Here is a 105,487-nt window from a genome sequence, read left to right as displayed (position 1 = left end):
TACCTGTATCGATTCACATTGAATTACTGGTTGGAAGACTTTGCTAAAGCAGAACACGATGCCGCTCAAACGCGACAGTATTTGGCTGGAGGGATGGGAAGTATTGTTGAACCGATCTTCTACTTCTATGATTCTCTAAACGTGCTGGCCACTGGGTCGGAATCGATGTCGCAGTCGGAGCCGCGATGGCAGCGAATGGAAGAAAATCAAGCCAAGCTCAAAGACTGGGCAGATTATGGCCCCATGAATTACTTGCACAAATATCATTTAGTTGAAGCTGAAAAAAATCGCGTTCTTGCTCGCAAAACAGAAGCTATAGAATTTTACGATATAGCAATTAAAGGAGCCAAGGAAAACGGTTATATCCAAGAGGAAGCATTAGCCAACGAACTCGCCGCAAAATTCTACCTTGATTGGAGCAAAGAAAAAGTCGCCGCCAGCTATATGCAGGAGGCATATTACTGTTATGCCCGTTGGGGTGCACTAGCCAAGGTTGAAGACTTAGAAAAAAGGTATCCCCAATTACTTCAGCCTATCCTGAATCCGCCCACACTTCGCTTTAATCCTCTAGAGACGCTGGCAACGATTAGCCACTCTTCGCACACTTCCACCACCAGTAGCACGAGTATTTCCGATGCCCTAGATTTCGCATCTATTATGCAAGCTGCTCAAGCTTTATCCAGTAAAATTCAGCTTGATGAATTACTCGATACCCTCAACCAAATTATTTTGAAAACTTCTGGGGCAGAAACTTGTGCTTTGCTACTCCCCCATCAGAAGGAATGGCAAATCCGGGCAATAACTCACATCAATCCAGATAACCAACCACCCACAACCCTGCTGCAAACCCAACCTCTAGATGGCTCGGCGGTGATTCCGCTCAAGCTGGTTTATTATGTCAAACACACCCTGGAAACTGTGGTAATTGAAGGTGGCAAGACCGATATTCCGGGTTTAATGAATGACTGTACGCTCCAGTATCACTCTCAGAGTATGCTATGTACTCCGATTCTCGATCGCGGGAACTTAGTTGCGATACTTTATCTGGAACATAGCTCGACAAAAGGAGTGTTTACTCGCGATCGTCTCCTCATCCTCAACTTCCTCTGCACCCAGGCTGCCATTTCCCTAGAAAATGCGCGATTGTATCAGCAAGCCCAGGACTACGCTCACCAGGTGGAACAATCTCAACTGCAATTAGTGCAGAGCGAAAAAATGTCGGCTTTGGGGAATTTAGTAGCCGGGGTTGCCCATGAAATTAATAATCCAGTCGGATTTATTTCTGGTAATATTCATGAAGCGATCGCCGCCGTCAAGGATATTAAAGAATACTTGCAACTCTATAAAGAAAAATTTCCCAGTCCGGGTGAGGAGATTGAAGAAAAAGCTGAAGAGAGCGATATCGAATATCTCTTAGAAGATTTACCCAAAATGTTGAATTCGATGCAAATCGGGTGCGATCGCATCCAAGGTATCAGCACCAGTCTTCGTACCTTCTCCCGCTCCGACAAAGATTACAAAGTTCCTTTCAATATTCATGACGGAATTAACAGTACGATTTTGATTCTAAAACATAGATTGAAAGCGAACGAACAGCGTCCAGCGATTGAAGTTGTGAAAGAGTACGGGAACTTGCCATCAGTTGATTGCTTCCCCGGACAATTAAATCAGGTGTTTATGAATATATTAGCCAATGCCATTGATGCACTGGAAGAATCAAAGCGGGAACCGAGTTTAGAGAAGACTAAAGCCCCAGCCCATTGCATCAGGATTCGGACAGAAATGAAGTCTAAGGATTGGGTGAATATTCGCATTTCTGACAACGGGCCAGGGATATCAGATGAGATAAAAGGTCATATTTTTGACCACTTATTTACAACTAAAGGTGTGGGTAAAGGCACGGGATTGGGTTTGGCGATCGCGCGGCAGATTGTAGTTGAGAAACACGGCGGTATGCTAGAAGTCTACTCAACTTTAGGTCGAGGTACAGAATTTACCATTTCACTGCCATGTTGATTATTACCTAGGTAATTTCTAGCCAATTTTTGGATTTTTCTGGAAAATTAAAAGTTTTTTACACCCCACTTTACAATTTATAGCGATCGATAACTTCGGCCAAATTCTTGATACTTCCGCCGGACTAATTCATAAAGGAATCTCGATCGCAAATTCCGTACCTTCTCCTACGGTGGAACAGCAGCTCAAGGCTCCGGCGTGTTTTTCCGCGACAATTCGGTAACTGATGGCTAACCCCAAACCCGTGCCTTTTCCCATCGGTTTAGTCGTGAAAAACGGATCGAACAATCGGCTCCGCACGTCTTCTGTCATGCCGATCGCATTATCGGCAATGCGGATGCAAATACTATTTTCGTTCAGGGCTTCTGTGCGAATCCTAATAGTTGGTTTCCAATCGTCGCCGCCGGCCGCCGATCGCCTTTTTTGGTTGCAAGCATCTTCCAAAGCGTCAATACTGTTGCTAAGCAGATTCATAAATACCTGATTGAGCTGACCTGCATAACATTCTATTAAAGGGAGTTGACCGTAATCTTTGATTATTTTTATTTCTGGATAGTCGCCTCTGGCTCGGAGTTTGTTGTGCAATATTAAGAGGGTATTATCTATGCCTTCGTGAAGGTTAGTAAGTTTTTTTACCGAGTCGTCTAAACGCGAGAAGTTTCGCAAACTCAGAACTATTTCGCGAATGCGATCTGCTCCCATTTTCATCGAAGATAATATTTTTAGTAAATCTTCTGTCATAAATTCTAAATCGATATTGTCAATACATTGTCGAATTTCTACCACGGGCTGAGGATAGTGTTTTTGGTAAAGTTCTACAAGCTGCAACAAGTCTCGGATATATTGGGTGGCGTAGGAAATATTGCCGTAGATAAAACTGACAGGGTTATTAATTTCGTGAGCTACTCCAGCTACCATTTGACCGAGACTTGACATTTTTTCGGTATGAATTAGGTGAGCTTGAGTTTCTCGAAGTTCTTTGAGAGCGATTTCTAGCTGCTGGGCTCTGTTGTTGGCGATCGCCTCGGAGAGCCGCAAAGCATCCTCGGCTGCTTTGCGCTCTGTCATGTCAAAAATGGCGCCGTTGAGCGATAAAACTTCACCGTCTGCGTTGAAAAGGGCTTGACCTTTCTCTGCAACCCACCGCACATTTCCGTCGCAGTGAATTAGGCGATATTCGATGATGTAAGGTTGTTTTGTCTTAATAGCCCGCTCGATAATTGTCTCGATGTGGTCAGCATCATCGGGATGAACTATACTCGGAAAAGCCTGCACCGGTTTTTGCATAAAGTTAGCTGCGGGATAGCCAGAAATAGCTTCGATGCCACTGCTGATAAAAGTTAGGCTCGATCGCCCCGCAGCACTGCATCGGTAAACCGCACCGGGAATGCTAGAAACTAATGACCTAAATTCTTCTTCCCTTTCTCGCAAAGCGGCCTCAATCCGCTTGCGCTCGCTAATGTCGCGAGCAAACGCGCACTGATATTCTTTGCCGTTAAATTCCAAATGGTTGATCGTAATTTCTACCGGAAAAATGCGACCGTACTTAGTGAGGTGGTGAACTTCAATATTAACCGAACCGCAGCGTTTTAAGACTTTCCAGTGCAAACTCCAAGCAGTTTGGGGAAAATCTGGATTGATGTCGTGCACGGTCATCGAGAGCAATTCAGTGGCAGAATATCCCAATGAAGTGCAAGCAGCGTCGTTGACGTACAAAAATTTACCGTCGGGCCCGATCCAGAATATCGCATCTGCCGATCGGTCGATCGCAAATTGAGTCAGTTGCAACTTTTCCTCAACCCGTTGGCGATCGGCAATTTCTTTTTCTAACTGTTCGTTAAGCGAATTGAGAGCTAAAGTGCGATCGACAATAGTATCTGAAGCGTAAAGATCGATCGATTGTTTTGGCAATTCTCCTTTCTCGATATCATGCTGGTGCTGATTTTCTTCTACCTGTTTTAACGACTGTTGTTGAAATTTTTCTCTTTGATTGAAACCAGACTCGGCAAGTGCTTTCGGCATCAGGGCGAGGGCGACTGCGGCTAAAAGCCAAGAAATCGAAGCACTTGTAGCTTTGAGAGTTACCGACAGCCAATATATGGAATGCCAAAGCGTCCAAACTTCTGTCAATTTAGCCGCGCCCCAGACAAAAAAAACAACGGCAAACACCCGGAAAATCCTGCGGTGAGAACCTTGGCGGGTAAAATAAACTAAAGATAGGGCGATCGAGCAATAAGCCAGTGCCGTCAGCGAGTCAAAAACAGCGTACAGTCGCAACTCCGGCACCGCATTGCACCCGAGTGCCGAAGATACAGCAAGTGGTGAAAAAAAAATTGTTAATTGTTCTTGCATGAAGTTCAAGAAAAAAATTATCTGTACCAATGCAAATCCGATCAAATCTAATTATTTGATTTTGGCTAGTGAAATATTTACATAATTATATACTTTTTTCATTTTTTCTGAAACCGCTATTTTTTCAGCGAATGTCAAAACTGTCGAGGTTTGGCCCCGGGAACGAAGCTTTATCCCAAGTATGAGCAATGCCGATCGTCACTGCTCGCAACGCTTACGTTCCTCGCAGTGAGGGAATAGATAGGTTCGCCTCCTTATGGCTTCTGAAACATTTAAATTTTTAATGATCGTTATTAAGTTTGCTTTTAGATGACTTAAGCTGTGAGCCTGGGGTCTTAAACCCCAGGCTCTCTCATGGACTAGCAGACTTTTAAGGCAGAGAAAATCTCAATTTATGCGCTCGAAATCCACACTTAAGCGCCGCCCAGCGCCCAATGCACCAAAGTCCGAACTCCAAAACCGGTAGCCCCAGGGCCATTGTAGCCATTTTCTTTGTCACTCCAAACCGGGCCGGCAATATCTAAATGCGCCCATGCAGTATCCTTTACAAACTGCTTCAAAAATAGCGCCGCCGTAATCGAACCGCCGGGACGCGGGCCTGTGTTTTTCATGTCGGCGTGCAATGCTTTCAAGCCCTCAAAATATTTTTCTTCCATCGGCATTCGCCAAAATTTTTCGCCTGCCAATTCTGAGGCTGCGACTATTTCGGCGGCGACGCTATCTTGAGGACTCCACAAACCCGCGATATCGTCGCCTAAAGCAATTACGCAGGCCCCGGTTAGAGTTGCTAAATCGACAATCGCGTCAACTCCCAATTTATCAGCAAATACCAAAGCATCAGCCAGGGTTAAACGGCCTTCAGCGTCGGTATTGTTGACTTCAATTGTTTTGCCGTTGGAAGCTGTAAGGATGTCTCCAGGGCGCATGGCGCGGCCGCTGATCATGTTTTCAGTGACGGCGCTGATAAAGTGAACTTCCACATCGGGTTTGATGTGTCCGATCGCCTTTGCCGCTCCCAAAGTAGCGGCAGCGCCGCCCATATCTATTTTCATCATTTCAATGCCGCTGCCGGCACCTTTGATGTTCAAACCCCCAGAATCAAAGGTCAATCCTTTGCCCACAATAGCTATTTTGCGGCGCGGTGTGCCTTCGGGTTTGTAAGTTAAATGGATGAATTTTGGTGGTAAATCCGATGCTAGGGCTACGCCGAGAAAAGCTCCCATGCCTAGTTTTTCACAGTCTTCCCGCTCCAATATTTCTAATTCTAAACCGCATTCGGCAGCCAGACTTTGAGCAGTTTCTGCCATGGTAATCGGGGTGACAAAATTTGCCGGGGCTGCGACTAATTCCCGTGCTAAAATGACTCCGGCAGTGATTTGGCGGGCGCGGGCGATCGCACTTTCGGTACCGGCAAAACCGAGCAAATGAATTTGTTCGAGTTGCGGGCTTTTGTCTTCATGTTCCGATTTGAAACGGTTGTCTTGAGTCAAGGAGAGTTCTACACCTTCGGCGATCGCGCTTGCTGTAACATCCGGCGCGTTTTTCCACACCGGAAAGCTAATTCCGAGGGTTTTGCATTTCTCTTTTTTGGCTAACTTGGCGCAAACACCTGCTGCTTGCCGCACGGTGTCTAATTTTAAGTCCTCTGTTTTGCCCAAACCGACGATCGCAATTTTGCGAATGGGATTATTGCCGCCGACACGGGTGATGGCGCTCGTGCCCACTTTGCCCTTAAAATCTACTTCCAGTAGCAGCTCTTTCAAAGTGCCTGCCAGCTTTTCATCTAATTGTGCCAGATCGCCCGTGAGTTCCAGGGCGTCCTCAAATAGACCAATTGCCAAGGCGTCTCCGGTCCAAACAGAGCGGGGCGTATCGGTGACTAGAAATTCCATGTTTTGATTTAGAGTTGAGATTTTAGACTTTAGATTGTACTTTTTGACACCCCCCCGGCCCAAGCGCGAGGGATTCTAGCGGTTGTCTAAGACGAGGCTGAAGCCGTCGTCAAAGACGCATCACCAGTTAAGGGACTGTCATTGACCCCATCCTCTGAATCAACGATTTCCATTACAGACACCGCTTTCTGAAGATTCAAAGGACACGCAAATCCTACCCACTGCCCAATATTTTGCGAAGCGTTCCAGTCCGCGTTACAGCGATACCCATCAAATCCTTTGAATTGGTGCTTGACTCGTTTGCCCATAACACCATTTCGATGATCCGATTTACTGGTATAGGGTGCCGGCACCGACTCAACGGGAACACCTGCACGAATCGCTTTATAGCGGGTGAAGATTTCAAGCTGATAGAACGCCCAAGCATCTCGGTTCTGAGCTGCATCCGATTTGGTTTTCTTGCGTTGCTTTGAGGTACTTCTGATTTCAGAAAGATCCTCAAACCGCAATCCCATTCCGAAGTATGAAGCAAACTGAACCAACTGCCTAGAAATCTCGTGATTGATCTGCGTCATGATGCGACGCTCACGCGATTCTAGCTGCTTAACCTTTTTCAGCTTTTTCGCTTCTTGGAGAACCTTACGGGTTTTCTGAAACCGTCGTCGGGTGGCTTTAACTTTGCGACCATTCCAGAACTTGCCGAAGGAGTTGGGCAGTGCTGCGACTGCAATATTGTTTTGTCCTCGATCGACTCCAATCCAACCTTTAACATCACCTGCATCGGGAACTTCCATCGATACAGAAATGAGTGCATACCAAACACCTTTTTTGGACTTGCATAGCTTCAGACTGCCTAATTTGGCAGAACCTTCGATCGCTTTATCCAAAACTTCGGTATGCGAGGCGGCATGAACATCAAGAGGAATTCTTCCTTTCCGCCCTCGATAGAGACTGAAAGAGACAGTGAATAAATTGCCAGACTTGAGAACCTCATAACCTTGGTTGTTCACTTCAAGCCACATTTGCTTAAAGTGCTTCACCTTAGTTTTTGCATGGGTGTTCCGAATGGTTTGATTGATCCACATCGATCCAATCTCAATATGTCTAAACGCGGCACTCGTCAGCTTTTTACGCTCCTTGTTGTCAACTGCCAGCAAAGCATTTGCAACAGCCGTATTGACGGCGGTTAGCCGCTCAAATTCAAGTGCTTTGCAGGCATTCAACCTGTGAAACGGAAGCTTTAACGTTAGTGTTAGCTGAGCCATATTAAGAACGACCTTAACTTGACCTGTTAATTGTATCCTGCAAATAGTCGTAGGATATGAAGAATGGTTAAATATCCGACCCATACTGCGGGAAGACAGCCTGTTGTTAGCTTTCCTCTCCCGGCCCCAGCACGGAGGCTCTAAGCATAAGTTTTGGTAGTTAGTGGTTTGTCGTTTTTCCTTGGTGCGGGCAAATAGATCGATCGCACAAATTTTCCGCTCCACATCAAAATAAATTCTGCTACTATATCAGCCAAGTCCGCCTGCGATCGGATCTCGCGCCAATCTCAATAATCTGTTTTGGGGTCTGCCAAAAGGACCCGCCCCACTCTTAACATTTATTTCTCGTTAAACAGGTATCCTGCCTGTGATGGCGTGGAACACCCATCCTGCCTCTGATGGCTTTTGACAAACGATCGGTTATCTATTGTTATTCTCTTAAATTTTCCCATGCTAAAACGACGCCGGGCCCGATTTTCTGTTTTAATCAGCGTTTCAGTTTGCGTTATGGCGATCGGCTCTTTGGTTGCTGCGATGAAATGGATGGGTTTGGGCTCATTCCAGAAGGCCGAGCAGTCCCTGGAGGCAGCGAATTCCGAATCGCAAGTCAAGATGCTGGTGTCGCTGTCACCGAGCGAGCGATCGGCGAAATTAGTTGAACTCGCAGCCAGTCAGTCTGCAAGTACGAACCCGCAGCAGCAAATCTCCCCTCAAAGCCGCGCTCGCTACCTGCTTGCCAGCGATTTAATCCAACAAGGAAATGCGGCCAAAGCATTAAAGTTATTGGACAAATTAGAGCAAGAATATCCGGTTTTAGCTGCTCACATTGCCTTAAAAAGAGCGCAAGCTTACCAATTGAGCGGCGACAAAGGCAAAGCCCAAAAAGCTTGGCAGGAACTGCTCAAAAACTATCCGAGCGACCCCGTAGCAGCAGAAGCTTTATATGTTTTAGGCAAGTCAAAACCGGAATATTGGCAACAGGCAATTACAGAATTTCCGGGTCATCCCCGCAGCGTAGAAATTGCCCTCGGCAAGTTAAAAGAAAATCCCAATCAGCCGCAGTTGATGCTGCTCGTAGCAAAATACGGTCATTATGTCAAAGACTACGGGACAATTTTGGAACAACTGGTGCAGCGAAACAGCGCCACTTTAAAACCGGAAGATTGGGAAGAAATTGCCTTTGGCTATTGGGAAAAACAAGATTACGGCAAAGGAGCTATTGCTTACGGGAAAGCCCCCCGCAACGCCAAAAATCTTTACCGAAAAGCTCGCGGTTTGTGGCTCGACGGAAAAATCCCGGAATCGAGAATTGCCTATCAAGAATTAGTGCGCGAGTTTCCCGATGCCGAAGATACTGGTTTGGGTTTAATTCGGCTGTCGCGACTGAGCGATCCAAAGGATGCGATGGTTTATCTCGATCGAGTTATTAGCAAATTCCCCAATTATGCCCCCGAAGCTTTGTTAGATAAATCCCAACTTCTCGACAAAGCACGCAGCGGTCAATCCGCCTCAGATACCCGCAAGTTGCTATTGACAAAATACAACAATTCTGATAAAGCAGGCGAATTGCGGTGGACGATCGCCCAGCAGTTTGCCAAAGGCGGAGATTTAAAATCAGCTTGGCAGTGGGCAAGAGAATTAACCACCCACAATCCCGACAGCGAACAAGCTCCAGAAGCAGCATTTTGGGTCGGAAAATGGGCACAGCAACTCGGCCGCCAACAAGACGCCAAGACTGCATTTGAGTACACTATCTTACGTTATCCCGAATCATATTTTGCGTGGCGATCGGCTGTACTTCTTGGCTGGCCCGTCGGCGACTTTACCACAGTCCGAGATTTGTCTCCCAATGTAGTCCGACCGCCTCAGCGCCCCGAACCAACTGCGGGTTCTCCTGCGTTGAAAGAACTCTATCAATTAGGTCAAGATAGAGATGCTTGGACGCTGTGGCAAATAGAATTTATCGACCGCGTAGAACCAAGTATTGCGGAACAGTTTACCGATGGTTTAATGCGAGTAGGAGTCGGAGACAATTTAGACGGTTTGTGGATGGTTGGTAGTTTGCGGCAGCGAGACAAACCAGATGATAGAGCCCAATACCTGGAACTCAGACAGCAACCAATTTATTGGCAAGCACTTTATCCTTTTCCTTACTTAGAAACCATCGTCAAATGGTCGCAAGAACGCAAAATCAATCCTGTATTAGTAACAGCATTAATCCGGCAAGAATCGCGGTTTATGCCCGCCATCAAATCCTCAGTTGGCGCCACTGGTTTAATGCAAGTAATGCCGGAAACAGCAGCTTGGGTTGCCTCTCAAATCAGTCTCAAAAAGTATTCATTGGAGAATGTGGACGACAACGTTAAACTCGGTACGTGGTATTTGGATCACACTCACGACGAGTACAAGAATAACTCGATGTTAGCTGTGGCGAGTTATAATGCCGGGCCAACTGCAGTATCAGATTGGTTGAAGAGGTTTAATTTTAGTGACCCGGATGCTTTTGCGGAAAAGATTCCGTTTCCTGAAACGAAAGGATACGTAAAATCGGTGTTTGAGAATTACTGGAATTATCTGCGGATTTACAATCCAGAAGTTAATCAGTTAATGAGTGAGCATTATGCGGCTGCTCAGAAAAAAGCAAAGCCTTAGTAAATTTGGTGTAGGCTAAGCTTTCAGGAACGGACTCTCCGGCCCGTTCCACAAACAAATTTATTTTGTGTATTGATTTTGTAGGTGGGCTTCTAGCCCGCCCCTACCAATATTCCAGAAATTGAAATTATGGAATGATAAAATAAATCAGCGGCATCCCAAGGAATCACGAGTAGAAATCCCTGTTTGAGAATTAATACCGCTGGCTTTTGTGCACAATTCTTTAATTTGTGAGCCGTCCATAATTGCGTCGGTAAAGTCAGCGCCGGTAATATCAACCCCCTCAAAAGTAGAACGCAGCAAAATTGTTTCCGCTAAAATGGCATCACTTAAATCGGCATTAGTAAATTTAACTTGATCTATCATGGCATTAGTTAAATTTGCTCCGTGCAAATTCGCCTGAGTCATCACCGAAGCGCTCATAATTGCTCCCTGCAAATCGGCATTAGAAAAATTAGTCAAGTCCATATTAGCGTTAGAAAACTCGGCAGCCCGCAGCATTTGACCGGAAAAATCGCGTCTTGTCAGTTCGGCGTTGCTAAAGGACAACGGCGGAGCGTAATATTTAGATTGAGCCTGGGCTGGCTGCGGCAGGATGAAGATAGTTAGCGCCAAAAGGAATGCTGCTAGTTGCCGGAGTTTCATAAGTCTGATATTCTCGCAAGGTGGGTATTTCGTAGTGTATGCCGAACTTTGGTCGATCGACTAAACAGTTACAATCTTAATTAATAGTGATGGAGATGGAAAAAAAGATATGCTAAGTTTTTTCTTAACTTGGATAGTAGCAGCGGTTTCTCTGATCATTACCGCTAACATTGTACCAGGTATTTCGGTGGTTAGCTTTCCGGCGGCGATGGTGGCTGCTGTTGTTATCGGATTGGTGAACGCGGTTGTCAGACCGATTCTTACATTGCTGACGCTGCCTTTGACCATTATTAGTTTAGGTTTGTTTTTGTTTGTTGTGAATGCAATTTCGCTTTCCCTGGCTTCGTTGTTGGCGGGTGCGTTCAATATCGGCTTTGCGGTTAACGGTTTTTGGCCGGCTTTGTTTGGTTCGATTGTTTTGTCATTCGTTTCTGGGGTGATTGGTCGATTTGTGAATGCCAATACTTTGTCTCAGTAATACATTATCCCAGATACTCGATCGGGCAAACTGCAACCGCTACTGTTACCGCAGAACCCGCCCTAACCCCTCCTTGTGAAAGGGGGGGATTTTTGCTGCGAAATATTTGTTTAGGGACTAAAAGCTTTTCACGGGCGGGCAGGATGCCTACCCCACAAGCCGATTCACTCTTCGCTTCACAGGCATCTTGCCTGTTGTTGAGAATGGTACAAGATATCAGTTCGATCGCACAAAGTGCCGCAGCTTCTGCTACACTAGGCGTCCCGACTGCTTTTGCTGCAATATTTGAAGGATTGGGGACTTCTACGGAACTTAAAATGTCAGCCGCAAAGGTTTTTAACGGCCAGTTTCGCTCTTGACAAAGTTCTAACAAGCCGACTTCACCTGCTTTAGTGTCTATTGTAGCAATACCTGCGATCGCACTTTCGGCTAAATGATAAGCACGGCATACTTGTTTAATCGCAGTTTCGATTAATTCTCTATCTGTTCCGCGTTCGCAACCTATCCCTATCCACAACACTCTTGGATGCCACTGAACCTTTGGCAAAGCAGATTCCGGGGAAAATCTTCTCTGGGTGAAACTAATCCAAATTCTGGCTTTGATAGTTGAGAGATTTTCCCCATCCCAATACAAAGAATGTTTTTCTGGCAGACTGTTTTGCCACAAAGTAGAACCCACTTCTTGAATTACTTCTACAGTTTCCCCTCTAGCAAGAGCCGCCGCCACTCCTGTCCAGTCACCTTCCCCGCGCTGCCAGCCGCTGGGAATGTTTAGCATATCTAACGTACATTCATCGCTCATTATTCAGTTATCTATTCTGTAGTTTCACTGCGACCGCACTCTTAGAAAAAACTTAACACTCTGTTTAGTGAAAAATTTGGTATAATTGTAGCACCCACTACAAAAAACCAAACATTTAAGATGGTAGAACTAAATCAGTTAGTGTTAGAGCTTGAAAGCAACCTCAAATCGGAAGGAGTGAAAAAAGAATGGAAAGAGCGCCGGCCAAGTTGGGTGAGCGATGTGGCAGCATCAGTTAACCTGACATATCTATCAGAATTGCTAGTTGAATGGCAATCTAACTTGCAGGGTAAATCGGTGGATATTCAGTGGGAAGAGCGTCGGAACCGTTGGGTAGAAGAATGTCTGGCAGCATCGATTGTTCAAGAAGTATCAAGTTTATTGCTGGAACTAGAAACCAATATAAATTCGGAAGCTATGGCTGATGAATGGCAGCAGAATCGCGAGAATTGGGTACAGCAAATGCACAGGTTTAAGGAGTAGTTTCGACGAGTCTGAGCCTGTAGATATGCGTTCCCAGGCTCTAAAATTTCCTAATGACTAATCACTAATTCTTCATCTTTCAGCAAAACCCCATTCAGAAAAATATCTGCGACTCCTTCAGCCATTTCCTGCATTTGCTGCCGAGAAGCATTCGGCTCCATAATCGTATTTTGACTGAAACCTGCGACTGCCAACATTCCCAAAAATACCTGAGCGATAATCTTCGGATTCATCTTTGAATAAACTTGTTTTTTCATCGCCGTTTCAAAAAAGCCTCAGCCACATCGCTCATTATAAAAAACCAACAGTCTAAATCAATAAAATTTGTACAAATATAGCACAAACTGCAAACAAGACAAAATTAAATATGGTAGAACTAAACAAATTACTGTTAGAGTTTCAAGCCCACCTAAACGGGGATGCAGTGACGGAAGAATGGAAAGAACGTCGCAACTGTTGGATGAGCGAGGTGTCAGCCACCTTTGACGAAAAACACCTAGCCAAATTGCTAGTTGAATTAGAATCAAATTATCAGCGAGAAGCGGTACAAAGTCTCTGGAAAATGATCCGTGACAGTTGGATAAAAGAAGGTCATATAGCATCGACGCTTGAAGAAGTATCAAGTCTACTGCTGGAACTTGAAAGCAATACAACTTGGGAAGTAATGACGGATGAATGGCAGGAAAATCGAGAGAATTGGGTACAGCAAATGTACGAATTTATAGAGTAATAATTCACTTAATCAAAATCAACTTTCATGGTGAATGATGTCCCTCCTGTGCGGTTGATTGTCTCGCTTCCCTCAATGACTTTAAAGCCCGATCGCTCGTACAAATTAAGGGCCCGATTTGAGCTTCTGACACTCAGGGATACCGATCGATAAGAGATTTTGGCTGCTGACAACAAACGAGCCAGCAACTGCGTTCCTACACCCTGATTTGTATATTCTGGAAGAACCGCGATCGCCAATTCCGGGGTAGTATCGTCAACCCAGCCAAACCCCTTGTCATCCCCTGTCAACAAACGCAGCCAGGCGGCTCCTACTGGCTGGCTCCCGTTCAATTCGATCGCTGCGAAGCCCAGATCGTTTGCACGTCCCCAATTCTGGACATATTTTGCAATTAAAGGATGATTCACAACCGCTTGCACCGTTGATTCGCCTTCTTCTGCCATGTGCGCCGCTTCATAGAGCATTTGCCACAGGAAAGGCTCGTCTTCCTGCGTTAGCGGCCGAATAGAATAGTGCAAAATTTTGCCCATAACAACTTTTCCCTGTTGCCCTAATTATTCATCTTTCTGCAAAACCCCATTCAGAAAAATATCCGCTAATCCTTCGGCCATTTCCTGCATTTGCTGCGGAGAAGCATTCGGCTCCATAATCGTATTTTGACTGAAACCCGCGACTGCAAACATTCCCAAAAATACCTGAGCGACAATCTTCGGATTCATCTTCCGATAAACTCCTTTTTCCATCGCTGTTTCAAAAAAAGCCTCAGCAACATCGCTCATTTTTCCGATGACTTCCAACTGAATTCTGTCGCGCAAATCCGGGTGAAATTGCGCCTCCAAAAAACACACCCGCATCATGTCGCTATTCTCGCGGATATTCAGCATCCGGCGCCGCATCACCTGAGCCACTGCTTTGTAACTGCCCATCTCGCTCAATTCTGTCAGCAAATCCGTCAGCAACTCCACCCATCCTTCCGTCGCCACCTCAATCAAAATCGCTTTTTTATTATCAAAATGCCGAAAGAGCGTACCCTCGGCCACCCCCGCCGCCGCTGCTAAATCGCGAGTTGTCGTGCCGTCGTATCCGCTGCGGGCAAACAAACGCTGAGCTGCTTGTAAAATCCGCTTCTTAGTTTCTGTTTCAGAAGGAGGAGACTGATTAAAAATTCGCATGGCTTTGCAATCGGTAATTGGCGACTTGGAACTACGGGATCGGGACTGAAGGGCTAAATAATGTTAAGTTTTAAGTTGTGCGCGGCTTTAATCCCAAACTTAAAACTCCTCGCCGGGTCCCAGACCCTTTTTGAGATTTGCTGTATCAGCCTAACATCTGGGACGCAACAGATCGCTTATGCCTCCAAAAATCTTTATCCTTAAAAAAGAATCTCTTGTATTCGGCACAAACATCAGGTTTGACAATCCCAAATCTACAATCGCAAATCGAATGACCCCGCAGTTCCAAAAACCCCGTGAAGCGAAGCTATCCCGTAGGGAATCGCCCGATCGCCAAACTCGATTCATCGCCTCTGTGCTGGCCGCTGTACTGCTGTGGTGGGGCATTTCTCCCGAAATCGCCCTCGCCCGCCCCAACCCCGCTAGCGGCTCCCAAGCAGTCTCTGTTCAACCCTCGCTCGATCGAGTAATCAGCCAAGTCAGCGAATTTAAGCTCGACAACGGCATGAAATTCATCGTACTCGAAAGGCCCAGAGCGCCCGTAGCATCGTTTCTGATTCACGCCGATGTCGGCGGCGCAAACGAACCCGACGGCCAAACAGGTGTCGCTCACTATCTCGAACATTTAGCCTTCAAAGGCACGCCAAAAATCGGCACTACCGACTACAAAGCCGAAAAGCCGCTGCTAGAAAAACAAGACCAACTCTTCGAGCAAATCCAAGCAGCTCTTGCCAGCGGCAAAACTGAAGAAGTCGCCAAATTAAAAGCAGAATTTGACAAAGTTGAAGCCGAAGCTTCGCAATTTGTCAAGCGCAACGAACTGGGTAAAATAGTCGAACAAGCAGGCGGAGTGGGACTAAATGCCGCTACTTCCACCGACGCCACAATGTATTTTTACAGCCTCCCAGCTAATAAGTTAGAAATGTGGATGTCGCTGGAATCCGAGCGATTTTTAGAACCAGTATTTCGGGAATTTTACAAAGAAAAACAGGTAATTTTAGAAGAGCGCAGGCTGCGAACCGAGAATTCTCCGATCGGACAAATGGTTGAAGTTTTTGCTAACAAAGCTTTCTCTGCTCATCCCTACCGCCGCCCCGTAATTGGGTACACTGAAGACATTAAAAACCTCAGCCGCAGCGACGTGCAGAAGTTTTTCGAGACTCACTACGTCCCCAGCAAGCTGACTGTGGCGGTGGTAGGAGACGTGAAAGCTTCGGAGGTGAAGCGACTCGCTCAAATTTATTTCGGCCGTTACAAGGCGAAACCAGCGCCTCCAGAATTGCAGATTGTCGAACCTCCCCAAACGCAAACTCAGGAAGTCACGCTGAAATTAAAAACTCAACCTTGGTATTTGGAAGGATACCACCGGCCGGCGATGAATCATCCCGACAATGCGATTTATGAAATGATTGGTTCTTTGCTCAGCGATGGCCGCACTTCTCGGCTTTACAAATCTTTGGTAGAACAGCAGCAATTGGCGCTGGCTGCTCAAGGTTTCAGCGGTTATCCGGGGGAAAAGTATCCGAATTTGATGTTATTTTACGCTCAAACTGCTCCGGGCCGTACGGTTGATGAAGTAGCTGCAGCTTTGAGCAAGGAAATCGAGCGCCTGAAAACTGAGCCGGTTTCTGCTTTGGAATTGGAGCGAGTGAAAACTCAGGCAAGAGCAGATTTGTTGCGATCGCTCGATTCTAATATGGGCATGGCATTTTCGCTGGTGGACTATCAAGTAAACACCGGTTCGTGGCGAAATTTGTTCAAGGAGTTGGATGCGATCGCGGCTGTTACTGCCGCTGACATTCAGCGTGTCTCTCAGGCAACTTTCCGCCCGGAAAATCGCACGATTGGCAAGCTTTTGCCACTGTAAGAAGAAGGAAGAAGGAAGAAGGAAGAAGGAAGAAGGAAGAGGGAAAACTCGTTTCCCGACTCTGCCCATTCCTGACAACTTAAGACTAAAACCCATAATAAATGTCGCTTTTATTCGACTCTAGATCCCCCTAAATCCCCCTTAAGAAGGGGGACTTAGAGAAGAGTATTGTCCCCCCCTTAATAAGGGGGGTTAGGGGGGATCTCGCAGTTCGTGACAAACAAGAGAGACGGTTGGTTTAACGTTAAGTTGTCACGCCTTGGGTAGAGCCTGGGAACGCAGATCCAGAGGCTATGCCTCGCTGTAGAATTGTCACAATATAAAACTTAGGAGAAAGAATGAAAAGGACTAAATTGAGACTGAAAAAAGTAAAGTTATTTCTGCTATCGCTTTGCTTTTTTACTGTTTCACTTGGCACGTTTAATTTGTTACCTTCCTTTGCGGCGGCACCCAAACACTACGACGAATTAACATTTCCCCCGCTGGCAGAAATTAAACTGCCTAAATACACTCGCTTCGAGCTAAAAAATGGCATCCGCGTGTATCTGATGGAAGACCGGGAACTCCCGTTAGTCGGGGGAACGGCGCTATTTCGCACGGGCCAGCGCTTTGAATCTGCCGATAAAATCGGACTGGGAGGTTTGACGGGAGAAGTGATGCGAACTGGGGGCACGAGCCGGCATACGGCTGATGAACTAAATCAGTTGCTAGAACAGCGAGCAGCTTCGGTAGAAACGGGCATTGATGTTGCTTCTGGCACCGCTAATTTTAGCGCTTTAGCTGAAGATTTGGAACCCGTATTTGACCTATTTGCGGAAGTGATTCGGGAGCCAATCTTTGCTAAAGAAAAGTTGGATTTAGCGAAGAATCAAGAGCAAGGTGCGATCGCCCGCCGCAATGACGATCCTAACGATATTACTGCCCGCGAGTTTGAAAAGTTAATTTACGGATCTCGCAGTCCTTACGCGCGCACGGTAGAATACAAAACCCTCGCCAATATTTCCCGCGACGATTTGGTGAGTTTCTACCAGAAATATTTCCATCCCAAGAATATGATTTTGGGTATTTCGGGCGATTTTGATACCGCTAAAATGCGATCGCTCATCGAGCAAAAATTCGGTAACTGGCAACCGACTCAAAGTGCAGAAGTGCCTGCACTACCAACGGTATCGCCAGCAAATGGCGGCGGCGTATTTTTGGTAAATCAGCCACAATTAAGTCAAAGTTACGTGCAAATGGGACATTTGGGCGGAATGCTCAGCAGTCCAGATTACGGTACTTTGGACGTGATGAACGGGGTTCTCAACGGTTTCGGTGGTCGTTTGTTTAATAACGTGCGATCGCGCCAAGGCTTAGCTTATTCAGTATACGCGGCTTGGAGTCCGAGATATGACTATCCGGGGGTGTTTGTCGCTGGAGGCCAAACGCGATCGGACGCCACAGTACCGTTTATCCAGGCAATTCGCGCTGAGATCGAGCGTATCCGCACCGAACCAATTACCCCGGAAGAATTAGCTTTTGCTAAAGATTCCGCCCTGAATTCTTTCATTTTCAAATTTGAAAATCCCAGTCAAACTTTGTCCCGATTAATGCGCTACGAATACTACGGTTATCCCGAAGATTTCATTTTTCGCTACCGCCGCAGCATCGAAGCAGCAACAATTGCCGACGTGCAGCGCGTAGCCAAGACTTACTTGAAACCGGAGAATTTGGTAACATTAGTAGTGGGAAATACGGCAGCAATTCAACCGCCGTTATCGAGTTTGGGAACTTCGGTCAAAGTGCAATCTGTTGATATCACAATTCCCTCGGCGACTTAATCGGTAACAAAGGCTTGCATTCCTCTGTTTTCAGGTAGGGGCGCGGGCCTTCGCCCATTGGTGTCAACTTCAGCCTAAAACCCTTGATAAATATCGCTTTTAGCTGAGTCTAGATCCCCCTAAATCCCCCTTAAGAAGGGGGACTTTGAGAATATTCTTGTCCCCCCCTTATTAAGGGGGGCTAGGGGGGATCGAGGCTTAATCGTCCGACAGTAGACTGATACTACGTTTGACGTTAAGTTGACACCAACGGGCTCTTGGAGTGTCCCTACGTTTTGCTAAAAATCAATACTCAAAGGCGCTCTCGGAAAGGGAATCACATCCCGAATATTCCCCATTCCCGTCATAAACTGCACCAGCCGTTCAAATCCCAAACCAAACCCAGCATGAGGCACAGTACCGTAGCGGCGCAAATCCAAATACCACCACAATTCCTCCTTATTCATACCCTGGGCTTCCATGCGCCGCTCCAATACATCCAGCCTTTCTTCCCGCTGCGAACCGCCGATTATTTCCCCAATATTAGGAGCCAAAACATCCATTGCTCGCACCGTTTTTTCGTCATCGTTTAAACGCATATAAAATGCTTTAATCCCGACGGGATAATCGCTGACAATCGTCGGCTTTTTAAACAAGTCCTCAGCCAAATAACGCTCGTGTTCCGACTGCAAATCCAAGCCCCAACTTACCGGAAAATCAAACTTTTTGTCGGCTTTTTCCAAAAGTGCGATCGCCTCCGTATAAGTAATCCGCTCGAACTGATTGTTAATGATATTTTCAGCAGTAGCCAAAACCGTTTTGTCAATGCGCTCGTTGAAAAACTCCATATCTTCCGGGCAATGCTCCAAAACGTATTTAAAAATGTACTTTAAAAACGCCTCAGCCAGATCCATATTTCCCTGCAGATCGCAGAAAGCCATCTCCGGTTCAATCATCCAAAACTCAGCCAAATGTCGCGAAGTATTAGAATTTTCCGCTCGGAAAGTCGGCCCGAAAGTGTAAACATTTCCGAAAGCCAGGGCCATAACTTCCGCTTCCAACTGGCCGCTAACTGTTAAATAGGCGCGCTTTCCAAAAAAGTCTTTAGCATAATCAACCTCTTGCGAATCAGTGCGCGGCACATTCTTTAAATCAAAGTTGGTAACGGCGAACATTTCCCCCGCACCTTCGCAGTCGCTAGCAGCAATAATCGGAGTGTGAACCCACAAAAAACCGCGTTCTTGAAAAAATTGGTGTACCGCCGCCGAACAAGCATTGCGGACTCGAAAGACAGCACCGTGGGTGTTTGTGCGCGGCCGCAAATGCGCGATTGTCCGCAAAAATTCAAAGGAATGGCGCTTTTTTTGCAGCGGATAAGTTTGCGGGTCTGCATCGCCGTAAACTTGTACTTGTGAGGCTTTCAACTCAATTCGCTGTCCCTTCGCCGGAGATGCTACCAGCACTCCCGACACTTCTAAAGATGCACCTGTATTCAGTTGTTTCAGTACATTTTCAAAGTCTGGCAAATCGGAATTTATGACTACTTGCAAGTTAGCCATCGCCGAACCATCGTTGACTTCCACAAAGGCAAATTCTTTCAATTCGCGTTTGGTACGAACCCAACCTTGAACAGTTACAGTTTCGTCTGGTTCACCTGCGCGCAAAATTGCTGCAATTCGTTGATTTGTCATCTCCACTCCTGTTTATTTAATATTTATTTTGCACCATCTTTATCTCTTTTCTCTTCCTCTGCGCCCTCTGCGCCCTCTGCGGTAAATAAAAACATCCTAAATCTCAACATAGTTCAACCTGCATAGGATTTCAAAATCCAACCGATCAAAATACCGAGTCCCCCAAAGCGAACTGCTTGCCAAAAAGGTTGTTTTATGCTTCCCCAAGAAAACAGGCTGCTTTCTAAATTCAACTCGATAGTTTCCAATTCTTGCTCAATTTCCCGCAATTCTTTTTTTAGTTGCGGCAATGGATTTGGGCGTCCCGACTGGCGGATTTCTTCGCGCCGATGGCCGAGTTCGACTTGGCGCTGTCGATCGACCTGAATTTGAGTGTACCGTTCTTTGACTGCCGCGAGCGATCGCTCTACTGCTGCGAGCGCTTGAACAAACTCGCTTTCTTGCTCTTCCGGATTTAACTCTGACGGCTGTTGAGGCATTTCGATCTGCAAACCTGACAATAATAATAAAAAAAACCGATTTCCAATTAAGTTGTTATTATATGCAGTATATTTTCTAAATTAACGAACTCTAGCCAAATAGACATAACTATAGCAACTTTATCGGCATTTAAAACGTTTTTAATTGCTGAAACCATTGATTTTATCGCATTTTCCTTCTTCCTTCTTCCTTCTTCCTTCTTCCTTCTTCCTTACCACCTATGCTTGAAACTACACAAACAACCCAAACTGTCAACCTCAACGAGCTGAGCACGGTAGAACTAGCCCAAGCTCTAGCCGCGCGCCTCGCCATCCACGAAAAAGATTGGCACCGCCTCAAAGCCAACCGTTCCGCGCGGGCCTGCGAGCAAGCTGCGGCCGCTTTGGTCTTTTTGCTCAAAAAACAGCCCGAAGAAGCTCTCCCGCGCTTAAACCAAGCAGCAGGATGGCTGGATCGATCGATATCGGCTCCTCCCTGTCCCACCCACGGAAAATAATTACATTGCTTCGTTCTTCCTAACGCTTGGCGCTTTTGAGTTTTGGCTTGAGTAGTCGCTCAAAACTTAGACAATCGCGCCGCTCGATCGAGCAGCGCGATTGTGAGTTCAAAAAATTTATACTTTTTTAACTCAAAACTCACATTTTGCATTATGATCAGCTATCAATAGCCAGAACGTTCAAATTCTCACTGCAAACTTCAGCCCGAGAACGAAAAATTTTCCCGGTTTAGCTGAGGTGAAAACTGCTACCAAATAGCAGTTCTAGCGCAAACGAGGCAGCCGGTAGCGACTGGAAAGTTCTTTGCACAGCCGTAACTCTGTACCTTGAGCATTCCACTCTACCCGATCGAATATTTGGTAAAGAATAAACAACCCCCTACCACATTCCTGTTCCACATGAGGTAGTCCAGAGTCATCTGCAACGTCCTCTGCGAGGAGATTGTCGCAATCATCGGTATAAAGGTTACAACTGCAAGGGGCATTAAAGCCAGAACCTTCATCCGATATCACCCACCAATATTGGTTTTGGACGATCGAAAAACGGACTCCAACAGTTTTACCGGGGTCTAATTTGTTTCCATGCTTAGCAGCATTTACCAAAGCTTCTTGAAGCCCCAACCGCAATTCTGCTTGCCAGTAATCTGGCACTTCTGCTAGGAGCAGATCCAAAATAGGACAAAGGTATAGAGTAGAAGCGAAGCTAATCGTAATCCAATTGCGTCCGACGGGACGGGGTGAAATAGCAATCACTCAGAAAACTCCCTAACTTTCAGGTGGATAAAGTTCACACCCTGCATAGTTGGCTCCCTAGTATTCAAAATGCTAATTAATTGAGCGGCGCAGCTCTACTTCTATATTAGAGTATCAAAGCAATTAAGAACAGCAAACAACGTCACAAAATATTCAGCGATTCTGAGAAACTTCTGCAGAGAACCATCAGTAATTTTACTTATAACTTCTCCCAGCCGCGAAATTTTTGATTTCAGATTTTGCCCACTCGTAACGCTTAGGTTCGCTGCATCCCCCAAGCCGTCAACGCCTTTTGAACAAACGATCCCCACCTGGAAAAGCTCGGAAATAACTATAAAAAAGTCGATCCCTTAACGCTCGCCAATCAGGTTCGACCCTCGCCGCCAAGCTTTGCACCCATCGCCCCAGAGCTATCTCTTACCGCCACACAGCACAATCATCATACCTAGGTATGTTGCAGCCAAAACCCGATTTATTTTCCCAAATGCGATCGGGCAAAACATCTCCCATTGCTGCGACCCTCACAAAATCAATATTCGTTACAAAACTTATTAATCCTGAGTGCGTAAGATCGCCAGATCCAAACTCGCTCACATTGACGAATCCTTTGCTAGCGGAGCCCCGGCGCGGATGCCAAACTTTATAAATCTGAGCGTCGCGATACAATAGTTAAAGTAAATAATTATTTCTTTACATCATGCAAACAACCCCAGCCATCACCACAGCCCCCATAGCCGGCACTTACTGGCAGTGGCGGGGGCATTCAGTATACTACGTTCGATCGAGCGATCGGCATCCAGAACGCCCTCCCCTGCTGTTAATTCACGGTTTTGGAGCCTCCACAGACCACTGGCGCAAAAATATCAGCGGGCTGAGCAAAGACTTTGAGGTGTGGGCGATCGACTTGATTGGATTCGGGCGATCGGCAAAACCCGAATTACAGTACAGCGGCGACCTCTGGCGCGACCAACTCCACGACTTTATCACCAACATCATCGGCCGGCCCGCCGTACTAGCCGGCAACTCCCTCGGAGGCTACGCCGCCTTGTGTGTAGCAGCCCAGCGCCCCGAATCAGCAGCCGGACTCATATTGATCAACAGCGCCGGCCCCTTCAGCGAACCGCAGCCCGCACCCGAAGCCCCGCCCTTGCAAAAAGCCATATCTGGGGTAGCTAAAACTTTATTTCAGCAAGATTGGGCAAGTTTTCTGCTGTTCCAGTACGTGCGCCAGCGATCGACAATTCGGAAAACCCTAGAAAAAGTATATCTCGACCAAAGCGCCGTTACAGACCAATTAGTAGAAGAAATATACCTTCCCTCCTGCGATCCCGGTGCCCCCAAAGTATTCGCTTCCGTATTCCGAACACCGCAAGGCGAAAAAATTGACGTATTACTTAGTCAATTAACCTGCCCGTTGCTAATGCTGTGGGGAGAAGGCGATCCGTGGATGAATTCCACAGAAAGAAGCGCTAAATTTCGCAAACACTATCCGCAGTTAACAGAACACTTTATCAAAGCTGGTCACTGTCCGCACGACGAAGTACCAGAACAGATAAACGAACTGATTCGGGCATGGATAATTGACCAATAGTCGATCGGCACATAGATAATTTTCCCCCGGCCATCTCCTCCCTCGGAGAGGGGGAAAATTATCGGATTTGCAGTAAAAATTTATCTATTGTGCCAACACAAACGCGGTTAATTTCTCTCACATATTCTGAGGAGACGGAAACAATGGCCCGCAAAAAGACTCGCCGCAATTTTATATTGAGCAGTATAGCTGTTGCCAGCGGCATTGCAGGTGCTAAGGCGATCGAACAGCAGGATCGGGAAATCGCAGCCGCACCCAATAACAAGGCTGCCGCCACAGTAAAAATGCCAGAACGAGTGTTAGGCAACACCGGGGTGAAAGTGCCGATTTTCGGTCTGGGGGGGGCCGGACAAACACCGCTGTCGCAGCCGGGAAGAGAAGCAGAAGCGGCGGCGCAAATTGAACGCGCGATCGAACTAGGCATTCGTTATTTTGACACGGCGGCCGAGTACGGGCCCAGCGAAGAAAACTTAGGCAAAGTTTTGCCACCATATCGATCGCGCCTATTCCTAGCCACAAAAACCTCTGCCAGAGACAGAGATGGCGCGTGGAGAGACTTAGAGCGATCGCTCAAAAGATTGAAAACCGATCGGATCGACTTGTGGCAACTCCACCACGTCTCATTCCAAGCCGAATTAGACCAAATTTTCAGTGCCAAAGGAGCAATAAAGGCGATCGAAGAAGCCAAACAGCAAAAAATAATTCGTTTTTCCGGCATCACCGGACACCACGAACCAGCCATCATTGCCGCAGGCTTGCAGCGCTATCCTTTTGACACAACATTAATCTCCCTCAACGCCGCCGAAAAACATCACCCGCGCTCTTTTGTTACCACCGCTTTACCAGTTGCCAAAGCCAAAAACATCGGCGTCATAGCCATGAAAGTACCAGCTTACGGCAAATTATTTCAGAACGGTGTTTTAGATGGAATGCACCAAGCAATGGGCTACACGCTTTCACTTCCCGGCGTGCACTGCTGTGTCATCGCCGCCGACTCAGTGAAGCAATTAGAAGAAAATTTCAAAGTCGCCCAAGCATTCAAACCCCTGAACCAAACAGAAATGGCAGCACTTGAAAAACGCACCGCCGCCGCTTGGCAAGAAAATACATTTTTCAGACAGTGGACTTAGATCTGATGTTGGGAAATGCGGCGCTCGTCGCCGCTCTACTTGCTGTTAATATTGAACAGGAATCACCCATCCAGGTATAATGGGTTGAGGAATGAAAAATCTATAAAACTAACGGTTTCCGGTTCCTCTCTATCTGATAGTTTATTAACAGGACATTTTTTAATGAAATTAGAAATTAGAAACTTAGGTGTTGTTGAAAAAGCAGAAATTGATTTAAAGCCTTTAACTGTTTTTATTGGTCGTAATGGTGAAGGCAAAACATGGGCTGCATACACTTTATCAGCGATCCTCGGACTGCAGGGAGGAGGAAATTACTTGAAAGCTTATTTGGACGGTAAAACCCAACAGACATATCCAATCATAGATAGCGCCCTTCAGCAACTTTTTGATGAAGGTAATGCACAAATTGATATGATTGAATTTGCTAATGACTGTGCGGAAATTTATATTAATGATGTTGCTCGTTTGGCTCCAAACTGGATGCGCTCTTTTATGGCTACAGAACGAGCAGATTTTGAAAATTTGCAAGTAGATTTTAAGTTGGAAGAAACAAAATTAAAGCTTGTGGAAAGGATAAAATCAGTTTCTGTCCAGAGAGAAATTTCTTTGGGCTTACTAAATTCTGTGAAAGAATCAGGCGAAACAATATTATACTTTTATTTAGGAGGAGGCAAAGGTTTGAAGAAGCTGCCTACAAAAGCGATTAAGCGATTCGTAATTCAGGAAATTTTTCAGATGCTCCACAGAGCATTTTATGCTTGTATACATATATTCCCTACTGAAAGGACTACTTTTATAACTTTACCATTTAGCTCTTTTAGAGTCAAAGAAATTATAGACGAAGAACCTTTAAAAGAAACAGATAAATCAGAATTGGAAGGAAGAAAAACGTCTTTGGTTGAACCAGTAAAGCGTTTTTTGGACATGATTATATTGAGTTCTCTAATAAAAGAAGACAGAGAAAAGGAAATAAAAGAAAATTTCTTGTTAGAGGAATATGTGAAGTTAGCTGATTTTTTGGAAAAAGAGATTTTACAAGGAGAGGTCGGCTTTGAAACAATATCCGAATTGCGAAAAGAACTACTTTTTCAACCGAAAGAAAGTACCAAGTTGGAGATGCCTATTGTTTCTTCAATGGTAAAAGAATTAGCTCCATTAGTTCTCTGTTTGCGCTATTTAGTTAAACCAAATGAGTTACTGATAATTGATGAGCCAGAAATGAATTTACATCCAGCGGCTCAAGTACAGATAGCTGAATTTTTGGCAATGTTAGTCAATGCTGGATTGCACGTCTTAATTACAACCCACAGTCCGTACATTGTTGACCATCTTGCTAATCTCATGCAAGCAGCTAAGCATGAAGATCCAAATAGCATTAAAGGAATGTTTTATTTAGAGCGAACAGATGCTTTTATTTCTCAAGAAAAAGTTTCAGTCTATTTGTTTGAAGATGGAACAGCCAAAAACATTATCAGTGAAGAAGGTACAATAAATTGGGAAACTTTTGGTCAAGTGTCTGATGATGTTTCTCGCATTTATGCTAATTTACTGAATGAAAATTCATGATTGAGAGACAGTTAATGCCTTTTGAAACTTTGCTTTTATCCTGCTGTTTACTTCCAGGTCAAACCGATTTTAAGGAAAGTAATGCTTCAGTAAAAGTAGATACCAGACCGGGCGAAACAATACTTTTTTTTAACATAGATGACCAATCAAATCCTGGTTGTAAGCTGCGTGAATTGTTATGGGGAATGAAAAAAGGTGAACAAATGTGCGACCTGATAGTGTTTTACGCTAAAGACAGCGAGCGCGTTATCTGTTTTGTAGAATTAAAAGATAGTATAAGTGATTTAGGTCATGGCACAAAGCAAGTAATTAATACATACAATACTTTCAAGGTACATCTGCAAAAAAGTTATACGGCGAAAGCATTTATTTATGCGTGTGCCGGTTCTTTACCCTACGAACATGAGGAATATCAGAGAAAGTTATTAAAGGAGTTTGGGAAAAATAATTTTGATTTTAATAACAGAAGTAATGATGCTTTAGGTAATTTGTTGCGGGGAATCCAATCTAAACCAAGTGGAGGGAAGCGGAAAAATAAAAAGTAGAAAAAATCGGTCAATTAAGGCTATTCAATAAGATGTTTTTGAAGCGCCACATCTAGGTTATCTCTTTCCTTGCACCTCTGGGGTGAAAACTCCCCAAATCAAAAAACAAGGCGACCCAACCAGGTCGCCTTGTTTTTTATCATAGAAAATGCACTTTGTCAACAGCAAAAAGCTACTTTTTTTGCCGTTTAGCCTTATCTAACCGCCTGCGATCGCGCCACTCAACAGAAGTCAAATAAGCGACCCCGCCAGTCACCGTCACCAGCAGTACAAAGGCCACTAAAACTAGAATATTAGCAATCGAAAATTCCACAACCCCTCTTCCTCTGATTTTACATTTTCTACTTTCGATTTTAGATGAAAAATGTTAACAATTAACAGTTGAATGTTGACGGCTAACTGTTAATTGTTAACACTCGATTCAAACTGCTGGCAAATCTTCCAAAATTGTAAACCTCACATGATTAATTGCCAGAGTTCCCACGGAAACATCCTCCTTGTTCAAAGGAAGACCGCCGCTCGTGAGACGTTGGAACCGAATTCCCTTGCCAATTTCTACGTGATACCAAGCCAAGCCCATAAAAAATCGCAAAGGATAAGGGCCTCTGTCTTGAATATCATCAGGATTAGATTCCATCGGCACCCAGCCAAAACCCGGAATGTAAAATTCCAGCCAAACGTGATTGAAATCCGGCTCCAGCGACACACCTTTTCTGTCAGCAAAAGCCGGACACTTGTAGCGCCCGATCGTGCGGCAAGCAATCCCGTTTAACCTCGCCAAAGCCAACAACAAGCCCACGTACTCGCCGCAAGAACCGATGCCGCGGCGTAATACAATATCGGGAGTGTCAATGTGAGGCCTAATCCCGTAAGAAAGTTGGTCGTAAACAAAATTGCGAATGCTCAGTAACTGCCTCAGAATATTAGTTTCTGAGCCAATGGCAGCCACAGCAGCCGATCGCACAATCTCCGTATCCATAGCCAAATTGTCATTATCCACCAAATACTTAGCGGCAAACTCTGGGGACAGCTTCGGAACCTTTTCGACATCCCGAGGCGACAACTGATACTTAATCGATCGAACTTCTAACAAAGCCTTCCAGCCAAAAATTCGGCGTTCCCCAGGGTGCAGCCGATCGAACTTAAACACCGCCACCCGTTCCCCTTCCTGAATTTCCTCAGTAAAAGGCATTCCGATAGGCGTAACACTCCTTACCTTTTGCCGGTGAGTTTCCGAAGGCAAAGCAATCCGCCACTCCAAATTTTCGATTTCTACCTCATCGAGAGGAGACAGTTCCTCCACATAAGACATTTCCATCAAAAAACCATTTGACAGAGCGTAGCGGTCAGCTTCATTGTAGTAAAAAGACAAAGGCTGAATAAAAGTGCGATCGCGCTTCGTCAACTGAAAAGGATCTTCCGAATTCGGGTCGTCCCGGATGTAAAGTTCATCCCCGGCATAAGCCACGTACAGAACCTCCTCTCCGGTCTCGGAATCTTTGTGAAAAGCCAAACCCGAAGGCAACTCAAAGGGAGTCAAAACACTAAATTTAATCTCCCCAGTTCCCCGTTCCAAACAGTAAACAGTTTGCTCTGTCTTGTCGCAAACCCAAAGTTCCTCATCCCGGACAGTGATATTTTCTACCCCAATACCCGGAGCGTAAAACCGAGTAATTTCCCGACCCGTTTTCAGGTCAAAAACCAGAATAGAACCCAATCTCTGGCAAGTGACATAAAGCGTAGATTTCCAAACAGCAATCCCGTCAGCAGGATAAGAAAGCGAAACAAAATGTTCCGGTTTGAGTTCAGCGATCGCCCCGTCCCGAATTGCGCCCCGACAGCAACAAATATCCTCATCCCGCGCAAACCAGAGAGTATCTTCCGAAATAGCCAGCCCGGTTGCGCCCGCAAACTTAGCCGTTTGATAAGGATTCAAAACAGTAGTGTTGTCACTTTCTCTATCGATCTCCAATAGCAGCCCTTCGGCGCGATCGACAGCGAACAACCTATTTCCTAAAAAAGCAATGCCGTGCAGTGCCAAGACTCCGATGGGTCTTACCATCCGCAGCCCCGAAGGCTGTTTGTCCGAGATAACAGGTGAATCGAGATTCATGCTAAATTTCTTGCCGGTATTGTACAGAAAACCTGATATGTAACTTGTAGCCGATCGCTTGAGGTTCACCAGCAAAATTGCCGAGTTTCCTGATATTCAGGATTGACGCATCAACCGGGTGTTTTTACGAAAAGACGCGTTGTAGCCTCTTGCTAGAGTTAAAAGAACCCGAATATTAGTCTTTGTCAAAGTTGGGTTTAACAAGCTCAACCCAACCTGCTGCCGTGAATGAAAGTAAGTATAACCACTAAGCTACCACTGACAAACGCAACACAGAATTATATGTTGATCAGAGCGACCCAAATAATCGTATCTGCCTGAAGATATAAATTAAGTACAACGGATTACTATATCCGTCAAAACCTTGGATAGAATAAAACCGTGCGATAAAGTTCCTAGGTTCATCAAAAGGCAGGTTCGTCATGGCTTTGAAGTCTGCTCTAAATATCGGTGCTCTTTCCTTAATTCTGTCTTTAGAGGCAGTTGTCGCCGGTAGTTTTTTAATACCAGCAGAGGCTCTCAACAGCCGCGCAAACATTGTCCCGCGCCCCTCACGGCCGCAGCTACCCCTCAACTGGCAAACAGTTCAACCCCCTGAATCCAGCGGAAGCAGACCAAACATTCAGCCAACGGGTTCCACGTGGAATAGCTTTCAACCGCCGGAGGACGGAGTACCGGGAAGGCGTGAAGGGGGAGGAACCCGCGGCTTAGAATGCCCCACGGCCACAACTGCATTAACTGCGTTGATTCCCCAATCAACTATGGGGCAAACCATATCAGCAAAGCCAACATTTTTCTACTACCTTCCCGTACCCCTCGACAAAACAGTTCAGTTTGAGTTAGCAGACCAAAGAGACAAAACAGTATACAAAAAAAGTTTTCGCATGGTAACTAGCCGTGCAGGTATCGTTAGCGTCAGCCTCGGCTCCGACGACAACTCGCCAGCCCTGGAAGTTGGCAAAAACTATCAATGGTACTTTACTATCAAATGCAACCCAAAAAATACAACAGATGATGTTCTCGTTTCCGGGTGGATCAACCGCACCGCACTCGCCCCAACCGTGAAAACAGAGTTGGAGCGATCGCCCGATGATCGCACCAAGCTCAGTATCTTCGCCCAACAACGTCTCTGGTACGAGTACCTGGCAACTCTAGCTCAATTGCGTATCGAGTCTCCCAGTGATGCCAATTTAGCGATCAAGTGGTCAGCACTGTTGAACTCAGTCGAACTCGGCAAAATATCCCAAGAACCCTTAGTCGCAAGTGAGTTAACGCCTATCACAAGAAAATAATTCAGCACCTGTTTCAAAAAAGAATGCAACGGTAGGCAAGCCCCAAACGGTGATAGGCATCAGTCAGTCGATTTTAGATTTTAGATTTTAAATTTTAGATTTTAGATTTACTTGCTGCATTGAATCTGGGTGCAGGAACAGGAGTCTGAAATTTTAGGATCTACACTGATGAGCGTTCGGGATACGGTACCCGTTATTGGGCGAGTCATTGCCAAATCTCAAATCTCAAATGGTATGACTGGTGCAGCAAGTACGAAAAACTCGGTTTCGAGCGCCGTATTTGGCAGCACCACAGATGATTTTTGCCTGTTCCGGGTTGTTTGGTCGATCGTCCTAAATAAATTAAAATTTGTGTACCGATCGGCTGTTCGGACTTCTGGCATCTTGAAAGGCGGACTGTGGAGATTTTGATGGTCAAATTTCGCCTAATACTAAATGATAAACTGGCATAGTCAAGCAGCCGACAAACTTATTTTAGAGAAATTATTAATTATGCGCCCGAATGCAAATATTGCACTATTTCGGTTGGGAATTTCACTTCTAACTGGGTTCCCGATGGCTTGCTTTTATGCCAATAAAGCTATATCCCAAACAAAGGATATTTCTCAGTTGCCCATCGCCGCTGACAACTCCGCAGATAGGGGCAATCAAGTATTAGCACTGCAAAAACTGGAAATCAAGCAGGATGAAACAGCAACCAACTTAAATCAGTTTCCCGATTCGATCGACACCAACCCTGAACCAGAAACACAATCGAACCCCGCCGAGAACAGCCAAGATGCCTGTTCCACAATCGATGGAACTGGTTGTGGTGCGGGCATCTTGCCCGAACAAACAAATCTGGTTGACAACGATCCCCAATGTCAGAACCAGCTACATTGCAATCATGTTTTAGCCCAGAACCAACCCTCGCTGCCTCCAAACCTGCCATCGCCGCCGACGGAGCCCGATCCAAATCGCGATCGATTTCTGCAACCGGCCCCGCAGCCTTCCCCAGAACCTCCCCAAGTACCGCCCACAGTAGCACCGCCGCCCCCGTCGCCCGTTCCCCCAACGCTGCCGAATACACCTATTGAGGTGCAGAAAATTCAAGTAGTTGGCAGCACAATTTTAAGCCAAGACGAAATTAATGCCTTAGTCAACCCGTTAGAGGGCCGTTCTGCCACCCTAGAACAGCTCAAACAAATCGCCGACAAAATTACCGAAATTTACCTCAATCGTGGCTACATCACTTCGAGAGCAGTCTTGCCACCCCAAACTATCACCGCAGGGGTAGTCCAAATTCAAGTGATTGAAGGCAAGCTAGCCAGAATTGAGGTAGAAGGAACTAAAAGATTGAATCCAAGTTACATCCGCAGCCGGATTCGACTCGGTGCCGGAATGCCTTTAAGCACAGCTTCATTAGAAGACCAACTCCGGCTGCTGCGAGTCGATCCTTTATTTGACAATGTAGAAGCCAGTCTGCGGGCTGGGGATAAGGAAGGCGAGAGCATTCTGATCGTCCGAGTCTCGGAAGCTAATCCGTTTCAACCTACTTTCAGCATTGACAATTACTCGCCTCCCAGTGTCGGTTCCGAAAGATTGGGAGTTAATTTGCGGCACCGCAATATAACAGGAAATGGCGACGAACTGGCAGGGGCTTATTATCGATCGCTCGGCGATTCAGACGTGTTTGATTTTAGCTATCGCGTCCCACTAAATGCGATGAACGGCACTTTGCAATTGAGGGCGGCGCCGAATCGCAACAGTATCGTACAACCACCTTTTAACCGTGCTGACATTTCGGGAAAATCGCATTTATTTGAAATTAGTTACCGCCAGCCGTTGCGGAGAACCCCGATCGAAGAATTTGCCTTATCTGCCGGTTTTACTTATCAGACAGGTAGAACTTTTCTCGCCGGCGAACCGGTTCCTTTTGGCATCGGCCCGGACTCCAATGGTGTCACCACTACGAGTGCAATTAAGCTGGGACAGGACTACATTCGGCGCGACCCGCAGGGTGCTTGGGCCGTGCGATCGCAATTTACGATCGGCACTAGCTTGTTTGATGCTACTCAAAACGAAGGTTCTAAGCCCGACGGACAATTTTTTAGCTGGCTGGGTCAAGTGCAGCGAGTACAGCGATTGAATGACAAACATTTATTAATTTTGCAGGCAGACTTACAGTTGTCAGCTAATAGTTTGTTGCCTTCACAGCAATTTGTAATTGGCGGCGGGCAATCTTTGCGCGGCTACCGCCAAAATGTCCGTTCTGGGGATAACGGCTTCAGAGTTTCGATCGAAGATCGGATTACTTTGCAGCGCGATGCTTCGGGAAATCCCAAACTTCAATTGGCTCCTTTTTTGGATGCCGGTATGGTGTTGAACGTTGCGAACAATCCTAATAAATTAACCAATGAGACATTTTTAGCAGGTGTGGGTTTGGGGGTAATCTGGGAACCGATACAGCGGGTGAACTTGCGCGTAGATTACGCTTTCCCATTGGTGAGAATTAGCGATAAAGGCGATAATCTGCAAGATAAGGGCATTTACTTCAATATAATTTATACGCCATAAAATGAGGGTTCAGCACCTCTGGTAGGCATATAAATTGTCTGTTATGGCAGAGGGGAGATGGGAAGAGTGGGCGAGTGAGAAAGAGGGAGAAAGTGGTGGAGTGGCAGATGAAGAAAATATTTCCTTCTTGCTTCTTCCCTCTTCCCTCTTCCTTGTTCAACATCCAATATTAATCGCCGACTTCCCCAACAACCTCCGTAGCAGCCTGAGTTTCGAGCCAGAGTTTCAGCAGCAAGAACTCGACCCGATCGCCCAAAACAGTCGCAAACACGCCGTCAGCCCCCTCAGACGCGCCAGAAATCCACGTACCGCGCAGTGTCACTTCTACAAAGTCAGCATCAGCAACACAAAGCTCGATCGCATCGTTGTCGTTTCGGCGGGCCTCAGATTCCAACAGAGGCAACGCCGGCAAATTCGCGGGCAGCAAAAATGCCGCAGTGCTCGGTTCGACGCTGATGCTTTGACCAACTCGCATAGCCAGCACAACTCGCAGCGCCACTAACTGTTCGGGAGATTGAGCCAAACGCTCCAGGTTAAAGCCCGTTTCAGTGTAAGTCAACTTCAGCATATTGACAGCCCTAAATTTGGAATTGAAAGTTTAAAATTGAAAATCGGGAATTGGGAATTGGGAATTGGGCATCGGGCATCGGGAATTGGGAATTGAGCATCGGGCATTGGATAGGTCGGAATGAAAAGTTTGCTATTGCGACCTAAAATCCTTTTCAATTACAGGACTGAATTAGCTATTAACTATTAGCTATTACCAATTACCAATTACCAATTACCTGTTTGGCCCATGCCCCATGCCCAATTCCCTATTCCCCTATTTGATATTCGTGCCAAAACAGTTCGGCAAAAGCAACAGTGGGGTGTATGGGGGCCTTCGGCTTAGTTCGCAGAGACATTCCGGCTTCTATGGGAGTTCGATCGCCCTTACGAGAGTTGCACCGTTCGCAAGCAGTCACCACGTTGTCCCAAGTATGCGGGCCGCCCTTCGATCGAGGCATCACGTGATCCAGCGTCAAATGTCGGTTGCTACCGCAGTATTGGCAAGAATGAGCGTCGCGGCGCAGAACTTCCCGGCGATTGACCGGGGGCACTTTCCACAGGCGTTCCCTGTTACCAAAAGTCAAGCGGATTTGTTCGGGTACGTGGATGCTGGTGCTGGGCGATCGCACCACCCAGCCGTTGCCAATGCTAAAATCCAGAGGTTCAGCCTTGCCTGTTACCAACAGTACGATCGCCCGTTTGATGTTGACACGGCTCATCGGTAGGTAATTCTGAGAAAACACCACCACAGATTGCCTCAATACATCAGTTACTACGGTCACGGCTTGCTCCTCCTCGTCAATTTTGGATTTTAGATTTTGGATTGTGAATTTTGAATTTTGGGTGGTTCGTCAGCATTGGTTAAATCTGGTTTTTTGCCAGTTCCCCAAGCGGATCGAATTTCTCAAATATCCAATCAAATGCCCCCGCTTCTCTTACTTAGAAGCGGGGGCTAGAAAAACTGCTAAAGGCAAATTTTCATCCTGTCTTGGTACAGTCGTTTAGCTGTACCTCCCGCTTCGCGTATCTCGATATGGCTGTGCCACTTGCAGACCGTCTCGGTCTATCTCGTTGTAATTAATTTCTGCAATTTGTCCTAATCCACTATAACCGTGTTTATTTAGGCCCAAGCCCGCCCACGAGGTCGCTGCGACAGTCGCAAAACCCGTCCTAAAGACGTGCCGTAACGACTCGGAGCGACCCCTGGGGCGATCGCACTTCAGTTGATAGGTGGAGTAGGTGGGGATAAATTTCACAGCAGGCAGAAAGTGGTAAGAGAGCTTTAAATCTAGCTGTAAACATACTACACTGATATTACACATATGTCCACCCGTCACGGAGAAAAAATTATGCATACCCTACCTAGAACCTCAACCACCGAAATGGAAGTCACCAGCATTCGACTCGAAAGAGAGCTCAAAGAGAGACTTAAAGAGCTCGCAGGCAATCAAGGCTATCAAGCTTTGATTCGAGATTTGCTCTGGAATTACGTGCAGCAGAAGTCTGGAGAGTATCGCCAGATGTTTTCTCGATCGGATATTCGAGCCAGCATTAATGCCACAGCACAGCAGGAGGAACGCTGCGCGCTTACAGGAGAGTTGATTCGACCGGGCGGGCCGATGTTATTAGGCCTGACGATGCACGGCGAAATGGTGCCGCTGAGTATAGGGAGTATGGCTGGATAAACCAGTTTATCGAAAATTTGTCAGAGCGATCGGCCTGGGGTGAAGGCCCCAGGCGCTGAAGATCATACTATTTTAGATTTTAGATTTTAGATTTTAGATTTTAGAATTGGCAATGACTTATAAGATAAGGGTTGGGAGCTTGCCTAGAGTTGCATTGCTTTTGGGAACTGGTATAACAATACTTCAAACATTTTTTGATAACCAACCGTAGAATAAGGGTTTCAAGGCTCCAAGGCAATCGAGCTACCAACGAAAATTCAGGGTTTCAGATTACGAACTAAAAACAGTCCGGGCTATTGGTATAAAATCCCGCAGTATTTAAACAATATTTATTTAACCAACCCCGAAGACGCGAACAGCGCGAAGAAAGATGGAGAAGAAGATAGCTAATGTTAGCAGTTCGCAATTCTGGTAACGCAGCTCCGGATGCTCCAAAACGCGCGGGCTAGTGCTAAAATTTCCATCGGGCGTGCCGAACAGACGATCGTACATTTGATGAAAAAAATTAAAGTAATGCTGAAAAACCGCTACTTGACCGCTGCGAGTTCGATCGCCCTTCTCACAATTATTGCCGGATGCGCCGCTACTGAATCACCTCAACTTGCATCTCCCTCTCCTGTAGCTGAATCTTCCCCGCCGCCAGTTAAACCAAGTCAGCCTCAGCCCTTAATAGTCTCTGCTAAGAATCCCGAAACCCCCACAAATACCAAAATCCAGCAATATCTCAACGGGTTGGCAGCCCAAGGTTTTGCCAAAGAAGACCAAGGGATCTGGATGCAATCGGGCAATACTTTGTTAGCCAATCATCAAGGTACAGTTCCTCTGTCGGCCGCTTCTATTACCAAAGTAGCAACATCTCTGGTAGCACTGCAAGAATTCGGGCCGGAACATCAATTTATCACCTTAATTGGTACAACTGGAAAAATTGAAAACGGCGTATTAAAAGGCGATTTAATAGTTCAGGGAAGCGCAGATCCGTTGTTTGTTTGGGAAGAGGCGATCGCCCTCGGTAACGCCTTAAATCAAAAAGGGATTAAGCGAGTCACTGGCAATTTGATAATTGTTGATAAGTTTTACATGAATTTTGAACTTGATCCCCTCAAATCTGGAGAATTGCTCAAACAAGGATTGAACAGTGAAATCTGGCCCAGCGAAGCCGCCGCCCAGTATCAAACACTACCTCCAAATACGCTAAAACCCCAAATAGCAATTGAGGGTACTGTAAAAGTTTTGTCAGCACCTCCCAATGACGTGCAGCCTGTAGTCAAACATTCTTCTTTGCCCCTTGCCGAACTGATAAAAAAAATGAATCAGTACAGCAACAATCTCATGGCAGATATGCTAGCTGATACTGTCGGCGGCGCCAAAACAGTCGCGCAAAAAGCAGCAGCAGCAACCGGAGTTCCGCCCGCAGAAATTCAACTCGTCAACGGTTCGGGATTGAGCGAAGAAAATCTCATTTCTCCCCGGGCTGCTTGTGCGTTGTTTATAGCTTTAGAACGCTATCTTCAACCTTACAGCATGACAGTTGCTGATGTCTTAACTGTTGTTGGGAAAGATGAAGGAATACTGGCAGAACGGGCGCTTCCCAAATTAGCAGTAGTCAAATCGGGCACGTTGGATAATGTTAGCGCCTTGGGCGGAGCATTGCCCACTCAAAAACAAGAAACAGTGTGGTTTGTGATTATGAATCGCGGGGCCAATGTCGAGACATTTCGCACTCAGCAAGAGGTTTTGCTGAAAAGCTTTTTGAATGAGTGGGGAAGTGTTCAAGTTTCGCCGCCCGAATTAACGCCAAATCCTGCTAGAAGTAGTAAGGTATCTCGCAGCGAAATTGTCAATTGATTTGAGGCTTACGCATGGGGGCCCAGAAACCGGGTTTTTTTACAAAAATACTTCGTTGCAACCCGTAAATTCAGCAAAAAACGCGGTTTCTTTAGTTTGTAGGGTGTGTCAGCACAGAAAAGTGGAATTTGCAGCTAAAATAATGCAAGCTAATGCACCCTACGAGTACAAACCCATTTAATTAGGGGTTTTCGCCCTAGCTACCACAATGCCGATCGCACTTTCGACTCTCCTAATATATCTGTGCAAGTCGTAAGCAACTGTCACCTCCCCAGCAGGCGAAGCGTGAATTAAACCAATATTGCCGTCAGCACTGCGGTAGACTAAACCCGTGTGGGTGACATCCAATCCTTTAACATCCGTGGCTACCGCTACAATATCCCCTGGTTTTAACTGAGAATAAACACTTTTTATCCGATTTGTCGGGATGTAATTAACAGTAGTTTTGGCTAAGTCTGCTTCTTGGCTGACTATGCACTGATAAGTTGCTTCGTCTTTGACCATTTGCGGGTAACTGCTGCGGTGCTGGCTCATGAAATTTAGTGTTTTATTCATGGGAACTCCACCTAATTCAGCGGTGATATTTTCCACAGTTTGCCGTTTTTGATTGTCGTTAATCCAGTCGGAAAAATAGTGCAATCTGCTGCAATAACCGTTCATTTTACCGTTTAAGTACCGCTGTTCTTCTATGCGAGTGACAAAATTTTGATAGTCGTAATCTTGTACTGCTACGCCCCTGGCGATCGCCAAAACAGTTTCTACAAATAAAACGCAATCAAATTTATTCAAAGTTACGATCAACTTTTCTTCGCCGGATTCGTCCAGCAAACCAGCGGCGTAGGGCTTTCCCCGGAAGTTATCGGCGATCGCCTGGACGATTTCTCCGATCGAGCGATCGTGCAAATTTTGTCGTTTAGCATACTGTACAACCTTTTCAAAACGTGCTATCTCTTCTGGTTGTGCAGCGGTTTCTCTCTTGGGATTATTGGAGTCAGGTCGTCTTGCCAGCACCTCCAGCAATTGGGAATAGGAAATTTCAGGTAAATTGTTGAAGTCCCAAAATATACTTGGGAAACTGGAAACAGTTTGCTTGTTTGTTACTTCCCCATTTTCCCTTTCTCCTGTCAACTCTGGCACTACATCCGCGCCCTGTCCTTCTGTTTGTCGCGAGACAACAGATTCTGCAGCAGGTTGAGACTGAAATGCCCAAACATCAGGGATCAAAAAATTATTTACCCAGGCGATCGCAAATCCTAAAACCGCCAGACTCCAAAAATTTCTCATGTTTTTCAAAGGATTTTGCTTCCACTGAGTGCTATCCTGAAATTTTTACAATTATTTAGAACTATAAATCAGCCTAGCAGACAGATAAAATTGGCAACAGCGGACTCGATCGACACACTTGTCATTTAGACGCCGCCCTATTATAAACTGATCGTGCGAGTTTGATACCACAAAACTGCAATGCAAGTAGAACGCCGACGCCGCCCCATCGGGCCCCAACGCCCAATCGAGTCCCGACGCCAAAGCAGCGAGCGTCCAGTCCAGTCCCGACGCCAAAGCACCGAGCGCCGAGTCCCATCTCGTCGCCCAATCCAGACCCAACGCCCCATAGACCTCTTGCAAAAGTCGGTCTCAATTCTTGAAATTCTCTGGGTTAATCTGCGTTCATCTGCCTTGTATCTGCAGTTGACCGAGCGAGCAAAGATTCATGCAACAGATCTAATCCAATCCCGACGCCAAAGCAGCCAGCGCCCAGTCGGACGCCGACGCCAAAGCAGCGAAGGCCCAGTGCCATCTCGTCGCCGAGTGAGGACGAAATTTTCTCGGCTAAAATACCGTAACATTTTGTGTTTAATCGCCGGAGCGATCGCGATCGGTTGGATTGTCACAATACCGTTCAGAATTCGCCGTCCCCCAGAACCGCCAGTCATCTTGACTCAACAGCCCATCTCGCCTCAAGAAACACTCTCGCCTCCGACAATTGAACCATCGGAAAATTTAGCCGATCGTCAAAGCGAGCCTACCTTTAGCTACAACATCAAAACACCTCCCAATCCAGTTTATTCTCAAGAATTGCAAGGGATTGTTGATGAAGCTGTGAAAATTGCGACCAGCAAAGGACTACCCGCAGAGCCCCTATCAATTACCTTATTTGATGTCAGCAATGCCAAAGCTCACAGCTTCGCCGGATATCAAAATCAAACTCTCCGATTTCCCGCTAGCGTTGCCAAGTTATTTTGGATGGCAGCCTTTTACTCAGCCCTAGAAAAAGGCATCATTACGCAAAGAGAATCTGCCTTTACGAACGACCTAGAACAAATGGTTCGCGTCTCGAACAACGATGCTGCTAGCCGAATTTTAGACCAAATCACAGATACAAAATCCGGGGGACGGCTCGCAGGAGAAGAATTGCAAACCTGGCTGAAAAAGCGCAATCAAATTAACAGTTTTTTCCAGTCAGCAGGATACAATGATATTCGTATAACCACCAAAAATTATCCCATACACTATTTAAAACAAGAAGGTCCAATCGGTCGCGACTTGCAATTGCGGGGCGATCCTTCCCAGCCGATTCGCAATCAAGTAACTACCGACCAAGCCGCCAGATTAATATATGAAATCTATACTAGGCAAGCGGTTTCCAGCGTCGCCAGCCGCAAAATGGCTTACTTGCTGACGAGAGACTTAGACCCCAAGGCATGGAAAAATGACCCCAGCAACTCCATACAAGGATTTCTAGGCGAATCTTTACCAACTAATATTTATTTTGGTTCCAAAGTAGGCTATACTTCCAAATCCCGCAGCGAAGCGGCATTTGTCAGAACTTTAGACGATCGCGCGATTTATATCTTAGTTGTTTTCGCAGACGATCCGGCTTATGCCAAGGACGAAACAGCATTTCCGGCAATTTCCCGATACGTTTTCGATCGGCTAAATGCTCGCGGACCCAGCAGTTTGCAGTGAGAGCGAGTAGGGCGGGTTCACTCTTTTTGTATGAGGACTTACGCAAAACAACGTGTTTGGGCCAAAAATCCGCAGTGGCGACCTAAGAAACCGATTTCTCGATCGCCAATCTACGCTTTTAGGCCAAATCTGCAGCAAGAAACTCGGTTTCTGATATCCTGTGAGCAACCCCTAATTAGGTTTGTAGTTAGGCAGTCGTTTTTCTCTCGTCGGACGAGCGGTGACTCTAAACTATCAGTTAAATAATTGATTGACCGAACACAATTTAACTGGGGCGAAAGGATTCGAACCTCTGAATGGCTGGACCAAAACCAGCTGCCTTACCACTTGGCGACGCCCCAACGTCTTAACCTTCACTATCTTAACATTCAAACACTGGAATCTGTCAAGCATTTTGACAATAAAATTTAAAAAATGTTTTTGGAACCGATCGCCGGCCGGTTTATTCTTTGATCGCAGGGGGGCGAGCTACCGGGATTTCAATCCTGAAATCCGCTCCCTGTCCCGGTTTCGAGATACAGTTCAAGCTTCCTCCGTGTTTTTCCACCACAATCTGGTAGCTGATAGACAAGCCGAGTCCCGTACCCTTGCCCACAGGTTTAGTGGTAAAGAAAGGGTCAAACAAGTGGCATTTAGCTTTTTCGGCCAATCCCGGCCCGCTGTCTTGAATCCGAATCACCACAACTTGACCGCTCGACTTTCCTGACTCACCAGCCTCCGAGTCTGGGTCCACCAGCGCCGTCGAGATTTTGATCGTCTTGGGTGGGGGCTGATTTTCCAAAGAGTCGATCGCATTCGCCAAAATATTCATAAATACTTGGTTGAGCTGCCCGGGATAGCACTCTACCTTCGGCAAGTTGCCGTAGTCTTTAATTACCTCAATTCCCGGTACGAGTCCGTTTGACTTCAGGCGGCTCTGCAAAATCAGCAGCGTGCTGTCAATCCCTTCGTGAATGTCCACCAGCTTCATCTCTGCTTCGTCGTGCCGCGCAAAGTTCCGCAGAGACAGGACAATTTGGCGGATGCGTTCGGTTCCCATCTCTATTGAAGACAGAATTTTCAGCAAATCCGGCACTAGGAAATCAACATCGATTTCTTCGCTTTTGTCGAGAATTTCGGGGCAAGGCTCCGGGTAGTGCTTTTGATACAAGTGCAGTAAATCCAGCAAATTCCTCATGTACTGCTTGCAATAAGTCAAGTTGCCGTAAATAAAATTAACCGGATTGTTAATTTCGTGGGCGACGCCGGCGACCATTAGACCGAGAGAGGACATTTTTTCGTTTTGGATGAGCTGAGCTTCTTTCTGCTGCAACTGCTGCAAAGTTTCCGTCAGTTGGCGGGCTTGAGTTTGAGCGGCTAAGGCTGCCGCCCGGGTTTGGGCGTAGAGTTCGGCTTGGTCGATCGCGATCGCCAGTTGATCCACCACCGCTTGCAGCAATTCCACTTCGCTCGTCGTCCAGGAACGGTGGCTGCTGTAATGGTTGCAAACTACAGCACCCATTTGCCCGGAGCGAGTCTTGAGCGGCAGCAGCAGGTTAGAAACAATGCCGAGACTGGTCAAAAAATCTCGCGTGGGCGGTTCTATGCACAGTGCTGTTGCCGCGTCCCCGATCCGGAGTGTTTGGCGGTGGCAAATTTTCTCGGCCAGCAGGGTTACTTGTTCGATCGGGTATTCTGTAAGCCGCTCTTTCAGTTCGGGATTTGCCGCCTCGTGGGTGATTGCAAAGCTTTGCTGCCCGTCTTGCGAGATGGAATACCACAAAAAGTAGCACTGGTCAACCTGCAACAAGCTGCGAATTTCGTTGACAGCCGTATCTAAAATTTTGTCGAGGTCGAGGGAATTCCGCATCTGGCTGGCAAGGCCGAAGAGCAGGCCTTCCCGGCGGCTCAACAATTCTTCTCGGGCCGTAATGCGATCGATCGCCACGGCGATGGCGTTAGCCATGCAGCCCAGAACTTCTAGCGCTCCGTCGCTTGCCAAAGCGCTACTGCACAAAGCCATCAGTCCCACCAGCCGCTCCTCCACAATCAGCGGATAGGCAATGGCGCAGAGAGACGGGTTCGACAGTAGGCATACAGGAGCCGTTTGGAGTTTTCCCGGTTCTGCTCGCACCCAATCTTTTATTTCCCGTTCCCACCCTTCGGTGCTGAGTCCTGAATCTGCCTGCAATTCTAACTGCTCTGTCTGCGGGTTGAACGTCCAGATGCTCGCCTCTTTGGCGTCGAGGTAATCTACCATTGCCTCGGTGCAGCGGTTGAGGATGGGCGATATTTTCCCACCTTGTCCGAGGGCTGCACCGACTTTAGCTTGCAGAGCTCCCAAGCGAGCTCGCTCTTGTAGGGACGCTGCCGTTAGTTGGCGATCCGATGTGTCCCCGGAACCGACAAAGATTTCTCGGATTTGTTTGGTATCGTCCGCGCGCCCGATGCTCGCTGAAGTTTCCCACAAATATTGAGATTGGCCTGTTTCCTCCAGCGTCGGGAGCTTTTTTGTGCCGTATATTCTCCTGCTGCTCTGTGGGGTATGTACGGCACACAAGCTGGATGGGTTCGAGCCAGAAACTAACTCCGAGATTTGCGGGCTGTCCGAGCTGATATCTTCTGCCTCTGCCAACTGTTTCTGGGCTTTGACTAATTGCCAGCGCAGCTCCACCAAACTCGCAACTTGCCGACTCAAAGCTTGGATAGCTTCTATGGTTTCTTTTGTCAAGTCTCTCGGTACTGAGTCCATGACCGATAGCACTCCCAGCATCTGCCCATCTGAGGTCATGACTGGGATGCCGGCGTAAAATTTCACGAAGGGGTAGAAAACCGTTAGGGGATGCTCGCCAAATCTCACGTCTGTGGAAGCGTCTCGAACAATGGCGGCAGGCAGTTCTTTAAAGGAATTTATAGGGAGTTCGATCGCAGATTCGGGAGCAACTCGCGGTTTTTGCAGGGGGATTGCCTGGTCAAATTCCGAGTTTGAGTTTGAACCGACTGCGAACTCTTCGGAAATTGTGTCCAGGGCGCGATCGCAAAAATTCAGGTAACGCTGGGCCAAACTTTGATCGATACCTAACTGGGACTTCAACCAGTGGCGGTTACCGTCAATCAAGCTCAAGAAAGCAATAGGAGTTCGGCTAATCTGAGCTGCCAAGCCAACTAAATTGTCCAAGCAAGCCTCGGGAGCAGAGCCGAGAAGCGGATACAAGTCAATGTTATGGAGCTTGAACACTTTTTTACCAAGAGGCAAGGGTGCTTTCATCATGTGTAACTGCCGGTTTAGTTGCTGGCAACCGCCCTTCTCAATACTTCCCTTGAAAAACAAGCTATGAATTCTGTGCTGTGAGACTCTGGGCGCAAGTTCGGCGCAGGTTGCTTGCGCCGAATTCAGACTAACCTCTTGACCGATCTGGAAACTTTTGAGTTATGGGAGTTAGAGTACCCCAAATCTTAAGACTATATTAATTATACTTCCCGTTGACTATGCTTTTGAATACCTCCGGCTCTCTAAATCTAAGAGCCTCTGTTGAGAGGAAGCAGCTTTCCAAAATATAACGCGATTGCTTACCTAGAATTTTTTAATCAGTTTAATTGTATTTTAACAAACTTGTCTAATCCTGGGTAGCTGGCTTGCTGGTAGATTTAAATCAGGGGTGTGTGCCACAATACCAGTGTCCTTTAGCGAGCTGTGCCTTAGACGGTCGTTCAACTACAGTTAGGAGATGAATTACAAAAGATTGGTAAGATGTTAAACTTTGTAACAATAGTTACTCCAACTCGACCTTCTAGGGTTTCTGGGCCCAGATGCACATTTTGCAACTGTTGTAATCGCTGAGCGACAACTCTCCCAATCCCTTTTTTCGAGTTTGATGTAAAAAAACAGGACTAAACTTTCTACTAATGTTCCAACGGGGTTGGCAACTATTGCACAGAGGCAACTCTAAAAAAATGACGGGCGGAAGTATGTTTTGTATTTTCAAGAACTATAAATAAACAGGGAGAAGAATATGTCTGCAAGTAGCAGTCAAGTACCAACTATTTTGGCAGTTGATGATAGCGTCGTGATGCAAGGACTTGTTAAACAGGCCTTAAGCAAAGAGTTTCGAGTTCTCGTAACCGACAATGCAGTGGATGCTTTGTCAACGATTTATCACGAACAAATTTCTGTTTTGTTGCTCGATGTTTCGATGCCTGGTATTGACGGATTGGAACTCTGCCGCACGGTGCGGAGCTTGCCTCAGTTTCAGAATTTGCCGATCGTAATGCTGACAGCGCGAGATGGAGCTTTTGATAAGGTACAGGGGCGTTTGGCGGGAGCAACAGAGTATTTAACTAAGCCGTTTGATGCTGAGAAGTTGCGCGAGGTAATTGGTAAGTTTATCAAAATCAAATAATCGGACTTAGAAAAAAATTCAGTTTTGAGTAATGATGAAGTAATTTGAGTAATTAATGAACTAAAAAGTTGCGATCGCGCTTTCTTATCCCCGATTTTTTTAACAAGTCCCGGATAGGGGTATTCTGCACTATTTGGGGGGTAAGTCCTAAATTTTTAATTTAGCCAGGATTAAGGGAGCGATCGCACTGACAGGTAGAACATATTGGGCGGCACCGAGGGCGATCGCCTCCTTGGGCATTCCGAAGACAATGCAGCTAGCTTCGTCTTGGGCGATTGTCAAACCGCCCTGTTTAGCGATAGCCAACATTCCGTCAGCACCATCTCTACCCATTCCTGTCAGCAAAACCCCCGCTGCTGCACGACTATAAAAATTAGCTACCGACTTAAATGTCACCGTTACAGAAGGGCAGTGTCCCATGACAGGAGCAGCCTCTGAATAAACAAATCGCCCTTGAGAGTCCAATTCTAAATGACGTTTTTCGGGCGGGAAATAAACAGTCCCTGCTTGTGGCAATTCCCCAAAAGAAGCTATCTTAACTGGCAGTTTCGATTCATTACCCAGCCAATCAACTAACCCTTGCAAAAAACCTTCACTGATGTGCTGGACACAAATTACAGGCACGGGAAAACTAGCCGGAAGTTTAGAAATAATGGCGTATAGTGCTTGCGGTCCCCCTGTAGAAGCTCCTATAGCCAATACTTTAATGGTTTGATATTTAAGATTTTCGTGGGAAAACTTGTAATTAACAACTGGTGTTTGGTTGATTTTTACCAGTGGGTTATTATCTTCTGTTTGTATAATTTTTTGATGCCGTGTAAATACTTTAACTCCTGAGACTATTTTAATTTTAGCTATTAATTGATTTCCTAGCCGCTCGTAATCTGATACCAAGCCACCAATCGGTTTCGGAAAAACATCCAATGCACCAGCATTTAACACTTGAAATACATTCTGAGTATCATTCGCTTGTACTGAAGCACTAATTACTAAAATTGGTAGCGGATATTTCTTCATTACTTCTTTCGTAAATTCTAATCCGTTCATTGGTGCCATGTTCAAATCCGTACAGATTACTTCAGGGTGAAGTTTCGGGATTAATTCTAGTGCTTCTAACCCGTTGCAAGCGGTTCCTACAACTTTGATTTCGGGGGAGGACTCAAAAATTCGTTTGAGGACGATTGTAACTACTGGAGAATCTTCAACTAACAATACTTTAATGGGCGATAACATCAGTTTGGGGGGAAATTGGGAATGAGCAATTGAGAACGGGCAATTGGGAATGGGCGACTTGTACTGCCCTTCGACTTACTTCCCTTCGGCTTCGCGAGCGACTAAGCTAAGCACGACTCGCTCAGGAACCGCGTAGTCAAAGTATTGGGCCTTGGGAATCGATGCAATGGTAATTGTGCACTGGGCACTGGGCATTGGGCCTCGCTAATTAATAGTAAATAAGAAATGGCTAATAACTAAGGACTAATGACTAAACTAACCTGTTTAGTGTCTCTATGAGCACATCTTGATTGAAAGTCCCTTTAGGAATATAAGCATTTGCTCCCGCATCAGCTCCTCTTTTTCTATCTTCATCGGATGCCAAAGATGTTACTAAAATTATCGGTAACTCACTGTATTCTTTTTGCTCCCGAATCTTAACAGTCAGGGTCAAACCGTCTAAATTTGGCATTTGTACGTCAGAAATCACAGCATCAAAATGGCGAGTTTTTAATTTATGGAAAGCATCCAATCCGTCTACCGCTGTCACAACTTCGTAACCCGCACCTTCCAAAATGCGCTTTTCTTGAGTGCGCGTGGCGATCGAGTCTTCTGCTAAGAGTATAACTTGTTTTCTGGTGGCAGTCTCAAGTTGCGATCGCGCACCAGAAACCCCACGGGACGAAACTTGCTGGCGTACAGATTTTATCAAATCGTGGGGATTGAGTATCATACAAACTTCCCCAGTACCCAGAATTGTGGCACCCGAAACATTTCGCACCCGTTTCAGCAACTGACTTTGAGGTTTCATCACCACATCCTGTTCGTCTATCAAAGCATCTACCAATAATCCCAATCTTTCCTCCCCAACTTTCAAAACAATACAAGGCATTTTTGAATAAGTTGAATTGAGGAAGTCTGGGGAATTTTTTCTCAGAATTTCGCTCCCGGTTTCCTGTCTCAAATATCGATTTTTTGGCCAACCTTGTCTATGGTTTAATTCTAGTAAATCTCTCAGATGAGCAACTGACAGAGGCTGACCGTTGGAAAGTATAGTTTCCTTACCTTCTATAGCAAATATCTCAGACTGAGACACCTGTTGGGCCGTCTCTACAAACTCGACTGGCAGAGCATAAGGAATGTCTTCAACTACTACAATTAATACATTTGCTGTAGCTAAAGACGTGCTTATTTGCAGCCTCAAGGTGCATCCTTTCCCCGGTAATGACTCTACTTGAATACTACCTTTTAGGGCTTCAACATTAGTGCGAACTACATCTAAACCTACCCCGCGCCCCGATACTTCTGTAACAAAATTTTTGGTCGAAAAACCAGGACTAAAAATTAAAGATTGTACTTGATTCTCGGTCATTTCTGCCAGTTGTTCGCGCGTACAAATATTACGTTTTATAGCCGTTTGTTTAATGTTCTCTAAATTGAGTCCTCGACCATCATCAGCAACTTCAATAATAATATTGCTAGCAATATTATAGCCTTTAATGCGGAGAGTAGCCACGGGATGTTTACCTATTTTTTCCCGCTCTTCAACAGTTTCAATACCGTGGTCGATCGCATTTCTAATCATGTGCATTAAAGGGTCTTTCATTTCCTCTAAAATGCGTTTATCTGCTGTAGTTTCGCCTCCTTCAATCACTAATGCGACTTCTTTACCTTCCCGTTTTGCTAAGTCTCGAACAGTTCGAGGAAATAAATTAAAAATAGTAGACAAAGGCAGCAGTCTCAGAGTGCGAATTCCTGATTCTAATGCCTCAGCGATTAATTCGAGTCTGGCAGTATCTTCATAAACTCGATTTCTCAAGCGGTTGACTAAAGTTCCGAGACGTTCTAAACGTTCTTCTGTACGTTGATAGTAATCCTGCAATTGGCTAAATTTACCGTTGGCTTTAATACCGTTGTCATCTATTGGCATCCGATCGACAGTCAAGCTCGTTACAAAATATTCTCTGCTCCACTCTTCCCACAAAGTTGCAATTTGTTCGATCTCTGCAACTCGGTGTCCTAGCCGAGTTTTTGTGACAGCAAGTTCCCCTGCTTGAGTCATTAAATCGTCTAAATTTTGAGTAGCAACGCGAATGGTTTCAATGCGGTAAGATGAGGTTGAGGATGCAGTAACTGCCGACTGCGAAGCAGACGTAGCGGCGGGTCCAGAAGGTGCCGCCAAGTTTTGAGATTGCAGTAGAAATTCGGGCGGGGATTGTATGGGTAAAAAAGAGGAATTTGTCTCTAAGTTAAGGACTTCAGAAGTTTCAACATTGGTTTCTAGTTCTTGGGTAGGAGGCTCAGTAAATGGCGGTTCTACCAACGGCTGTTCTGGTACTTGTGAAGATGAGGGAGCTACTATTGAGGCTGCAGCCTGTCGCTGTGGCTGACTAGAAGCACCCATCATGCTAGCGAGGATGTAAAATGTATTAACGCCGGAATCTTCGCCCGTAACGGCTTCGTTAACGAGTTTCCGCATGGCGTCTAAACCTTGCAAAAGTCGATCGCTAATATCCGAATTCAGTTGAGTTTCTCCCCGCTGGATCGCTTCCAAAAGATGCTCCATTTGATGAGCTAAAGATGCTACATTTTTTACTCCCAGCATCCCCGCATCACCTTTAAGAGAATGGGTTTCCCGCAATAAGTGTTCTAACTTAGCTAAGTCGGCCGGATGTTGTTCTAAGTACAGCAATCCGTCGTCTAATTTCTGTAAGTGTTCTTGACTAGCGACTTTAAATACATCTCGCAGTTCTTGATCTTCAATCATCATATATGTTTTTGACTAATAGGTAATTGAGCAGAAATCACTGGTAATTGGTAATGATAATTATGTTGCATACTCAGTCGATTGCTAATGACTAATGACTAATGACTACACTACTTCTTTAAGATTAAATGCAGCTTCTGTGAGTTGTTGAGTACCGATTGTAACTTGAGTAATGCCGCTGACAGTTTGAGACGCACATTCCTTCAGAGAAATCATCGCATCACCTACTTGCTGAATCGCGAGGGTCTGCTGCTTAGCTTAACATTAAAAGAAATTTGCTGGTTGCTAGCAAACACAAGATTGCAAGGTTCCCTCACACCCATAAAAGCTGCTGCCGTATCTTGTGCTATTTTCACCCCTGCTGCAACCGTTTTGCGACTATCTTCACTTGCTTTCACCGTCGAGTCGATCGCGCCCTTAATTTCTGGAATAATACCATTAATCTTTTGGGCTGCTTGTTGGCTTTCATCTGCTAACTTACGAATTTTGCTTGCTACCACCCCAAAACCTTTACCGTACTCCCCGGCTCTGGTCGAGGCTGCATTTTTTGGAAAAAAGGGTTAATCATTGGTTACTGGGAATTGGTTACTGGTAACTTGTACGCTCCCATAGTCTAAGTATAGACAATAGGGAACTGGTAAGCGTGCGTAGCAGAAGTATAGGGAATGGAGAATGGGTAGTAAATAAAAAAAAACAACTCCCAAATAATAACTCACAAATCATAACTAACTACAGTGCAGATTGGATATCAACTCAGGTAACATCGGAATTAATATTACCCACAGTCAGGACGCCGCAGTGCCGTGCCCCTACAATTGATCGGGGTAGGGACTTAGGTCAAGCCGTGTCGTCGGTATCATTCCGATGCAACCGAAAACGATAGGAGATTAGGTTATGATTTGCTAATATAAAATTTATTACTCCCGTTAATATCGCTGGAATTGTACCGCGACAAATCGCCAAAGTAATTGCTTTAATTTTTAAGGATATATTTGGCCTTTTTGGGGAACTACTCATAATTCATCGCTCTCCTACAAAACTGCTTTCAAATCTAAGGCAGCTTCATTCAATTTTTGAGTGCCGACTTTAGTTTGACTGATACCGCAAGCGGTTTGGGCTGCGGCTTGATTGAGGGAGTTCATAGCTTGCACTACCTGTTCGATCGCGATCGATTGCTGTTGGGCATTCAGCGAAATTTGCTGAGAACTCAAAACCACATTGTTAATGGCATTGGCAACTCCTGCAAATGCTGCTGCCGTTTCTGAGGCAATATTCACGCCCGATTCCACAGTTTTAGTCCCTTCGTCTGTCGCCATTACCGTTGAGTTAATTGCCCTTTGAATATCCGCAACTAATAGATTAATTTGTGCTCCTGATTTTTTACTGCGATCTGCAAGTTTGCGAATTTCTGACGCCACCACACCAAACCCCTTGCCGTGTTCTCCGGCCCGGACTGCTTCAACAGCAGCATTGAGTGCTAACATATTAGTCTGATTCGCCAAATCGCTAACTACAGTTGAGATATTACCAATGTGATCTGTTTGCTCGCTCAACTCTATAATTTGTCCTTGGATATCCTGAACTTTAGTTTTCAAAATTGCCATTGCTTCTAAAGTTTGTTCTACAGCTTTTGTGCCACCTCCAGCTAAATTCAAGGCTTGCATTGCTTGAGCCACGGCGGTTTCGATCTGCTGTGATGTCGCCCTGGAAGAGGCTCCCAATTCGTCCATTGTAGTAGTAGTTTGATTTACTGAAGCTGCTTGCTGACTTGCCATACGTTCCTGTTGTTCCACGGTGGCTGCAATCTCAGTGGAAGAAGAGGCGATCGAGCTAATTGCCCGATCGATAGTTTGGGCAATTCCTGACGAAATCAGCCAAGCTATGCCCGCACCAAACACCACTAACAGCACCGAACCAACCAGCAGCGTCGATACCAAAAAGGTTAAAGCTTCCTTCGTCATTTTCGTTTTTTGCTTAAAGATACTTAATTCTGTTTCCCGAAATTCCCCGTTCACTTTTAAAAAATCATTCAGAAAATTTGTGTACTTCCCTGTATTAAATACAGCCATAGCTTTCGCTGTCTGATTTTGCTGCAGTAAGCGAACAATGTCTTCATTACAAGCATCATAATATTGATTGAGTAGCTCTCGCATCCTTTGCAAACGGGTTCTCTGTTCTGGATCTTTAACTGTATTCTCTATATTATTCGCCGACTGACGAGCCAACTCTGCACCTGCTTGAAAATCCTTTAAAAACTGCTGATTTTTATTATTAATTAAATACCCGCGCAGCCCCCGTACCATTTGCTCCCCACCTAGCGATATATTACTTATTTCCTCGACTACCTGCTGTACCCTTTCCGTTTCTTGTATATTTTTAAACACCTGATTTGTAGTAGCAATAACTAATACGGGAAACCCTAAGTATATAGCGGCTGGTGCTAGATATCCGAACAGCATCTTGTTTCTAATGTTTAAGTGGTTTATTTTAGCAAACATATTTTTCTCCTTGATTTAAGCAAGTGCCTACACGAATTAGGTTCCTTTGTCAAATAGCGCTTGAAAAGCAGATTTGGTATAACTAACTTCTTTAGTCCTGGACGCATTTCAAGATAATCCTCTCAGGCTGAGTCCCGCTCGTTACCAGTCCCGATCTCTGCGTTGGATCGGGATTGCGAAGGAAATGAAGTATCAAGCCCGATGGTTCACTTGACTCATGAAACATATGGTTTGCGTAAGTCTTGTTCTTGATTCAAACCTCTTCATCAACAACTACTCCTCCTTTTGTGAGCAGTTTTTGCAAGTTCAGAATAGCCATCATTTTTTCTCCGTAAATAGCTGTCCCCCGTAGATATTCGCGGTTAGCAGAATGCAGTGCTGCCGGAACAGCCGCCATTTCCGACACATTTAAATATATAATATCTAATATTTCGTCAACAACTATACCAGCGACCAAATCCGCCACTTCAACAACGATCGCCTTAGACAGATAATTTGCCGCCTCCGACATATTTAAAGACATATTTAAAACACTGCGAATATCAATTAGCGTCAAAATTTCTCCCCGTAAATTCATATTCCCCACTATGCGATCGGGAGTGCAAGGAACCGGAGTTACTTGGTTAATATCAGTAAATTCGCGCACTACATCCAAAGGAATACCAAAGTATTCACCATTCAAAACAAACACCGCCAGGGACATATTAATTGCAGCATCATTTTCCCCCTCGCCTCGCCGCCTCAAATTATTAGTCCGCGATTGAAAAATTGCTTTTTCTTCCGGGGTAGCCTGCGGGCGAAAAACGTGACGATTGCTCAAAATTTGAGGATTTTTGCCTAACAAGTTTGCATTTATTGGCCACTGTAAACTTTCCGTATCCGACTCACCTGCTGTTTGTTGATTACCTGCATTGCTTGGAGAAACAGGCCAGCTTTTCTCTGACTTTTCGGGAGAATATCGAATTAAGTGATCGAGATTTAGCAGCATGATAATATCGGCTTCGCAGCGGGCAAATCCAGCTACAAAATGATGAGAGGCTTCTGAATTGTCTCGCCCGTAAGATAACTGCGAAGTGATGGCATCTTCTGAGAGTTCCTTAACTTCGCGAACTTGATTGACAATTATGCCGACTTTCAATTCTTGCCACTCGATGACGATCGTACTATCTGTCACAGCATACTCCTGCCAAGCGTATCCAAAGCGCAGATTCAGATCCATCACGGGCAGAATTTCGCCCCGAAGGTCGATCGCCCCAACAATATCTTCAGGTGCTTCTGCAATTGCTGTCAACTCCGGCAGAAAGAAAATTTCCCGAACATAACAGGCTTCTATACCGCAGAGAAAACCGTTCTGTTCAAAGATAAGATACGGTTTAGTGTCCATATTTTAGTGTACAGTTTCTTTACTGTATAATCTTAACAACTTTTTTTTAACATCCACCAGCACTTGATTAGCTGTCATTTTGCCCTGTGAATCTATGGGAGTGTGTTGCGGTAGTGCTTTCAGGATTTCACAAGATGAATTGTACATTTTAATCGCTCTTTTTACTTGACCTTCTTTATTGTATATATTCCCTAGTTCTATATAAGCTGAAACAAAAGATGGACACATATAAATAGTCCTTTTTAATAAAACTTTTGCTGTTTCCAATTGCCCCTGTTCTTCAGCAATGTGAGCTTGTAAATAATCAGTAAATACTGAACCAGGATCTACTTTTCTAGCTCGATTACAGTATTCTATTGCCTGAGAATAATTGCCGGCATTTGCCTGAACTTGAGCGATTAAAAAATAAGCATCAAAATTATGCCCCTGCAAGTCTATTGACTCTTGTGCCTTGTGAATTGCCTCAGCATAATCTTGATTTTTAAATAATTGTTTAGCCTCTAAAATTAGCATTTGAGGCGTTTTATTTTGAGTATTTTCTGCTATTATTTTTTGTGTAACTGACACGGCATTGTTCCCCAATCCGTCCTCCCGATAGCGAGAGCGCAGTATCTTCCACAGCGGATTACTTATTGTTAATACGGGCGGCATCTCTGGAAAATTGCTGTTAGTAACACTAGGTAGCCTCGTTTTTCCTGTTAGCAACTCCCCACTATCATCCCCCACAGTATCTGGTTTGGGGAATTCCCAAAATGCCGAGTTGGCTTCCCCTACCGTCGCAACCCTAGACTCTATTTGACAGCCTTCCTCCGCTACTGCATCCCGACGCTGATAAACCACCGACTCCGGAAAAATCTTGGGTTGAAACTCGTTCATAATTTGACCGTAAACTTCAGCGTGACCGGTCATTAAATATCCTCCAGGTCTCAGGGTATTGGAAAATTTTTTCAGTACCAGTGAAATATACTTATGTTCAAAATACACAAAAACGTTTCTACACAAAATTAAGTCTATGTTATAAATATTGTGGTAAATATTAGGAAACTCATCTGTGATTAAATTTACACAGCTAAAGGTTACACTTTGGCGCAATTCTTGATTAATTTGCCAATCATTTTGCCTCTGATGAAAATACTGCTTTTGTATCTGCGATTCAACCAGGCGAAACGACCAATGACTGTAAACTCCCTGGGGCGCTTTTTTAATTACTTTTTCATTGATATCTGTACCTAAAATTAATATTTTCCATTGTTCCCAATCGGGAATCAACTGTTTTAAAACAATAGCTAAAGAATAAGGTTCTTCACCGGTGGAGCAGCCCGCACTCCAGATTCGCAGTGTCGGCTGCATTCCGAAGGTCTTGTGCAAGTTTCTTTTCTGCTCTATCAATTCAGGAAAAATTACTTTTTTCAACAGATCAAATTGTCCTTGATCTCGCATAAAATAACTTTCACTTATTGTTAAGAGCACTATTAATTCTGCCCATTCATATTTACTTTCAAAAGTTTTGGCGGTTAAAAGTTTATAATATTTTTCTGGTTCTGCGATGTTTTTTTCTCTCATTCTAGTCATAATTTTATGACACAAACCATCTCGCTCTTGGAACCTAATTCGCACACCAATTTCAGTAGTAATTAAGTTAATAAATAGCTGAATTATGGAATCATTCATGTCAACTCAGGTAGATTCATTTAATAATTTGGGAAATGGCAACTTTTACTGAGCTGGTGCTGAGTTTGTGCTGAGGATAGCAGATCGCCCGCGGCTCGTCATTTCGCAAAGCCGAAGGGAGCCGAAGGGAAGCGCGTAGCTGAAGTATTGAGAATTGGGTAACTTGTAAGCTCGTGTAGTCGAAGAAGTGGTAATTGGAAATTGGCGAATTTGGAATTAGAAATCGGGAATTTAGCCGATCGCATTAACAAGAACAGTGTCACAAAACATCATATCAGAAAGTTGCCAGCTACTTAAAGGAAAAAGGCAAAAGGTAAAAGACACAAGCCAGGAAAAAATTCTCCCTTCTGCCTTCTACCTTCTGCCTTCAAAGCCCTCAACCTCCAACTTTAAGCTGGATATATCCGCAAGCGGCGATTGGGTTCTTCCCCAAAACTGTGGGATTTCAGGTGATAGTGTTCCACAAGTTCGTGCTGCATTTTGCGGACGTTGGGAGAACGAGGCAGGAGTTCCACCGGCTGTCCCTTCGGAATGACAATTTGCTCGACTGCTAAGCGCGTTTCTTCCAAAGCTTCGAGCTCGTCAGAAGAACCGCTGCGGGCGAATAAGGCGAGGTCTGCCACTTCCGGGGTACCCGGGTCATCCATGTCTAACAGGCGCCGCAAAGCTCTCGCTACGTGGGGAATAGTGCCGGCCTTAATTGTGTGCAGGGGAACTTGGCGAGTTTTGGCCAAGTGCCTCAATTTCGACTGGTTCCGAACGTTCGATCGCAAAGCCAAAACCACGTCAGCGCTCTCAATATCCTTCGTCAGCAGTACCGGCAGGTTCAGCGTCGAAATCACCTGTTCGAGCTGGTGGCGAGCTATGCCGTAAGGATAAACGTGGAGGGGCAAATCTTCGCCGTTAGGGCCGACATTATGGGAATAGCGCCCGGGGTTGGGTACTGGTTCGACGGACAGGGATTCTTCCAGCAGTTGCTCGAAATACCGAGTCTCAGAAACCGGCGCGCTCTTAGCAGCGAAGTTCTCGCTGGGAGCGGGCATCGGCACCATTTTGCCAGCACTCCGCCACCCTGAGATCGGTGTGACGGGCCGCATTGCCGATACCGCAGCCGGGCCGCTGGAAGCTGCGATCCCCGGAAACCGGGCGGGGGGAGCGGGCGAGTCGCGCTCGATAATTACTTCTCCACTCTCGCTGACGCTTCTGATTTGCTGGTGCGGTTCGCGTCCCCGCAGCAAAGTGTCGATCGCCTCTGCAACTCGCTCGTGTATTACCCAGCGCTCGCGTTCGAGCATTTCGATGGCAATTTCAAAAGTTGGCGGTGCTTTGCGCTCCAAAACCGTCTTTTGAGAACCGCGCCGTCTTGCTTCGTCATCTCCCAGCGTCACCGCTTGGATGCCCCCAATTAAATCTGCCAGAGTCGGGTTTTTCATCAAGTTTTCGATCCGGTTCCCGTGGGCGGTACCGACCAACTGCACGCCCCTTTCGGCGATCGTCCGAGCCGCCAAAGCTTCGAGTTCCGTGCCGATTTCGTCAATCACGATCACTTGCGGCATATGGTTTTCCACTGCTTCGATCATGACTTGGTGCTGGAGTTCGGGACGGGAAACTTGCATTCTGCGAGCTCTGCCGATCGCTGGGTGGGGAATATCTCCATCTCCGGCAATTTCGTTGGAGGTGTCGATGATTACCACCCGTTTTTCCAAGTCATCGGCGAGCACGCGGGCAATTTCCCGCAGGGCCGTGGTTTTGCCGACTCCGGGGCGGCCGAGCATCAAAATTGACTGACCGGTTTCCACTAAATCGCGGATAATGCCGATCGTCCCGAACACAGCGCGGCCCACCCTCAAAGTCAAGCCGATAATCTCGCCGCTGCGGTTGCGTATGGCGCTAATTCGGTGCAGGGTTTGCTCGATACCGGCTCGGTTGTCGCCACCGAAGTGGCCGACTCGTTCGATGCAATAGTTGAGGTGTGCCTTGGAAACCGGCGTTTGGGAAAGAGGTTCGGCCAAGGATGGAAAACGAGCTTCTGGTTGCCGGCCCAAATCCATGACAATCTCAATGAGATTGTTGCGCTGCGGGTGCTGCTCTAAGGGCTGCCGGATCTCATCTGGCACAATGTCTAATAATCTGTTGAGGTCGTCTGTAATCTGCATTCGCCTCGATGTGTTCGGTGACGTTTTCAACTTTTTAGTCAGTGGTCATTAGTAATTAGTCATTAGCCATTAGTCATTAGTACCAATGCCCAATTCCCAATTCCCAATTCCCAATTCCCAATGACTAAATTTCTTTGAGCTGGGAAACTAGAGAACAAGCTAAACTCACGGCCTCCGAGAGAAGTTCTGGGACGGCTTCGAGCTGAGGTAGCCGAGATGTTTGAACTCCGGCTCCTGGCCCCGCCACTGCCACCGGAACGGCATAGGCTCGATCGGTCTGCATTGTTTCTAATTGTTCTAAAATTGGCGATAGCAAAACCCTGGCATAGCTGCCGTAAGCTACACCTGCAATGTATGGGACAGGGGGAACTGACAAATTTTTCCCGCCATCCTTCATCAGTCCGTCGGCTCTCAGCTTGCTGACAGTGTGAGCATTAGTGCCGCCTGCAAGTTGCACGTATCCCGGCAACTGGGCCGCCAAAACTTTTTGACCGAGTTTGACCGCGGCTCTGGTAGTTCCTGTTCCGATATCTCCGCTCATTGGCCTACCGTCGGTTTGCCAAATTAGGGGACAAGGAAGGGGGGAAATTATTTGATAGAGTGTCCGCAAATAATCAATCAAACCGTCTCCATCGGGGCAACTAATTGCTATTACCTTGAGTTGACCGACCCAGGGAGCTATACTCGACCAAAGTCGCGCAAAATCTGCCTCTCTGCCTACTTGCGTGTGGATTTCTAGGGCGTCGGCACCGGATTGCAAGATTAAAGGTGCGATCGCGGCGGGAGCAGACACGTAAGAACGAGTGTAAATCAGTTGGCTCGGACAAATCGGCAGACAGCGACCGCAGCCATAGCATTGCTGGTCTATCACCCCGGAAAAACCACTGCCAGCACTCTGAAAAACTATTGCTTCGGCTGGACATATTTTTTCGCAAGGCCGCCAGCAGTCCGCCGGACAATCGGCTGGGTTGAATTCGGCTTTGCGAAAATGCGGGTCTTCCCCATCATTTAAACTCACCATCAGCAACGGCAACCCTTTGCCGCCAAACCTGCGGTTTTGAGTTCTTGCCTGTAATTCGCTGGCCACTTGTAGGGCTTCTTTCGCTGCGGCGACGGCGGCGGGATCTGCCGCGACATCGATACAGTCAGCGCCTGCTAAGGTGTAAGCCAAGGTGAGATTCCGTACAGCAGGCAGGTGTTGAAAGCTCGCCCCACAGATCAGCTTGAACCAATGGCCATCTTTTAATGAGTTTAGGGGATGATAATGTTCTGTCACCCTTATATGCTAATCCTTTGAGCTGAAAATTACTATCTGAAAATTTCTACTTAATTTTAAAATTTAGGCTCATACAAGCTGGAAACGCTACTGATAGCAGTAGCTCTGGTGCTGTTGGCCCTATATGTAGAGTTCTGAGGTACTATTTTTGAGAAATCTAATTTTTTTGATACTGCCTAACGATGAGGCGATTTTCAACTTGGCCGATCGGCTTTAGTTACGGACAGACTCTCTATCCTATCATACTTGGGTCGATTAGGCAAGGGAAAAGTAAACTAAAGATTTTTTTTGAAGTGACCGTGCAGTGGCAGTTGCCCTAAAGTTCGATCGAGCATTGAAACCCATCGACCAACCGCAGATGAACATTCTCCTCCCTGACTCGAAGCTAAATTCATCTGGGTTAATCTGCGATTGGTCGAGCTATACTACTTGCTCAGCCGCTTGTAAACCGTAGCCAAAGCATGGCTATCCCCCACATTTCCCGGAAACAAAACAACTGGCAAATTGGGAAACAGAGGATGAGCTGCATCGGTTTTCACCACCGAACAACCGGCAATAATTTGACCGATTTGCCTGACACTTTTCAGCGATAAACCTGTACTCAAAACATCATTAGAAGTAATGCCGCCCTTGCTAATTAAAAACCCGATATCTGCAGGCAGTCCCCGCACGATATCCATCAATAAAGCAGAAACCGCCTCTCCAAATTTTAACCGGACTTCGGTATTTTCAAATTCGAGTTCCTTGCGGCTGGTATAAATTACAGGCGTTTTGCCATCTGCATGAGCAGTGCGGACTTTTTCGAGAATTTCATCGAGCATTTGGGTGCGATACTCTGGTGAATCTTCTACCAACTGAGATACATCTATTTCAATGCTAACTATATTGGGTTCTTTTAACAAGCGTTCCAATTGTTCAGTAGTTTTCTTAACGTGGGAACCAACTATTACTGCACCGGGTTTGCCATCCCTCACGTATTTTGCCATTTCCTCGGCTGCTACTGGCTGCGGGCCGAGGTCAGCTAAGGATGTTAAAATACTCGCTGCACTGCGGAATAAAAACTTTTTGCCTTGACTGACTGCATGGAGAATGTGTTTGGCAAATGTGTCTAAATCGCCTTGGCTTTGGCCGTCAACAACCGCACATTGGTTGTCTGTCATGTCCATCAGTCGATCTAAACTTCCGTAGCGAATGTCTCCGAGTAAAATGCGATCGACTGCATCAGCGGGGATGCGACCTTTGGTTTTTTCTTCTACATAGTCTGGCAGGTAACTGTGACTGTAGCCGAAGACTGAATCTTTGGCAAATTCGGTTTGATGTACTGGTGTCGGGACGCTGTTAACTATTAGGTAGTGCACGCTGTGGCGGGTCATTCTCCCTCCTTCAAAAAAGGCGGGAATTAGAAAATGGGCGTCGAAGGGGCCAAGTTCTTCCGCGATCGCGTCGGTTTCGATGGGATAGTGGCCGCGCAGGGTAGAATCGGAACGGCTAACTATTAGGAAGTCTTCGATTTTTTCGGCGGCGATCGCCCTTTTTAGATTTTGGCACACTTCGCGGGTGACGGAGGCTGCTTTTTCGGGAGTTAGCGATCGAGTATTTGTCAGTATGAAGAAAATCGGGCACTTGTCCCGCAGCCCCAAACGCAGGGTGTCTTCGTCCCAACGTGTCAGCAGCAAGCAACTGTGCACGGTTTGAGAACCAGTCGGATCGTCGTCGAGAACTATAATCTTGGGTTTAACAGAAGACATACTGACCTGGTTGTTAACGTCACCTTTCCAAGATATCCTTACCTGTTACGTAACAGGAAAAAATTTACAATAGTTATGATATTTTTTCACAATTCTCATAACTTATAATTGGGAAAATGTGTTTGAGTTAGATCGGTTCAGCAAGCTGCATATTGCTCCTGGGTAAGAGGCGCACGCAGCCGTGTACGCTACTAAGTTTTGCCATTTTTAAAACTAGCATCGTTTCGCTCTTGCAACTTTTTCATTTCTGCTTGAACTCCGACGGCTACCTGCAAAGCTTCGTTGAGCAATCGTCCTTGTTCGCTGGCTCGATCGCTAATTTGCAGGGCATTCAAATTTTTTAAGTTATTGGTAAACAATTCGGAGTTAGTAGCGACAAATTTTTTGTTTTCCCTAAGAATTCTTTCAGTTTTCAAAGCTCGAACTAAATCGTCTCTGATTAGCTGCAAAGCTTGAATTACTTTTGCGCGATCGCCGATTTTGACTTTCGCATTGCCAGCATCTTCTATCTTGTCATTAATTTCCATCGCTTTGATTATACCATTATAGCGCTCCACATCATCAAAAAGATTGATTAAATGTTGGTTTTGCTGGCTGCACCGAATTTTCCAGGCATCCTCAAAGATTAAACCAACTATCGCAGCGAAGTGAAGGGCGAACCACAACAAATAAGCTCTAGGAAATATCGCAACCAGCAGCCAACAACTGATGAGAACCAAAACAATTAAACCGACTGTTTTCAAAGCTTCGCGGGCAAACTTAGTCGCTGTCGGCGGCCGGTATACGCGATCGGGCCCTGCGCCGGTGAGGTGCTTGAGCTCACCGAGAGTAATTTCTAATCCCTGAATGTCAGCTCGCATAAATCTTTACAAATATATGTTAATTATAAAGTTTTGTTGTAGAACAAAGGGCTCGTCTACAATAAACCTAACACTTTTTTCACCCAACCCTGCACTATGTCCGCACGTCCTATATACCTCGACAATCACGCCACAACCCCCGTAGATCCACGGGTACTTGATGCGATGATGCCGTATTTCACCGAACAGTTCGGCAACGCAGCCAGCATAAACCACGTCTACGGCTGGGAAGCAGAAGCAGCGGTAAAACAGTCACGACAAATCATAGCCGAAGCGATCAACGCCTCCCCAGAAGAAATTGTTTTTACCAGCGGCGCCAGCGAAGCAAATAACTTAGCGATTAAAGGCATCGCTGAAGCTTATTTCAGTAAAGGAAAGCACATTATCACAGTAAAAACCGAACACAATGCAATTCTCGACCCCTGTACCTATTTGCAAAAATTGGGGTTTGACATTACTGTTTTACCGGTAAAAAGCGACGGGCTGATTGATATAGGCGATTTGATCAAAGCGATTCGCGCCGAGACAATTTTAGTTTCAGTGATGACGGCTAACAACGAAATTGGCGTCATCCAGCCGATCGCAGAAATTGCTGCAATTTGTCGCGGAAATGACATTCTTTTTCACACAGATGCGGCACAGGCGATAGGCAAAATTCCCCTCGACGTAGAGGAGATGAATATCGATCTAATGTCCTTGACAGCCCACAAAATCTACGGGCCAAAAGGGATCGGTGCTCTCTACGTGCGCCGCAACAAACCAAGAGTGCAGCTAGCGCCGCAGATGCACGGAGGAGGCCACGAACGGGGAATGCGATCGGGTACTCTCTACCCACCGCAAATAGTTGGGTTTGCCAAAGCAGTAGAATTGGCAATTGCAGAAATGCCGTCGGAAACAGAACGAGTGGTTAATTTGCGGCAGCGTTTGTGGGAAAACTTGAGTGAATTGGGCGATGTTTTTCTCAACGGTCACGCTACTAAGAGATTGCCGGGGAATCTCAATATTAGTGTAGGGGGGGTTGACGGTCAAGCGTTGATGTTGGGTTTGCAACCGGCGGCGGCAGTTTCTTCGGGATCTGCTTGCACTTCCGCAAAAATATCGCCATCTCATGTTTTAGCAGCGATCGGGCGATCGGACAAATTAGCTTACGCTTCAATTCGGTTTGGTATTGGCCGGTTCAATACCGAAGCAGAAATAGATGCAGTCGCCGAACACGCGATCGCAACTATTCAATCTCTCCGACAAGCTCAAAAAGTCACTCAATTTTAGATTTGAGATTTGAGATTTTAGATAAGAGAATTGAAGATTAGGAAGTAGTTTTGAGTTTTGAGTTTTAAATGATTTAACTTAAAACTCACAACTTTTCCTTTTTTTATCACCTAGTCTAATTGGAATCAACCCCTTATTTAGAACCAAACACCTCGCGCACCCGATAAATTGGTTTTCCCTGCGACTCGTGATAAGTCCGCATCATCACTTCCGCCAGCAAACCAAAACAAAATAACTGCACGCCAGTTAACAGCAAAACCACAGCCAAAATCAGCAAAGGACGATTGCCAATACTTTGACCAAAAGCCAATTTTAGAAAAGTCAAATAAATTCCTAAAACCGTTCCTAACGTCATAGAACTCAGTCCCAAAAGTCCAAAAACGTGCATCGGTCGAGTCAGGAACTTTTTCATAAAAGAAATAGTTAACAAATCCATCAACACGCGAAAAGTCCGCCAAATTCCGTACTTACTTTGACCGAAACGGCGGGCGTGGTGTCGCACAGGCAGTTCTGCAATTCTCGCCCCTTCAATAAACGCCAAAGCAGGCAAAAATCGGTGCAATTCCCCGTAGAGATTCAAGTCTGCTACCAACTCGGATTTATAAGCTTTCAAAGAACAGCCGTAGTCGTGCAAAGTTACGCCTGTAACGCGACCAATTAACCAGTTAGCAATTTTAGAAGGAATCAACCGGCTAATAGTATTGTCTTGCCTATTTTTCCGCCAGCCGCTAACTAAATCGTAGCCTTCATTTAACTTTGACAACAATAGCGGAATATCAGCCGGGTCATTTTGCAAATCGCCGTCAAGGGTAACAATAGCACGGCCGCGAGCGCGATCGAAACCTGCGGACATGGCAGCAGTTTGCCCGTAATTGCGGCGCAAAATTACAGCACAAAGGTCATCGCGAGTGCTGGCTAACTGCTGGAGAAGTTCAGCAGAACCGTCCTTAGAACCGTCATCTACACAAATAATTTGATAGCTGAGTCCAGATGGTTGGATAGAAGAGGCGATCGCCTCAATCAAATGAGGCAAACTTTCCACCTCATTATACACCGGCACCACCACTGAAACGTCGAGAACAACCTCAGCGCCAGCCTGCTGTGCAGCCAATTTTTCCAAAAATAATGCAGCGTCCATTTCTTTGTTAGATAACATCAGTAATCATTAGTCATTGGTCATTAGTCATTAGTCATTAGTTAACAGTCAACAGTCAACAGTCAACCGTCAACAACTAATTAGGTTGATAACTTGCCACAACTTTACCATATCCCCGCAATTGCTGGTAATAAGCTTGACTGACTAGATCGCCATCGTCCGACAAAACATCGATACCGATACCGTTGCGACCTTGTGCTTTTCCAGAACTGTGAATGTAGCGATTATCTCCGAGATACAATCCTACATGAGTTGCTTTTTCTGGCGTACCAAAAAATACTAAATCCCCCGGTTCTAAAGCACTGATACTAACAGGTTTAGTAAAAGCTTCCTGCTGATAAGCATCCCTCGGCAACCAGATGCCGGCAGCCACAAAAGCCGCTTGCATCAAGCCCGAACAATCATAATTAGGGCCCACTGTACCGCCCCAAAGATAATAATTGGATTGGTTCATAGCCTCACGAGCGAAAGTAATTACTCTTGGTAATTTTTCCTTGATTTCTGCCTCAGAAAGCACCAGAGGATGATACACTGTTTCTGTCGGGTCGAGCAACTCAACATCTCGAATATCCAGCCATCCCGGATAATCATCTTCGCACAGTCGCACCATCACAGCCGTTGTATCCCCCTCACCAACCGAGTCTATGCCATTTCTCCCCCCCTTCATAAGCTGGGGGGGGTCAACTACTCGCAAATGTCGCCCCAGCGCTGCTTGAGTGGCCAATCGATCGCACTTTGGGGAATCGTAAATATTTATGTGCGATCGGGCTCGGTACTCCACAACATCAGATAATTGATAATTGGCCATTGCTAATTGCTCATTGTTTGCTGTTAATTGTTCGCATTTAACGATAGATTGCCATTAGCTGCTAGCCGTTAACCGTTAAGCGTCAGCCATTAACCATGACATTTTTTCACCAAGACGAACAATTAGAAACCCTCGGCAGTAGCATTATAGACTCCGCATTGTCAGAATTTACAGGATTAAGTGGCGATCGTACAGCCATTACCTGGATAGTCTACGATCCGCCGGTGCGAGTCAATACAGGCGGCGCCCTGAGTCCAGAAGAATTTTGGAAATATCAACCCCGAGGTTTTAGCGCTAGAGCTTCCGAACGAATTTATCCCGCCAGCATCGTTAAATTATTCTACCTCGTTGCCATCTGGGAATGGGCGCAAAAAGGCATGATTAAAACATCGCCAGAATTAGAACGCGCCGTCCGAGATATGATAGTTGATTCCAGCAACGACGCCACCAGTTTAGTAGTAGATGCCCTCACCGGCACCACCAGCGGCCCAGAATTATCACCCGCGCCCTTTGAAACTTGGAAACAGCAGCGAAACATCGTCAACCGTTACTTTCAATCATTGGATTGGCCGGAATTACAAAATATTAACGCCAATCAAAAAACCTGGTGTGACGGCCCCTACGGTCGCGAGCGAGCATTTCTGGGAGAATTAATGGAAAATAGAAATATGCTGACCACAAATGCAGCGGCGCGTTTGCTGCACAGCATAATCGGCGGCGTAGCTGTTTCTGCCCAAGCATCGCAAGAAATGATGGGTTTAATGAAACGCAGTTTAGACCCAGCAGAATTAGAGGCAGATCCCGAAAATCAAGTAACAGGTTTTTTAGGCGGGGGATTGCCAGAATCAGCAAAATTGTGGTCAAAAGCCGGACTGACAAGTCAAGTTCGTCACGATGCGGCTTATATTGAAATAGCGGGTTTGCGACCGTATTTGTTGGTTGTATTTACCGAGGGCAAAGAGAATAGCAAGAATGAAGAGATTTTGCCATTTATATCGCGGCAAGTTGTCGAAGCGATGAAAGTGCTTAATTAGATTTAGTAGTTGATTATTGCGGCTAGACTAGACTTGAACTGCAAAAATAATTTGGACGGGCTAGAAGCCCATCCCACAAAATTTTCTTGTGGGATGGGCTTCTAGCCCGTCCAAAAATTTGATTAAAAGGAATTTTTTCCTAGAAGCTCTAGAACGGAGAGGGAGGGATTTGAACCCTCGAAGGATGTTAACACCCTTAACAGATTAGCAATCTGCCGCTTTCGACCACTCAGCCACCTCTCCAAGATGACAGTAACTAACTATAGCACACACATCTTCTTTTTGCCAACCCCTAATTGAAAAATTCCTCAATCCCTTACTCTGTATACTTTTCGCGACATCAACCGCCAGCCTCTGCCCCAAAGCCCCTAGCCTTCAAGTGCTTGTCCCAACTAAAATTGGAACTCAAAAAGAACCTCTTAGTATACATATATCCCAAGCGGTACAGGTTAGCCTTGCGATCGCCATCGAGATTAAAGTCCGTCGTCGTCACCCCAGCTTCAGTCACATCAATATTAATCACCCTGCCTTTATCCATTTCTCGCTGGTGATAGCGGTCTCTTGCTTTCATCATCGTTCTGAACATCGCCGCCAGCATCGACAGGGGAGTATCAATCTTAGCTTTAGTCTCAATTCCGGTATCGACTAATCGAAACCCAAAGGTAAACCAGCGCGGCGACGCAGGAGTCGCACCGACGGATTGTTTGTCATAAATCCACAGGGGGAAATTGCTCAAAATTCCGCCATCTACAATTAAGTCATCGCCGAGTTTTCCTGGTTCAAAAAATAGGGGAATACTCATCGACAACCGAACGGCTTCAGCCACGCTAAAATGTTCAGCGCTTGGGAGGTGCAACTGCTCGTACAAAGCATCGGAATCTGTCGATTCGCGCCGATGTAAGTCGTCGGGAAGCACCAACATTTCACCGCGAGTGAGGTTAGATATTACTACTTTTAATTCCCGGTCTTTTACGATTTTTTTGACATCGGCAAAAGTTTGCAAGTTACCTCGACCGAGCATTGCTTCCAGCCACTGCCGGAAAGGCTGCGCCGAATATTCTCCCATTTGACGGCTAACTGTTAGAAAAAGTAGCGTCCAAGCTGGGGATTGCAAATCATCGGCGGGGTCGCCGTTTAAAATTAGAGGACTATTTTTTTGAGTTAAAAATATGCTGTAATCGAGCTGACCTAAAATTTCCTCTAAATCATCAATTGACAAGTCGGTTGCCAATACTGCGGCGGTAATTGCACCTGCTGAAGTGCCTGCCAATTTTCGCCACCGGATGCCCAAATCGCTACAGCACCTGAGTGCTCCTAAAAATGCAACTCCGCGCACGCCGCCGCCTTCAAAAACCCCATCGGCATATATTTGACCGTTTTCGTCGGGAGGCGGAAATTTGCTGAGAATTGTTTGTTTCTCCGTTGCGGTCATTCTGACACCGGGTTCTTGCAAAATTTGCTGCGGATACCACTTGCTCATGGGAAATACCTCGGATCAATTTTGGGTTTTAGATTTTAGATTTATATCTATTGTTCTTGATTGTTGTCGGCATCCATTGCCTCTTTGACGTATTGTTGAACTTGCGATCGCACTTGTTCGTAGGCCACCGACGCGCACCAAGGTCGGAGAGATAAAATAGTTGTATCTGGAGTAATCTCGGCTACCAAACAAGTCGGGGGCGGATTCTCCAACACTAGGGGGTGAGAGTGGGCAATTTCTAATAACTCAGCTACAGTTGGACGAATTGGCCGATCGCCAATATCAATCTTCAAGTCTACTCGCCTCGTTCCCATTGCCGTTGTATTTTTCAATGTACCGTTAAACAACTGATTGTTCGGGACAATAATTTTTATCCGATCATCTGTCACCACGGTTGTTGAAAAAATCCCGATGCTGTCCACCACTCCCTTAACATCCCCAGCTTCGATCCCATCTCCGACTTCAAAGGGGCGCAAACTAATCAACATTACCCCAGCAGCAAAGTGCGATAAAGTATTTTGCCACGCCAAACCGATCGCCAAACCCGCTGCACCCACCACCGCAACCACGCTGGTAGTTTGAATTCCCAACTGACTCAAAGCGGCGACTACTCCCACTACCAAAATCGTAATTTCAGCAGCTTGAACTAAGAATTTCCGCAGCGTGGGTTCGGTGCGACTCAGTGCTCGGCGAGTCACGCGGCCCGCAAAGCCTATCGCAAATCGCGTAATTAACAAAATGCCGATCGCCCACAGCAGTTGAGGTACAATTTTAAACCCCAATTCTACGAATTTTTTCGAGAATTCTTGGGCTACTTCCAAGGCTTGTGTTCTTTCTGCATTTAGCTGAGTATAGAAGGTTTGAGCTATTGGTAAAAACGTCTGAATAACTGTCATATCAATTTGGAATTGGAATTTGGAATTTGGAATTGCAGTTTCAGTCTTAGCGCTTATTTTGAGAGTCCGACAGGGGTTGAAAACCCCTGTCTCATAGCTAAAGTCCTCTCAAAGAGGACTAAAATCAATAATTTCCTCGTTCAAAATCTTGAGTCGGTTTAAACCGACTTTTGCTATGAGGCAGGGGTTTAAACCCCTGCCGAACGACTGCTAATAGTGTACTGCTACGCGGGGCAATCGGTGTTTAAAACCGCAGAGAATTTCCCACGAAATAGTTCCTAAAGTCGCGGCCCAATCGTCGGCAGTAATTTGATATTCCCCATCTTTGCCCAACAGCGTCACCACTTCGCCGACTTCTAAATTGGGAATATCAGTTACATCCAGCATTAATTGATCCATCGTTACCGCGCCCACTTGCCGCACGAACTGACCCCGGACTAAAACCTGCATTTTATTAGAAAGATTGCGCGGAATGCCATCTGCATAGCCGATACCAATTACGGCAATGTGTGTCTGGCGCTGAGCTATAAATTGATAGCCGTAACTGACCCCGGTTCCTGCTTCAATTGTTTTCACCTGCGTTACCCTAGCTTTTACCTGCATTGCGGGCTTCAAATTGGCGATCGACTGCAAGTGAGGTGCTGGATAAAGACCGTAGGTAGCTAAACCGACTCGCACTAAATCGTAGTGCAAAGCCGGGTCAGCGAGGGCTGCAGCAGAGTTGGCCAAGTGGAGGCGAGGGGGGTTAATTCCTGCTATTTTAATTTGCTCGATCGCCTGTTGAAACCGCTGGTGCTGCTCTCTCATAACTGCGGAGTCGGGACTATCTGCTGTCGCCAAGTGAGAGTAAATACTGGCTAATTTTAAATTGGGCAACCGCTTGACTAATTGCACAAATTCTGTAGCTTCTTGCCAGGGCGTTCCCAAGCGAGACATTCCCGTATCTAACTTAGCGTGAACCGGCAAAGATTGGTTCAGATCGGCAAGAACTTCCGAAAAAATTAGGGCTTGTTTGGCAGTACAAATAGTGGGCTGCAAGTGCCAATGGGCGATCGCCTTTACCTGTTGGGCTGTATGGGTTGCCCCCAACAGCAAAATCGGCGCTTCTATCCCAGCTTCTCGCAATTCTATTCCTTCAGGAATTGTCGCCACTCCCAGCCAACTAGCACCTGCTTGCAATGCTGTTTGACTGACTGCAACAGCACCGTGTCCGTAAGCATCTGCTTTCACAACTGCCATCAGTTCTGTGTGGGGAGATAAAAGCTTTTTAAGCTGTTTTACATTGTGAGTTAAAGCTGCTAAATCGATTTCTACCCAAGCCCGCTGGCAAAGCCCCCCGTTATCGTCCCACAGCAACGTCTGGCGGGATTGTTTTGTCGTTGATTCTGCGGTTGTTTGTTCCCCACTCCACATTGTCGATCGCTCCTACTTGCTTACACCATTAAAAACTGCTTGGAGATTTTACCCTAAGTTTGATTATAATAAGATTCTCTCTTTCATCAAAGTTAACTGGTGTATCATAGCACCAAAAATACCCGGTAAAAACTATGGACGGACTGGCCTACCTACATTTAGCTGAAACTTGGGAAACGGCTGCGGGTCAAACTCGATCGACCCACTCAAAAATGCACCGCAATTTAGCCTCGGCTCCTTTACTTTTCTTTACGATCGCTCTCACAATTTTCAATTTAGTCAATCCCGCACTCGCCATCAAAAAAGGTGATTCAGGCCCGGAAGTAGCCGAACTCCAGAAAACTCTACAAAACGCAGGCTATTTTCGCGGTAAGGCTACAGGATTTTACGGTTCTCTCACCCAGGCTGCTGTGAAAAAGTTTCAAGCAGAGAACAACCTGAAAGTTGACGGAATTGTCGGCCCTAAAACCTTGTCAGCACTGAAAGGTAAGCCGGAAGATACCAGCATGGAAGCAGCAGAAAAAATCTCGCCAAATGTCGATCTATCTTCCCCATCTCCTACCGCCACAGATAACACAAACGAACTCGACGAAGATCAAACTAACACTCAGACCCAAGAACCTCTATTTCAAGAACCCTCTTTACCGCCCTTTAAAACTGAAAATTCCGAGGATAAAGAAAGTGAGTTGCCACCCACAAAGCTCGTAAATCCTTCTGATAATACTCAAGGAAAAATGACCTTGAAAAAAACCATTTACGGTAACATATCGCCCAAATCAATAGTTTATTCGGGAGCGGGTTTGTTTTTTGCTCAAAACATGATGTACCGCCACACAATCACAGTTTACGACAGGAACTTTAAATTAGTCAAGACTATTCCCGATACAGTAAACTTGTCGAAGTTCGGCTTTTCTAAATTCAAAGGCAATTATAAAGGCTCTCCCGTAGAAGCTGCTTTTTCAACCGATGGCAAATATGCCTACGTCTCCAACTACAAAATGTACGGTTCCGGCTTTAGAAATCCGGGAACCGACAGGTGTTCTCCAGCGGCAAAACACGACCAAAGTTTTCTGTACCGCATCAATACCCAAACTTTGACAATAGAAAAGGTAATTCCTGTAGGTGCAGTTCCGAAATTCAATGCTGTTTCGCCTGACAATCGCTTCGCGCTCGCTAGCAATTGGTGCAGTTGGGATTTGAGCGTAGTTGATATCAATAAAAATCTCGAAATCGAGCGAGTGAAACTGGGTGCATATCCTCGGGGTATTGTGGTTACTACCGACTCAAAAAATGCCTATGTTGCCATCATGGGTTCTTCCGATATTGCGAAAGTGAATCTCATCGACTTTTCGGTAGAATGGCTGAAGAATATTGGCAATGCGCCGCGTCATTTGACGATCGATCCCAATGGAAAGTATCTTTATGCCACTTTAAATGGTGAAGGAAATGTGGCAAAAATTGACCTAAAAACGGGTAAAGTGGTAGACAAAGTTTCTACAGGAAAAGCACCTCGCAGCATGACAATTTCCGATCAGGGAAAACTGCTTTATGTGGTCAACTATTTGTCGAATACTGTTAGCAAAGTTAGGACGAGCGATATGAAAGTGCTGCAAACAGTGAAGGTTAATTCAAGTCCGATCGGGATTACTTACGATCCGGAAACTAATCAGGTTTGGGTAGCTTGCTATTCGGGCAGTATTATGGTGTTTCAAGATTAATTTAGCTGCTTCGTAGTGAAGGCTTCAGTCCTGACTACAAACAATAAGGATTAAATGTTATTGTGGGGCGGGCTAGGAGCAACGCCCCTAAAATATTATTTGGGCAACTTTAAAGGCTTCACAACATACTCAGAAGACTTAGCAGGTACTTGGCCTTTTTTGGCCATAGCTTGGTAAACCATGGCTGCTACTTCAGCTCGAGTTGCTGTTTTATTAGGCTGCAAAAGTGTGCGCTTCGGGTGGTTGACAACAATGCCAGCTTCTGTGGCTGAGGCTACTTTGTTAACTGCCCATTTCGGCACTTTTGCCCTGTCTGTATAAACTTGTAAAGTTTTGGTTGCTTTTGTGGATGGTTTCAGGCTCAAACCGCTCGCTAAAGCTGCGATGACTTCGACACGCGGAATCTGTTTGTCGGGACGGAACTCATTGTTTGGGTATCCTTTAAGATATCCAGTTTTGACGGTGTGATCGATCGCAGGACCGGCAGGACTCTTGTCTTTTACGTCTTTAAAATCAATTGGTTTTCGGATCGGTTGTTTGTCGTCGGACATTCGCTGAATTAAGCGCGCTAGTTCGGCTCGCGTCATCGGTTCGTCGGGACGAAATTTGCTGTCGGTGGACTCAGCAAAAATTTTCCGATCGACTAAAGCTACAATGAACGGACGCGCCCAATATTTGTCTGGAACATCGGAGAATCTAACGGGCCCAACTTTGGGTTTATCGGCGTTGGGTTTATCAGCTTTCGGTTTGGTAATTGCTGGAGCGGGAGTCGATCGCGCAATTGGCTTGGGAGGAACAACGATTACACCCACCGGAGGATTTTGCGGTAAAACCGGCCCTAAAGGTCCCACAGGTGCGGCATCCGGTTCTGAGGGAAGGAGCGTTTTAGCGGGCGATCGCAAATCGGAACTGGGCGATTCGGGTGTTAATATTCCCGGAGTCGCGGGCGTAACAGCAGGTTGAGAAAAAACGGCTGGAAATTGCCAATTTCGGGCATTCAATCGATCGGGATTTTTACCTGTTACCCAAAATAAGATGGCTCCCATCGTGCCGAAGGCAACCAAGATCGCAATCAATTCATCCAATCCTAGAGGATTTCTTTCCCCTGACGGGGGTTGTGAAGAAGACATATTGTCACCTACATACTAATGTAGAAATTAAATCACATATTTTTTAGGTCTGGGGGAAACAGAGAAGACTAAATCAATTATTCCAAAATTTTCATTCTCCCTACCTGTGGCAGCGTGGCATCGGGAGAATATATAAAATCAACTTTTACCGATGTCAGTTGCTGATTTTTGCCATCTTCAACTCAGCGCCTTCTACTCCCGAAAGAGCGATTCCGACTCGGTTGACGAGAATTTCTACCGCTACCAAAACTCGGCTGCCGCTGGTATTGATTTTGACGCGGCTGCCGCGATCGCCTCAAAGTGCTGCCACCGTAACCCGAACCGGTCGATCGATTGCCATTTGGCCGTACTGAGGGTCTTACTGGCTGGTTATATGTGGGCGATCGCAAACGGCCGGTCGTCCTTAAAACTTGACGGTTTCTCACAGCCGGAGGCGGAGTTCGATAACGAGTTTGATACTGCTGAACAGCTTGGCCGTAAGTATTACCATACCCGCCATATCCTGTCATAATCCCCGGCTGATAGACTGGCGGCATATAATATCGTGGTCTAAATAACAAACTGCCGATCGCCTGACCGGCTATAGCCCCAGCAAACGGTGCCCAGAAGCCAGATTGCTGGCGCACTACTACGGTTTGTGGCTGACCGGTTTGAGGATTAGGAACAGTTTCGGTAACGTTGTGAACGTACTCAATTTTAAAATCTTCTGTCAAATGCAAAACCGCTTGATTGTTATCCACATTTAGATAACTTTTCTTGCCTGCCGATATTTCTTCTTCTGTTAAGCGAGCCATTTGCAAATCCCTAGTGCGGTAAACTGGGGGACTGCCGGCGGGAGTATTCAGCAACATTAAACTGTATTCGCCATCCGCATCGTCGTAGGTAGCTTGCTGTACAGGATATTGACCTTCACTCAAGTTATTATTATTTGGTGCAGGACGCACTGTGTTAATATTTGGATTGCCAGCAGGATTTGGAGAAGTTTGTGTGCGAGGTGCACCGCAGCCGATTGCCGTCCCCAAAAAAGTTAAAGCCATTAAATAAATTGTCAGTTTTCGCAGCATCATAAATAGTAATTGGTAATGAGTAAATACAGCCTATTCCATCTTTAACAAGTACAGTAGCAGCTATATTGTGTGGTGTTAATCTCTAGGGTGCCTCGCTGCAATATATTGGATAAAACTTGCAGATTGTTGCTAGCAACGCACCTTCATTACTAGAAAATTGCGTCTACTACATATACATGGAATCTGCTGTAGAAATTGGTAAATAGTAATTGGTAATTTCTCCCTCTTCCTTCTTCCTTAAAGGGGAATAAGTTCGGGGAAATTGACCAACACTTGGTCGTTGGTAAGTTCGTCTCCCAACTGTGCGGGAGAAAAGTGAACTTGCACAGCTCGGAGCCTTTCTTGGTAATGTAAATTAATCAGGGCTTTTAAACCGACTTTCAGCGCGCTGATGTCAGCGAGGTCAGTTTCTAGGGCAGGAACTTCGCCTTCATACGCAACTGTCAGCATCACTACAATATTTCTAGTTACCGGCAAAGACAAGGGGGATTTTTGATCATAAACAGATGTGCTGTATTGAGGCTCGCTCAGATAGCGATCGGCTGAATCAATGAAAAGTTCATCCACATAATCGCCCGCTTCCCCTTCATTCCAAAAAACATCGCCTTCATTGGCGGCTGATTGCCAGTAGTTGTCGTACTGCAACAGGTGATTGCAAATTTCTACAAGACCTTCTCCTAAAACTACTATGTCGCCATCGGCATCAATTGCTTTTCTGGCGTTGCGGTTGAGAACTCCTAACAGCGGTGCAACTTCTTCGCCTGTTATGTGAACGAACACCCGGCAAACTGCCAATCTAGTTTGACCTGTAAATTGATTGAATCGATCGCGCCAAGCATTCATAATAACCTATAGTTGTAATCTGTAGGGCTATATTTCCCACCATAGCAGGGGATTTGAACTCTTGCCGTCTACCCTCAGATTGATCTGAAGAGTATTTTTAGCGATCGCCTCCGCAGGGTACTCTTTCGCTTTGACTTATCTAATTTTATAGCAGTTTTCAATCGGATAAAATACAGTTCAAATACAGTAGGGAAACGGCACAGCCTTGTCCTGACGGAGAGCGGCGACTTTTAATAATTAGTATGAGATTGATGATGGTAGCAAGAGTTTTTTTAATTGATATTAATTCAGCGCTCGTTTGCTTAGCCGGAATATGATAGTGTGTGCTATCGATTCATCTGTCTATTGTTTGCAGTGCTTCGCGAGCGCAATGACCAGAAATTGTAGGGTAGATAATTTCCACTCAAAAAACCTCCAATCTTGGAAGATTGGAGGTGCGCTAAGCGAATACTTTGGTTTGAGATAACTATTTGACGATCGCGTTTTGGACTTGTTCGATCGCAATTTCAGAACTCAACTCGGCAACTGGCGAAACCGGCAAATCCAGCTCACCGCCAGGAGCTTCTGGGTGTTCGCGAACGGCTGCAACCGCATCTGCTGACTCAGCTACAGCACCCGCCGGCGCCAAATCGAGCAAGGCAGGAACTTCCATGTGTCCAGAAACACCTGCATCTGCGATCGGAGCCGACTCTTCAAAAACTTCAAAATTATCGGTCATCGCAGCGCAAGCAGCAGAAGCGCGCTTGCCGGCGCGGTAGCTCATGTAGGCCGCTCCGCCACCCAAAACTCCCGCCAAACCGAGGAAACCGAGAGCTGCTGTTTTGTAAGATTTCCAGGGATTGATTCGCTCCGAGCCGCCGGAACCTAGGATCGTTGTCGCAGAACCAGATTTAGCCGCCCCAGATTTGCTGTAGGAACAGGGGAAAGCAGATGCAGCGTCACCTATGGCGATGCTGCTTGCGATCGCGACGACGGAAGCAATGCCAGCTAACACTTGAAACTTCTTCATGGTGCTCTGGAGATTGTAAAGGATAATTAAAAAATTAATGGTAACAGCTCTTTACAAATGTATCAACTCTGCGCGCCGCCCATATCGAGGATCGATCGCAAAAGTCAGCTATAGCCTCACGCAATTCAACTTTAAATTTGCCTGCTTAAAAATTTGCAATGCTTGCTCTGTAAGCGTTTCGGCTAACAGCTCGGTAGAAGTTCAAGTTTTGTGAACCAATACTTCGATCGCGCCCAAATTAGAAAATCTGAGGTGAGATTGTAGAAAATTTAGTTACATGGCCGCAAACACTTGGTGACAAACTACTTTTAAGGCTACTTTTGTAAAGGCTTAGTTATTGGAATAACTCTTATTTTTATGACAGACAACGCGAATCAAGGCATTGAGCGAACCCCTCGCCGATTGTTGGTGACGGGCGGGGCTGGATTTATCGGCTCGAATTTTGTGCATCACTGGTGCAGCAGCTATCCGGGCGATCGAGTAGTCGTACTGGACGCTTTAACCTACGCCGGAAACCGACAAACCCTGGCAACTTTGGAAGGAGGCGAAAATTTTCGGTTTGTGCAGGGGGATATTTGCGATCGTACCCTAGTCGATACCTTGCTCAAAGAAGAAAACATCACCACAGTCGCCCACTTTGCCGCAGAATCCCACGTTGACAGGTCAATTATCGGGCCTGCAGCCTTTGTTCAAACAAACGTGGTCGGAACCTTCACACTTTTAGAAGCCTTCCGCAAGCATTTTGAAGCAATTGATGAGGCATCTCTCAAAGCACAAATGCGCTTCCTTCACGTTTCTACCGACGAAGTTTACGGCAGTCTCGGCCCCGATGACCCAGCTTTCACAGAAACAACTGCCTACTCGCCCAACAGTCCCTACTCAGCCTCCAAAGCTGGCAGCGACCACCTCGCCCGCGCCTATTTCCACACCTACGGCGTCCCGACAATTATCACCAACTGTTCCAACAATTACGGCCCCTATCATTTCCCAGAAAAGCTCATTCCATTAATGTGCATCAATATGCTATTGGGCAAACCGCTGCCAGTTTACGGCGACGGTCAAAACGTGCGAGATTGGCTCTACGTTCTCGACCACTGCCGCGCTTTAGATGCCGTTATTCACCGTGGTCAGCCTGGGGAAACCTACAATGTTGGCGGCAACAACGAGGTAAAAAATCTCGATCTAGTAAAAATGCTGTGCCAGCTAATGGACGAATTAGCTTCTGATTTACCCGCCCGTCCTTGCGAACAATTGATTACATTTGTCAAAGACAGAGCCGGGCACGATCGGCGTTATGCTATTGATGCCACCAAAATTAAAACTGAGTTAGGTTGGACTCCCTCAGTAACAGTTGAAGAAGGTTTGCGGCAGACTGTAGAATGGTACTTAGCCCATCGGGAGTGGTGGGAACCCCTGCTTTCGGAGGAATATCAAACTTACTACCGGAAAGTCTACTCTAATTAATCTACTCTTGGACGCACGGGCTACCAAAAACCAGCACCGGTAAAAAACTGGTTTTCAAGCTCAAGAGTGCGTCCAAGAAATCTTTCTGTCTTGCCTTCAAGCTTTTCATTTAAACTCTAGGCGCAGAAACCGGGTTTGGGGGAAGAAAATCTTTCGTGGAGTGCGATCGATCACAGTTAAAAAACCTGTTTTCTTTAATCTTTGCGCCTAACTTCAGATTTAATTAGGTGGAGGTAACTATCACACACATTCGCCATTGTCAATCTTTGTGAAGATTTAGTTAAAAATCACCCCAAAGGCATAAATTCAAGTGTTTGTAGCTGATAATTTTAATAGAGTTACAAGATTAAGCATTTTAGAAGCTTTTAGGAAAAACAAAAAGCACCAATGACCGAAATAAACTGGCTCAAGCACGTCCAAGAACCTAAATACTGGCTGTTAGGCATCGCCTCGGGTTTGATAGCCTTACACCTAACTCTGACTTCCAGAACCAACGACACTGACCTGTTCGGTACAATGTTCCTGTTTTGGGGAGTTGTAGCATTTCTCATTTGGGAAAGGCACGAATCCTTAACTTTTGAAAGCGGAGTTTTCAGCAGCTTATTTGGGGCATCGTTAATTGCTTTAATATTGCTCAAAAGTTCGTCGATATCTGGATACGACTTTTTTATCAGAGCAACGCCTTTTTTGTCGGGAATCAGTCTTGCATTGCTGGCTTCGGGAACAAAAGGACTGAAACAATATTGGCAGGAACTTCTAATTCTTGCGTATACAGCTATTCCTCCCGGATTGATCGGAGTCTTCGTTGATGTCCCCAAATTAACAGCAAAATTTTCAGCTTTCATCCTGCATTATATAGGATTTGAAGTTGTGCAGAAAGGGGTTTATCTAATCCTGGAAAAGGGCAGCGTGGAAGTGAATCACGGCTGTTCCGGGGTGAATGCGATGCTACAATTGTTAGGACTAGCTCTGGTTTTCTTACTGATGTTTCCTACCACTACGAGTCAGAAAATTGTATTGCCATTCGTCGCAATAATTACTGCATTTGTAGTGAATGCCGCGCGAGTTGGTCTCCTGGCCGTGCTGGTATCGCTATCTCAACCCGAAGCATTTGACTACTGGCACGAAGGAAATGGTTCGGTAATATTTTCTATGATTGCTGTATTTATTTTCGGGTTATTCTGCTGGTTTGCAATTTTGAAAGACCAACCCCAAAATAAGGAAGGACAGAATTGCTAATGGCTATTACCTCTTGGAAACCAGTTAGGCTTTCCCTGTTGGCTGTTACTTTGGGAGGGGTTTTGTTGGTTGCCGGAAAATTGGTTTTCTATCCCTCTGTAGGCAAAAATCTGGCAACCCCGTTTGAGTTTCCCGAGTCGGTGCCTCTAGCCGATTGGAAAATGCAGAAGAGCGCGCCGCTGAAAATTAGCGGCAATTCAGAATTCAAAGCTGCCAGGAAATATGAATATCAAAAAAATAGCATGGCTCTCGAAATAGAGATGCGCTATGCGGTAGACACCATTGGGCAAGTGGAAGGTATGATGAAAGGACATACAGTTCTCAAGTCGTCTCCTGGTAAACTAGCATTAGCAAGCACTCAAGGCGCAGGGTTTCACGGAATTTTGCAACAGAAAAATCGACTGTATTTGAGTTCGTGTATCAATCCTAATGGCAGTGCTACAGTAACTTCCCAACAGTTTAGATATAATCGAAATACTCGCGATTGGCAGCCAAACCGTATTCTGTTTTGGTTGTTGGGTAGGGGAAATATTCAAGACCGGCGCTGTTTGTGGACTCAGATGTCTGTGCCTTTGGATAAAACAACTCCAGAAGATGCCGAAAAAATTCTAGAGAATGCTTGGGTTTCTTGGTATGCGTGGTGGCAGCCGCGATTTCCCGAGCCTTGAGTCGAGTCACTCGATTTTAGCTTTTAGCTTTTAGCTTTTAGATTTACTCCACAGGTGAATCGGGAAGCTTGAACAAAAGTCTAAAATTTTTGATTCTCCACGACTGTTGTCGGGGACTTGTATCCGTTATTGGGCGGGTTCAAGAGAGATTTTTCTTAACAACAACTCTGATTATTTTATGAATGACTTACAAGGCGAACAAGGTTTTTCTATCTACAGACTGCGTTGGATTGGCTACGGTCTATTAATTCTGTCTCTATTAGATGCGATTGCAGTTCTTATACCAGCAAATTTTGGCAATCGCCTCTGGGAATTGCAAACGATTGGGGCTGTAGTGGAACGGGTGCCAGTTCCTTTACTGGCAATGGCGCTGATATTTTTTGGAGAAGGGTACGATCGCAGAGGTTTGGAAGACTTGTTTTTGAAGGTTTTGTCTTGGGTGTGTCTGCTGCTGGCCCTGGTTTTTCTGTTGATGCTACCTTTGGGAATTTTTGGCGCTATCTACGTCAACAACCAAAATAACCAGCAAATTACTACTCAAGCCAACCAACAATTAGCTCAGTTGCAGCAGGTGGAAGAACGGCTGAATAAGGGTAGTCCTGAAGATTTAAGGAATTTGGCCGGGGAACTTACCCGTTTGGGGGTACCAGCGGATACGCAAAACCCACAGCAATTGAAAGAGCAAATTCTTTCGAGAATTACTCCGGCTAAGGACCGGTTGCAGACGCAAAGCGCTGCGGTTAAGTCAAGTCAGCGCTTGGGGTTATTTAAAAATGCTATTAAGTGGCTGCTGGGCGCGCTGATTTCTAGTGTTTTGTTTTTTACGCTGTGGCGCGGTACTGACTGGGCTCGGTAGTAGTTTTGAGTTTTGAGTTGAGAGTTTTGAGCTAGTAAGGTGCGCTGCGGCGCACCCGGAGAGCATTGTTGAGGACTAAGAGCCGCCCTGTGCACGCAGCCGGCTCAGGAGTGGCGAAGAATACCCTCAAACCCTGCAAATTTTGTTGGGGGGCTCGCTCGCTCTTCTTCTTTTCAAAAGATATCGGTATTGACATACTCACGCCCGCTAAAGCAACGGTGATTCTTGACACTTCGCTGAGATGTGCTAGCAAGCCAGTCTTACCTTATCTCCATGTCCGTTTTAAGTCTCCCAATGCCCTACGGCGACTTTTCTGTTTTGTACGCAAGTAAAATACTTGTTTGCTTTTAGGGTTGGACTTCCATTGCCCGGCGTTGCTTCCCCTGTTTCTGATCGCAACTCTGACAGGACTTTCAACCAAGCTGTTTATTTTGGAGTATCTCAAATCTGGGCGGGTCTGTGACCAATCCTATTTGGACACAAAGCCGTGCTAGAAGCACGGGGTTTTAAACCCAATTTTCCGATAAATCTTGTTTATTGCCGATAGCCAACACCTAGAATGAGGCAAATCCGTCGTTAGCGCAGCCCTCGAAGACGATCGCACTTTCACAGAGCTGCCATTGTGCACTTCACAATAATCTAAAATCCACAATCTAAAATCTAAAATCTAAAATCTAAAATTGATTGATGGTATTTTCTAGTTTGTCGGCAATCCCTTCAATCCAGTTTTCATCTTGTTTTGTGTAGCTGCGTGGTGCGTTAGCACCTAAGATTAAAACGCCTTGGCTGCCGATAGGTTGACAGATGACTCCTTGAGTATTTTCTGGCAAATAGTCAAATTCTATTCGCCCGGGATAAATATTGAGATTTACTAAATAAACTGGTTTGTTTTTGTCGAGCACTCGCTGCAAAATCGGCCCGGGTTTAACTTCGGGATTGATGCCTAAAATACCGCGCCGCAATAAAACTTTTCCCTGATACACAATTAGGATCGACCTTGTGGCGGTATTTGTCAACAGCAAACGCGACGCCCAGGCTAATTCTATTTTCACAGCCTCCGGCAAATCCGGCGCAAATTCAAAACCTTCTTCGCCGATAAGTTTTACGGAATCGGGCGATCGCGCTTGCACCTGCTGCCACAGCAAACCGGTTAAAATCAGCAAAGCGCTAATAATTACTCCCAAAGCGTCCGATCGAGCTTGAGAATCTGTGATTTGCTCTGTCAGCAAGCGGTTGACCATTAGCAGCGTACCTGCTAACCCTCCTGCAACTAAGGGCAATTGCCGCAAAACTTTATTGGGATCAGATTTAGTCATTAGTCATTAGTCATTAGTCATTAGTCATTGGTAATTGGTAGTTGGTAATTTAACTAATGCCAACTGCCAACTGCCAACTGCCAACTGACTTTATCCTACTTCTCCAATTTCGACAATTCGCTGGAAGAGATAGCCGGTGCCGCGGGCGGTAAGAATTAATTCGGGATTGCTGGGGTCGTCTTCCAACTTTGCCCTAAGCCGCGAGATGTGAACGTCCACTACGCGGGTGTCTACGTGCCGTTCTGGTGTGTATCCCCACACTTCCTGCAAAATTTCCGATCGCGAAAAAGGCTCTCCAGAACGGCTGACAAGCAGTTCTAACAGGCTGAATTCCATGCCCGTGAGCCGAATTCGTTCGTCGCCTTTGTAAACTTGGCGCTTGTTGGTGTCAATCCTAATATTGGTGACGTGGATGACTCCGGAGCTGGGAATGCCCGATGCTCCGTTTTTGTCAACCCTCCGCAGTACCGAACGGATGCGGGCTTCGAGTTCTTTGGGAGAGAAAGGTTTGACGACGTAATCGTCTGCGCCCAATTCTAAACCGGTGATGCGATCGGCTACGTCTCCCAAAGCGGTTAGCATGATGATGGGTACGTCTGACTCTTTACGCAACTCCTGACAGACGCCGTAACCGTCTAGCTTCGGCATCATAACGTCCAAAACCACTAAGTCGGGTTCGGTGTTGCGAAATGTTTCGAGAGCTTCTTCGCCGTCAGCAGCGGTGACGACATCGTAGCCAATCATGGAAAGGCGAGTCTCCAGAATGCGGCGGATACTGGCTTCGTCATCGACTACCAGAATTTTTTCTTTATGGTTTTCCAAGTTACCGAGCACTCCTTAAGTTACATTTCAGATAATGTTAATTTTTTGTACCCTATCATAGAAGACACAAATTGAATTATGTGTGGGGATGGGTCTGAAAGCTTGATAAGTGCTTTAACTCAGACTTTTCTAAATGTTAGGGTGACTATTTATCATAGTAAACAATGCCTAAGCCTCGAATACAATATATTTGTCGGGAATGCGGGTATGATTCACCACAATATTTTGGCAGGTGTCCTAGCTGTCAGAAGTGGGATTCTTTTGACGAGCAGTTAGAACAACCTACTGCTGCTGTGTCGCGGGCTGGTTTAACTGGGGTGACAACTAAGACAGTGGGCGGTTCGCCCCCTGATAAGTCGAAGGGTCAACCAAGGGTATCTTTCAGATTATCGCAGATTTCCGACCAAACTCAGTCTCGCTGGCCTTCTGGTTACGGGGAGCTCGATCGAGTTTTGGGAGGCGGGATTGTTCCCGGATCGCTGGTGTTGATTGGCGGGGAACCGGGAATCGGGAAATCGACGCTGCTGTTGCAGGTGGCGAATATGTTGGCCCGCAAGGATCGGATACTGTATGTCAGTGCGGAGGAGTCCGGCCAGCAGGTGAAGTTGCGATCGCAGCGTTTGGGCGTAGCTAATCCGGTTGATTTGTCAAGCAACGGCGGGCATAAATCCGATCGCAACGGGGAAGCTAAAAAGGATTCGGAGGACAATTCAGCGGAGAATTTCTATTTGCTTCCCGAGACGGATTTAGAAGTTGTTTTGCGGGAGTTGGAAGCGCTGAAACCGAATGTGGCGGTGATTGACAGCATCCAAACTATTTATTTTGCTAGTTTAACATCGGCTCCGGGTTCGGTGGCTCAGGTGCGGGAATGTACTTCGGCTTTGATGCAGGTTGCGAAAAGGGAAAATATTACTTTATTTATTGTCGGTCACGTTACGAAAGATGGAGCTTTGGCGGGGCCGAGGGTTTTGGAACATTTGGTAGATACTGTACTGTATTTTGAGGGCGATCGCTTTGCTTCTCATCGACTTTTGCGATCGATGAAAAACCGTTTTGGCGCGACTCACGAAATCGGTGTTTTTGAAATGGTAGCCAACGGTTTGCGAGAAGTAGATAATCCATCGGAGTTGTTTTTAGGGAATAGAGATGAATTTTCTCCCGGTACTTCGACGACTGTTACTTGCGAAGGAACTCGACCGATTTTAGTGGAAATTCAGGCGTTAGTTAGCCCTGCAAGTTTTGGTTCGCCGCGCCGCACTACTACTGGTGTGGACAATGCTAGATTGCAGCAAATTTTAGCTGTTTTGGAGAAAAGGGTGGGGATTCCTTTATCTAAATTAGATGTGATTTTGGCTACGGTGGGCGGGTTGAAGGTGGATGAACCGGCGGCGGATTTGGCAGTTGCGATCGCCGTTGTGGCCAGTTTTCGCGATCGGGTGGTTGATGCACGCACTGTTTTGCTCGGGGAAGTGGGTTTGGGAGGACAGGTGCGGCCGGTTTCCCAATTAGAGTTGCGGCTGAGGGAGGCGGCGAAATTGGGTTTTAAAAGGGCGATTATTCCTAAGAATCAACCGGTGCCAGAGTTAGGAATGGAGATTATTCCGGTGGCGAAGGTAATTGATGCGATTATTGCGGCGATTCCGGCTACTCCGGCTCAGTTGCAGTCTGGTGATATGGAGTTACAGTCTATTGATTTGGAGGAAGATGATTTGTTGAATTGAGTTAAAAGAGTGATGTTTGAAATTGATAGTAAGGAGCCACGAATTATGTATCAAGTAGACATTGTTGAAGCAAAATAAAAGCTTTTGGAATTAATCGAAGCGGTAATGAGAAGGGAAGAAATTGCGATTACTCAAGATAACCAACCTGTTGTAAAATTGGTAGTAATTCCCAAACAAGCTAAACCCAATCGACAAGCAGGAAGTTCTAAAGGAATGGTTTGGATGTCCGATGATTTTGACGAACCGCTAGAAGAGTTTAAGGAGTAGATGGAATGAGGCTGTTGGACACTCATGCCTTTATTTTGATGCTTATGCGCGGCTGTAGTGAATTAAGTTAGTGGAAAAATAAAGAGGCGAAGATGAAACAATTTAGAATCATCCTTGAAAAACATCCTGATGGTTATGTAGCCTATCCCCTCGGAATCAAAAGTACCGTCGTTGGTGAAGGTGACACCTATGAGGAAGCCTTACCTGATGTCACGTCAGCTATTCGTTGCTACATCGAAGTATTTGGCAAAGAAACAATGGAAAACGAATCACCTGCGATCGAGACTTTTTTAGTAGAAGCAGAGGTGGCTATTTAATGTCAAGTTTCCTGTCGATGCTTCTAAAAGACGAGTCATCAAAACATTTCAGTTGTTGGGTTTTCGGATTATTAGAGAACGCGAACATATTGTCATGGTGCGATAGAATCAGGATGGAACGGAGACTCCGTTAGTAATGCCTAACCACGATCAAATAAAATCAGGTACACTGAGAGCAATTTGTACTCAGGCGGGAATTTATAGATAGTAATTTTTAATAGCTTATGCACAAAGTTGAGTGCAAATGCTATCTACGATAACACTTGAAATATGTTAAATTATAGATTGCCTTTTTTGAGGTACGTTTTCACTAAAAAATGAAGAAATCAAAAAGACGTAAAAATCAGTGGTCAAGTGAACTAAACGACATCATTCGAGGTGCATCGGGCGGCTTTTTGTTCGGTACTCCCCTGCTTTATACGATGGAGGTTTGGTGGATCGGTTCGTATACTACACCAGCGGAAATGTCGATCGCGATCGCAACTACTTTTATCGTCGTTTTCTTGCTGACTCGCACTGAAGGTTTTCGCAAAACTAAGGACATCCGCTGGCTAGATGCTGCAATCGATACCGTAGAAGCGATCGCCATCGGCATTGTCTGCGCGACTTTGATCCTGTTTTTGCTCAGGGAAATTACGCCGCAGACTCCGCTGCAAGAAACTTTGGGGAAAATCATCTTTGAAGGCCTGCCGTTTGCCTTGGGAGTTGCCCTGGCGAACGGTTTTTTGAGCGGCGATCGCTATCAAAGTTCAGACAGCGACAGCGAACCTACAATTAATCCAACTGTAGCAGATATCGGCGCTACTTTAATCGGCGCGATGATAATTGCTTTCAATATCGCCCCTACTGACGAAATTCCCATGCTAGCGGCAGCGATTTCGCCACCGTGGCAATTAGCAATTATCGCCGCCTCGCTGCTAATTTCCTACGGTATTGTATTTGTAGCAGGCTTTACTTATCAAGCAAAACGGCAGCAGCAGCAAGGGATTTTTCAGCGTCCCCTCAGCGAAACTGTCATGGCGTATTTAGTGTCGCTGGCGGCTTCTGCATTTATGATGTTTTTCTTCCAGAAACTCAGTTTTGACGACCCGTGGTCGATTTGGTTGAGCTATACCTTAGTATTGGGATTGCCGGCGACTATTGGCGGCGCGGCGGGGAGGTTGACGGTATGACGGAAAGTAATAACGAACAGCAACCAAAAAGAACTTTGGCTGAAGGGGTGACATTTGCGATCGCCTGCTTCATCCTTTTTACCCTCACCGGACTCGTACTCTACAACTGGCTGGCTAAAAAGCAAGAACCTCCGGTTATTTCTGTCACTCGCAACACGCCTATTCGCGAAACTCAAGGGCAATTTTACGTACCGTTTACAGTGACAAACACGGGCGGCGAAACAGCAGAATCAGTGCAAATTATTGCCGAACTGCGCGTCAACGGTGAAGTCTTGGAATCCGGCGACCAGCAAATTGATTTTTTGTCAAGGGGTGAAACTCAAGAAGGAGCTTTTATCTTCAGCCGCAACCCCAGTCAAGGTCAATTGATTGTGCGAGCGGGCAGTTATCAACTACCTTAACAAAGTTTTCAAATCTCGTGTCCGGTAAGTGTGACCCTAATAAAATTTTGTCGCTGGGTGGGGGCGGGTTTAAAAATACTTTGGTTATTAAGCAGAGATACGGGTGAACCCGCCCCGACCTCAATATTATAGTGCGATCGATCTACCGCTTCACCGCATTGTGTTCCCACTTCCAAACACAGCTAGAAATCAAATTCGTACAGATATGAGCCGTAATAGGCACTAACAAATTCCCAGTAGCTAAAACGCTGTAACCCAACAGCAATCCGACAGCCGTTGCCCAAACAGCATAAGGCCACTGATCCATGCCTCCCAAGTGCAGAATACCGAAACAAAAACTCGATAAAACTAAACTGGTAACATTCAATCCTAAAGCCGACAGCATCACGCCTCGAAATAGCAATTCTTCGCTAAGTCCCGGCAGCAGTCCCAGCCAAATCAAATCCGGCCAAAACAAAGGTTTGAGAACTACTTCCAAGTAAACGTCTGCACTCCGGCGATAACCCGGCCAAAGGTGATAAACGATCGCACTACCGGCTGTAATTGCCAGCCCGAGCGCACATCCTTTGAGCAAGTCGATTCCTATCAATTTGACTGGCAAAAGTGATACCGATCCAAATAGCAACCACAATTTAGCTACCGCCAGCAACATAATTGCTGTCACGCCCATTGCTATTAAAACTTGGGTGCGCGTCAAGGGTTCAATTTCAGGATTTTGGGGAAGTTTTTCTGCCACTTAATCACTTTTAGATTTGAGGTTTGAGATTTTAGATTTGTTGAGTTTAGTCAGACAAACAACGCAGGGAGGAGATGTCTGCACCCAAGGAAGCTGGACTGATGCCGGCCCGCAAAGCGACCAAAACTCCGATCGCCTCTAAATATGAGTTTACCTGCAAAGCTTTGATTCCGAGTTTTTCTGGAGTCGCCTGCATCTGGGTTTTGTTGTCCCCCACAGCAATGATTTGTACCGACGATCGCCCACTCAAACTCAGAATAGCACTGCCGCCGCAGGCTGTGGCGGGTATCACCACCGCATCGACTTGATCGGCGGTAATTGATAATTGATTGTGCTGCTGGCTTTCTGGCGCTACCAATTGGGGAGCTTTGCTGAGGCCGGCAAGCACGCAAGGTAGGAAAGTATAGCCGATTTCCTCAGCAGCAGATCGCGGGGACAGGTGCGGATCGAGGGGAAGCGCAGACAGCGCGGGGGCGTGGGCGCACGGGATTTTAAACGTCCTGACGACGAGGTGGCTGATGACAGCTTCCGCGCCGGCGAGGGGGTCAACTCCTTTGCCGCGGCGGTAGTTTTCGAGGGCGAGGCTGCCTTCATCGTCGGGAAATCTGGCTACAACTGCGATCGCCTCTACTCTTGCTTGTTTGATTAATTTTTCTGCAGCGCGCAATAAACTGTCTGGATTGCCGATCGTCCCCCAGGATGCCCCTGATTCAGAAATACGCAATTCTACTTGCAGAGGGCGATCGGTTAAAACACAATCAGTTATATTCAAACCCAATGTCGCTCTAGCAGCATCAACGGCTTGCAAGTGGCGCAACTGCAAGTCTGGTTCGATCGCGGAATCGAGGATTAAGCCGATGCGATTTTGATGTACCGGTTGCAGTCCCCAGCATCCGGCAGCAAATTTGTCAAGGGCGTAACCTTCAACGTAGAGAGCGTTAGGTATCGGCCAATAAAGTTGAGCGCCGTTGAGGACGTTGGGGTGAGTGATCAGGGTGTCTGAAATTTGGGCGATCGCCCTAGCCACCGGCAGCGCATCTCCTGCAAACCCACCAATGGAGGCTCCTACGCCTGTGGGGACTATCAAAACCACTGTCAAAGGGCGGGGGTTCACGATGTTGCGGGGGATGCTTCCACGAGCACGTAGCCTTCTACCACAGCCTTTTGCCGATCGACATCCACATCTGTGACGGCCCAGCGCAGGGGTTCGCCGTGCTTTTGCAGTTCAATTTCAATAGCCGAGTGCAGTTGCTCGGCGGTATCGTGGAGGTCAACTTCTGCGGAAATGAAATGGGTGGTCATAGGGCGATCCATAGTGGTTTTACCGCTAACGGTACTTAGGTAAATTTTAGCTTAGTCCTAGGATTTACCGAATTGGCGATCGTACACAATGTCTTCTTTTTCGGTTTCTATCTTCAAGTTCGATCGGGGATAAGCAATGCACAGCAACACATAACCTTCTGCCTGAAGTTCCGGACTGACGCCCATGCAATCAACTTGCTCAACTTCACCCTCAATAACTTTAGCAGCGCAAGTAGTACAAACCCCCGCATTGCAAGAGTTAGGCAGATCAATGCCCGCAGCGTTGGCCACCTGCAGAATTTGTTTATCTTCGGGCACTTCTACGGTATAGGTAGAGCCTTGGTGGATCAATTCAACAGTGTAAGTCTTAGACATATTTCAATGATTGGTTTTAATTCCCAATTGGAATTTACGGTAAATTTGCAAACAAAGCAATGAGTATTTTACCGCTCTTGGTGATTTTGTGCAACTTTACAACTGCACTTTTTATTGCTAAAAATTTTTATTAATTGCCTGGGGCGAGTGGCATTTTGTCAATGACTTATTCACAAATTATCACGAGGATTACGGGCGAACTCGGCCAGAAAGCACTTATACGTAACTAATTTTTGCCTTCAAGCCAACAACTCCTCAACAGCAACACTAAAACCCGCCAGCACTAACTGAGTGCTGATGGTAGAACCCTGGTTAAAGGTTAACTTTTGAGTTTGAGTCACGATCAATATCCAGCGACTTTCTGGAAAAACTATCCAAACTTCCAGACAACCCGAATCTAAATACTCTTGTGCTTTAAGAAAAATCTCTTCCGCACTATCAGTGGGAGAAACTATTTCAGCAATTAACGGCGGACTTTGAGGCAAAGTAGGAACATCGCCAAATTGAGCAACAAGTTCAGGAGTCAGATAAGCTACATCAGGACGGCGCACTCGCCTGTCAGTAGCACAAGGAACTTCGACATAAACCTCGCCTCCCTGTCCGCTAGAATCTTTGTAATTTCCCCAAGAACGATCTAGTCTAGATTGGATTCGACTGTGTTTTACTGTCATGCCATTTTTCTCCGCGATTTGCCCGTCCACCCATTCCATGCACTCGGGGGGATTAGCCATAAAGTCTTCTAGAGAAACATTTTCTGATAAAACGGCAGCCATTACCATAGCCATTTACTTCCTTTTGCAGAATTCACTGATATTGTAGTGCTTTTTGCGATCGGTGCAGTGACTGGACTTGCGAAAACCCTCTATATTCTACCACTTCCCTATTACCAATTCCCCATCTAATCAATATTAATTTGATTGGGAGGTTTAGGTTGATCCGGTTTCTCATCCTTCAAAGTTTTACGCCCCGAACTAGCATAATCCTTGTACAATTCCACAAACATATTTGTCAACTGCTGCAAAGAAAGTTGTTCCCCATTAACTTGAGCTTTCATATAAGCTTTAAGCACCTCAATGTAAGCCAAACCGAGGGCAAGCGTGAGAGCTGCTGCCGTTGCACCGGAGATAGCACCGCCGACAACAGTACCCGCACCCGGAATCAGTTTAATCAAATTAGTAACAATACTTCTGCCAACAGCAGTAACCCCGCCTGTGCCGCTAATAGCAGACAGCATTGCCGAAATAAAGCCCTTATCAAAGGGCATTCCAAAAATCACAGTAATATTAGCAATCATTGCCGTTTGCATGGCCATCAAAATCGGCGCATCAGCAAACGGTACAGGAGTCGCACCGACAATTGCAGAACCTGCAACATAAGCACTTAGATACTTAAATGCCATATCGGATTTGAGCGCAATATTGGCAATTTGTTCTTTAACAAAAGCTTTTTTAGCAACTTCCGGCAGCAGTTGAAAAGTTGCATCTACCAACTTATCTAAACCGTGAGATTTTACTGTATAATCTTCATCAATTTCTTCTGGCTCAGCCATGACGGGGATGATTTGACTGACTGGTAAATTCATGTGTTCCAGTTGCTTGAAAAACTCGCCCGGCTTTTTAGATGTCGTCTGAGTCAGCACTAAAAGAACTGGTACATCTTTGACTTCCATTTCTTTTAGCCAGTATTCTTCCACAGATTCTATTCTATTGGCGCTGTGATTGATGCAGTACCAGATGACGTGAATGTGTTCTTTGGGGTGCAGGAGTCTTTGGTCTTCAATTAGTTGAGCAACGTTTAATTGAATAACTTTAATTTGTTCGGCGTTGAGTTCGAGTCCCGGAGTATCGTAGACTGTAATTGGGCAATTCGGTTTGGTATATTGGCGAATGCCTTGAGTGATGGGGCGGCCGACTCCGGTTTCTGCTAAGCGTTGGCGAAAAACGGAATTTATTAGGGTACTTTTGCCGACGCCGGTTTTGCCGATGACTAAAACATTGCACTGTCCCACTTGGTTTTCTGCCTCTTTGAAGGCGTAGTAACTTCTATTTAAAAGCTCGTCTAAGGAAAAGTCGTCTGACATGGCGGTTTGCTCCGATAAGGGTGGGATATTAATTCAATACCACCGAATAGAATTCCGATGCTCTACAAACGAAGTCCGCGAAGGCGGACTGAGGAGTCTTAAACATATTGTAGCAATTTGATTTCAGAACTGGTGCAGCGGGTAGAGGAGAGTTTTGTGTCGCGTGCTGCTACATGAAAGGTTGTAGAATTGAGTTTAAGCTAGCAAGCGATCGACATTGATGCTAAAACCGATCAGGATTTGTTGGGTGCGGACGGTATCGCCGGATCTAAATGTCAATATTTGATTTTGAGTCAGGACAAATATTAAACGACTTTCGGGAAAAACTAGCTAGACTTCCTGACAGTTAGATTCTAAATATTCCTGTGCTTTTAGAAAGACATCTTCAGCGATATCGGTGGGTGAAACTATTTCGGCAACTACGGGTAAACTTTGGGGTAAAGTGGCAAGATTGCCAAATTGTGCAACTAATTCTGGTGTGAGATAAGCGACATCTGGGCGGCGAATTTGTTGGTTAGTGCGGCAAGGTGGTGAAATATAAACTTCTCCTCCTTGTTTGCTGGAAATCATGTAATTTGCCCAAGCACAACCCAGGCTTGATTGAATTTTACCATGCTTGAGGGTGGCTCCATTTTTCTCCACGAGTTGTCCGTCCACCCCTTCCATGTTGTCGGGGGGATTAGCCATGAAGTCTTCTAAAGTAAAATTCTTCTGTGCAGCAGTAGCAGTCACCATAGTTATTTATTCGCTTTTAGTAAACTTACTTGTTACTATTATGACCGATCGCCCTTGCCGATCGCACTTTGACCGACACTGCTGAAATTATACTGTAACGCCGTCAGGCCGAGCAACGTAGGCTGACTTGCTTCTAATAGCGACAGCTTTTAACCTATCGGTTGTCGGCATTACGGGTATTTCCGGCGATCGACTTATGCAAATAAATTAGTTTCTCGGCTCATTTTTACAGAACAGCACGCAGAGGGAACCTTACAATAGCGACATTCCCAATCGCTAGGTTTTGGGTTGGGAGGTTGAGAATTACAAAGCATGGCAATTAACTGCTGCAAACGCTGTCTAAATTGCTCATTAACATACCACTTGGGAATATCTAAAATGCCATCTCGATAAACTAAGCGCCCGTGCGGAATGTGACCTTTAAACAGATTTTTGGTTTCGGGCGCGAAGGGCAACATTGACATATAGAGGAGCACTTGCATTTTATGTGAATCTTTGCGCTTGCCGGTTTTGATATCTTCGACAACAGCCCAATCATCTTTGATAGCAATAATGTCTGGCCTGCCGGCAACGCAGATATCAAAGGTTTGACCTTTATATTTGAAGGAATTTTGATTTTCAACATAGACGGTGAAACCTTCCTTTTGCAGTTGTACTGCTCGTTGAATCAGCTTTTCTTCATGTTCTGAGGGGTCATAGGTACTCGGTTGTTTTTCAAATTGATAGTGAGTTCGTTGCCATAATGCGTGTAGGCAATCTTTTTCGGTTGCTAAGACTTCGGCAAGCCCAGTTACAGTGGCGTAGGGATTGAATCTTTTTTGCGCTTGTGCCAGCTTCATAATCAACTTCCTTTTGGTTAAAATTCAAGGTTCATAGTTTCACTATAAAAAAGTTGGCATAGTGGGCAATACCCTTGACGTAGTTGTTTTTATAGGAAGTTATTTTTTAGATTTTATTTAGTTTAAATAGTCTAAATATTTGAAATAGTTTGATGATTTGAGTGCCTTTTCTTTCTGCTAGGGATGTGCTAGGTTGAAAGAGAGGTTTCTGAAACCATGTTTCTCGCTCGTTGCATAATCAGAGGTATCCCGATGACTCCTGAACAAAAAAAGTTTCTTGACGACATTGCCGCAGAAATGAAAACGCAGCCGGCGTTTAATGATAGAGAGTCATTATTTTTCCCACTGCGCTTCGATAAAAATCGCCCTATTGCAGTTCAACACAAAGAAATTGCTGAAAACTTAATGCCAAAAGATCCTCTTCTTGGAGGTGTAAATTATGTAAGTTCAATCGGCACAACGGTGCAAAATATTGTGAGTGCAATGGTAGGGAGATTAGAAACCGAACACAAAAAAGCAATTTCAGGTCTATATGAAGCGGAAATGAGAACCGATGGGGTTGATGTTGATAGCTTACTAAATGGAAAAAAGGGAGAAAAAGGTACTTGGGAAGTCGTTTATGATTGGCTGTGGCATCATAAATACCTGCGGTGGCTTGATAAAAATGGCTGGCAAATTTTGCAGGAAAAAGCTAAATCCCCTCCCAATTGGCTACAGTTTTTAACCAAAGAGGAAATGGCATCTGTGCAAAGGGGAACTAGAGCCGTCATTTTGCCCCCGCCTCCCCCTGCGGTGCAGAAAATTACGCCAACGATTCCCGCAGAAAAGTCGCTTTGGATGGTAATTGATTTAGAATTTGATAATTTTCAATTGCTGTTGTTAAATCGCAGCCAAGATGGGGAATTTTTGCTTTGTCCATCTTCTGCCTATGCACCGCATCCTATTATCGAGAAACCGCCCATTTTGCTGCCTCAAAAAGATTCTTGGGCAGATCAAGATGAGAGCAAGACAAATTTTAAGTTTGGGAAACTGGTAAAGGAGGAGTTTTTAGCAATTGCTGTGGAGAAGCCTGTGAGTTTACCTTGGTTGATTCCCCGTGAAGAGGAAGCTTTACCGGAATGGAATGCTGAACGGCTTAAAGAGTTATTTGAACAATTGGCAAAACAAGATAATTGGCAAGTGTTTTATCAAAGCTTTGAGGTGGTGAAAACTGCCTAATTGGAGTTGGAAACCCTAAAAAAAATCACAGAGAAGAGAGGAAAACAACAATGTACGAAAATCGCAGCGCCGCCTATTGGCAACTCATCCAAAAACTGCTCAAATCTTCTAAAGGGGAAGAATCGCAAATCTTAAACGCACACTCCGACTTACTCGATCCCGGACTTTTGGCAACGATAATCGCAGTTGCCAAACAATTTGATGATGGCAACCAAAATGAGGCTAACTTTTTAACTAACATTGCCTTAGAATTGGGTAAGTTTCTCGGTAAGGATCATCAGCCAACGGCAATCAGAAAACAGACAGGCGATATTTTATTAAATTGGGGCACCGAGCAATATTACATTAGCCACATTTTCGTCGCTTTTCAATGTTGGCAACAATCCCTTATCATTTATCAAGCTATTCACGATCGTCAAGGGGAAGCGAGTTCTTTCGGAAATTTAGGCATTACTTACTGTTCTCTGGGAGAATACGAACAAGCGATCGCTGTTTACGAAAAGTCTTTAGCCATTAGTCGGGAAATTAAATACGGCGAAGGGGAAGCAAGTTCTCTAGGAGGTTTAGGCATTGCTTACTACTATCTAGGAGAATATGAACGAGCGATCAGTTTCCACGAACAGCATTTAGCTATTAGTCGGGAAATCAAAAACCGCTTTGGGGAAGCAAGTTCTCTGGGAGGTTTAGGCACTGCTTACGACTCTCTGGGAGAATATGAACGAGCGATTGCTTTCCACGAAAAGTCTTTAGCCATCTTTCAGGAGATCAAAAACCGTCAAGGGGAAGCAAGTTCTCTGGGAAGTTTAGGCAATTCTTACCGCTCTCTGGGACAAAATGAACGAGGTATCGCTTTCTACGAAAAGTCTTTAGCCATTTTTCAGGAGATCGAAAACCGTCAAGGGGCAGCAAGTTCTCTGGGAGGTTTAGGCACTGCTTACGACTTTCTGGGAGAATATGAACGAGCGATTGATTATCATGAACAATCTTTAGCAATTTTTCAGGAGATCAAAAACCGTCAAGGGGAAGCAAGTTCTATAGCAGCTTTAGGTAATGCTTACTATTCTTTAGGACAAATTGAACGAGCGATCGCTTTCTACGAAAAGTCTTTAGCAATTTTTCAGGAGATCAAAAACCGTCAAGGGGAAGCAAGTTCTCTCGCAGGTTTAGGCATTGCTTACCATTCTCTGGGAGAATATGAACGAGCGATTGATTACCACAAACAGTCTTTAGCTATTAGGCAGGAGATCAAAGACCCCCTTGGGGAAGCAGGTTCTCTGGGAAATTTAGGCAATGCTTACTATTCTCTGGGAGAATATGAACGAGCGATCGGTTTCCACGAACAGCATTTAGCCATTAGTCGGGAAATCAAAAACCGTCAAGGGGAAGCAACTTCTCTGGGAAATTTAGGCAAGGCTTACTATTCCCTGGGAGAATATGAACGAGCGATCGGTTTCCACGAACAGCATTTAGCTATTAGTCGGGAAATCAAAAACCGTCAAGGGGAAGCAAGTTCTCTGGGAAGTTTAGGCAATGCTTACTATTCTCTGGAAGAATATGAACGAGCCATCGCTTTCTACTACAAGTCTTTAGCTATTGAACGGGAAATCAAAAACCGTCAAGGGGAAGCAAGTTCTCTGGGAGGTTTAGGCATTGCTTACGACTCTCTGGGAGAATATGAACGAGCGATTGATTATCACGAACAGTCTTTAGCTATTAAACGGGAAATCAAAAATTGCCAAGGGGAAGCGAATTCTCTTAACAACATCGGCATAGTTTACCGCCGATTGCAGCAACCAGAGAAAGCCATTAAGAACTATCAAGACAGCCTCAAAATTGCCATACCCGAAACTATGCCACCCGAATGCTTCGCAGCCGGTCGAAACCTCGGTAACATCGGCTTTACCAAAGGCGACTGGCATCTCGCATTAGAAGGATACGAACCCGCCATAAAAGCAGTCGAACAACTCCGCAAAGGTTCAACCACCGACGATCGCCGCCAAAAAATCATTGCAGAAGCCATCTCCGTTTACGCCAACGCCGTCCAATGCTACATCAACCTCAAACAATACGATCGAGCCGTCGAAACCGCCGATCGTTCCCGATCGCGCCACCTCGCCGACTTATTCGCCAGCAAAGACCTCTACCCCCAAGGCGAAATTCCCCCCGAAGTCGAAGCATACTATCGCCTGCAACAACAAAGCGATCGCTTGCGTATTTCTGAAAATGACGGTACAAAAGCGATCGCCGCCACTCGCCAACCAACCCCCAACGGCGACGGTATCATCCAAAAGATTAAAGAATTAGAAGATGAAAAACAGAAAGCTTGGCTAAAAATTCGCAGCAAAGACCAAGTTTTGGCGGCTCAATTGCAACCAGCCCCCCTCAGTTTCTACCAGATGCAAGCCTTAATTCCCGATGCCGAAACCGCCATCCTCAATTTTTACACCACTGCTGAGCATACCCACATTTTCATCTTGCGCCAAAGTCAAGCAACCAAACTCCACACCTGCGAAGGTCAAGGACTTGAAACCTTGCAAAATTGGCTATTGAACAACTGGTTAAGGCCTTATGTCGAAAACAAAACCGCATGGAAAAATCAAATGGGTGAATTTCTCCCAGAACTCGCTAACCGCCTGCAAATTAATCAACTAATTTCCCAACATCTCAACGGCATTCAAGAACTGATTATCATCCCTCACCTGTACCTGCATCAAATCCCCTTTGCTGCCTTACCTTTAAATAACAGTCCTATTCCCCACAGCAATACAGCCTCCGACAGAACACGCGGCTTAAAACCTCTCAGCAAACCCACACTCACCCCTGCCAAAACCCAGCCCCAAAAACAACCCGAATACCTCAGCGATAAATTCCGCCTCCGCATCGTTCCCAGTTGCCAAATTCTCAACTTTTGCCACCAGCGAGGCAACCTCAAACCTGCGACAATGGGAATCGTAGAAAATGCCACAGGCGACCTCGTTTTCACTGGCTACGAGTGCGAAACCCTGGCAATAATGCACCAAATTGATAAAAATTCCCGCCTCGAATATGAGCAAGCGACGATCGGCAACTACCACAACTTACTCAACCAAGTGCAAGTCCTTCATTCCAGCCATCACGCCAGTGCCGATCTGAATAATTCCCTAGAATCAAAACTGCATTTATTTGATGGCGATATCAACCTCGGCCGTGTTTTTACCTGGAGATTTACCGACTTAGCCGAAGTGTTCCTCTCCTGCTGCGAAACCAATTTAACCTTTACCCAAATTACCGACGACCCGCTCTCCATTGCTAGCGGTTTCCTCTGTGCGGGTGCGCGAAATGTGGTCAGTACCTTGTGGGCTGTAGATGATTTAGCAACCGCTTTATTTTGCATTTTATACTATCAGGAAAAGCAGGATAATAGCCGCTCGCAAGCCCTGCAAAAAGCACAATTTAAGCTACGAAACTTGACAGGTGATGAGTTATCTAGTAAATATCAACCCCTGTTAGAGGATTATTTTGAGCAACAAAAAGGAGAAAAACAAGCAGAAATTGTCAAAAATGTGCGATTGCGTTTAGACTGGCTTTGTCGGCAAGAATTGCCGTTTGTCAGTCCCCATTATTGGGCGGGGTTTGTGTCGCAGGGTTTGGCGTAGGAGAAACAAGAGCATTTACATTCCTGGACACATCACAACCACAGCACTGATCGAAGCCGAAGTGTTTACCGTATCTGCGGGCTGTAACGCATCTTCTCGTCAAAAAACCTGGTTTCTAACCACCCGTGCGTCTAGGACTAATTTAGAAATTTTCCAGCAGAGATTTCTCTTGTGCATAAACCTTTCGCAGCGATTCAACTGCTATTTTCGGCAACATAAATTTAATCACTCCCACCACTCGCCCCCAGTCGAACAATTCAGAAACACAAACAGCTTTCTGAAATCTCGCCGCATAGAAATCCACCCAAAAATCCGGCGCGTGTCTCTCCTTCTGACTCGCTATCCGGCGCTTCCAATAACCAAAATCTAAACCAGAGGGCGATTCCACTCCCAAAACAGGCGGAAAGTCGGCATAACTCACAAACCGACTCATCCCTTTAGCGTGCACGTACAGGATATGCGCCCAGCACTCGAAGCGATATATTTGTTCTACCTTGATTTTCAGCAGCCGCGCGATCGCCTCTTTCGTCACAAACCGGCTCAATCTGTGTCTGGGGGTTGATTTTCGCGAAAATTTTGTTAACATGATGTTAAGCAAATCCTTTGTAAAGAGTACAAACTTTTGTAAAGGGATTGAATTTGGATAGGCGATCGCTTTTTAGTTTTCCAGACCTGGGAGCGATCGCTTTTTACGATATTTTTATTAAAAACTAAATCTAGTTTTTTGTCAATGGGTTTAATTAGATTGCGGGTTAAAGAATTTGCTGCTGAGAAAGGCTGGACGATCAAAGAGGTTTCTGAGCGATCGGGAGTCATTTACAGCACACTCACCACCTATTCACGTTCTCCGGGAATGGCAATGGTTGATTTTACTTGTCTGCTGAAGTTGGCACGTACTTTTGACGTGATGGTGGAAGATTTGGTTGAGGTCGTCAAAGAGTAGGCGATCGCTTTTTGGGATAAAACTATCCGATGATGGTACACCATCATTTGTCAAGTATGGGTTTAGTCAGGTTAAAAGTCAGAGAACTAGCTAGCGAGAAAGGCTGGACGCTGAAAGAAGTTTCAGAACGATCGGGAGTAATTTACAGCACCGTCAGACACTACGCCCGCTGTCCGGGAGTGTCAACCATTGACTTTATTTCTATACACAAATTGGCTCGCACCTTTGATGTAATGATTGAAGACTTGGTGGAAATTGTGCAGGAGTGAGCGATCGCTTTTTACGATAAAATTTTATCCCAGAGTAAATCTAGTTTTTTGTCAATGGGTTTAATTAGATTGAGGGTTCGAGAGTTGGCTGCTGAGAAAGGCTGGACGATCAAAGAAGTTTCAGAACGATCGGGCGTAGTCTACAGTACCCTCAGAACCTATGCCCGATCGCCCGGATTAGCAACAGTTGATGTGACAGCCTTGCACAAGTTGGCGAGGACTTTTGATTTGTCGATAGAAGATTTGTATGAGATTGTGCAGGAATAGGCGATCGCTTTTACGAACTAATTATCCAGTCAATATTACTCGACAGTTGCTAGCATCTGATTGACAGACTCGCTTTGTTGTAGCGCTTCCCAATCAGATGTAACAGGTTGGTAAGAACAGTAACACACCACAATTCGCTCCTCAGTATCGGAAGCAGAAAACTGCTGAACGCGAGTAACTACCCAATCTCCATCTTTCCCGTGGGTGACTCCATTACCGGGGTCAGATAGATTTTCATAATCGCGGGTTTTGTCCCCTACTTGAGGAATTTCTGGGTTTTCTTCCCAAGTCCAATTTTCCCAAAGTATATTAGTGAGACTGCCCCTCGGCATAAGCTGACGTTCTTCCCAGCCCGGAGCACTCATGCTTTCAGTTTTGTAGACAATCCAGATTTTTTTAGTCATTTTTTTAAAGACGATCGCACAATCGCGTTCAATACTTCGACTCTATCAGAGATGAAAGCTCGTGCAGCCGAAATATTTTAAAAAAAGCGCCTGAGTTCCCTCAGACGCCTACCATAAAATCAACAAATTGTCAACCCTAACCTAACCCTTCAAAGCCTCAGCACCGCCGGAAACTTCTAGGATTTCCTGAGTAATTGCTGCTTGCCGCGCCTTGTTATAAGTCAGCGTCAAACTACGGATCAAATCGCTAGCATTCTCACTAGCATTGTTCATCGCAGTCATCCGCGCAGCCAACTCGCTAGCAGCAGACTCTTGCAAAGCCCGCAGCAATTGGTTGTTCAAATACAAGGGCAAAAGAGCCTCCAGAATTTGCGCCGGATCTTGCTCGAAAATCATGTCCCTGGGCAAACTCTTCGTAGGTGAAGCAACCTTCTCGCGCGATACTTGAAACTGTCCGCCTTGCGATGTCAAGCGGAAGATTTCATCATCGGGAGTTTCCAAACCTTGGGGGTCAAGGGGCAGCAAAGTTTGAATTACCGGACGCGAACTAATTAGCGACACAAACTTGGTGTAAACTAGCTCAACCCTGTCCACAGTTCCCGACAGGAACAAGGAAAGCAATTCGTCAGCAATTTGTGCCGCTTCCGGTGCTGTGGGAATTTGTTCCAAGTTAGCGTAAGTAGCATCGATCGGCTGTTCGCGGCGCTGGAAATACTGAGTAGCTTTGCGTCCTACCAACACGTATTTGTAGTCTAAGCCTTCAGCTTTGATTTCCTTAGCGCGATTTTCGGCGTATTTGATGATGTTGCTGTTGTAGCCGCCACACAAACCCCGATCGCCCGAAACTACCAACAGTCCCACCGATCGCACTTCGCGTTTTTTCAGCAGCGGCAAATCCAGGTTTTCAAACTGCAAGCGTTCCGCCAAACCGTACAATACCTCTGCCAATCGATCGGCAAAAGGCCGAGTAGCAGTCACCTGTTCTTGAGCCCGGCGCACCTTTGCAGCGGCCACCAAACGCATCGCTTCTGTAATCTTTTTAGTGTTCTTGACCGACTTAATGCGATCGCGAATAGTTTTCAGATTTGCCATAACTTTCTCCTTACATCCTTGCCCGCATCTTCTTAATTAAAACCGCCGATTAACGCAGAGTAACGCAGATTAACTTCAGATTACCTGCGTTAATCCGCGTTCATCTGCGGTTCAAAATTCCTACTTGTCTACTACGCAGAAACTAGAAAACTTTGCTTGTATTCAGTGATGCCTTCTTTCAGCAGCTTTTCAGCTTCATCAGTCAAAGCTTTTCCGCCTTGAACAATTTCGCCGTACTTCGGCTTGCTAGTCCGCAAATAGTCGCGCAAACCCACAGTAAACTTGCTGACTTTTTCGACCGGAATGTCATCCATATAACCGTTAATACCGGCATAGATTACAGCCACTTGTTCGTTCATCGGCAGAGGCGAGCTTTGGGGCTGTTTCAACAGTTCCCGCAAGCGCTGACCGCGCGACAATTGATTCTGAGTAGCTTTATCCAAGTCAGAAGCAAACTGAGAAAATGCTGCCAGTTCTTCAAACTGCGCCAATTCCAATTTCACCTTACCGGCTACTTTTTTCATCGCCTTAGTTTGAGCTGCCGAACCTACCCGCGATACTGAAATACCGGGGTTTACTGCAGGACGCAAACCAGCGTTAAACAAGTCAGAAGAAAGGAAGATTTGACCGTCGGTAATCGAAATTACGTTCGTCGGAATGTAAGCAGAAACGTCACCAGCTTGGGTTTCGATAATCGGCAAAGCAGTCATGCTGCCTTCGCCCAACTCGTCGCTCAATTTAGCAGCGCGTTCTAGCAAGCGAGAGTGCAGGTAAAACACGTCTCCGGGATAAGCTTCGCGACCGGGAGGACGGCGCAGCAACAGAGACATTTGGCGGTAAGCTTGTGCTTGTTTGGAAAGGTCATCGTAAATGACCAAAGTGTGCTTGCCTTTGTACATGAAATACTCGGCTAAGCTAGCACCTGTGTAGGGAGCCAAGTATTGCAGGGTTGCGGGGTCGCTAGCGTTGGCTGCTACTACGATCGTGTAGTCCATCGCGCCCTTTTCTTGCAGGACGTTGACGATGTTAGCTACTGTAGAAGCTTTTTGACCGATCGCCACGTAAACGCAGATCACGTTTTCCGATTTTTGGTTAATAATCGTGTCGATCGCGATCGCCGTTTTACCGGTTTGTCTGTCACCGATAATCAGTTCCCGCTGTCCTCTTCCCACCGGAATCATCGCATCAATAGCGGTAATTCCTGTTTGCATGGGTTCGTAAACAGAACGGCGAGAAACAATCCCCGGTGCCGGAGATTCAATCAAGCGAGATTCAGTAGTTTTAATTTCTCCTTTGCCGTCAATCGGACGGGCCAAAGCATCAACTACCCGTCCCAACATTGCTTCACCCACGGGGACTTCAGCAATTCTGCCAGTAGCAGTTACTGCCGAACCTTCTTGAATTCCCAAACCTTGGCCCATCAGCACTGCGCCGACGTTATCTTCTTCCAAGTTCAGTGCAATGCCCACGGTGCCGTCGGCAAATTCTAGCAATTCCCCAGACATGGCTTTATCCAAGCCATAAATCCGGGCAATACCGTCGCCTACTTGCAGAACAGTACCGACGTTAGAGACTTTTACGTCTTGGTCGTACTGCTCAATTTGCTGGCGAATAATGCTGCTAATTTCGTCAGGTCTGATTGCTGCCATGTTAGTTATTATTTGTCAGTTGTCAGTTGTTAGTTGTCTGTCGATGTTTTCCGCAAGAAAGAATAGGGATTTGGTAGTAAGAATTTGGGACTAACAACTCAAAAACAGAAATTAATTTATTCCTGCTTCCTGTTTGATTCTTCCTTCTTCCTTTTTCCTGCTTCCTTCTTCCTTCCTCCTGCTTCCTTAAATCAGGAATTCAAGCGAAGTCCCAGACGGCGCAATTGTCCCCGCAGGCTGGCATCAATTACTTGAGAGCCTACTTTGATTACCACACCGCCGATTAAATCTGCGTCTATTTTGGTTTCAATTTCTACGCTTCTAGCGCTGGTCATCGCCTGCACTTTCTCGCGAACAGTCTGCTGTTGAGCGTCTGAAAGCGGGACTGCCGATGTAACTTCAGCCAATACTGTTTGGTTTAGTTCTCGGAGCCTTGCCAAGTATTGTTTGCCAATTCCTTCTAAAAAAAGAATTCTTCCTTTGTCTACTAATAGCTTCAGAAAGCTGTGCATCAAGGGGCTCATTTCTTCACCCGCTATTTGCTGAATCACGGCTTTTTTAGCATCCGGTTTTACCAGCGGATTGGCTAAAAATTGACGCAAGTCTTCCGAACCTTCTAGCAGGCTCAGCAAGGAACGAATGTCTTCGCCGAACTTCTCTGAGAGATTGCTGGACTGAGCCAGTGACATCAAGGCAGATGCGTAAGGCTGTAAGACTTCTGTGCTGACTGTACTCACGTTTTAGCCTCCCAGTAACGCAATGCTGCGATCGATTAATTGGTGTTGAGCGCTGTCGTCCAAGCTAGTTTTTAGCTGGCTTTCCACCTTTGCTAATGCCAGAGATACAACCGCCGATCGCAGTTGGGCGATCGCTCTTTCCCGCTCTGCTTCCAACTCTTGACCTGCCGTTGCTCTCATTCTTTCAACGTCTTGCGCTGCCTGAGCTAGAATTGCTTCTTTTGCTTTCTTGGCAGTTTCTTCAGCAGCGGCCCGAATTCGTTCCGCTTCTGCTTGCGCTTGAGTCAATTTTTGCTGTTGCTCTGCTAGAGCTGCTGCTGCATCTTTTTGGCGTTTTTCTGCTTCTTGAATCGCCTCTTGGATGCCCGAACGCCTCTCAGTCAGGATTTTACCTACAAATCCGCGCCCGAAATAAAACAGCACTGCAATAATAATGACCAGGTTAATCAGGTTGGTTTCTAAAATATCGAAATTTAAACCGAAACCACCTTCGCCGCTAGCTTCTGTGGCTAGCAATAAAACAGTCCCCATGATACTCTTCCATAATTGCGCGTGCAGATTGGGTGAAGCGATTTTAGATTTAAGATTCCATCAAAAATCTAAAACTCTTCGGTCTCGCTATTTGGCCAGCGACTGCCCTAATAGCTTTTCGAGAATTTGGCCGCTGAGCGCGTCTACTTGTTGTTCTAGTGAGCGCATTGCTTCTTGCTTTTGCTGCTCTATTTCTTGCCCAGCCTTTTCTCGCGCGACTTGAGCTTCTTGTTGAGCCTCAGCTACTTTGGCTGCCCCAATTTTTTGGGCATCAGCTTGAGCAGCAGCAATTACTGATTGAGACTGTTTGCGAGTTTCTCCCAGTTTTTGCTCGTACTGCTGCGCTAGTTGCTGAGCTTTTGCCAAGCGTTCTTGCGCGGAGACTTGAGTGTTGCGAATGTAATCGGCGCGATCGTCAATTGACTTGCTGAGCGGCTTGTAAAAAATTACATTCAAGACTGCGACTAGAATTAAAAACTGCACCGCCATCAGAGGCAGGGTAGCATCTAGATCAAACAGTCCCCCTTCCTTAGCCGCTTCTTCAACTGCTAGTAATACTGTCCAGTGCATCATGATTTTTTGACGGCTTCCATCTAATTCGCTTAATCGATTTTAGATTTGAGATTTTGGATTAGAATCGCCAAAACCTCAAATCTAAAATTTCCAATTATTATGCGAAGGGGTTGGCAAACAGCAGCACTAGGGCTACGACCAAACCGTAAATTGTGAGCGCTTCCATGAACGCCAAACTCAACAGCAAGGTGCCGCGAATTTTACCTTCTGCTTCCGGCTGACGGGCAATCCCTTCTACAGCCTGACCTGCTGCATTACCTTGACCGATGCCAGGGCCGATTGCAGCTAAACCTACTGCCAAAGCGGCGGCAATTACGGAAGCGGCAGCAACTGTTGGGTTCATGATGATTTTCCTTATCTAAAGTACAAAATTGAGAACAGAAAGTCTACAGAATTGTCCGATGTGACGGGAGGAAGTTTGAGCTCAGAAATTTTCTTTTTCCTCCTTCATTCTTCGCCGTTTATCGTTAGTTAATCGTGGTGTTCTTCGCCGTGACCGCCTTCTAGAGCTTCACCTATGTAGGCTGCGGCTAAGGTTGCAAAAATCAAAGCTTGAATTGCACTGGTAAATAGTCCCAGAACCATCACTGGCAGAGGAACAAATAAAGGCACTAGCAACACTAGCACTCCGACCACCAATTCGTCCGCAAGAATGTTGCCAAACAAACGGAAACTTAGGGACAGAGGCTTAGTGAAATCTTCTATGATTTTGAACGGCAACATGAAAGGCACCGGTTCAACATAGTGGGCGAAATACCCCAAGCCGCTTTTGCTGAGACCTGCATAAAAATATGCTAGAGAAGTCAGCAGTGCAAATGCTACCGTCGTGTTGATGTCAGCGGTAGGAGCTCCCAATTCGCCTGATGGCAGCTTAATCAGCTTCCAAGGAATTAGAGCGCCAGACCAGTTTGACACAAAGATGAACAGAAATAATGTACCAATAAACGGTACCCAAGGGCGATATTCTTTTTCCCCAATTTGGTTTTTAGCCAAGTCCCGAATAAATTCCAGCGCATACTCCATAAAATTTTGCATTCCGCTGGGAATTCGCTGGATTTTGCTGGTTCCTAAAATCGAAACTACGACTAAAACAGCAATTACAAACCACGAGGTTAGAAAAACCTGCCCGTGCACTTTCAGATTGCCGAGTTGCCAGTACAACTGCTGGCCAACTTCCAATTTGGCGAGGGGGAAACGATTAAAGGTGTTTAGAACGTCAAGCATTGCCATTCAACGGGCTTCCCCATACAAATCGATGAGTTGAGTTTTGCTCGAATTGCCTGACCTACCTGTAGTCTAGTGCTAATGCACTTCGGATCACGTAAACCAACAGCGCAGCTTTGTAAGTCAGAAATCCCAAAAATATCGGTAAAATCTGTAGCTGATTCCACTGTGTTCCTACTATCATCACCGCTAAAAACACACCGAGCCTTGTCTTGCTGATGCGCTGATTTTGGCTGCCGATTCGTTCAACGTCTCTAGCCAACATCTTTAAGTAAACCACACCTGTGCTCGCCCCAAGCAAATAATTCAGGGCAATATTGAGCGAGTAAAAAATCCAAACGGAGATAAAAATAATCGCCGTAAAAGCAAGGGTGTACGCCAACAACTCTTGTTGGAGGCGATAAAAGTCTTGCATGGGATTGCTAGTCTCGGACGAAGCTGTCGAAACTGTCGAGACTGTGCCAGCTTGAGGAATATCCTCGTTTGCTGCTGCGGGTTCGGTGGGTGTGTTTTGCGTGTTCACGAAGCTCAGAAACTAATGCAGGTAGCAGGCGAGTGCTTTGCAAACTCAGAAAAATCATACCACGCTGCGGTAACAATACTTAAAATTAAATTAATGCTTTTTTTGGATTTTGGTGTTGGGGGCTTCGGAAATCTCAACTGGTTAAATGTCCGATCGACCTCACCCTACATCTCCCACCGCCCGACCGCACTCTCTTACACATTGTTTTTATTTTTCTCACTAACTAAGTCTCACTTAGTGAGTGAGAACTGAGGACGATCGGGCAAATAAATGAGCAGACTCTCCCTTCTCGCACTCTGCGCCCTCTGCGCCCTAGAAGAGTCAATTAAAACTCGATATTATTCAATAACCTTAAACTCTTGAAGTGCGGGGATGAAGTTTTTATTCTCGTGGCTCGATCGACTAAGCTTAATCAAAGCAAATCGCTGTAGAGGCTGCAAACTCGCCCACTGGGCCAAAGAAATTGTCACGCCGAGCTCTTGCGCTTTTGCAGAAACAGACTCCGGTACAGTTGCAGCATCCATCCACGGGGGATTTTCATCAACAGGCAAATCAGTTCCCGGTTTGCCTGTCTGTTGAATTAATATTTGATTTAGTTTTTCTCGGTAGTCGATAATTTCTGCTTCTGTCAAGCAAGGTAACTCTACAAGACTTTGCCGTTCTGCTTGGTTGAAATGATTCCAATCCTGCAACTTCAATTTAATGCCGCAAGTATCTAACTTGAGACGTACCTGCATCGGAATGCAGCGCAAAGCTTCGACAAAATCAGCTTCAAATTCAAAAAACATAAATTTAGCAATTTTAGATTTTAGATTTTAGATTTTAGATTTACTCTACAGCCGGGAGCTGGGGGCTTGTATCCCTTTTTGGATGATATTAATTGTATTTTAGATTATAGATTTTAGACTAGAGATTTACTCTAGGGCCGATAATTGCAGAAAATTGAGTCAGCATTTATAATTAAATAATATTACAAACTATTGACATGGATACCGTAGACTACCTTCGGATTAGCTTGATAGACCGCTGCAACTTCCGCTGTCTCTACTGTATGCCGGAAGGTAGCGAGTTGGACTATGTATTGCAGCAGCAGTTGTTAACTCACTCGGAATTGCTAACTCTGCTGCGGGAAGTTTTTATACCGGTGGGATTTACCAAGTTTCGGTTGACTGGTGGGGAACCGCTGCTGCGGCCTGGGGTGGTGGAATTGGTGAGGTCGATCGCCTCAATGCCCGAAACCCGAGATTTATCCATGACAACCAACGGATTTTTGCTGGCGGGAATGGCGGAAAATCTCTACAATGCTGGTTTGCGCCGGATTAATATTAGTTTGGATTCGCTGGAACCGGAGACTTTCGACAAGATAATTGGCAGTCGGGGACGATCGCGGTGGGCGCAGGTTTGGGAGGGAATTCAAGCGGCTTATCAAGCTGGATTCGACCCGCTGAAACTGAATGTTGTGGTAATTCCCGGTGTGAATGACAGCGAAATATTGGATTTAGCGGCGTTAACAATTAACCGGAATTGGCACGTTCGATTTATTGAGTTTATGCCGATCGGGAATGGGGATTTATTTGGCGATAAAGGTTGGGTAGCTTCAGCCGAATTGCGGCAACAAATTAACGACAAATACGGGTTAGCCGAGTCGGGTGTTCGCGGAAATGGGCCGGCGGATGTGTTTCAAATTCCGGGGGCGAAGGGTACTTTGGGATTTATCAGCCAAATGTCCGAGTGTTTTTGCGATCGCTGCAACCGGATGCGTTTGTCTGCTGACGGGTGGCTGCGGCCTTGTCTGCTGAACGAAACGGGTCAAATTGACTTAAAAACTGCTCTGCGTGGTGGGACTCCTACAAGCGAATTGCGCGATCGAGTGCGGCACATATTAGAGATTAAACCGGAGATTAATTTCAAGCAGCGGGATTCGGGAACTACTCAAGGAAATTACAGCCGCACTATGTCTCAAATCGGCGGCTAATTATCTATTATCGGGGATAAGTCAGTGTGGATTCGCCCTCACGTTGCGCGCAAGAAGATCGATCAGAAGCTTGCGTTGGCTGTCCTAGGTCGCAGGAATTCGATATTCAACTCTAGTTTCTCTCCTAGCCACAAAGAATGTTTCGTATGGTCGGCCACATCGTCGCCTGTTTCAGGGTGAATGAGAATATCGAGCTCCTCACGGTTCAGCATTAACCAGGGAACCACTTTGCCAAACTCGTCTGGTAAAAATGCAACTTGATACATCGCTTGGGGGTGGGGGCCAATGGGTTTGTCATGCCAACGCCCAAGCTGCACCTCAAACTGAGTCAATCCTTCTCTTACACGCGCTGCGGCATCGCGATTATCAGCGTCGAAGTAAATATGTGCATGAAAACCAACGATTGTGATAGTGTCTTCTTTCATCATTTTCAGTAAATTATTCAGCCGAGATCAACAACTTTTATTAGCTTAACTTGCTGGATATTTTCTTCCATCCTGTAAATTCCTTAAGTTGATAGATCCTCAGTCTTTGCTCCCTTGGTTTCATGCTACGACAATACCAGTATACTTTTTGCTTCTCTATCTCCAAACTGACTAATGATGTCGATTTCCTCTTGTAGCATTTGAACAATTTTAGATGTTGAGCAATTGCCAACACGGAGATAAATAAATTTGGGAGGATGACCGTAAAGTAAACTCCGTTGGTGAAAGTCAGAATATTTGGAAACAATCACAAAATCATTTGTAGTTGCATATTCCCAAATTTCTGCATCATCAGTATTTGTCAGTCCTAAGGTTTTGACATGAACAGAATCGGGAGAAAAACCTATACTTCTCTAAGTAATTCGGTCTGAGAGGTTTTCGTCCAACAGTATAGCAATCCTATATGAATTGTGAAAAGGCATCAAATCTTTTCAAGTTAGGAAAATTGAAAAGATTATATTTAGCA

At 45.8% G+C, this 105,487-nt stretch carries 94 protein-coding genes, 2 tRNA genes and 3 pseudogenes; 38 read left to right on the top strand and 61 right to left on the bottom strand.

From position 1 onward, the window contains the following. The coding region (locus tag QUA62_RS16090) for an ATP-binding protein (RefSeq protein WP_333405360.1) at positions 1-2,016 on the top strand (2,016 nt) is incomplete at its 5' end. Positions 2,017-2,145: 129 nt separating this feature from the next. Here the strand turns inward: QUA62_RS16090 and QUA62_RS16085 are convergent. The 3 genes from QUA62_RS16085 to QUA62_RS16075 form a co-directional block, all read right to left on the bottom strand. Next, positions 2,146-4,368 carry a PAS domain S-box protein gene (locus tag QUA62_RS16085; RefSeq protein ID WP_333405358.1) on the bottom strand — a complete coding sequence of 741 codons (2,223 nt, stop codon included), beginning with the start codon at positions 4,366-4,368 and terminating at the stop codon, positions 2,146-2,148. Between the two features lie 413 nt (positions 4,369-4,781). Then, a complete protein-coding gene (locus tag QUA62_RS16080) occupies positions 4,782-6,260 on the bottom strand; it encodes a leucyl aminopeptidase (RefSeq protein ID WP_333405356.1) in 1,479 nt (492 codons plus the stop codon). Between the two features lie 86 nt (positions 6,261-6,346). Beyond that, positions 6,347-7,525: a transposase gene (locus QUA62_RS16075; RefSeq protein WP_333405354.1), complete on the bottom strand. Its 1,179-nt coding sequence runs from the start codon at positions 7,523-7,525 to the stop codon at positions 6,347-6,349. Between the two features lie 450 nt (positions 7,526-7,975). Between QUA62_RS16075 and QUA62_RS16070 the strand changes: the two genes are divergently transcribed. Continuing rightward, positions 7,976-10,177 carry a transglycosylase SLT domain-containing protein gene (locus QUA62_RS16070; protein ID WP_333405353.1) on the top strand — a complete coding sequence of 734 codons (2,202 nt, stop codon included), beginning with the start codon at positions 7,976-7,978 and terminating at the stop codon, positions 10,175-10,177. 147 nt (positions 10,178-10,324) lie between these two features. Here the strand turns inward: QUA62_RS16070 and QUA62_RS16065 are convergent, their stop codons facing one another. Further along, a complete protein-coding gene (locus QUA62_RS16065) occupies positions 10,325-10,822 on the bottom strand; it encodes a pentapeptide repeat-containing protein (protein ID WP_333405352.1) in 498 nt (165 codons plus the stop codon). Positions 10,823-10,931: 109 nt separating this feature from the next. Between QUA62_RS16065 and QUA62_RS16060 the strand changes: the two genes are divergently transcribed. After that, complete coding sequence (locus tag QUA62_RS16060) at positions 10,932-11,300, top strand: phage holin family protein (RefSeq protein WP_333405350.1); 369 nt, start codon at positions 10,932-10,934, stop codon at positions 11,298-11,300. 4 nt (positions 11,301-11,304) lie between these two features. Here QUA62_RS16060 and QUA62_RS16055 read toward each other — a convergent pair whose 3' ends face one another. Then, the gene (locus tag QUA62_RS16055; protein ID WP_333405348.1) at positions 11,305-12,102 is read right to left on the bottom strand and encodes a cobalamin biosynthesis protein; all 798 of its coding nucleotides are present in this window, start codon (positions 12,100-12,102) and stop codon (positions 11,305-11,307) included. Between the two features lie 120 nt (positions 12,103-12,222). On the opposite strand from QUA62_RS16055, the gene QUA62_RS16050 reads away from it, so the two are divergent. Next, entirely contained in the window at positions 12,223-12,585 is a 363-nt protein-coding gene (locus tag QUA62_RS16050) for a hypothetical protein (RefSeq protein WP_333213965.1), read from the top strand. Between the two features lie 50 nt (positions 12,586-12,635). Here the strand turns inward: QUA62_RS16050 and QUA62_RS16045 are convergent. Continuing rightward, a pseudogene (locus tag QUA62_RS16045) lies at positions 12,636-12,877 on the bottom strand (TetR/AcrR family transcriptional regulator); the annotation flags it as partial. Between the two features lie 75 nt (positions 12,878-12,952). On the opposite strand from QUA62_RS16045, the gene QUA62_RS16040 reads away from it, so the two are divergent. Next, positions 12,953-13,315: a hypothetical protein gene (locus tag QUA62_RS16040; protein ID WP_333405346.1), complete on the top strand. Its 363-nt coding sequence runs from the start codon at positions 12,953-12,955 to the stop codon at positions 13,313-13,315. A gap of 8 nt (positions 13,316-13,323) precedes the next feature. Here QUA62_RS16040 and QUA62_RS16035 read toward each other — a convergent pair whose 3' ends face one another. Both QUA62_RS16035 and QUA62_RS16030 read right to left on the bottom strand, forming a co-directional pair. Further along, entirely contained in the window at positions 13,324-13,845 is a 522-nt protein-coding gene (locus tag QUA62_RS16035; protein ID WP_333405345.1) for a GNAT family N-acetyltransferase, read from the bottom strand. 24 nt (positions 13,846-13,869) lie between these two features. Beyond that, positions 13,870-14,487 carry a helix-turn-helix domain-containing protein gene (locus tag QUA62_RS16030; protein ID WP_333344804.1) on the bottom strand — a complete coding sequence of 206 codons (618 nt, stop codon included), beginning with the start codon at positions 14,485-14,487 and terminating at the stop codon, positions 13,870-13,872. A gap of 271 nt (positions 14,488-14,758) precedes the next feature. Here QUA62_RS16030 and QUA62_RS16025 point away from each other — a divergent pair, with 271 nt between their 5' ends. Both QUA62_RS16025 and QUA62_RS16020 read left to right on the top strand, forming a co-directional pair. Then, on the top strand, positions 14,759-16,354 hold the full coding sequence (locus QUA62_RS16025; RefSeq protein ID WP_333405343.1) for a pitrilysin family protein: 1,596 nt from the start codon (positions 14,759-14,761) through the stop codon (positions 16,352-16,354). 338 nt (positions 16,355-16,692) lie between these two features. Next, positions 16,693-18,174 (top strand): pitrilysin family protein, encoded by a 1,482-nt coding sequence (locus QUA62_RS16020; protein WP_333405341.1) that lies wholly within the window; start codon positions 16,693-16,695, stop codon positions 18,172-18,174. 278 nt (positions 18,175-18,452) lie between these two features. Here the strand turns inward: QUA62_RS16020 and asnS are convergent, their stop codons facing one another. Together asnS and QUA62_RS16010 are read right to left on the bottom strand one after the other, a co-directional pair. Next, a complete protein-coding gene (gene asnS / locus QUA62_RS16015) occupies positions 18,453-19,844 on the bottom strand; it encodes an asparagine--tRNA ligase (RefSeq protein ID WP_333213979.1) in 1,392 nt (463 codons plus the stop codon). 113 nt (positions 19,845-19,957) lie between these two features. Continuing rightward, positions 19,958-20,323 carry a DUF2203 domain-containing protein gene (locus QUA62_RS16010; protein WP_333213981.1) on the bottom strand — a complete coding sequence of 122 codons (366 nt, stop codon included), beginning with the start codon at positions 20,321-20,323 and terminating at the stop codon, positions 19,958-19,960. A gap of 221 nt (positions 20,324-20,544) precedes the next feature. Here QUA62_RS16010 and QUA62_RS16005 point away from each other — a divergent pair, with 221 nt between their 5' ends. Further along, on the top strand, positions 20,545-20,820 hold the full coding sequence (locus QUA62_RS16005; protein ID WP_006631172.1) for a DUF6439 family protein: 276 nt from the start codon (positions 20,545-20,547) through the stop codon (positions 20,818-20,820). A 264-nt stretch (positions 20,821-21,084) separates the two neighbouring features. On the opposite strand, the gene QUA62_RS16000 is transcribed toward QUA62_RS16005, so the two are convergent. Next, a complete protein-coding gene (locus QUA62_RS16000; RefSeq protein ID WP_333213983.1) occupies positions 21,085-21,573 on the bottom strand; it encodes an anti-sigma regulatory factor in 489 nt (162 codons plus the stop codon). 697 nt (positions 21,574-22,270) lie between these two features. Between QUA62_RS16000 and QUA62_RS15995 the strand changes: the two genes are divergently transcribed. From QUA62_RS15995 to QUA62_RS15980, 4 genes are all read left to right on the top strand, one after another. Beyond that, positions 22,271-23,164 (top strand): alpha/beta fold hydrolase, encoded by an 894-nt coding sequence (locus tag QUA62_RS15995; RefSeq protein WP_333405339.1) that lies wholly within the window; start codon positions 22,271-22,273, stop codon positions 23,162-23,164. 89 nt (positions 23,165-23,253) lie between these two features. Then, positions 23,254-24,294 carry an aldo/keto reductase gene (locus QUA62_RS15990; RefSeq protein WP_445301670.1) on the top strand — a complete coding sequence of 347 codons (1,041 nt, stop codon included), beginning with the start codon at positions 23,254-23,256 and terminating at the stop codon, positions 24,292-24,294. 84 nt (positions 24,295-24,378) lie between these two features. Then, positions 24,379-25,860, top strand: a complete 1,482-nt coding sequence (locus QUA62_RS15985; protein ID WP_333405337.1) for an AAA family ATPase — start codon at positions 24,379-24,381, stop codon at positions 25,858-25,860. Positions 25,861-25,874: 14 nt separating this feature from the next. Continuing rightward, entirely contained in the window at positions 25,875-26,405 is a 531-nt protein-coding gene (locus QUA62_RS15980; protein ID WP_333405335.1) for a hypothetical protein, read from the top strand. 172 nt (positions 26,406-26,577) lie between these two features. On the opposite strand, the gene QUA62_RS15975 is transcribed toward QUA62_RS15980, so the two are convergent. Continuing rightward, positions 26,578-26,718 (bottom strand): hypothetical protein, encoded by a 141-nt coding sequence (locus tag QUA62_RS15975; RefSeq protein WP_333405333.1) that lies wholly within the window; start codon positions 26,716-26,718, stop codon positions 26,578-26,580. A gap of 108 nt (positions 26,719-26,826) precedes the next feature. Further along, positions 26,827-28,518 (bottom strand): transglutaminase domain-containing protein, encoded by a 1,692-nt coding sequence (locus QUA62_RS15970; RefSeq protein WP_333405331.1) that lies wholly within the window; start codon positions 28,516-28,518, stop codon positions 26,827-26,829. A 422-nt stretch (positions 28,519-28,940) separates the two neighbouring features. Here QUA62_RS15970 and QUA62_RS15965 point away from each other — a divergent pair, with 422 nt between their 5' ends. The 3 genes from QUA62_RS15965 (at position 28,941) to QUA62_RS15955 (ending at position 32,366) form a co-directional block, all read left to right on the top strand. Beyond that, positions 28,941-29,810 (top strand): DUF928 domain-containing protein, encoded by an 870-nt coding sequence (locus tag QUA62_RS15965; RefSeq protein WP_333405329.1) that lies wholly within the window; start codon positions 28,941-28,943, stop codon positions 29,808-29,810. Positions 29,811-29,978: 168 nt separating this feature from the next. Further along, positions 29,979-30,221: a hypothetical protein gene (locus QUA62_RS15960; RefSeq protein ID WP_333405327.1), complete on the top strand. Its 243-nt coding sequence runs from the start codon at positions 29,979-29,981 to the stop codon at positions 30,219-30,221. Between the two features lie 24 nt (positions 30,222-30,245). Continuing rightward, on the top strand, positions 30,246-32,366 hold the full coding sequence (locus QUA62_RS15955; RefSeq protein WP_333405325.1) for a ShlB/FhaC/HecB family hemolysin secretion/activation protein: 2,121 nt from the start codon (positions 30,246-30,248) through the stop codon (positions 32,364-32,366). A 169-nt stretch (positions 32,367-32,535) separates the two neighbouring features. On the opposite strand, the gene QUA62_RS15950 is transcribed toward QUA62_RS15955, so the two are convergent. After that, positions 32,536-32,934, bottom strand: a complete 399-nt coding sequence (locus QUA62_RS15950; protein WP_333405323.1) for an alr0857 family protein — start codon at positions 32,932-32,934, stop codon at positions 32,536-32,538. Between the two features lie 247 nt (positions 32,935-33,181). Then, a complete protein-coding gene (locus QUA62_RS15945; protein ID WP_333170480.1) occupies positions 33,182-33,697 on the bottom strand; it encodes an HNH endonuclease in 516 nt (171 codons plus the stop codon). Positions 33,698-34,264: 567 nt separating this feature from the next. On the opposite strand from QUA62_RS15945, the gene QUA62_RS15940 reads away from it, so the two are divergent. Continuing rightward, positions 34,265-34,600 carry a ribbon-helix-helix domain-containing protein gene (locus QUA62_RS15940; protein ID WP_039886507.1) on the top strand — a complete coding sequence of 112 codons (336 nt, stop codon included), beginning with the start codon at positions 34,265-34,267 and terminating at the stop codon, positions 34,598-34,600. 513 nt (positions 34,601-35,113) lie between these two features. Continuing rightward, entirely contained in the window at positions 35,114-36,445 is a 1,332-nt protein-coding gene (locus tag QUA62_RS15935) for a D-alanyl-D-alanine carboxypeptidase (RefSeq protein ID WP_333405369.1), read from the top strand. 177 nt (positions 36,446-36,622) lie between these two features. On the opposite strand, the gene QUA62_RS15930 is transcribed toward QUA62_RS15935, so the two are convergent. Continuing rightward, positions 36,623-37,729 carry an N-acetylmuramoyl-L-alanine amidase-like domain-containing protein gene (locus QUA62_RS15930; RefSeq protein WP_333405321.1) on the bottom strand — a complete coding sequence of 369 codons (1,107 nt, stop codon included), beginning with the start codon at positions 37,727-37,729 and terminating at the stop codon, positions 36,623-36,625. Positions 37,730-38,236: 507 nt separating this feature from the next. Between QUA62_RS15930 and QUA62_RS15925 the strand changes: the two genes are divergently transcribed. Further along, positions 38,237-39,412 carry a serine hydrolase gene (locus tag QUA62_RS15925; RefSeq protein ID WP_333405319.1) on the top strand — a complete coding sequence of 392 codons (1,176 nt, stop codon included), beginning with the start codon at positions 38,237-38,239 and terminating at the stop codon, positions 39,410-39,412. A gap of 269 nt (positions 39,413-39,681) precedes the next feature. Here the strand turns inward: QUA62_RS15925 and QUA62_RS15920 are convergent. Both QUA62_RS15920 and QUA62_RS15915 read right to left on the bottom strand, forming a co-directional pair. Continuing rightward, a tRNA-Gln gene (locus QUA62_RS15920) sits at positions 39,682-39,753 on the bottom strand. A 101-nt stretch (positions 39,754-39,854) separates the two neighbouring features. After that, complete coding sequence (locus QUA62_RS15915; RefSeq protein ID WP_333405317.1) at positions 39,855-42,662, bottom strand: GAF domain-containing protein; 2,808 nt, start codon at positions 42,660-42,662, stop codon at positions 39,855-39,857. A 742-nt stretch (positions 42,663-43,404) separates the two neighbouring features. Here QUA62_RS15915 and QUA62_RS15910 point away from each other — a divergent pair. Beyond that, on the top strand, positions 43,405-43,791 hold the full coding sequence (locus tag QUA62_RS15910; RefSeq protein ID WP_006631154.1) for a response regulator: 387 nt from the start codon (positions 43,405-43,407) through the stop codon (positions 43,789-43,791). 147 nt (positions 43,792-43,938) lie between these two features. Here QUA62_RS15910 and cheB read toward each other — a convergent pair whose 3' ends face one another. The 10 genes and pseudogenes from cheB to QUA62_RS15860 form a co-directional block, all read right to left on the bottom strand. Further along, entirely contained in the window at positions 43,939-45,024 is a 1,086-nt protein-coding gene (gene cheB, locus QUA62_RS15905) for a chemotaxis-specific protein-glutamate methyltransferase CheB (RefSeq protein WP_333405315.1), read from the bottom strand. Positions 45,025-45,274: 250 nt separating this feature from the next. Beyond that, positions 45,275-47,773, bottom strand: coding sequence for a hybrid sensor histidine kinase/response regulator (locus QUA62_RS15900; RefSeq protein WP_445301669.1), 2,499 nt, complete (start codon positions 47,771-47,773; stop codon positions 45,275-45,277). 221 nt (positions 47,774-47,994) lie between these two features. Continuing rightward, positions 47,995-48,294: pseudogene (locus QUA62_RS15895) on the bottom strand (methyl-accepting chemotaxis protein); the annotation flags it as partial. A 507-nt stretch (positions 48,295-48,801) separates the two neighbouring features. Beyond that, on the bottom strand, positions 48,802-50,268 hold the full coding sequence (locus QUA62_RS15890; protein ID WP_333405313.1) for a methyl-accepting chemotaxis protein: 1,467 nt from the start codon (positions 50,266-50,268) through the stop codon (positions 48,802-48,804). Between the two features lie 253 nt (positions 50,269-50,521). Beyond that, positions 50,522-51,652 carry a chemotaxis protein CheW gene (locus QUA62_RS15885; RefSeq protein WP_190657291.1) on the bottom strand — a complete coding sequence of 377 codons (1,131 nt, stop codon included), beginning with the start codon at positions 51,650-51,652 and terminating at the stop codon, positions 50,522-50,524. A gap of 3 nt (positions 51,653-51,655) precedes the next feature. Beyond that, a complete protein-coding gene (locus QUA62_RS15880) occupies positions 51,656-53,215 on the bottom strand; it encodes a CheR family methyltransferase (RefSeq protein ID WP_333405311.1) in 1,560 nt (519 codons plus the stop codon). A 497-nt stretch (positions 53,216-53,712) separates the two neighbouring features. Next, the gene (locus QUA62_RS15875; protein ID WP_333405309.1) at positions 53,713-55,479 is read right to left on the bottom strand and encodes a R3H domain-containing nucleic acid-binding protein; all 1,767 of its coding nucleotides are present in this window, start codon (positions 55,477-55,479) and stop codon (positions 53,713-53,715) included. A 124-nt stretch (positions 55,480-55,603) separates the two neighbouring features. Next, the gene (gene ldpA, locus QUA62_RS15870; protein WP_333405307.1) at positions 55,604-56,755 is read right to left on the bottom strand and encodes a circadian clock protein LdpA; all 1,152 of its coding nucleotides are present in this window, start codon (positions 56,753-56,755) and stop codon (positions 55,604-55,606) included. A gap of 425 nt (positions 56,756-57,180) precedes the next feature. Further along, on the bottom strand, positions 57,181-58,503 hold the full coding sequence (locus QUA62_RS15865; RefSeq protein ID WP_333405305.1) for a four-carbon acid sugar kinase family protein: 1,323 nt from the start codon (positions 58,501-58,503) through the stop codon (positions 57,181-57,183). 191 nt (positions 58,504-58,694) lie between these two features. Further along, positions 58,695-59,363 (bottom strand): hypothetical protein, encoded by a 669-nt coding sequence (locus QUA62_RS15860; protein ID WP_333405303.1) that lies wholly within the window; start codon positions 59,361-59,363, stop codon positions 58,695-58,697. A gap of 96 nt (positions 59,364-59,459) precedes the next feature. Between QUA62_RS15860 and QUA62_RS15855 the strand changes: the two genes are divergently transcribed. Beyond that, the gene (locus tag QUA62_RS15855; protein ID WP_333405301.1) at positions 59,460-60,632 is read left to right on the top strand and encodes an IscS subfamily cysteine desulfurase; all 1,173 of its coding nucleotides are present in this window, start codon (positions 59,460-59,462) and stop codon (positions 60,630-60,632) included. Between the two features lie 133 nt (positions 60,633-60,765). On the opposite strand, the gene QUA62_RS15850 is transcribed toward QUA62_RS15855, so the two are convergent. Both QUA62_RS15850 and QUA62_RS15845 read right to left on the bottom strand, forming a co-directional pair. Then, complete coding sequence (locus QUA62_RS15850; RefSeq protein ID WP_445243820.1) at positions 60,766-61,788, bottom strand: glycosyltransferase family 2 protein; 1,023 nt, start codon at positions 61,786-61,788, stop codon at positions 60,766-60,768. Positions 61,789-61,864: 76 nt separating this feature from the next. After that, positions 61,865-62,596: a C40 family peptidase gene (locus QUA62_RS15845; RefSeq protein ID WP_333405299.1), complete on the bottom strand. Its 732-nt coding sequence runs from the start codon at positions 62,594-62,596 to the stop codon at positions 61,865-61,867. A 95-nt stretch (positions 62,597-62,691) separates the two neighbouring features. Between QUA62_RS15845 and QUA62_RS15840 the strand changes: the two genes are divergently transcribed. Next, positions 62,692-63,630 (top strand): serine hydrolase, encoded by a 939-nt coding sequence (locus QUA62_RS15840; RefSeq protein WP_333288517.1) that lies wholly within the window; start codon positions 62,692-62,694, stop codon positions 63,628-63,630. A gap of 154 nt (positions 63,631-63,784) precedes the next feature. On the opposite strand, the gene QUA62_RS15835 is transcribed toward QUA62_RS15840, so the two are convergent. From QUA62_RS15835 to alr, 4 genes are all read right to left on the bottom strand, one after another. Next, positions 63,785-63,873 (bottom strand) — tRNA-Ser (locus tag QUA62_RS15835). 97 nt (positions 63,874-63,970) lie between these two features. Further along, on the bottom strand, positions 63,971-65,110 hold the full coding sequence (locus tag QUA62_RS15830; protein ID WP_333405297.1) for a patatin-like phospholipase family protein: 1,140 nt from the start codon (positions 65,108-65,110) through the stop codon (positions 63,971-63,973). A gap of 47 nt (positions 65,111-65,157) precedes the next feature. Further along, positions 65,158-66,006: a mechanosensitive ion channel family protein gene (locus tag QUA62_RS15825; protein WP_333405295.1), complete on the bottom strand. Its 849-nt coding sequence runs from the start codon at positions 66,004-66,006 to the stop codon at positions 65,158-65,160. Between the two features lie 210 nt (positions 66,007-66,216). Continuing rightward, positions 66,217-67,419, bottom strand: coding sequence for an alanine racemase (alr, locus tag QUA62_RS15820; RefSeq protein ID WP_333405293.1), 1,203 nt, complete (start codon positions 67,417-67,419; stop codon positions 66,217-66,219). Positions 67,420-67,553: 134 nt separating this feature from the next. Here alr and QUA62_RS15815 point away from each other — a divergent pair, with 134 nt between their 5' ends. Continuing rightward, complete coding sequence (locus QUA62_RS15815; RefSeq protein ID WP_333405291.1) at positions 67,554-69,137, top strand: peptidoglycan-binding protein; 1,584 nt, start codon at positions 67,554-67,556, stop codon at positions 69,135-69,137. Between the two features lie 95 nt (positions 69,138-69,232). On the opposite strand, the gene QUA62_RS15810 is transcribed toward QUA62_RS15815, so the two are convergent. The 4 genes from QUA62_RS15810 to QUA62_RS15795 form a co-directional block, all read right to left on the bottom strand. Beyond that, positions 69,233-70,267 (bottom strand): S-layer homology domain-containing protein, encoded by a 1,035-nt coding sequence (locus tag QUA62_RS15810; protein ID WP_333405290.1) that lies wholly within the window; start codon positions 70,265-70,267, stop codon positions 69,233-69,235. A 182-nt stretch (positions 70,268-70,449) separates the two neighbouring features. After that, positions 70,450-71,334: a hypothetical protein gene (locus QUA62_RS15805; protein WP_333405288.1), complete on the bottom strand. Its 885-nt coding sequence runs from the start codon at positions 71,332-71,334 to the stop codon at positions 70,450-70,452. 237 nt (positions 71,335-71,571) lie between these two features. Next, a complete protein-coding gene (locus QUA62_RS15800; RefSeq protein ID WP_333405286.1) occupies positions 71,572-72,177 on the bottom strand; it encodes a DUF1517 domain-containing protein in 606 nt (201 codons plus the stop codon). A 466-nt stretch (positions 72,178-72,643) separates the two neighbouring features. Beyond that, positions 72,644-73,186 (bottom strand): hypothetical protein, encoded by a 543-nt coding sequence (locus QUA62_RS15795; protein ID WP_333405284.1) that lies wholly within the window; start codon positions 73,184-73,186, stop codon positions 72,644-72,646. Between the two features lie 357 nt (positions 73,187-73,543). Between QUA62_RS15795 and rfbB the strand changes: the two genes are divergently transcribed. From rfbB to hpsJ-A, 4 genes are all read left to right on the top strand, one after another. Further along, complete coding sequence (rfbB, locus tag QUA62_RS15790) at positions 73,544-74,650, top strand: dTDP-glucose 4,6-dehydratase (protein WP_333288504.1); 1,107 nt, start codon at positions 73,544-73,546, stop codon at positions 74,648-74,650. Positions 74,651-75,037: 387 nt separating this feature from the next. Then, complete coding sequence (gene crtA / locus QUA62_RS15785) at positions 75,038-75,889, top strand: cyanoexosortase A (RefSeq protein ID WP_333405282.1); 852 nt, start codon at positions 75,038-75,040, stop codon at positions 75,887-75,889. Further along, entirely contained in the window at positions 75,889-76,557 is a 669-nt protein-coding gene (locus tag QUA62_RS15780; RefSeq protein ID WP_333405280.1) for a cyanoexosortase A system-associated protein, read from the top strand. Before crtA ends, QUA62_RS15780 begins: the two co-directional genes overlap by 1 nt. Before the next feature lie 178 nt (positions 76,558-76,735). Continuing rightward, positions 76,736-77,413, top strand: coding sequence for an HpsJ-like protein, cyanoexosortase A-associated (gene hpsJ-A / locus QUA62_RS15775; RefSeq protein WP_333405278.1), 678 nt, complete (start codon positions 76,736-76,738; stop codon positions 77,411-77,413). Between the two features lie 674 nt (positions 77,414-78,087). Here the strand turns inward: hpsJ-A and QUA62_RS15770 are convergent. Both QUA62_RS15770 and rpaB read right to left on the bottom strand, forming a co-directional pair. Beyond that, positions 78,088-78,729, bottom strand: a complete 642-nt coding sequence (locus tag QUA62_RS15770) for a cofactor assembly of complex C subunit B (protein WP_333405276.1) — start codon at positions 78,727-78,729, stop codon at positions 78,088-78,090. 90 nt (positions 78,730-78,819) lie between these two features. Further along, the gene (gene rpaB / locus QUA62_RS15765; protein WP_071587789.1) at positions 78,820-79,551 is read right to left on the bottom strand and encodes a response regulator transcription factor RpaB; all 732 of its coding nucleotides are present in this window, start codon (positions 79,549-79,551) and stop codon (positions 78,820-78,822) included. Positions 79,552-79,715: 164 nt separating this feature from the next. Here rpaB and radA point away from each other — a divergent pair, with 164 nt between their 5' ends. The 6 genes and pseudogenes from radA (at position 79,716) to QUA62_RS15740 (ending at position 83,429) form a co-directional block, all read left to right on the top strand. Continuing rightward, the gene (gene radA / locus QUA62_RS15760; RefSeq protein WP_333405274.1) at positions 79,716-81,272 is read left to right on the top strand and encodes a DNA repair protein RadA; all 1,557 of its coding nucleotides are present in this window, start codon (positions 79,716-79,718) and stop codon (positions 81,270-81,272) included. An 84-nt stretch (positions 81,273-81,356) separates the two neighbouring features. Beyond that, positions 81,357-81,539, top strand: coding sequence for a DUF2281 domain-containing protein (locus tag QUA62_RS15755; RefSeq protein ID WP_333405272.1), 183 nt, complete (start codon positions 81,357-81,359; stop codon positions 81,537-81,539). 92 nt (positions 81,540-81,631) lie between these two features. Next, positions 81,632-81,856 (top strand): hypothetical protein, encoded by a 225-nt coding sequence (locus tag QUA62_RS15750; protein ID WP_333214054.1) that lies wholly within the window; start codon positions 81,632-81,634, stop codon positions 81,854-81,856. A 127-nt stretch (positions 81,857-81,983) separates the two neighbouring features. Beyond that, positions 81,984-82,064, top strand: a pseudogene (locus QUA62_RS29385) (type II toxin-antitoxin system HicA family toxin); the annotation flags it as partial. Between the two features lie 109 nt (positions 82,065-82,173). Beyond that, positions 82,174-83,028 (top strand): TIGR02587 family membrane protein, encoded by an 855-nt coding sequence (locus QUA62_RS15745; RefSeq protein ID WP_333405270.1) that lies wholly within the window; start codon positions 82,174-82,176, stop codon positions 83,026-83,028. After that, the gene (locus QUA62_RS15740) at positions 83,025-83,429 is read left to right on the top strand and encodes a TIGR02588 family protein (RefSeq protein ID WP_333405268.1); all 405 of its coding nucleotides are present in this window, start codon (positions 83,025-83,027) and stop codon (positions 83,427-83,429) included. Before QUA62_RS15745 ends, QUA62_RS15740 begins: the two co-directional genes overlap by 4 nt. Positions 83,430-83,571: 142 nt before the next feature. On the opposite strand, the gene QUA62_RS15735 is transcribed toward QUA62_RS15740, so the two are convergent. The 8 genes from QUA62_RS15735 to QUA62_RS15700 all read right to left on the bottom strand — a co-directional run bounded on the left by QUA62_RS15735 (position 83,572) and on the right by QUA62_RS15700 (position 89,496). Further along, positions 83,572-84,165: a CPBP family intramembrane glutamic endopeptidase gene (locus QUA62_RS15735; protein WP_333405266.1), complete on the bottom strand. Its 594-nt coding sequence runs from the start codon at positions 84,163-84,165 to the stop codon at positions 83,572-83,574. Between the two features lie 46 nt (positions 84,166-84,211). After that, positions 84,212-85,279, bottom strand: coding sequence for a DUF3326 domain-containing protein (locus QUA62_RS15730; RefSeq protein ID WP_333405264.1), 1,068 nt, complete (start codon positions 85,277-85,279; stop codon positions 84,212-84,214). After that, positions 85,276-85,467: a hypothetical protein gene (locus tag QUA62_RS15725; protein WP_333076025.1), complete on the bottom strand. Its 192-nt coding sequence runs from the start codon at positions 85,465-85,467 to the stop codon at positions 85,276-85,278. The genes QUA62_RS15730 and QUA62_RS15725 overlap by 4 nt, the downstream gene beginning before the upstream one ends. Before the next feature lie 57 nt (positions 85,468-85,524). Next, positions 85,525-85,842: a 2Fe-2S iron-sulfur cluster-binding protein gene (locus QUA62_RS15720; RefSeq protein ID WP_190740251.1), complete on the bottom strand. Its 318-nt coding sequence runs from the start codon at positions 85,840-85,842 to the stop codon at positions 85,525-85,527. A gap of 239 nt (positions 85,843-86,081) precedes the next feature. Beyond that, positions 86,082-86,621, bottom strand: coding sequence for a Uma2 family endonuclease (locus tag QUA62_RS15715; protein WP_333405364.1), 540 nt, complete (start codon positions 86,619-86,621; stop codon positions 86,082-86,084). Between the two features lie 119 nt (positions 86,622-86,740). After that, positions 86,741-87,922: a GTPase gene (locus QUA62_RS15710; RefSeq protein WP_333405262.1), complete on the bottom strand. Its 1,182-nt coding sequence runs from the start codon at positions 87,920-87,922 to the stop codon at positions 86,741-86,743. A 330-nt stretch (positions 87,923-88,252) separates the two neighbouring features. Further along, entirely contained in the window at positions 88,253-88,657 is a 405-nt protein-coding gene (locus tag QUA62_RS15705; protein ID WP_333405260.1) for a Uma2 family endonuclease, read from the bottom strand. Positions 88,658-88,851: 194 nt separating this feature from the next. Beyond that, positions 88,852-89,496, bottom strand: a complete 645-nt coding sequence (locus tag QUA62_RS15700) for a PD-(D/E)XK nuclease family protein (protein ID WP_333405258.1) — start codon at positions 89,494-89,496, stop codon at positions 88,852-88,854. Positions 89,497-89,748: 252 nt separating this feature from the next. On the opposite strand from QUA62_RS15700, the gene QUA62_RS15695 reads away from it, so the two are divergent. Further along, entirely contained in the window at positions 89,749-90,714 is a 966-nt protein-coding gene (locus tag QUA62_RS15695) for a hypothetical protein (RefSeq protein ID WP_333405256.1), read from the top strand. A gap of 50 nt (positions 90,715-90,764) precedes the next feature. Further along, the gene (locus tag QUA62_RS15690; RefSeq protein WP_333405253.1) at positions 90,765-94,349 is read left to right on the top strand and encodes a tetratricopeptide repeat protein; all 3,585 of its coding nucleotides are present in this window, start codon (positions 90,765-90,767) and stop codon (positions 94,347-94,349) included. A gap of 142 nt (positions 94,350-94,491) precedes the next feature. Here the strand turns inward: QUA62_RS15690 and QUA62_RS15685 are convergent, their stop codons facing one another. Then, positions 94,492-94,935, bottom strand: coding sequence for a hypothetical protein (locus tag QUA62_RS15685; RefSeq protein WP_333405251.1), 444 nt, complete (start codon positions 94,933-94,935; stop codon positions 94,492-94,494). 144 nt (positions 94,936-95,079) lie between these two features. Here QUA62_RS15685 and QUA62_RS15680 point away from each other — a divergent pair, with 144 nt between their 5' ends. From QUA62_RS15680 to QUA62_RS15670, 3 genes are read left to right on the top strand one after another with little or no spacing between them, the layout of a single operon-like run. After that, the gene (locus QUA62_RS15680) at positions 95,080-95,292 is read left to right on the top strand and encodes a helix-turn-helix domain-containing protein (RefSeq protein WP_006631112.1); all 213 of its coding nucleotides are present in this window, start codon (positions 95,080-95,082) and stop codon (positions 95,290-95,292) included. 56 nt (positions 95,293-95,348) lie between these two features. Further along, on the top strand, positions 95,349-95,561 hold the full coding sequence (locus tag QUA62_RS15675; RefSeq protein ID WP_190735550.1) for a helix-turn-helix domain-containing protein: 213 nt from the start codon (positions 95,349-95,351) through the stop codon (positions 95,559-95,561). 54 nt (positions 95,562-95,615) lie between these two features. Continuing rightward, complete coding sequence (locus QUA62_RS15670; protein ID WP_333210174.1) at positions 95,616-95,828, top strand: helix-turn-helix transcriptional regulator; 213 nt, start codon at positions 95,616-95,618, stop codon at positions 95,826-95,828. Positions 95,829-95,863: 35 nt separating this feature from the next. Here QUA62_RS15670 and QUA62_RS15665 read toward each other — a convergent pair whose 3' ends face one another. From QUA62_RS15665 to QUA62_RS15620, 10 genes are all read right to left on the bottom strand, one after another. Next, the gene (locus QUA62_RS15665) at positions 95,864-96,232 is read right to left on the bottom strand and encodes a hypothetical protein (protein ID WP_333405249.1); all 369 of its coding nucleotides are present in this window, start codon (positions 96,230-96,232) and stop codon (positions 95,864-95,866) included. A 141-nt stretch (positions 96,233-96,373) separates the two neighbouring features. Then, positions 96,374-97,324 (bottom strand): F0F1 ATP synthase subunit gamma, encoded by a 951-nt coding sequence (locus QUA62_RS15660; RefSeq protein WP_190657380.1) that lies wholly within the window; start codon positions 97,322-97,324, stop codon positions 96,374-96,376. Positions 97,325-97,455: 131 nt separating this feature from the next. Beyond that, positions 97,456-98,973, bottom strand: coding sequence for a F0F1 ATP synthase subunit alpha (gene atpA, locus QUA62_RS15655; RefSeq protein ID WP_333286687.1), 1,518 nt, complete (start codon positions 98,971-98,973; stop codon positions 97,456-97,458). Positions 98,974-99,164: 191 nt separating this feature from the next. Beyond that, positions 99,165-99,710 (bottom strand): ATP synthase F1 subunit delta, encoded by a 546-nt coding sequence (gene atpH, locus QUA62_RS15650; RefSeq protein WP_333405247.1) that lies wholly within the window; start codon positions 99,708-99,710, stop codon positions 99,165-99,167. A gap of 3 nt (positions 99,711-99,713) precedes the next feature. Then, complete coding sequence (locus QUA62_RS15645; protein ID WP_006631107.1) at positions 99,714-100,241, bottom strand: F0F1 ATP synthase subunit B; 528 nt, start codon at positions 100,239-100,241, stop codon at positions 99,714-99,716. Between the two features lie 87 nt (positions 100,242-100,328). After that, complete coding sequence (locus QUA62_RS15640; RefSeq protein WP_242717123.1) at positions 100,329-100,814, bottom strand: F0F1 ATP synthase subunit B'; 486 nt, start codon at positions 100,812-100,814, stop codon at positions 100,329-100,331. A gap of 97 nt (positions 100,815-100,911) precedes the next feature. Continuing rightward, positions 100,912-101,157 (bottom strand): ATP synthase F0 subunit C, encoded by a 246-nt coding sequence (gene atpE / locus QUA62_RS15635; protein ID WP_006631105.1) that lies wholly within the window; start codon positions 101,155-101,157, stop codon positions 100,912-100,914. Between the two features lie 128 nt (positions 101,158-101,285). Beyond that, the gene (gene atpB, locus QUA62_RS15630) at positions 101,286-102,044 is read right to left on the bottom strand and encodes a F0F1 ATP synthase subunit A (protein ID WP_242717111.1); all 759 of its coding nucleotides are present in this window, start codon (positions 102,042-102,044) and stop codon (positions 101,286-101,288) included. 55 nt (positions 102,045-102,099) lie between these two features. After that, entirely contained in the window at positions 102,100-102,561 is a 462-nt protein-coding gene (locus QUA62_RS15625; protein ID WP_006631103.1) for an ATP synthase subunit I, read from the bottom strand. A gap of 338 nt (positions 102,562-102,899) precedes the next feature. Beyond that, on the bottom strand, positions 102,900-103,349 hold the full coding sequence (locus QUA62_RS15620) for a nitrate reductase associated protein (protein ID WP_333405245.1): 450 nt from the start codon (positions 103,347-103,349) through the stop codon (positions 102,900-102,902). Between the two features lie 197 nt (positions 103,350-103,546). On the opposite strand from QUA62_RS15620, the gene moaA reads away from it, so the two are divergent. After that, the gene (gene moaA, locus QUA62_RS15615) at positions 103,547-104,536 is read left to right on the top strand and encodes a GTP 3',8-cyclase MoaA (protein WP_333405243.1); all 990 of its coding nucleotides are present in this window, start codon (positions 103,547-103,549) and stop codon (positions 104,534-104,536) included. A 62-nt stretch (positions 104,537-104,598) separates the two neighbouring features. Here the strand turns inward: moaA and QUA62_RS15610 are convergent, their stop codons facing one another. Continuing rightward, entirely contained in the window at positions 104,599-104,964 is a 366-nt protein-coding gene (locus QUA62_RS15610) for a DOPA 4,5-dioxygenase family protein (RefSeq protein ID WP_333405241.1), read from the bottom strand. 122 nt (positions 104,965-105,086) lie between these two features. Beyond that, the gene (locus QUA62_RS15605; protein WP_333405362.1) at positions 105,087-105,368 is read right to left on the bottom strand and encodes a DUF5615 family PIN-like protein; all 282 of its coding nucleotides are present in this window, start codon (positions 105,366-105,368) and stop codon (positions 105,087-105,089) included. Positions 105,369-105,487: the final 119 nt, after the last annotated feature.

This window comes from Microcoleus sp. MON1_C1 (assembly GCF_036701945.1).
Taxonomy (GTDB): Bacteria; Cyanobacteriota; Cyanobacteriia; order Cyanobacteriales; family Microcoleaceae; genus Microcoleus.
This window is presented reverse-complemented; position numbering and strand designations above follow the sequence as displayed.

Excerpts from the sequence above, each read along its gene's own strand:
- QUA62_RS15880 (WP_333405311.1), bottom strand. The coding sequence starts at position 53,215 with ATGAGAGAAAAAAACATCGCAGAACCAGAAAAATATTATAAACTTTTA.
- QUA62_RS15745 (WP_333405270.1), top strand. The coding sequence starts at position 82,174 with ATGAAGAAATCAAAAAGACGTAAAAATCAGTGGTCAAGTGAACTAAAC.
- moaA (WP_333405243.1), top strand. The coding sequence starts at position 103,547 with ATGGATACCGTAGACTACCTTCGGATTAGCTTGATAGACCGCTGCAAC.
- QUA62_RS15640 (WP_242717123.1), bottom strand. The coding sequence starts at position 100,814 with ATGATGCACTGGACAGTATTACTAGCAGTTGAAGAAGCGGCTAAGGAA.
- QUA62_RS16025 (WP_333405343.1), top strand. The coding sequence starts at position 14,759 with ATGACCCCGCAGTTCCAAAAACCCCGTGAAGCGAAGCTATCCCGTAGG.
- QUA62_RS15915 (WP_333405317.1), bottom strand. The coding sequence starts at position 42,662 with ATGATGAAAGCACCCTTGCCTCTTGGTAAAAAAGTGTTCAAGCTCCAT.
- QUA62_RS15875 (WP_333405309.1), bottom strand. The coding sequence starts at position 55,479 with ATGCAGATTACAGACGACCTCAACAGATTATTAGACATTGTGCCAGAT.
- QUA62_RS15780 (WP_333405280.1), top strand. The coding sequence starts at position 75,889 with ATGGCTATTACCTCTTGGAAACCAGTTAGGCTTTCCCTGTTGGCTGTT.
- QUA62_RS15670 (WP_333210174.1), top strand. The coding sequence starts at position 95,616 with ATGGGTTTAATTAGATTGAGGGTTCGAGAGTTGGCTGCTGAGAAAGGC.
- QUA62_RS15620 (WP_333405245.1), bottom strand. The coding sequence starts at position 103,349 with ATGTTTTTTGAATTTGAAGCTGATTTTGTCGAAGCTTTGCGCTGCATT.
- QUA62_RS15705 (WP_333405260.1), bottom strand. The coding sequence starts at position 88,657 with ATGGTGACTGCTACTGCTGCACAGAAGAATTTTACTTTAGAAGACTTC.
- QUA62_RS16085 (WP_333405358.1), bottom strand. The coding sequence starts at position 4,368 with ATGCAAGAACAATTAACAATTTTTTTTTCACCACTTGCTGTATCTTCG.
- QUA62_RS15610 (WP_333405241.1), bottom strand. The coding sequence starts at position 104,964 with ATGATGAAAGAAGACACTATCACAATCGTTGGTTTTCATGCACATATT.
- QUA62_RS15815 (WP_333405291.1), top strand. The coding sequence starts at position 67,554 with ATGGACGGACTGGCCTACCTACATTTAGCTGAAACTTGGGAAACGGCT.
- QUA62_RS15740 (WP_333405268.1), top strand. The coding sequence starts at position 83,025 with ATGACGGAAAGTAATAACGAACAGCAACCAAAAAGAACTTTGGCTGAA.
- QUA62_RS15910 (WP_006631154.1), top strand. The coding sequence starts at position 43,405 with ATGTCTGCAAGTAGCAGTCAAGTACCAACTATTTTGGCAGTTGATGAT.
- asnS (WP_333213979.1), bottom strand. The coding sequence starts at position 19,844 with ATGACAAATCAACGAATTGCAGCAATTTTGCGCGCAGGTGAACCAGAC.
- QUA62_RS16040 (WP_333405346.1), top strand. The coding sequence starts at position 12,953 with ATGGTAGAACTAAACAAATTACTGTTAGAGTTTCAAGCCCACCTAAAC.
- QUA62_RS16030 (WP_333344804.1), bottom strand. The coding sequence starts at position 14,487 with ATGCGAATTTTTAATCAGTCTCCTCCTTCTGAAACAGAAACTAAGAAG.
- QUA62_RS15690 (WP_333405253.1), top strand. The coding sequence starts at position 90,765 with ATGTACGAAAATCGCAGCGCCGCCTATTGGCAACTCATCCAAAAACTG.
- QUA62_RS15845 (WP_333405299.1), bottom strand. The coding sequence starts at position 62,596 with ATGGCCAATTATCAATTATCTGATGTTGTGGAGTACCGAGCCCGATCG.
- QUA62_RS15800 (WP_333405286.1), bottom strand. The coding sequence starts at position 72,177 with ATGAATGCTTGGCGCGATCGATTCAATCAATTTACAGGTCAAACTAGA.
- atpE (WP_006631105.1), bottom strand. The coding sequence starts at position 101,157 with ATGAACCCAACAGTTGCTGCCGCTTCCGTAATTGCCGCCGCTTTGGCA.
- QUA62_RS15955 (WP_333405325.1), top strand. The coding sequence starts at position 30,246 with ATGATAAACTGGCATAGTCAAGCAGCCGACAAACTTATTTTAGAGAAA.
- cheB (WP_333405315.1), bottom strand. The coding sequence starts at position 45,024 with ATGTTATCGCCCATTAAAGTATTGTTAGTTGAAGATTCTCCAGTAGTT.
- QUA62_RS15865 (WP_333405305.1), bottom strand. The coding sequence starts at position 58,503 with ATGTCTTCTGTTAAACCCAAGATTATAGTTCTCGACGACGATCCGACT.
- QUA62_RS15770 (WP_333405276.1), bottom strand. The coding sequence starts at position 78,729 with ATGACTAAATCTGATCCCAATAAAGTTTTGCGGCAATTGCCCTTAGTT.
- crtA (WP_333405282.1), top strand. The coding sequence starts at position 75,038 with ATGACCGAAATAAACTGGCTCAAGCACGTCCAAGAACCTAAATACTGG.
- QUA62_RS15840 (WP_333288517.1), top strand. The coding sequence starts at position 62,692 with ATGACATTTTTTCACCAAGACGAACAATTAGAAACCCTCGGCAGTAGC.
- QUA62_RS16035 (WP_333405345.1), bottom strand. The coding sequence starts at position 13,845 with ATGGGCAAAATTTTGCACTATTCTATTCGGCCGCTAACGCAGGAAGAC.
- atpA (WP_333286687.1), bottom strand. The coding sequence starts at position 98,973 with ATGGCAGCAATCAGACCTGACGAAATTAGCAGCATTATTCGCCAGCAA.
- QUA62_RS15685 (WP_333405251.1), bottom strand. The coding sequence starts at position 94,935 with ATGTTAACAAAATTTTCGCGAAAATCAACCCCCAGACACAGATTGAGC.
- QUA62_RS15935 (WP_333405369.1), top strand. The coding sequence starts at position 35,114 with ATGCTGAAAAACCGCTACTTGACCGCTGCGAGTTCGATCGCCCTTCTC.
- QUA62_RS16065 (WP_333405352.1), bottom strand. The coding sequence starts at position 10,822 with ATGAAACTCCGGCAACTAGCAGCATTCCTTTTGGCGCTAACTATCTTC.
- QUA62_RS16070 (WP_333405353.1), top strand. The coding sequence starts at position 7,976 with ATGCTAAAACGACGCCGGGCCCGATTTTCTGTTTTAATCAGCGTTTCA.
- QUA62_RS16050 (WP_333213965.1), top strand. The coding sequence starts at position 12,223 with ATGGTAGAACTAAATCAGTTAGTGTTAGAGCTTGAAAGCAACCTCAAA.
- QUA62_RS15965 (WP_333405329.1), top strand. The coding sequence starts at position 28,941 with ATGGCTTTGAAGTCTGCTCTAAATATCGGTGCTCTTTCCTTAATTCTG.
- QUA62_RS15980 (WP_333405335.1), top strand. The coding sequence starts at position 25,875 with ATGCCTTTTGAAACTTTGCTTTTATCCTGCTGTTTACTTCCAGGTCAA.
- QUA62_RS15960 (WP_333405327.1), top strand. The coding sequence starts at position 29,979 with ATGAGCGTTCGGGATACGGTACCCGTTATTGGGCGAGTCATTGCCAAA.
- QUA62_RS15830 (WP_333405297.1), bottom strand. The coding sequence starts at position 65,110 with ATGAGCAAGTGGTATCCGCAGCAAATTTTGCAAGAACCCGGTGTCAGA.
- QUA62_RS15715 (WP_333405364.1), bottom strand. The coding sequence starts at position 86,621 with ATGGTAATGGCTGCCGTTTTATCAGAAAATGTTTCTCTAGAAGACTTT.
- QUA62_RS15810 (WP_333405290.1), bottom strand. The coding sequence starts at position 70,267 with ATGTCTTCTTCACAACCCCCGTCAGGGGAAAGAAATCCTCTAGGATTG.
- QUA62_RS15930 (WP_333405321.1), bottom strand. The coding sequence starts at position 37,729 with ATGAGAAATTTTTGGAGTCTGGCGGTTTTAGGATTTGCGATCGCCTGG.
- rfbB (WP_333288504.1), top strand. The coding sequence starts at position 73,544 with ATGACAGACAACGCGAATCAAGGCATTGAGCGAACCCCTCGCCGATTG.
- QUA62_RS15995 (WP_333405339.1), top strand. The coding sequence starts at position 22,271 with ATGCAAACAACCCCAGCCATCACCACAGCCCCCATAGCCGGCACTTAC.
- QUA62_RS15795 (WP_333405284.1), bottom strand. The coding sequence starts at position 73,186 with ATGAAGAAGTTTCAAGTGTTAGCTGGCATTGCTTCCGTCGTCGCGATC.
- QUA62_RS15805 (WP_333405288.1), bottom strand. The coding sequence starts at position 71,334 with ATGATGCTGCGAAAACTGACAATTTATTTAATGGCTTTAACTTTTTTG.
- QUA62_RS15890 (WP_333405313.1), bottom strand. The coding sequence starts at position 50,268 with ATGTTTGCTAAAATAAACCACTTAAACATTAGAAACAAGATGCTGTTC.
- QUA62_RS15860 (WP_333405303.1), bottom strand. The coding sequence starts at position 59,363 with ATGCGAGCTGACATTCAGGGATTAGAAATTACTCTCGGTGAGCTCAAG.
- QUA62_RS15940 (WP_039886507.1), top strand. The coding sequence starts at position 34,265 with ATGCATACCCTACCTAGAACCTCAACCACCGAAATGGAAGTCACCAGC.
- QUA62_RS15970 (WP_333405331.1), bottom strand. The coding sequence starts at position 28,518 with ATGAATCTCGATTCACCTGTTATCTCGGACAAACAGCCTTCGGGGCTG.
- QUA62_RS15645 (WP_006631107.1), bottom strand. The coding sequence starts at position 100,241 with ATGGGGACTGTTTTATTGCTAGCCACAGAAGCTAGCGGCGAAGGTGGT.
- QUA62_RS16075 (WP_333405354.1), bottom strand. The coding sequence starts at position 7,525 with ATGGCTCAGCTAACACTAACGTTAAAGCTTCCGTTTCACAGGTTGAAT.
- QUA62_RS15850 (WP_445243820.1), bottom strand. The coding sequence starts at position 61,788 with ATGTTATCTAACAAAGAAATGGACGCTGCATTATTTTTGGAAAAATTG.
- QUA62_RS15950 (WP_333405323.1), bottom strand. The coding sequence starts at position 32,934 with ATGCTGAAGTTGACTTACACTGAAACGGGCTTTAACCTGGAGCGTTTG.
- QUA62_RS16005 (WP_006631172.1), top strand. The coding sequence starts at position 20,545 with ATGCTTGAAACTACACAAACAACCCAAACTGTCAACCTCAACGAGCTG.
- alr (WP_333405293.1), bottom strand. The coding sequence starts at position 67,419 with ATGTGGAGTGGGGAACAAACAACCGCAGAATCAACGACAAAACAATCC.
- QUA62_RS15695 (WP_333405256.1), top strand. The coding sequence starts at position 89,749 with ATGACTCCTGAACAAAAAAAGTTTCTTGACGACATTGCCGCAGAAATG.
- QUA62_RS15675 (WP_190735550.1), top strand. The coding sequence starts at position 95,349 with ATGGGTTTAGTCAGGTTAAAAGTCAGAGAACTAGCTAGCGAGAAAGGC.
- QUA62_RS15825 (WP_333405295.1), bottom strand. The coding sequence starts at position 66,006 with ATGACAGTTATTCAGACGTTTTTACCAATAGCTCAAACCTTCTATACT.
- QUA62_RS16080 (WP_333405356.1), bottom strand. The coding sequence starts at position 6,260 with ATGGAATTTCTAGTCACCGATACGCCCCGCTCTGTTTGGACCGGAGAC.
- QUA62_RS15720 (WP_190740251.1), bottom strand. The coding sequence starts at position 85,842 with ATGTCTAAGACTTACACTGTTGAATTGATCCACCAAGGCTCTACCTAT.
- QUA62_RS15855 (WP_333405301.1), top strand. The coding sequence starts at position 59,460 with ATGTCCGCACGTCCTATATACCTCGACAATCACGCCACAACCCCCGTA.
- QUA62_RS15680 (WP_006631112.1), top strand. The coding sequence starts at position 95,080 with ATGGGTTTAATTAGATTGCGGGTTAAAGAATTTGCTGCTGAGAAAGGC.
- QUA62_RS15885 (WP_190657291.1), bottom strand. The coding sequence starts at position 51,652 with ATGGACACTAAACCGTATCTTATCTTTGAACAGAACGGTTTTCTCTGC.
- QUA62_RS15665 (WP_333405249.1), bottom strand. The coding sequence starts at position 96,232 with ATGACTAAAAAAATCTGGATTGTCTACAAAACTGAAAGCATGAGTGCT.
- QUA62_RS15750 (WP_333214054.1), top strand. The coding sequence starts at position 81,632 with ATGAAACAATTTAGAATCATCCTTGAAAAACATCCTGATGGTTATGTA.
- hpsJ-A (WP_333405278.1), top strand. The coding sequence starts at position 76,736 with ATGAATGACTTACAAGGCGAACAAGGTTTTTCTATCTACAGACTGCGT.
- QUA62_RS15660 (WP_190657380.1), bottom strand. The coding sequence starts at position 97,324 with ATGGCAAATCTGAAAACTATTCGCGATCGCATTAAGTCGGTCAAGAAC.
- QUA62_RS16020 (WP_333405341.1), top strand. The coding sequence starts at position 16,693 with ATGAAAAGGACTAAATTGAGACTGAAAAAAGTAAAGTTATTTCTGCTA.
- QUA62_RS15725 (WP_333076025.1), bottom strand. The coding sequence starts at position 85,467 with ATGACCACCCATTTCATTTCCGCAGAAGTTGACCTCCACGATACCGCC.
- QUA62_RS16055 (WP_333405348.1), bottom strand. The coding sequence starts at position 12,102 with ATGAGCGATGAATGTACGTTAGATATGCTAAACATTCCCAGCGGCTGG.
- atpB (WP_242717111.1), bottom strand. The coding sequence starts at position 102,044 with ATGGCAATGCTTGACGTTCTAAACACCTTTAATCGTTTCCCCCTCGCC.
- QUA62_RS15710 (WP_333405262.1), bottom strand. The coding sequence starts at position 87,922 with ATGTCAGACGACTTTTCCTTAGACGAGCTTTTAAATAGAAGTTACTAC.
- QUA62_RS16060 (WP_333405350.1), top strand. The coding sequence starts at position 10,932 with ATGCTAAGTTTTTTCTTAACTTGGATAGTAGCAGCGGTTTCTCTGATC.
- QUA62_RS15700 (WP_333405258.1), bottom strand. The coding sequence starts at position 89,496 with ATGAAGCTGGCACAAGCGCAAAAAAGATTCAATCCCTACGCCACTGTA.
- radA (WP_333405274.1), top strand. The coding sequence starts at position 79,716 with ATGCCTAAGCCTCGAATACAATATATTTGTCGGGAATGCGGGTATGAT.
- QUA62_RS15900 (WP_445301669.1), bottom strand. The coding sequence starts at position 47,773 with ATGATGATTGAAGATCAAGAACTGCGAGATGTATTTAAAGTCGCTAGT.
- QUA62_RS16010 (WP_333213981.1), bottom strand. The coding sequence starts at position 20,323 with ATGCCTCAACAGCCGTCAGAGTTAAATCCGGAAGAGCAAGAAAGCGAG.